The following is an 85,155-nucleotide window of genomic DNA, read 5'->3' on the forward strand; positions in this document are numbered from 1 at the left end:
GCGCTCCTTCGACCCGATGGCCGGCGGGTTCCCCGTACCGCCCAAGCCTGGACAGTCCCTGCCGCCCGTGCCCCGGCGCAGGTCACGGTACGACCGGGACCTCGTTGTCAGTGGCGCACCCGATACTGCTACTGCGAGTGATGGAAAGGAGACGGACGGTGTCTGATTTCCAGAATCCGGTGGCCGGATTCGGCGTGACCTTCAAGGCCATGTTCAAGAAGCGGCTGACCGAGCAGTACCCGGAGCAGCAGAAGACGACGGCGCCGCGCTTCCACGGCCGGCACCAGCTCAACCGTCACCCCGACGGTCTGGAGAAGTGCGTCGGCTGCGAGCTGTGCGCCTGGGCCTGTCCCGCCGACGCCATCTACGTGGAGGGCGCGGACAACACCGACGAGGAGCGCTACTCGCCGGGCGAGCGGTACGGCCGCGTCTACCAGATCAACTACGCCCGCTGCATCCTCTGCGGGCTGTGCATCGAGGCGTGCCCCACGCGCGCGCTGACGATGACCAACGAGTTCGAACTGGCCGACTCCTCCCGCGAGAACCTGATCTACACCAAGGAGCAGCTCCTCGCGGGCCTGGAGGAGACCATGGTCGACACCCCGCACGCGATCTTCCCGGGCATGACCGAGCAGGACTACTACCGGGGGCTCGTCGTCGAGGCGGCGCCCGGGACCGTCCGTCAGGTCGCCGTGTCCAAGGGGGAGAAGGGCGAGCCGGAGGGGGCGGACGCATGAGCGCCAACCTCGCGGCCTACGCGACCTCGACCGGTGAGGCCTTCCAGTTCTGGGTCCTCGGCACCGTCGCCGTCGTCGGCGCGCTGTCCACGATCCTGATGCGGAAGGCCGTGCACTCCGCGCTCTCCCTCGCCGGCACGATGATCGTCCTCGCGGTCTTCTACCTGGCGAACGGCGCGTACTTCCTCGGCATCGTCCAGATCGTCGTCTACACCGGCGCGATCATGATGCTCTTCCTCTTCGTCGTCATGCTGGTCGGTGTCACGGCCGCTGACTCGCTGAAGGAGACCCTCAAGGGCCAGCGCTGGCTGGCGGTCGCCTGCGGCCTCGGCTTCGGCATCCTGCTCGCCGCCGGCATCGGCAACGCCTCGCTGACGGAGTTCGCCGGACTGGGCGTGGCCAACAGCGCGCACGGCGGGAACGTCGAGGGCCTCGCCGCCCTCATCTTCACCAAGTACGTCTTCGCGTTCGAGATCACCGGCGCGCTGCTGATCACGGCGGCCGTCGGCGCGATGGTGCTGACCCACCGGGAGCGGACCGAGCGGGCCCGCACCCAGCGCGAGCTGTCCGAGCAGCGGGTCCGCGAGGGCACGCACGTGCCGCCGCTGCCCGCCCCCGGTGTGTACGCCCGGCACAACGCCGTGGACGTCGCCGGTCTGCTGCCCGACGGCACCCCGGCGGAGCTCACCGTCATGCAGACCCTGCGCAAGCGCGGCCAGATCCGGGACGTCTCCACCGAGGCCCTCTCGGACCTCAAGGCCCTGGAGCAGCGGTCGTCGGAGCGTCTGGGCCGTGAAGAGGAGGCCTCCCGGTGAACCCCGTCAACTACCTGTACCTCGCCGCCCTGCTGTTCACCATCGGTGCGGCCGGGGTCCTGATCCGGCGCAACGCGATCGTCCTGTTCATGTGCGTCGAGCTGATGCTCAACGCCTGCAACCTCGCGTTCGTCACCTTCTCCCGTATGCACGGCAATCTCGACGGCCAGGTCATCGCGTTCTTCACGATGGTCGTCGCCGCCGCGGAGGTCGTCGTCGGGCTCGCGATCATCGTGTCCGTCTTCCGTGCCCGCCACTCGGCCTCGGTCGACGACGCCAGCCTGATGAAGCTGTAAGGGGCTGACCGTGGAAAATCTCATTGCGCTGCTCATCGGGGCGCCTCTGCTCGGAGCGGCCGTTCTGCTCCTCGGGGGGCGGCGGCTCGACAGGACCGGGCACTGGATCGGCACGCTGCTCGCGGGCGTCTCCTTCCTGATCGGTCTGGCGCTCTTCGCCGACATGCTCGGCAAGAGCGCCGACGACCGGGCCCTTCACCAGCGGCTCTTCACCTGGATCCCCGTCGAGGGCTTCCAGGCGGACATGGCCTTCCAGCTCGACCAGCTGTCGATGACCTTCGTCCTGCTGATCACCGGGGTGGGCACGCTCATCCACGTCTACTCCATCGGATACATGGAGCACGACGAGCGCCGCCGCCGGTTCTTCGGCTACCTGAACCTGTTCGTCGCGGCGATGCTCCTGCTCGTCCTCGCCGACAACTACCTGCTCCTGTACTTCGGCTGGGAGGGCGTCGGCCTCGCCTCGTACCTCCTGATCGGCTTCTGGCAGCACAAGCCCACCGCGGCCACCGCCGCGAAGAAGGCCTTCCTGGTCAACCGGGTCGGCGACATGGGCCTCTCGATCGCCATCATGATCATGTTCACCACCTTCGGCACCTTCGCCTTCGGGCCGGTGCTCGCGGCGACCGGCCAGGCCTCCCAGGGCACGCTGACCGCGATCGGCCTGATGCTGCTCCTCGCCGCCTGCGGCAAGTCGGCCCAGGTGCCGCTGCAGTCCTGGCTCGGGGACGCGATGGAGGGCCCGACCCCGGTCTCGGCCCTCATCCACGCGGCCACGATGGTGACCGCCGGTGTCTACCTGATCGTCCGCTCCGCCGACATCTTCAACGCGGCGCCGGACGCCCAGCTCGTGGTCACCGTGGTCGGCGCCGTCACGCTCCTCTTCGGTGCGATCGTCGGTTGCGCGAAGGACGACATCAAGAAGGCCCTCGCCGGCTCGACGATGTCGCAGATCGGATACATGATCCTGGCGGCAGGTCTCGGCCCCATCGGCTACGTCTTCGCGATCATGCACCTGGTGACGCACGGCTTCTTCAAGGCCGGGCTGTTCCTCGGCGCGGGATCCGTCATGCACGGCATGAACGACGAGGTCGACATGCGCAAGTACGGCGGCCTGCGGAAGTACATGCCGGTCACCTTCGTCACCTTCGGCCTCGGCTACCTCGCGATCATCGGCTTCCCGGGCCTGTCCGGCTTCTTCTCCAAGGACAAGATCATCGAGGCGGCCTTCGCCAAGGGCGGCACCGAGGGCTGGATCCTCGGCACGGTCACCCTGCTGGGCGCGGCCATCACCGCGTACTACATGACCCGCGTGATGCTGATGACCTTCTTCGGCGAGAAGCGCTGGCAGCCGGCGCCCGACGCCGACGAGGCACCCGGCGCCGAGCCGGCCGCCGAGCACGCGCCGGGTGCCATGCCCCACCCGCACGAGTCGCCCAAGTCCATGGTGATCCCGATGGTCCTGCTGGCCGTCGGCTCGGTCGCCGCGGGCGCCTTCTTCGAGTTCGCCGGGTTCGTCGAGTGGCTGGAGCCGGTCACCGGCTTCGAGCACGGCCACGCGCCGATCAGCGCCGCCGCCGTCACCGCCGCCACCGTCGCCGTCATGGTGATCGGCGTCGGACTCGCGTACCTCCAGTACGGCCGCAGGCCCGTCCCGGTGGTCGCCCCGCGGGGCTCGCTGCTCACCCGGGCCGCCCGCCGCGACCTGCTCCAGGACGACTTCAACCACGCCGTCTTCGTCACCGGCGGCACCCACCTGACCCGCTCGCTGGTCTACGTCGACCACAGCCTGGTCGACGGCGTCGTCAACGGCACCGCGGCCGCCGTCGGCGGACTCTCCGGCCGGCTGCGCAAGCTCCAGAACGGCTACGCCCGCACGTACGCGGTCTCCATGTTCGGAGGTACGGCGGTGCTGATCGCCGCGACCCTGCTGATGAGGGCGGTGTGACTCCCATGTCCCAAGTGGTCAACGCGGGCTTCCCGCTCCTCACGGCGACGGCGGCGGTTCCGGCGGTCGGCGCGGTCCTCACCGCGGCCGTCCCCGCCGCCCGCCGCACCGCCGCCAAGTGGCTGGCGCTGCTCGTCTCGCTCGTCACGCTCGTGCTCGCCGCCGTCGTCTTCGCGCGCTTCGAGCCGGGCGGCGACCGGTACCAGCTCGTCGAGTCGTACTCCTGGATCAAGGACTTCGGCGTCCGGTACGAACTCGGCGTCGACGGCATCGGGGTGGCGCTCCTCGCGCTCACCGCCCTGCTGATCCCGTTCGTGATCCTGGCCGGCTGGCACGACGCCGACCCCCTGGAGACCTCGTCCAGGCGGTGGCGGCCGACGCAGGGCTTCTTCGCCCTGATCCTCATGGTCGAGGCGATGGTGATCCTCTCCTTCGAGGCCACCGACGTCTTCCTCTTCTACATCCTCTTCGAAGCCATGCTCATCCCGATGTACTTCCTCATCGGCGGCTTCGGCGACCGCGCGCACGCGGGCTCCGACGAGAACGCGGCGGCCCAGCGCTCGTACGCGGCGGTCAAGTTCCTCCTCTACAACCTCGTCGGCGGCCTGATCATGCTGGCCGCCGTCATCGGGCTCTACGTGGTCGCGGGGAACTTCTCGCTCACCGAGATCACCGCGGCCCGGGCCGACGGCTCACTGGAGATGGCGACCAGCACCGAACGGTGGCTGTTCCTCGGCTTCTTCTTCGCCTTCGCGGTGAAGGCGCCGCTGTGGCCGCTGCACACCTGGCTGCCGAACGCGATGGGGGAGGCCACCGCCCCGGTCGCCGTCCTCATCACGGCCGTCGTCGACAAGGTCGGCACCTTCGCGATGCTCCGCTTCTGCCTCGGGCTCTTCCCCGAGGCGTCGAAGTGGGCCACGCCCGCGATCGTCGTCCTCGCCCTGATCAGCATCGTCTACGGGGCGCTGGTCGCCGTCGGCCAGCGGGACATCAAGCGCCTGGTCGCCTACGCGTCGATCTCGCACTTCGGCTTCATCATCCTGGGCATCTTCGCGATGACCAGCCAGGGCCAGTCCGGCGCCACGCTCTACATGGTCAACCACGGCATCTCGACCGCCGCGCTCATGCTCGTCGCCGGCTTCCTGATCTCCCGGCGCGGCTCGCGGCTCATCGCCGACTACGGCGGTGTGCAGAAGGTCGCCCCGGTACTCGCCGGCACCTTCCTGATCGGCGGTCTCGCGACCCTGTCGCTGCCCGGACTCGCCCCGTTCGTCAGCGAGTTCCTGGTCCTGGTCGGCACCTTCGCCCGCTACCCGGTGGCCGGGATCATCGCCACCACCGGCATCGTCCTCGCCGCGCTCTACACCCTCGTCCTCTACCAGCGGACGATGACCGGGCCGGTGAAGGAGGAGGTGCGGGCGCTGCCCGACCTGAAGGCGCGCGAACTGGCCGTGGTCGTCCCGCTGATCGCCGTCCTGATCTTCCTCGGGGTCTTCCCGAAGCCGCTGACGGACGTCGTCAACCCGGCCGTGCGGCACACCATGTCCGACGTCCAGCAGAAGGACCCCCAGCCTTCGATCCAGAACGTGGAGGCGGCCAAGTGAGCACATCCGCCGTCGCACCCTCCGTCCACAGCCTGTGGACGACCGCAGCCGGGCCGCTGGAGAAGATCCCGGCGCCCCACATCGAGTACACCCAGCTCTCACCCGTACTCATCGTGCTCGGCGCCGCGATCCTCAGCGTCCTCGTCGAGGCCTTCGCGCCCCGCAGGGCCCGCTACCTCGGCCAGGTCTTCCTGTCCGTCCTCGCCCTCGCCGCCGCCTTCGCCGCCGTCGTCGGCCTGGCGGCCGGCGGCTACGGCTCCACCAAGGCCCACATCGCGGCCATGGGCGCCATCGCCGTCGACGGACCCGCCCTCTTCCTCCAGGGCACCATTCTCCTCGCCTCCATCGTGGCGATCTTCACCTTCGCCGAGCGCAGGCTCGACCCGGCCGACCACGGCCACAGGGTCGACTCCTTCGCCGCCGAGGCCGCCGCCGTCCCCGGCAGCGAGCAGGAGAAGGCCGCCGTCAAGGCGGGGTTCACCACCACCGAGGTCTTCCCGCTCGCGCTCTTCGCGATCGCCGGCATGCTGGTCTTCCCGGCCGCCAACGACCTCCTGACGCTCTTCGTCGCCCTGGAGGTCTTCTCCCTCCCGCTGTACCTGCTCTGCGCCGTCGCCCGCCGCAAGCGGCTGATGTCGCAGGAGGCGGCCGTCAAGTACTTCCTGCTCGGCGCCTTCTCCTCGGCCTTCCTGCTCTTCGGGATCGCCCTGCTCTACGGCTACGCCGGCTCCGTCTCGTACGCCACCATCGCCCGCGTCGTCGACGGCTCGATCGGCTCCGTCGACCCGGCGCTCGCCGACACCATGGGCAACGACGCGCTGCTGCTCATCGGCTTCGCCATGGTCCTCATGGGGCTCCTCTTCAAGGTCGGCGCCGTGCCGTTCCACATGTGGACCCCCGACGTCTACCAGGGCGCCCCGACCCCGGTCACCGGCTTCATGGCCGCCGCCACCAAGGTCGCCGCCTTCGGCGCGCTGCTCCGCCTGCTGTACGTGGTGCTCCCCGGTCTCACCTGGGACTGGCGCCCGGTCATGTGGGGCGTCGCCATCGTCACCATGCTGGGCGGTGCGATCGTCGCCATCACCCAGACGGACATCAAGCGGCTCCTGGCGTACTCGTCCATCGCGCACGCGGGCTTCCTGCTCGCGGGCGTCATCGCGGCGACCCCGAGCGGGATCTCGTCCGTCCTCTTCTACCTGGGGGCGTACTCCTTCGTGACGATCGGCGCGTTCGCCGTCGTCACCCTCGTCCGCGACGCGGGCGGCGAGGCCACCCACCTCTCCAAGTGGGCCGGACTCGGCCGCCGTTCACCGCTCGTCGCGGCCGTCTTCGCCGTCTTCCTGCTCGCCTTCGCCGGCATCCCGCTGACCTCCGGCTTCTCCGGCAAGTTCGCTGTATTCAAGGCGGCGGCGGACGGCGGCGCGGGCGCCCTCGTGGTGGTCGGTGTGATCTCCTCGGCGATCGCCGCGTTCTTCTACATCCGGGTCATCGTGCTCATGTTCTTCAGCGAACCGAAGGCGGACGGCCCCACGGTCGCCGTGCCCTCGGCCCTGACGAGCCTCACGATCACGGCGGGCGTCGCGGTCACCCTGGTCCTCGGCCTGGCCCCGCAGTACTTCCTGGACCTGGCGAACCAGGCGAGCACGTTCGTCCGGTAGCGGCGGACGGTACGCGCGAGGGGCCCGGCTCGGGGGCGAGCCGGGCCCCTCGTCGTACGGGCTCAGGCCGAGGGGACGATCCGGCCGCGGACCTCGCCGAGGGCCACGCGGGTGCCGTCCGGGCCCGGGGCCCAGGCCGTGAGGGTGACCTCGTCGCCGTCCTCCAGGAACGTGCGCTTGCCGCCCGGGAGGTCGAGGGCGTCGCGGCCGTTCCAGGTGAGTTCCAGGAGCGAGCCGCGCTGGTTCACCTCGGGGCCGGAGACCGTGCCCGAGCCGTACAGGTCGCCGGTGCGGAGCGAGGCGCCGTTCACCGTCATGTGGGCGAGCTGCTGGGCCGCCGTCCAGTACATCGAGGAGAACGGCGGCTCCGCCACCACCTCGCCGTTGATCTCCACCGAGATCCGCAGGTCGAAGCCGCCCGGCTCCTCCTCGGCCGAGTCGTCCAGGTACGGCAGGAGGGGAAAGTCCCGCGCGGGCGGCGCGGTCCGGGCCGCGTCCAGGGCCTCCAGCGGCGTCACCCACGCCGAGACCGACGTCTGGAACGACTTGCCGAGGAACGGGCCCAGCGGCACGTACTCCCAGGCCTGCACGTCCCGCGCCGACCAGTCGTTGAGCAGCGTCAGGCCGAAGACGTGCTCCCGGAAGTCGGAGAGCGGGACGGGCCGGCCGAGCTCGGACGGGGTGCCGACCAGGAAACCGACCTCCGCCTCGATGTCCAGCTTGACCGAGGGGCCGAAGACCGGGGCCGGGTCCGACGGGGCCTTGCGCTGCCCGGAAGGGCGTACGACATCGGTGCCGGACACCACGACCGTGCCCGCGCGCCCGTGGTAACCGATCGGCAGATGCTTCCAGTTGGGGGTGAGCGCGTCGCCGTCCGGGCGGAAGATGCGGCCCACGTTCGTCGCGTGGTGCTCGCTCGCGTAGAAGTCGACGTAGTCCGCGACCTCGTACGGCAGGTGCAGGGTCACCGCGTCCAGCGGGTGCAGCAGCGGCTCGATGTCCGCCCGGTGCGCGGGCACCGTCACCCAGGCCGTCAGCGCCCGGCGGACGTCCCGCCAGGCCGTCCGGCCCGCCGCGAGCAGCGGGTTGAGGCTCGGCTGCGCGAGCAGCGCCGCGTACGGGGAGCCGAGCGCGTGCGCCGCGGCACCCGCGTCCAGGACGTGCCCGCCGATCCGGACGCCGAGCCGGCGCCGCCCGGGCTCGTCGGCGGTCGAGAAGACGCCGTACGGGAGGTTGTGCGGGCCGAAGGGGTCGCCCTCGGCCAGGTCGAGCGGGCTGTGCTCGGACATCGGTGCGTGCCTCGCTTTCCACGTGTGTGGGGGACACGTTACGGGGCGGGCCGCCGGGCGCGGATGACATGGATCACACAGAAAGCGCGGCCTCCGTGGGCAACTGCGCGCATACGCGCGGTTTGTGCTCCCGGCAGCTCGCGAACGCCCCGACGAGCTGCGGAAACAGGCTCCCGACGGTGCCTCTCCGGCCCTACGATCATGCCGGGTGCCGCGCCGCGTGAGGTAGCCGCAGGCGCGCGCCCGCCCCATTCTTCGCAGCTTCTCTCTGACCAGGAAAAGGTCCACAACGTGAAGATCCGCCGCATCCTGGCGACCGCCGTGGCCGCCGCCGTGACCACCCCGGTCGTGTTCCTCTCGGCCGCTCCGGCGTTCGCCGACACCAAGCCGTCGTCGGCCGCGCCGCAGAAGCCCGCGTCGCACGAGGACGACTCCGACGAGGACATGCCGTCGCTCGAGGAGCTGAAGGCCGCCGTCGCCCTGGCGCAGAAGGCGTACGACGAGGCCGTCGTCGACCTCGCCGAGGCCATGGCCGGTCTGGAGGCCCTCGACAAGGCGGACAACCCGCTGAAGGCTGCGGTCGCCGACGCGCAGAAGGCCGCCGACGATGCCGCCGCCAAGAAGACGGCCGCCGACGAGGCGCTCGCCAAGGCCCAGGAGGCCGTGACGAAGCTGCCGGAGACCGCGACCGAGGAGGAGAAGGCGGCCGCCGCCGCTGCCGTCACCGCCGCGCAGACGGCCGCCGACGAGGCCGCCGCCGCGAAGAGCGCCGCCGACGAGAAGCTGCGGAAGGCGGGCACGGCCCTCGACGACGCCAAGGTCGCCGCCTCCAAGGTGATCGGGCTCGCCCAGAAGGTGAAGAAGGCCGCCGCCGAGAAGCTCGACGAGGCGAAGGAAGAGCTGGCGTTCTTCGAGGAGATCGGGGAGGAGTGCACGGAGGACTCCGCCGTCAAGGTCGCGCTGAGCGGCCCGAAGACGGTCACCGCCGGTGAGCCCGCGATCTTCTCGCTGCGCGTCACCAACACCTCCGACCACGCCCTGGATCGCGTCGACGCCGTCGCGAACGCCATGCGGATGCCCGAGCTCGACGAGGAGATGGACGAGGAGACGGACTTCGCCAAGTACGTCATCCCCGTCGAGTGGTCCTCCGCCGACGTCCTGGAGTGGACGCCGATCACCGAGAAGTTCGACTACGTCGAGATCGGCAAGCTCGCCAAGGGCGCCTCGTACGACGTGAAGCTGCGCCTCACGGTCGACGCCAAGGCCCCCGCCGGCAAGGGCATGGCCTTCGCCCTCGGCGAGTACGAGAACAACGACGGCTCGTGCGGCCTGGGCGGTGAGTACGCGGAGGTGAAGTTCGGCATCCTCGCCGCGGACAAGGGCGACAAGCCGGCGCCGAAGCCGACGGAGACCGCGACGCCGACCCCGGCGCCGACCGTCACCACCGGCGGCAACACGAACACCACCCAGCAGGGCGGCTCGTCGAGCACCCCCGTGACCGGCACCCTCGCCGCCACCGGCGCGAACGACACCCTGCCGCTCGGCCTCGCCGCGGCCGGGGCCGTCGCCCTGGGCGCCGGCGCGCTGGTCGTCGCCCGCCGCCGCAAGGCCGGCGCGCAGGCGTAACCCCTGACCGGTCCCCCGTACGGCGTGAGTTCAGCCCGCCGTACGGGGGATCCTCTTTTCCCAGGTGCGGTGGAAGACGATCTCGCCGCCCTCCTTGCACACCACCTCGTTCTCGGTGAGGAAGGCGACCGCGTCGCAGGAGATCTCCGAGCGGGTGTCGATCGTGACGTCCCAGGCCAGCTCGGGCCGGTGCAACCGGATCGTCCACTCCGAGCGGGTCCGGGCCGACAGGGGCCCGCTCTCGTCGATCGTGTACGTCTCCACGGCGTCCTCGGTGAACTCCAGGCCGTCCGGGTACACGCGCGTGCCGCCGTACTTCGGGTCGACCTCCAGCCTCCACTCGCCCTTCGCCACGTCCCGGACCACGACCCGCTCCGGGCGCGGCTCGTCCAGGGTGCTCGGGTGGACCACGCCGAGGGGCGGGGACTGCTCGGGCTCCTCCCAGGTGACCGCGTCCTCGGTGTGCGCCCGGACCGGGAGGGTGAGGGAGGAGCCGGCCGGGTCGAGGGTGAAGCCGGCGGCGTCGGGCTGGGGCCAGATCCACGGCCAGTACGTGGAGGAGACCGCGAGCCGCACCCGGTGGCCGGGCGCGAAGGCGTGCCCGATGCCGTTCAGCTCGAAGGTGAAGCTCTCCGTCTCGCCGATCCGCGCCGGCACGGCCCGGTCGCGGCCGTAGCGGGCGGAGAAGTTCAGGGCGCCCCGGGTGACGAGGGTGGAGGAGCCGTCCGGGGCGATGTCGCAGAGCCGGGCGATGACCTGTCCGGTGGGGGCCGCCGCGCGCAGGGCGAGGTTCACCGACGGCCGGCCCAGGATCTCGAGGGGGCCGCCGTCCTCGGGGACGGGGAAGTCGAAGCAGGCCGAGTGGGCGTCCTCCTCGCGCTGGTCGGGCGGCAGGTCGGCGTCGTTGCCGAAGGGGAAGAACCGGCCCGCGTCGAGCCCGGTCTGCTGGGGCGAGTCGACGACGACCGGCTCGCCCTGGAAGCCGTACGTGACGGGGGTGACATGAGGGGAGGGCCAGGCGGGGTCGGCGACCCAGCGGCCGGGCAGCTCCTCGTAGACCGTCGCCGGCGGGTGGGACTCGCTGATCCAGGAGCGCAGCAGCGGCTCGGCCATCACGTCGTTCTCGACGCCCTTGAGGTGGTGGTCCCACCAGCGCAGGGTCTCCTGGAGGAAGCCGATCGCCGGGCCGGGCGGCAGACCGCGGTCCGGGTACTGGTGGGACCAGGGGCCGATGATGCCGCGCACCCGGTCCCGGGGGAGGTGCCGGGCGAGGCGCAGGACGGTGTCGCGGTACGGGTCGTGCCAGCCGCCGACGGCGAGGACGGCGGCCCGGACGGCGGAGTAGTCCTCGCAGACGCTGCCGTGCTTCCAGTACGCGTCCCGGGTCTGGTGGGCGAGCCAGGTGTGGATGAAGGGCTCGACGGCCTCCAGGCGCTTCAGCCACAGCGCGCGCCACTCCTCGCCCACGTGGAGCGGGTCGGGGGGCCGGGCGACGAAGGCGAGCATCGTGGCCGCCCAGCCGTGCATGTCGACGGCGAGGACCGAACCGCCCATGTAGTGGACGTCGTTGTCGTAGCGGTCGTCGGTGGAGCAGACGGTGACGATCGCCTTGAGCGGTTCGGGGGCGAGGGCGGCGATCTGGAGCGAGTTGAAGCCGCCCCAGGAGATGCCGAACATGCCGACCTTCCCGGTGCACCAGGGCTGCTCGGCGAGCCAGTTCACGACGGCGACCCCGTCGGCGAGCTCGACGGGGTCGTACTCGTCGCCGGGCAGCCCCTCGCTGTTGCCGTGGCCGCGGACGTCGACCCGTACGGAGGCGTAGCCGTGGCCCGCGTACCAGGGGTGGCGCTGCCAGTCGCGGGGGGCGGTCCAGTCGGTGAGGCGGTACGGCAGGTACTCCAGGAGGGCCGGTACGGGTTCGTCGGTGAGCGGGCGCCACACGCGCGCGTACAGCCTGGTCCCGTCCGGCAGCGGGATGCGGAGGTCCTCGTGCCGGGTCTCGTACGGGAAGTCGGTGCGGATCTTCATCGCGGCTCCCTAGGGGGTGTCTTGTCGATCAGGCCGGGCTCGCCACGACACCCCCTAGTGGACGGGGTGCATGGTGCGGCGCAGCCAGGGCGCCAGGGCGATCACGGCGAGACCGGCGGCGACGGCCACGGCGCCGTTCACCGCGAAGTAGGCGGGCTTGGAGACGTCGTCGTAGAGCTTCACGGTCTGGGCCTGGACGCCGTTGGCGAGCGCGAGGCCGGTGGCGGCGAGGGGCACGGCGACGGCGCCGGCGATCATCAGGCGGACCGCCCGGCGCATGGCGTCGGGGGCGAGGGCGAACTCGGCGGAGTGCTTGCGCCCGGCCAGGTGACGGCGCCCCGCGACGTACTGGATCAGGCCGAGGGTCATGCCGAGCGCGGCGGCCGAGAAGCCCCAGTGGTAGCCCTTGTGGTCGGCGAGCCAGGCGGTGATCAGCGGGCCGGCGAAGGCGCCGATGTTGATCGCCATGTAGTAGAGGGCGAAGCCGGCGTCGCGGCGGTCGTCGTCCGTGCGGTAGAGCTTGCCGACCATGGTCGCCACGTTCGGCTTCAGGAGGCCCGTGCCGGCGCTGATCAGGCCGAGACCGACCCAGGTCATCGCGGCGGTCGGCACCGCCATGGCGTAGTGCCCGCAGGCGATCAGGACGCCGCCCCAGAGGACCGCGCGGTACGAGCCGAGGACGCGGTCGGCGAGCCAGCCGCCGCCCACCGAGACGAGGTACACGAGGGTGCCGTAGGCGGCGGAGACGGAGGCCGCGGTGCCCGCCGCCATGCCGAGACCGCCGTCGGAGACGGCGGCCGCGAAGTAGAGGACGAGGATCGCCTGCATGCCGAGGAACGAGAACCGCTCCCAGACCTCCAGGCCGGAGAGCGTCAGCAGGCCCCGGGGATGCCCGAGGAAGGCGTGATCGTCCTCGGGGGGAGGCTGTCCGCCGTTCGATTCCGTGTCGATCATTGTTCGGGACAAAACGCATACTCCTGGTCGTATGAGCTGATCCCGAACATACCGGGGGTGACGGGAAGGCGCCCACGGTGATCGAAAGGTGACCGGATACGCTGGCTTGAGTGAATCGAGCGACACATCGACAATCCGTGTGATCGACATCAGTCCATGTGAACAATCCGTGTGATCGTCAGCAGGCGTCAGCAGACAGGAGACCCCCTCGTGACCGTCGTCGGGCCGTTCGGTCTTAGCGTGCGGGACCAGGCTCTTGAGGCCGATGTCCAGACCGGTTTGGCGGCTGTGGAGGCGGGCCTCCTGGACGCCACCAAGAGCGATGTCCCCTTCATCACGGAGGCGGCGCAGCACCTCGTCCTGGCCGGGGGGAAGCGGTTCCGCCCCCTGCTCGTGATGCTCGCCGCCCAGTTCGGCGACCCCTACGCACCGGGCGTCGTGCCCTCGGCCGTGGTCGTCGAGCTCACCCACCTGGCCACGCTCTACCACGACGACGTCATGGACGAGGCCGACGTCCGGCGGGGCGTCGACAGCGCCAACACCCGTTGGGGCAACTCGATCGCCGTCCTCACGGGTGACTTCCTCTTCGCCCGCGCCTCGCACACGCTCGCGGACCTCGGCCCCGAGGCCGTACGCATCCAGGCCGAGGCGTTCGAACGGCTCGTGACCGGCCAGATCCTGGAGACGGCCGGGCCGATGGACGGCCGCGACCCCGTCGAGCACTACCTCGATGTCCTCGGCGGCAAGACCGGCTCCCTCGTCGCCGTCTCCTGCCGCTTCGGCGCCATGATGGCCGGCGCGGACGACAGCGTCGTCGACATCCTCACCCAGTACGGCGAGCGGCTCGGCGTCGCCTTCCAGCTGGCCGACGACGTCCTCGACATCGCCTCCGACTCCCACGAGTCCGGCAAGACCCCCGGCACCGACCTCCGCGAGGGCATCCCGACCCTCCCCGTCCTCCACCTGCGGGCCGCCGCGGCCGCCCACGGGCGCCCGGAGGACCTGGAGCTCGTCGCCCTGATCGACGGCGACCTTGGCGACGACGAGCGGCACGCCGAGGCCCTGCGCCGGCTGCGGGCCCACCCCGCCCTGGAGCAGGCCCGCCGGGACACCGTGCGGTACGCCGAGGAGGCGCGCGCGATGCTGGCGCCGCTGCCCGACGGCTACGCGAAGGCGGCGCTGGCGGAGATGTGCGACGCCGTGGTCCACCGCGCGGGCTAGGTCTTCTCAGGGTCGGGTCATCCCGAAGCAGTACGTGAGGTTGATCCCGGGGGCTGACGCTTCCGGGCCCCCGAGTTGATGAGATGGACCCATCGACAACGGAGGTAGCGGAGACCATGGCAGAGACCCGTAAGGCGAGCCGGTTCATCGTCCCGGTCGCGGTGGCAGGAGTGGCCGCGGCGACCATCGGACTCGTCCCGGCACTGGCGGCGGCCGGAGACCCCGACCTGCCCGAGATCACGGCCCAGCAGCTCATCGAGAAGATCGCCGCCTCGGACACCCAGACCCTGTCCGGCACCTTCAAGATCTCCACCGACCTGGGCCTGCCGGCCCTCGACGGCCTGGCGTCCGGCTTCGGGAGCATGGACGGCGACGGCGGGCCCTCCTCGGCGGACCCGTCCGAGAAGCTCACCGAGCTCGTCTCCGGCAGCCACACCCTGCGCGTGGCGGCCGACGGCCCCGAGCGCCAGAAGCTCACCCTGCTCGACGGCTCCGACGAGTACAGCCTGATCCACAACGGCGACGACGTCTGGGCCTATGACAGCAAGTCGAACGAGGCCTTCCACGAGAAGGGCGCGGCCGGCGGCGCCGGGAAGTCCGGCGCCGCGAAGGACGAGAAGCTCCCCGGCACGCCCAAGGAGCTCGCCGACGAGGTCCTCAAGGCCGCGGGCGACACGACGTCCCTCACGGTCGACGGGACGGCGAAGGTGGCCGGCCGGGAGGCGTACCAGCTGGTGATCAAGCCGAAGCAGGCCGGTTCCATGGTCGAGTCGGTGAAGATCGCGGTGGACGCGGCGAGCGGCATCCCGCTGAAGTTCACCCTCACCTCGGTCGAGGGCGGAAAGCCCGTCGTCGACGCGGGCTTCACCAAGGTCGACTTCGGGAAGCCGGCCGCCTCGGAGTTCACCTTCGAGGCGCCGAAGGGCGCCAAGGTGACGGAGGGCGGGGCGGAGAAGGCCGGGGACCGGGAGGAGCTGCCCGAGGGCTTCGAGGGCGTCCTCCCCGGCCTCGGCAAGGGCTTCGGCGGCTCCGGCGAGGGCATGAACGTCATCGGTGAGGGCTGGACGACGATCGCCAAGCTCGACACGGGCGCTCCGGCGCCCAAGACGGACGAGGCGCCGAAGGAGATCCAGGGCTTCCTGGACTCCTTCGGCGACAAGGTCACCGGGAAGTTCGGCTCGGGCACCGTCTTCAAGACGAAGCTGGTGAACGCGCTCCTCACCGACGACGGCAAGGTGTACGTCGGCGCGGTGACGAAGGACGCCCTGGTGGACGCGGCGAACGCCGGTAGGTGACGGGCTGGTTGGGACCCCGGGCGGGTCGGGGGCGATGGTCACCGGCCCGCCCGGGAGTTCTGCGTACTACGGGAACGTCAGCTTGAATCCGCTGATGTAACCCGTGTCGACCGAGGCCTTGTCCTGGACGCGGAGCTTCCAGGCACCGTTGGCGACCTCGGAGGAGGCGTTCACGGTGTAGGTCTGGTTGATGTTGTCCGCGCTGCCGCCGGCCCGGTTGCTCAGGTTGTAGACGGAGCCGTCGGGGGCGATGAGGTCGACGATCAGGTCACCGATGTAGGTGTGGACGATGTCCACGCCGACCTTGAGCGTCGAGGGCGCGTTGCCGGTGACGCCGGTGACGTTGACCGTCGACGTCACCGCGGCGCCGTTGTCCGGGATCTGCACGTCGGCCGTGTTCTCGAAGACCGTGCCGGTCGGCGGGGTCGTCGTTCCCGTGGACAGCTTCCAGACCGCGTACGCGATGGCGTCGGCGTTCCGGTCCAGGGCGGTGTCGTTGATGTTCGCCGTGGTGTCGCAGGACGAGTGGTAGCAGCGGTCGAAGGCCTGGCCGGCCGTGCCGCCCCACTTCTGCGCCTGCGCCGACGTCTTGGTGTAGTCCGCGCCGGAGAAGAGGCCGCCGACCGGGATGCCCGCGTTCTTGAAGGGCGCGTGGTCGGAGCGCCCGTCGCCCTCGGTCTCGATCTCGGTGGAGATGCCGAGCCCGGTGAAGTACTCCTTGAAGGTCTGCTCGATCGTCGGGTCGTCGTCATAGACGAAGTAGCCCGGGTTCGGCGAGCCGATCATGTCGAAGTTCAGATAGCCCTTGACCTTCGAACGCTCGGTGGTGGGCAGGTTGTTGACGTAGTACTTCGACCCGACGAGGCCGAGCTCCTCGGCGCCCCACCAGCCGAAGCGCAGGTGCTTCGTCGGCTGGAGCTGGGCGCGGGACACGGCGAGCGCGGTCTCCAGGATCGCGGCGGAGCCGGAGCCGTTGTCGTTGATGCCGGGGCCCGAGGTGACCGAGTCGAGGTGCGAACCGGACATGATCACCTGGTTCGGGTCGCCGCCCGGCCAGTCGGCTATCAGGTTGTAGCCGGTGGCGCCGTTGTAGCTGAACTGCTGGAGCGTGGTGGTGTAGCCGGCGGCGTCCAGCTTCGCCTTCACGAAGTCGATCGAGGCCTTGTAGCCGGTACGGCCGTGGGCGCGGTTGCCGCCGTTGGCGGTGGCGATCGACTGGAGGTCCGCCAAGTGCTGCTTGACGTTGGCGAGCGGGATGTCGGGCGCGGCGGCGGCCGCCCGCGATCCGGCGGAGGCGGTACCGGTGAGGCCGCCGAGGGCGAGCGCCGCGAGTGCGGCGGCCGCGGTGACGCGTCTGGGCACGGAGATGTTCATGTGGGGGCTCCGGATTCCGAACGGGGATGGGACGGAACGTGCGAGACGCCTCGGGCGTGGGTGCCACGAGGCGTTGGAGCTGTGCGGATGCGCTGTTGTTCAGTTGTGCGGCTGTTCGGATGTGCGTGCTGAATGTTCAGCGAGAATTTGACTCCACGTCAAGAGCGGAAACCGGTCAGATGCGTTCGCTCACCGGACGGGGGGCCCGGAGCGTGGTATGTCGCCGCCCGTCGGGGGGTGACGCAGGGGGGCGTCCCTGAGTCCCTCCCGCCGGGCGCTTCAGTGCTGCGTCCCTGAGTCCCCTGCCGCCGGGGCCATTCAGTGCTGCGTCCCTGAGTCCCCTGCCGCCGTGGGCGATTCAGGAGTGCGTCCCGACGGCCTGGGCTCGCAGGTGGTCCAAGAGGCCCGCCGGTTCCGGGTAGGGCTCCTCGCGGGGGAGGAGCCGGGCGGCGGCCTCCAGGTCGCCGGCCCGGACCAGGTCGTGGACCTCGTGGGCGAGCGCGGTCACGTCGGTGACGGAGACCGTCCACTCGTCCGCGTACCGACGGGCCGCCTCGCCCGACAGGCCGAGCTGGAGCGAGCGGTACGGGAGGGGCCGCAGGTGCGGGTCGCGCTCCGGGTCCCACTGGACCCGGGCCGGCGCTTCCCTCAACTGCCGCTTCCAGGAGGCCTGGTCGGCGTGGAAGCCGCGCGCGTAGTGGGAGAGGCAAGCGTTCCGCAGGGCCCACTCGAAGCCCTCGCGGGTGATCTCCACGGCGAGGACGGTCTCCTGGCCCTCCTTCCGCCCCCAGCCGGAGCGGTACATCATCCACAGGAACGACGGCTTGATCCACGTCATCCGGTCCCGCTTCCAGGCCTCCGGGAACCGTCCCTCGCGGGCCGCCGGGAGCCCGATCTCGGGCCGGTACGCCTGGTAGACGGTGATCGTGCGCTCGGTGTGGAGCGCGCGGATCCGGTACTTCGGTTCTTCCATGCCTCTCAGGGTGCTGGGGGCGCCGCCCGGAGGCCACCGGATTTCTCCGCGAGGGCCTCAGGACACCCCCGCCGCCTGCCGCGCGTCGTACGCCTCCCGTGCCGCGATCTCGTTCTGGTGCCGCTCGGTCCAGGGGAGGAGGAGCAGGGGCTCGCGAGCGGGCCGCTCGCCACCGCCACCCAGTTCGGCTCGGCGATCGGCATCGCGGCGGTGACGGCGGTGTACGGCATGGCCTCCCCGGGGCAACGCCACTGCGACCAACGTCACGGTCTGAACGGCCTGGTACGCCCCTAATGTGGAGGGATGAACGATTCGCCCGGCAGCCCGCTGATCGACGTCGCCGCCACGTACATGCCCCGGCTCTCGGAGTTCTCCTTCGAGCCGGGGCTCGTGGCCGCCGTCGACCAGCACGCGGCGGCCGTGTGCGACGCGCTGATCCCGGCCCAGCGGGGCCCGCAGGGCAGGACGGTCGGCCGGGAGGAGCTCGCGGACTACGTCCTCGGGTTCACCGACTGGCTCTCCGAGGTCGCCTGGACCGAGCCCGTCGGCCACGACTTCGCGACCCTGCGCCTGACGGCGGTCTGCTGGCTGATCCGGGAGCACGACCTGCTGGACGTGTGACCGCCGGGCCTACATCGGGTCCATGGGCGGCTCCTGGCGCCCGCGGCCCTCGCCCCGCTCGTCGTACCCGCCGCGCTCGCCGCGCGCCGTCCGCTCCTGAGCCGTCGGCATCCCGCTCCGGGCGTCCTGGCGGCCCCTCTGGTACGCCGAGATCTGCTCCTTCGCACGGCCCGTCTCCGACTCGGCGACCGCCAGCCAGCGCTCCCAGCGTCCCCGCATCGGGGTGATGAGGCCGCCGCCGACGCCCACGATCACGACACCGGCGATCATGGCGAGCACGGCCGTGAGCACCGGCCCGGTCACCGAGGTCGCGATGCCCGCCTGGCTCAGCGCGGCGATGACGCCGAGGCCGACGATGAACGCCCAGGCAGCCGTGGCGAGGACCTTGCCGTACGAGGTCTGGCCCAGCGCGCCCTGGACGATGTCCCGCACGGCGCGGGCGATGGCCATGGCGACGACGACGATGACACAGGCGACGATCGCCTTCGGCAGCCAGGCGACCACGCTGTTGATCATGACGCTGACCGGGTTGGGGCCGAAGACCCCGAAGGCCAGCTGGAGGGCGATCAGCAGGATCGCGTAGTACAGGATCTTGCAGATGATGCCGGTGGCGTCGTACTTCGACCCCTGGAGGGTGTTCGCGACGCCGCTGCGCTCGGCCATCCGCTCGAAGCCGACGCGGCGCAGGACACGGTCGGCGACCTTGGCGATCATCTTGGCCACGAACCAGCCGATGAGCAGGATCACCAGGAAGGCGATGAACTTCGGTACGAACTCGGCGACGGCGGACCAGGCGTCCGTGAACCCCTTGCCGAAGTCGACCGAGAGGGCGAGGGGCTGCGACATGGCGCCATCACTCCGCTCGGGAGGGGCCCCGCACGGAAGGGGGCCTGGACTCCCGACACAACTACGCGCGCGTGCCGCCCGCCCGCTCTCAGCGCCCCGGCTGGGCCGATGGGGTGGAAACCGGCGCGGCGGCGGGCTCCCCGCCGGTGTGTCCGGTTGCGGACACGGTCCCCGTCAGAGCCACGGCGGCCGCCGCGACCGCGGCACGGCTCCTGCGGGCCGTGCGGAGCGCGTCCCAGGTGAGGATCGTCAGGGCCAGCCAGACGAGGGAGAAGCCCGCCCAGCGCTCGGGGGGCATCTCCTCGTGGAAGTAGACGACCCCGAGCAGGAACTGGAAGGTCGGCGCGAGGTACTGGAGGAGGCCGAGCGTGGACAGCGGCACCCGGATCGCCGCCGCGCCGAAGCAGACCAGGGGGACCGCGGTGACGATGCCGGTGGCGGCGAGCAGTGCGGTGTGGCCGGCGCCGTGGGCGCCGAAGGCCAGCGTGCCCTGGCCGCCGAGCCAGACGAGGTAGCCGAGGGCGGGCAGGAACTGGACGGCGGTCTCGGCGGCGAGCGACTCCAGGCCGCCGATGTTGACCTTCTTCTTGACCAGGCCGTAGACGGCGAAGGAGAACGCGAGGGTGAGCGAGATCCACGGCGGCTGCCCGTACCCGATGGCGAGGACGAGGACGGCCGAGAAGCCGATGCCGACCGCCGCCCACTGCGCGGGGCGCAGCCGCTCCTTCAGGACGAGGACGCCGAGCGCGATGGTGACGAGCGGGTTGATGAAGTAGCCGAGGGAGGCCTCGACGACGTGGCCGGTGTTCACGGACCAGATGTAGAGGCCCCAGTTCACGGTGATGACGGCGGCTGCGACGGTGATCAGACCGAGCTTGCGCGGGCTGCGCACCAGCTCCCGTATCCAGCCCCAGCGGCGCAGCGCGAGCAGCGCGACGCCGACGAAGACCAGGGACCACACCATCCGGTGGGCGAGGATCTCGATCGCGCCGGCGGGCTTGAGGAGCGGCCAGAACAGCGGGACCAGTCCCCACATGCCGTAGGCGCCGATCCCGTAGAGCAATCCCGCTCGTCCCTCGTTCTTCTCCGTCTTCACGCCGGACCTCCCGCCCTGTGCCGCGCTGTCCTGTCGACGGTAGCGCCGCACGGGGCGGGTTGTCATGCCCGTACCGCAATACGGTCATGACAGCGTCACGAGGAGGTCAGCGCTTCCTTGATCGACTCGGCGATCGGGGTGGTGGGGCGGCCGATCAGCCGGGCCAGGTCGCCGTTCCGGCGGGCGAGCGCGCCGCGCCGCACGGCCCGGTCGACGTCGACCAGGATCTCGGCGAAGGCCTGCGGGACGCCGGCGCCCGTGAGGATCGCGAGGTGGGCCTCGGCGGGCACGTCGCTGTACGTGATCTCCCGGCCGGACAGGGCGGAGACCTCGGCCGCGTACTCGGCGAAGGACCAGGCGGTGTCGCCGCTCAGCTCGTACGCCCTGCCCAGGTGCTCCTCGACCGGACCGGTCAGGACGGCGGCCGCGGCGGCGGCGTAGTCGGCGCGGGAGGCGGAGGCGACCCTGCCGTCCCCGGCGTTGGCGACGACGGCGCCGTGGGCGAGGACCGGGGCCAGGTTCGCCGTGTAGTTCTCGGAGTACCAGCCGTTCCGGAGGAAGGTGTACGGCAGGCCGGACGCGAGGATCAGCTCCTCGGTCGCCTTGTGCTCGTCGGCGAGCGCGAAGTCGGCCTCAGGGCCGCCGAGGACGCCGGTGTACGCCAGCTGGGCGACACCCGCCGCCTTCGCCGCGTCGATCACGGCGCCGTGCTGCGCGACGCGCTGCCCGACCTCGCTGCCGGAGATCAGCAGCACCCGGTCTCCGGGCTGGAAGGCCTCGGCGAGGGTCTCCGGCCTGCTGTAGTCGGCGATCCGCAGCTCGACCCCGCGCTCCGCCAGGTCGGCGGCCTTCTCCTTGTCGCGGACGACGGCGGCGACGGACGCGGCGGGGGCGCGGGTGAGGAGGGCGTCGACGACGAGACGGCCGAGCTGTCCGGTGGCTCCGGTGACGACGATGCTCATGGGGGCTTCCTTCTGTCCGTGGGATTCGTCCGTGGGGTGCGGTGGGCCGGCTGGCGCGCTCACCGCGATGCACTCACCGTACGATGGGCGCTAACCTTTCGTAAGTACCCACTTTGAAGTAAGGTACTGGTATGGGAGTAAGCAAGCCGCCGAACGTGAACCAGCCGATGTGCCCCTCGCGCCTCGTCCTCGAGCACGTCACCAGTCGCTGGGGCGTCCTCGTGCTCGCGGCCCTCCTGGAGCGCTCGTACCGCTTCAGCGAGCTGCGCCGCGAGATCGGCGGGGTGAGCGAGAAGATGCTGGCCCAGACCCTCCAGACGCTGGAGCGCGACGGCTTCGTCCACCGCGACGCCAAGCCCGTCATCCCGCCCCGCGTCGACTACAGCCTCACCGCCCTCGGCGAGGAGGCCGCCCGCCAGGTCTGGGAGCTCGCGCGCTGGACCGAGCGGCGGGTCGGCGCCGTCCAGGAGGCCCGCGCGCGCTACGACGACGCACGTCGCGAGCGTGCCACGGATCCGTCCCAATGACGTTGTAAACGACGCGAGTTGCCGGTTCCGCGCCGTACGATCTGCTCACCGTTCGGGGGAAACCGTGAGGAACCGTGGGGGAACTGTGGCGTACGGGGACCGAAGACTGCTGCGTGCCTGCTGCGCCGTACTGGTGGGCGGGCTGATCGCGACCGGTTGCACGGCCGACGGCGACGGGAAGAAACCCGACGGCAAGGGGACTACGAGCGCCTCGGCCGCCCCGACCGTGGCCGCCAGCCCCACGCCGACGGCCCTCGACTTCACCCCGGACCCGAAGCGGGCGCCGAAGACCACGGCCGAGGCCAGGCGCCTCGCTCTCGCCGTCGTCGCCGGCCCCGACGCCTGGGGCCCCGGCTACGTCAAGCGCACCCCGCACCTCAGCGACCCGGACTACTGGCCCGTACTCGCCGCCAACTGCTCCTGGGAGACCGGCACCCGGCCGGCCGACGTCCTCGCCAGCGTCACCGCCTACAGCGAGCTCCCCGCCGTCGGCGCCAAGGGCGTCCTACGGGTCGCCGCCACCGTCACCGTGCACCGCACCGAGTCCGACGCGGACTGGGAGATGGCGGCGACCCTCGAAGAGGCGCTGCGCTGCCCCGACCAGAAACTGCGCGACGGCGAGCGCATCACCGGCCTCATGTCGCTCGGCAACCCCTTCGGCGTCGGAGGCAACTCCACCGCCCACGACGCCCTCCGCGAGGGCGGCACCTATCTCAGCGACGCCGTGAAGGGCAAGCAGTTCTACAGCTGGTACCAGTCGCGGCTCGGCCAGGTCACCGTCGCCACCGTCGTCAAGGGCGCCCCCGGCTACAGCGAGATGAACGGCGCCACGACCACCGGCACGGCCCAGGCGCAGATCCAGGCCCTCATCACGATGCTCGAACGCGCCCAGGATCAGCTGGAGGTCCAGTCGTGAGCCCCGCCACCCCGCAGCCCCGGCCCGAGCGGCCGGAACCCGGCGCCCTCCAGCCGCTGCTGCCCTCCGACCCGTCGACGATCGCCGGCTACCGCCTCCTCGGTCGCCTCGGCGCCGGCGGCATGGGCGTCGTCTACCTCGGCCGCACGGCCGCCGGCGAACTCGCCGCCGTCAAGGTCACCCACGCCGACCAGGCCGACCAGCCCGACTTCCGGGCCCGCTTCCGCCGCGAGGTCGAGGCCGCCCGCCGGGTCTCCAGCCCGTGGGCCGTCCCCGTCACCGGCGCCGACCCCGACGCCCCCGAACCATGGATGGCCACCGCCTTCGTCGCCGGACCCTCCCTCGGCGAGGCCGTCACCGCCCACGGCCCGCTGCCCGAGCGGAGCGTCCGCCTCCTCGGCTGGTCCGTCGCCCGCGCGCTCGCCGCCGTCCACGCGGCCGGACTCGTCCACCGCGACGTCAAGCCCGGGAACGTCCTCCTCGCCGTCGACGGCCCCCGGCTCATCGACTTCGGCATCGCCCGCGCCACCGGGGAGACCGCGCTCACCGCCACCGACATGGTCGTCGGCACCCCCGGCTTCCTCGCCCCCGAGCAGGCCGAGGCCCGCAGCGACGCCATCGGCCCGCCCGCCGACGTCTTCGCCCTCGGCTGCCTCCTCGTGTACGCGGCGACCGGCCGGCCGCCCTTCGGCGCCGGCGCCGTGGACGCCCTGATGTACCGGACCGTCCACGACGAACCCGACCTCACCGGCGTACCCGAAGGGCTGCTCGACCTCGTACGCGCCTGCCTCGCCAAGGACCCGGCCGCCCGGCCCACCGCGGCCGAGATCGGCGTCCGGCTCGTCGAGGACAACCCCGGCGACGGCGCCGAATGGCTGCCCGCCCCCGTCGTCCGGACCATCGCCGAACGCTCCGCCCGGATGCTCGCCCTCCCCGAGATCGACGTCACCGAGGCGGGCGGCACCACCGCCCCGGCCACCCCCGGGAAGAGCAGACGAGGCTTCCTGCTGCTCGCCTCGGGCGCCGCCGCACTGGCCGTGGGCGGCGGCGCCGCGGCCGTCTGGGCGGGGGCCGGGGACGACGACAAGACCGACGGCAAGAAGCCGGCCCCGCCCCGCGCCCGTTGGGCGATCGGCGTGCTCGCCGACCTGTCCGGGCCGGCCAAGGACATCGGCCGGGCCCAGGAGCGCGGCGCGCGCCTGGCCGTCGAGCAGTTCAACGCCCGCAAGGACAAGCCCTTCCCGCTCGACCTCAAGGTCGTCGACGACCGGGGTGACGCGGGCCGGGCCCTGGAGGCCGCCAAGACCCTCACCACCGACCCCGGAGTCCTCGCCGTCCTCGGCCCCACCACCGACGCCGTCGGCCAGGCCGTCCTCCCCGCCTTCGAAGAGGCCGGGATCCCGCTGATCACGGTGTCGGCCGGGTACAACCTGCTCACCATGCGAACGGACGCCTCGAGGAACGAGACGTTCCTGCGCGCCATTCCGAACCACATCAGCGCGGGCACCCACCTCTCCTTCGCCGTCACGCTGCTGCCGCAGATCCGCCGCCCCGGAGTCCTGGAGGACCGGACCGAGGACCACTACAGCTGGCAGGTCACCGGCGGCGTGCGCTTCGGCTTCGGGCAGGCCGGCCTCACCCCGCACTTCCGGGTCGTCCCCGCCCACGCCGACGCCGCCGCGTACCGCCGCGTGCTCGGCGAGATGATCGACGCCGGCATGGACGCGTACATCCACTGCGGAGTCACCGAGACCGCCGTCCACGCCGCCCGCGCGCTCACCGAACTGGGCTTCACAGGGCCGAGGTTCACCGGCCAGGCCGTCTTCGGCCGGGACTTCGTCAAGCAGGCCGGGGCCGCCGCCGAGGGCTGGTTCGTGTGCGCGCCCGTCGCCGACCCCACCACGCAGAAGACGGCCGCCGCCTTCGTCGCTGCCCACCGCAAGCGGTACGGGGCGGCCCCCGCGTACTACGCGGGCGAGTCGTACGACGTCGTCACCATGACGATCAAGCAGCTGACGGCCCAGGTGAAGGCCGGAGGCAAGCCCGTGCGCAAGGGCCTGTGGGCCGCGCTGCGCAAGCAGAAGTACACCGGCGTGATGGGCGGTTACAACTTCAACGAGTTCGGCGACCTGGGGCTGGGCGGCACCTTCGTCTTCGCGGTGCACAACGGCGCGTACAAGCCGATCGGCTCCGCGCCGCTGCTGCCGAACAAGGCCGCGAAGAACGAGGAGAAGGCCTGACCCGTGCAGCCGCTCCGCAAGGCCGACCCGTCGACCCTCGCCGGCTACCGGCTGCTCGGGCGGCTCGGCGCCGGCGGCATGGGTGTGGTCTTCCTCGCCCGTTCCGCCGGCGGAACGCTCGCCGCGCTCAAACTCATCCGTGCCGAGCACGCCGCCGACCCCGGCTTCCGGGAGCGGTTCCGCCGCGAGGCCCGGGCCGCCGAGCGGATCACCGGCCGCTGGGTCGTCCGCGTCCTCGGCGCCGACCCGGAAGCCCGGGAGCCGTGGCTCGCCACCGAGTACGTCCCCGGACCCTCGCTCGCCGAGGCCGTCGCCCTGCACGGCGCCCTGCCCGAGCCGACCGTACGGGCGCTCGGCGCCCGGCTGGCGTCCGCGCTCGCCGACATGCACGACGCCGGGCTCGTGCACCGCGACGTCAAGCCGGGAAACGTGCTGCTCGCCCTCGACGGGCCCCGGCTCATCGACTTCGGCATCGCGCGCAGCGCCGGGGCGACCGCGCTGACCGCCACCGACGCGATGATCGGCACCCCCGGCTTCCTCGCCCCGGAACAGGCACGGGTCTCCGGCGCCGACGAGGTCGGCCCGCCGAGCGACGTCTTCTCGCTGGGCTGCGTCCTCGTGTACGCGCTGACGGGGAAACGGCCCTTCGGTACGGGCGCGGTGGCGGCCGTCGTCTATCGCACCGTCCACGAGGAGCCCGACCTCGACGGCGTACCGGACGCCCTCCTCCCACTGGTCGCCGCCGGCCTCGCCAAGGACCCGGCGGACCGGCCCACGGCGGCCGAGGTGCGGGCAGCGCTGGGGCACGCGGACGGCCCGGCCGGGGACTGGCTGCCGCCCGGCCTGCCCGCGCTGATCGCCCAGCGCTCCGCCCGGGTCCTCGATCTGCCCGTCGCCGAACCGACCGTGCTCACGCACGCGGAGCGGTCCACGGGCGTCTCGCGGCGACGGGTCCTGATGGCCGGTTCCGCCGCCGCCGTGGCGGGCGCCGGCGGCCTCACCGCCTGGCTGCTGACCCGCTCACCGGGCGGGACGGGCACGGGAACAGGTGGCACCGACGGCCCCCTCGCCTCGTACACGATCGGCGTCCTCACCGACCTGAGCGGCCCCGCCATGGCGGACGGGCGGGGGCAGGAGCGCGGCATCCGGCTGGCCGTGGAGGAGTTCAACGCCCGCCGCGACCGGCCCTTCGACGTACGTCTGCGGGTCGAGGACGACGGGGGGAGGCCGGAGCGCGCCAAGGCCGCCGCACTCACCCTGTTGCAGGACCCCGGCCTGGTCGGCGTCCTCGGGCCGGCCACCGCGCCGACCGCCGTGGCCGCCGCTGAGGAACTCGCCACCCGCACGGTGCCGTTGGCGAGCGTCGTCGCCGACGTGCCACCCACCGAGGTCGAGGGCCTCGGAGGGAAGGTCACCTACTTCCAGCCGCGGTCCTCCCATGACCTGATGACCGTGCCTTTCGGCCGCTACCTCTCCGAACGTGGGGCCGTCCGGACCGCCGTGGTGGAGGACCGGGCCGCCGACCGGTACAGCTGGTTCGCCGTCAAGAGCATGAAGGAGTACCCGCCGTCGGCGGAGAAGGGCGGGGTCGTGACCTCGCACCCCGTGAAGGCGGACAGCGAGGACTTCGGCCCCGCCGTACGGGCCGCCCTCGCGACCGAGCCGCAGGGCGTGATGTTCGCGGGCATGTCGCCGCGCAGGGCCGCCCTGTGCGCGAGGGCCCTGCGTGACCAGGGATACCGCGGTCCGTGCGGCAGCGTCGAGCACGTGCTCCAGCCGGAGTTCCTCACCGTCGCCGGTCCGGCCGCCGAGGGCTGGTTCTTCGGCACGGGGTACGTCGACCCCGACGGCCTCCCGGCGGCGCGGGACTTCACCGCCGCGTACCGGAAACGCTGGGGCATGGCCGGCACGGCACCGGTCGATCGGTTCGCGACGGAGGCGTACGACCTCGCCAACTGGACGCTGCGGTCACTGCGCACGGCGGCCACGAACAACGCCGGGGCCGTGGCCTCGGGTGTCCGGAACAGCCTCCTGCAGACCCCGTACGAGGGGCTCGCGAAGAGGTACGTGGCCCAGACGAGCCAGGACCGCCTCGCCGCGCTGAGGGGTCTCTTCCTCTGGCAGGTGAAGGACGGAGTGCCCCGGTTCCTCGGCAAGTTCGACGAGGCGGCGGCGAAGGGCACGTGAAAGGGCCCGGTCCGTCACCACGGACCGGGCCCTTGACGTCGTACGCGTGCTACCCGACGACCGTCCAGGTGTCGTTGCCCGTGAGGAGCTGCCCCAGGTCGCCCTTGCCGTAGCGCTCGACGGCCGTCTCCAGCTGCTCGGCCATGAGCGTGTCGTACACGGGTCGCTCCACCGAACGGAAGACACCGATCGGGGTCTGGTGGAGGGTGTCCGGGTCCGCGAGGCGGGAGAGGGCGAAGGCGGTGGTGGGGGTGGCCGCGTGGGCGTCGTGGACGAGGATCCGGGACTCGTTCTCCGGGGTGACCGTCACGACCTCGAGGTCGCCGGTGGCCGGGTCGCGGACGACGCCCTTCTCGTTCTCGGCGCCGAAGCGGATCGGCTGCCCGTGGTCGAGGCGGATGACGGCTTCCCTGGCCTGGTCCTTGTCCTTGAGGACCTCGAAGGCGCCGTCGTTGAAGATGTTGCAGTTCTGGTAGATCTCGACGAGCGCCGTGCCGTTGTGCTCGGACGCCTGGCGCAGTACTTCGGTGAGGTGCTTGCGGTCGGAGTCGACCGTGCGGGCCACGAAGCTCGCCTCGGCGCCGAGCGCCAGCGACACCGGGTTGAAGGGGGCGTCGAGCGAGCCCATCGGGGTCGACTTGGTGATCTTGCCGACCTCGGAGGTGGGGCTGTACTGACCCTTGGTCAGCCCGTAGATCCGGTTGTTGAAGAGCAGGATCTTCAGGTTGACGTTGCGACGCAGGGCGTGGATGAGGTGGTTGCCGCCGATGGACAGCGCGTCGCCGTCGCCCGTGACGACCCAGACGGACAGGTCGCGGCGCGAGGTCGCCAGGCCGGTGGCGATCGCGGGGGCGCGGCCGTGGATGGAGTGCATCCCGTAGGTGTTCATGTAGTACGGGAAGCGGGAGGAGCAGCCGATGCCGGAGACGAAGACGATGTTCTCCTTCGCCAGGCCGAGCTCGGGCATGAAGCCCTGGACGGCGGCGAGGACCGCGTAGTCACCGCAGCCCGGACACCAGCGGACCTCCTGGTCGGACTTGAAGTCCTTCATCGACTGCTGGGCCTCGGCCTTGGGCACCAGGCTCAGCAGAGTCTCCGTGGGCTCAGGCATCGATGGCCTCCTTGAGGGCGGCGGCGAGCTGCTCGGCCTTGAACGGCATGCCGTTGACCTGGGTGTGGCTGCGCGCGTCGACGAGGTACTTCGCCCGGACGAGGGTGGCCAGCTGGCCGAGGTTCATCTCGGGGATGACGACCTTCTCGTACCGCTTCAGCACCTCGCCGAGGTTCTTCGGGAAGGGGTTGAGGTGGCGCAGGTGGGCCTGGGCGATGTGGCCGCCCTCGCGGCGGATGCGGCGGACGGCCGCCGTGATCGGCCCGTAGGTGGAGCCCCAGCCGAGGACCAGGGTGCGCGCGCCGTCCGGGTCGTCGACGTCGACGTCCGGGACCTCGATGCCGTCGATCTTGGCCTGGCGGGTGCGGACCATGAACTCGTGGTTGGCGGGGTCGTACGAGATGTTGCCGGTGCCGTCCTGCTTCTCGATGCCGCCGATGCGGTGTTCGAGGCCGGGGGTGCCGGGGACGGCCCAGGGGCGGGCGAGGGTCTCCGGGTCGCGCTTGTACGGCCAGAAGACCTCGGTGCCGTCGGCCAGCTGGTGGTTCGGGCCGGTGGCGAACCGCGTCCGCAGGTCGGGGAGTTCGTCGACGTCCGGGACGCGCCAGGGCTCGGAGCCGTTGGCCAGGTAGCCGTCGGAGAGCAGGAAGACGGGCGTGCGGTACGTGAGCGCGATCCGGGCGGCGTCGAGGGCCGCGTCGAAGCAGTCGGCGGGCGTCCTCGGGGCCACGACCGGCACCGGCGCCTCGCCGTTGCGGCCGTACATGGCCTGGAGGAGGTCGGCCTGCTCGGTCTTGGTGGGCAGACCGGTGGACGGCCCGCCGCGCTGGATGTCGACGATCAGCAGCGGCAGCTCCAGAGAGACGGCCAGACCGATGGTCTCCGACTTCAGCGCCACACCCGGGCCACTCGTGGTCGTCACGGCGAGGGAGCCGCCGAAGGCGGCGCCCAGCGCGGCCCCGATCCCCGCGATCTCGTCCTCCGCCTGGAACGTCCGCACACCGAAGTTCTTGTGCTTGGACAGCTCGTGCAGGATGTCCGAGGCCGGGGTGATCGGGTACGAGCCGAGGTAGAGCGGCAGGTCGGCCTGGCGGCCGGCGGCGATCAGGCCGTACGAGAGGGCCAGGTTCCCCGAGATGTTCCGGTACGTGCCGGTCGGGAAGGCCCGGGTCGCGGGGGCGACCTCGTAGGAGACGGCGAAGTCCTCGGTGGTCTCGCCGAAGTTCCAGCCGGCCCGGAAGGCGGCGACGTTCGCCTCGGCGATCTCCGGCTTCTTCGCGAACTTCTGGCGCAGGAAGGTCTCGGTGCCCTCGGTCGGCCGGTGGTACATCCAGGAGAGCAGCCCGAGCGCGAACATGTTCTTGCTCCGCTCGGCCTCCTTCCGGGACAGGCCGAACTCCTTGAGGGCCTCCAGGGTCAGCGTCGTCAGCGGCACCGGGTGGACCCGGTAGCCGTCGAGCGAGCCGTCCTCCAGGGGCGAGGTCGTGTACCCGACCTTGGCCATGGCGCGCTTGGCGAACTCGTCGGTGTTGACGATGATCTCGCCGCCGCGCGGCACGTCCCCGATGTTCGCCCTGAGGGCGGCGGGGTTCATCGCGACCAGCACGTTCGGGGCGTCACCCGGGGTCAGGATGTCGTGGTCGGCGAAGTGGAGCTGGAAGGACGAGACGCCCGGCAGCGTTCCGGCGGGTGCGCGGATCTCGGCCGGGAAGTTCGGCAGCGTGGAGAGGTCGTTCCCGAAGGACGCCGTCTCCGAGGTGAAGCGGTCACCCGTGAGCTGCATGCCGTCACCGGAGTCACCCGCGAAGCGGATGATCACCCGGTCGAGCCGGCGCACTTCCTTCTCGGTGCCGTGGTGGGGCTTCGCCGGGGCGTTGCGCTGCTCCCCGACCAGGGCCTCACCGGCCTCGCTACTGACCTGGCTGGTCACTGAACTGGACCTCCCTCGCGGCAAGGGGTCTCTCCGCCGGAGGCGGGGAGAAGGCTCGGGGTGCGGTCGGTGATCGCCGGCTCCCGGAGATCACTTTCCGTCCCGAGGCCCACCCTACGACGGTCAGGCGGGCCTTCCCGGGACTTCTCACATCATGGACCTCTTTTTGAGACGCCCTCTTGCCCTGAATTGTCACGTTCTGTCGCCACCCGGAGTGTTCCGGAAAGTCTGGTTCCGCCTCATCCTTTGGTTCTAGGCCGGGCTGGCTGACAGAATGTCAGATGATCAGGACTTCAGGTACGTCAACACCGCGAGGACGCGGCGGTGATCACCGTCGCTGGGAGACAGGCCCAGCTTCAGGAAGATGTTGCTGATGTGCTTCTCGACCGCGCCGTCGCTCACGACCAGCGCTTTCGCGATCGCCGAGTTCGTCCGGCCCTCCGCCATCAGACCGAGGACCTCCCGCTCGCGGGGGGTCAGGTTCGCCAGCACGTCCTGCTGCCGGCTCCGGCCCAGCAGCTGCTGCACGACCTCCGGGTCCAGGGCCGTACCGCCCCCGGCGACCCGGACGACCGCGTCCACGAACTCCCGGACCTCCGCGACACGGTCCTTCAGGAGATAGCCGACGCCCCGGCTGGAACCGGCCAGGAGTTCGGTGGCGTACTGCTCCTCCACGTACTGCGACAGCACGAGGACGCCGAGGCCCGGGAACTCCTTGCGCAGCCGCACCGCCGCCCGGACGCCCTCGTCGGTGTGCGTCGGAGGCATCCGCACGTCCGCCACGACCACGTCCGGCAGCGCCCCCTCACCCGCGAGCCCCGCCACCGTCTCCACCAGCGCCTCGCCGTCCCCGACACCGGCGACGACCTCGTGACCCAGGTCGGTGAGGAGCCGGGTCAGGCCCTCCCTGAGCAGTACGGAATCCTCGGCGATGACCACCCGCACGCGCTCCGCCACACCCTGCACACCCATGCCCTGCCGCCCCCATGCTCCGGTCCTCCGTTGGAGCCCTCAGCATGGCACCCCGGGCGGTGCGCCGCCCCGTCCGGGGACGCCCGGAAGGATCTACGCACGCCAGGGCAGTTCCACCGTCACCGTCGTCGGGCCCCCCGTCGGCGAGTCCACCGCCAGCACCCCGTCCACCGCCCCCACCCGCTCCGACAGGCCCGCGAGACCGGACCCGCCGCCGAGCCGGGCACCCCCCACCCCGTCGTCCCGCACCTGGAGCATCAGCCGGTCGCCGGACCGCCACACGTCCACCCACGCGCGCCGCGCCCGGGAGTGCCGGCTGACGTTCCCGAGCAGCTCCGACACCGTGAAGTACGCGATGCCCTCGATCGCCGGCACCGGCCGGGCCAGCAGGTCCACGTCCACCGCCACCGGGACCGAGCACCGCGAGGCCACCGCCGAGAGCGCCGCGTCCAGGCCCCGGTCGGTGAGGACCGCCGGGTGGATGCCCCGGGCCAGGTCCCGCAGCTCCTGGAGGGCCAGCTTCACCTCGCCGTGCGCCTCGTCGACGAGTACCGCCGCCGCCCGCGGGTCCCGCGCCAGCTTCTCCTTCGCGAGCCCCAGGTCCATGGCGAGCGCGGCCAGCCGCGCCTGCGCGCCGTCGTGCAGGTCCCGCTCGATGCGCCGCAGGTCCGCCGCCGCGGTGTCGACGACCACGCCCCGGTCCGACTCCAGCTCCGACACGCGCGAGGCCAGGCGGGACGGCCCGAGGAGCCCGGAGACCAGGAGCCGGTCGACCGAGACGAACCCGCGCAGCACCCACGGCCCGACCAGTACGAACACCAGCCCGATCACGCTGGTCACGGCCACCTCGAACGGCGCGTCGAGGTAGAAGGCGTGCGTCGCGTCGCCGTACAGCTGGATCCCGTCCTGCCCCACCCACGTGGGGAAGACCCACTGCCACAGCGGGTACGTGAAGAGGCTCCAGCCCCAGGCCCACAGCGCCACCGTCACCGAGAACGAGAACACCGCCCACGGCATGTGCAGGATCGCGTACAGCAGGTGCCGCCACGAAGCCCCGCTCTTCAGCATCGCCCCCATCCACGAGAACGCCCCGCCCGTCCGCCCCCGCACCGGCTCCGGCGCGGCCACGTCGAGGCCCAGCAGCCCGCGCGCCCTGGCCCGCTCCACCGCGCCGAAGCCCCGGCACATCGCGAGCGCCCCGGCCAGGATCGGCACGCCGAGGAAGGTGATGAGCAGCCCGGCGCCGGCCGAGACGAAGGCGACGGAGAGCGCGAACCAGCAGACGCTCAGCGGAAGCCCGATCAGCACGTAGACGAAGGCGCGCCAGGTGCGGCCCTCGAACGGCGCGCGGATCGCGGCGGGGAGGTGGGAGGCGGCCATCGCGGGATTCCTTCTCTACGGGGGAGGGGGCGGGGGCGGTACTGGTTCCAGGGTTCCGTTCCGCCGCCCGCCGGACCATGAGGAGGGTGGGCGTCTACGGGCGGGGGTTTTCCCTACCGGACGGGAGTTCCCCCGGGCCAGGGGCTATCGACGGCTCACGCCGCCGGCCGCGCGCGCCACGGCAGCTCCGCCGTGACCGTCGTCGGGCCGCCCTCGGGGGAGTCCAGGACGAGCAGCCCGTCGACCGCGCCGAGCCGCTCGGCGAGCCCCGCGAGCCCCGTACCGCCGTCGAAGCGCGCCCCGCCCGCCCCGTCGTCCCGCACCAGGAGCATCAGCCGGTCGCCCGCCCGCCAGACCTCCACCGAGGCGGACCGGGCACGCGCGTGCTTGGAGACGTTCTGCAGGAGCTCCGACACCGTGAAGTACGCGATGCCCTCGATCGCCTCCGCCGGCCGCTCCGCCAGGTCCACGTGCACCTTCACCGGCACGGTGCAGCGCGCCGAGACGGAGGAGAGCGCGGCGCTCAGGCCCCGGTCGGTGAGGACCGCCGGGTGGATGCCCCGGGCGAGGTCCCGCAGCTCCTGGAGGGCGAGCTTCACCTCGCCGTGCGCCTCGTCGACCATCGCCGCCGCCGCCTCGGGGTCCTCGAGCAGCTTCTCCTTCGCGAGACCGAGCCCCATCGCGAGCGCCACGAGCCGGGCCTGGGCGCCGTCGTGCAGGTCGCGTTCGATGCGCCGCAGGTCGGCGGCGGCGGTGTCGACGACGACGCCCCTGTCCGACTCCAGCTCGGCGATCCGCCGCTCCAGCTCGTCGGAGGGCGAGAGCAGCCCCCGGACCATGCCCCGGTCGGCGTTGGCCAGGCCGCGGGCCAGGAAGGGCAGCACGGGCCAGAGGACGATGAGCGAGACCAGCGCGAGGGTGAACGTCACGATCCCCCAGGGCAGCCGGATCAGCCCGTACAGCTGGGTCCGCCAGGCCACCGGGTCCTTCAGCGAGCCCCACAGCCAGCCGAGGAAACCGCGGTGCCGCGGCGGCGGGGAGGGCTCGGCGACCCGCACGCCGAGCAGCCCGCGCGCCCGCGCCCGTTCGGACCGGCCGATGAGACGGGCGCCGCGCAGGCCGAGGGCGAGCAGCGGCAGCCCGATGACGGTGACCGCGAGGCCCACGCCGAGCGCGACGCTGACGACCGCGTAGACGAAGCCGGCCACCGCCGTGAAGAGGTTGGAGAGGAGGAAGGAGATCTCTTTCCAGGTCTCCTTCCCGTAGGCGAGGCGCAGCGGCGGACGGGACGTTTCGGGGGAGCCGGCGGAGTCGGGGGACTCGACGGGATCAAGATCGGCGGTCATGCTCCCCAGACTGCCGGTCGGCGGCGGCGTGACGCCATGGGGGAGGTGGGTCGGAAGAAGGGGGGATATCCCCAGGGCGCCGGGCCCACGAAGGCACCCGCGACTGCTTACGGTCTCTTTAGCAGGGCCTAGACTCGCGTCCGTACGGAACTGATTCATGAGACACCGAGACCGAGGGGCGGACGTGCGGGAACCGACCGTTGTCGCGGCCGACGCGGCGGACTACTTCCAGACGTACTCCGTCGTCGGCCTGCTCGCCGTCGTCGGCGTGCTCTTCGTCGCCGTGGCGTTCGGCGCGGGCCGGCTGCTCAGGCCCGTCGTGCCGACACCCGAGAAACTCCTCACCTACGAGTGCGGTGTCGACCCCGTGGGGGAGGGCTGGGCCCACACCCAGGTCCGCTACTACGTGTACGCCTTCCTCTACGTGATCTTCGCCGTCGACTCGATCTTCCTCTTCCCCTGGGCGACGGTCTTCGCGGCGCCCGGGTACGGCGCCACGACCCTGGTCGAGATGTTCGTCTTCCTCGGCTTCCTGGCCGTGGGGCTGCTCTACGCGTACAAGAAGGGCGTCCTGGCATGGACGTAACACCCCTGCCCACACCCCTGCCCGACCCGAAGCTGGGGCTGCTCGCCCGCCTCGCCCCCGAGCCGATGAAGGTGGTCCTGAACTGGGGCCGCCGCTACAGCCTGTGGGTCTTCAACTTCGGCCTCGCCTGCTGCGCGATCGAGTTCATCGCCGCGTCGATGGCCCGGCACGACTTCATCCGGCTCGGCGTCATCCCCTTCGCGCCGGGCCCGCGCCAGGCCGACCTGATGATCGTCTCGGGCACGGTGACGGACAAGATGGCGCCGGCCGTGAAGCGGCTGTACGAGCAGATGCCCGAGCCGAAGTACGTGATCTCCTTCGGCGCCTGCTCGAACTGCGGCGGCCCGTACTGGGACTCGTACTCGGTCACCAAGGGCGTCGACCAGATCATCCCCGTCGACGTGTACGTGCCGGGCTGCCCGCCGCGCCCGGAAGCACTGCTCCAGGGCATCCTCAAGCTCCAGGAGAAGATCGCCCGGGAGAACCTGGCGGAGCGGTACGCGACCGCCGCCACGGTCTCCCAGCTGACGAGCCCCCTGGTGCCGCCGCCGGGAGGCACGGCATGAACGCCTACGACTCCCTCCCCGGCTCCGTGACGGAGATCTTCGGCGAGGAGGCGACGGCGGAGCGGGCCTACGACCTGCTGACCGTCGACGTCCCGCCGGCGGCCTGGCTCACGGCCCTCGAGACGGCCCGGGACGTCCTCGGGTGCACGTACTTCGACTGGCTGAGCGCGGTGGACGAGCCGGGCACGGGCTTCCGCGTCTGCGCGCACGTGGTGGCGCTCGGCGCCGGCCGCCCGCGCCGCCTCCTGCTGCGCACGACGGTCCCGCACGACGCGCCCGCCCTCCCGACGGCGATCGGCGTGTACGCGGGCGCGGGCTGGCACGAGCGCGAGACCCACGAGATGTTCGGCGTGGCCTTCGAGGGGCACCCGCACCTCGTCCCGCTCCTCCTCCCCGAGAACTTCGAGGGCCACCCGCTGCGCAAGGACTTCGTCCTCGCGGCGCGGGTCGCCAAGGCGTGGCCGGGCGCGAAGGAGCCGGGCGAGTCCCACGACGGCGGCGGCCCGAAGCGCCGCCAGATGCTCCCGCCGGGCGTCCCGGACCCCAACGAGTGGGGCCCCCTGAAGGGCCAGCTCCCCCCGGCCCCCACCCGCCCCACCCGCGCGGCGGCAGGCGACCGCCCGGTCCGCCGGACCCGCTCGGTCACGGAGGGCTCGGCGACCCAGGCGACGCCGGAGCCGGGCGCGTCCACGGAGCCGCGCGCGTCCACGGACGCCCCGGGTGCGACGGCGCGCCCGCCGCGCCGGACCCGCTCGGTCGCGGAGGGCTCGGCCAGCCAGGCGACGCCGGAGCCGGACGCGTCTCCGGAGCCGGACGCGTCCCCGGACGCCTCGGGCCCGGCGCGCCCGCCGCGCCGCTCCCGCTCCGCTGCGGACGGCTCGGCGAGCCAGGCGGCGGCCCCGCAGCCGCCGGCTTCGACGGCCCGCCCGGACACCGACGGCCCCGCGTCCCGCCCGGCAGCGGGCACCCCGCGTACCCGCAGCTCGGACGCCCCGTGGCACCACGCCCGCCCGGCCTTCGACGACGAGACGTCACCCCCGGCCACGCCTTCGGCAACGGAAGCCCCTGCCCCGACGGCCATCCCGGCCCCAGAGCCGGACGCCCCGACCCCGGCGGACACGCAGGCCCCCGGGCCGGAAGCCTCGAGCTCGGAGAACACCCCGTCGCCCGAGCCGGAAAACCCTGCCCCGGCGTCCCCTCGAGGTCCCGAGTCCCAGGCCTCGGAAGGCACCCCGCCTGCCGAGCCCCGGCCCCCGGCCCCGGAGCCGGACGCCCCCGAATCCGAGGCCCCCGCCCCGGTGGACCCCCAGGCGCCCCAGCCCGAGGACGCCCGTGCCACCGGCGCGGACGGAGACCGCACCCACGAGCCGCCCGCCGGGCGGGACCGTACCGACAAGCCCACCGACCCCGCCGGAGGCGATCCCGCGTGAACGACGCACTCGACGTCGCCGTCCGGCTGCTCATCGTCTTCGGGGTCTTCCTCGTGCTGCCGCTCGTCGTCGGGCAGACCGAGCACAAGGTCATGGCGCACATGCAGGGCCGGCTCGGCCCCATGTACGCGGGCGGCTTCCACGGCTGGGCCCAGCTCGTCGCCGACGGCGTGAAGTTCGCGCAGAAGGAGGACGTGGTCCCGAAGGACGCGGACCGGCGGGTCTTCCAGCTCGCGCCGGCCGTCGCCCTCCTCCCGTACCTCCTCGTGCTCGTCGCGATCCCGATCGGTCCGAGCGAGGGCGCCGTCGGGCAGGTCGTCGACGCCGGCATCTTCTTCGTGCTCGCCGTCATGGGCGTCGGCGTCCTCGGCAGCCTCATGGCCGGCTGGGCGTCCGCGAACAAGTTCTCGCTGCTCGGCGGCCTCCGGACCGCCGCCCAGCTCCTCGCGTACGAGCTGCCGATGCTCCTCGCCGCCGCCTCCGTCGCGATGGCCGCCGGCACCGTCTCCCTGCCCGGCATCCTGAACGCCTTCGCGTGGTGGTGGCTGCCCTGGCAGATCGTCGGCGCGCTCGTGTTCTTCGTCGCCGGACTCGCCGAGCTCCAGCGGCCCCCCTTCGACATGCCCGTCGCCGACTCGGAGATCATCTTCGGGGCGTACACCGAGTACACCGGTCTCCGCTTCGCGCTCTTCCTGCTCGCCGAGTACGCGGGCATCGTCGTCCTCTGCGGCCTCACCACCGTCCTCTTCCTCGGCGGCTGGCACGGCCCCTTCGGCGCCGACGGCCTCGGCTGGGTCTGGACCCTCCTCAAGACGGCCGTCCTCGCCTTCGTCGTGATCTGGCTGCGGGTGTCCTACCCCCGGCTCCGCGAGGACCAGCTGCAGAAGCTGGCCTGGACGACGCTCGTCCCGCTCGCCCTGGCGCAGATCGCGCTCACCGGCATCGTGAAGGTGGCGATCCAGTAACCATGACACCTCTTCTCCCACCCTCCCGGCCCGGCATTCCCGGCTCCGGCCTCGCCAAGGGCCTCGCCGTCACGCTCCGCACGATGACGCGGAAGACCGTCACCGCGCAGTACCCGGACGTGCAGCCCGAGCTGCCGCCCCGCACCCGCGGGGTCATCGGCCTGTTCGAGGAGAACTGCACGGTCTGCATGCTCTGCGCCCGTGAGTGCCCCGACTGGTGCATCTACATCGACTCCCACAAGGAGACGGTGCCGCCCGCCGCCCCCGGCGGCCGCGAGCGCAGCCGGAACGTCCTCGACCGCTTCGCCATCGACTTCTCGCTCTGCATGTACTGCGGGATCTGCATCGAGGTCTGCCCCTTCGACGCGCTGTTCTGGTCGCCCGAGTTCGAGTACGCGGAGACCGACATCCACGAGCTGACCCACGAGCGCGACAAGCTCCGCGAGTGGATGTGGACGGTCCCCGAGCCGCCCGCGCTCGACCCGCACGCGGAGGAGCCGAAGGAGATCGCCGCGGCCCGCAAGGCGGCGGAGAAGGCCGCCGCCCAGGCCCAGGCCGCCGCGGAGGCCGCCGAAGCCCAGGCCGCGGCCGACGCCCGGGGCGCGCAGGAGGACCAGCAGTGACCCTCGCAGCAGCCGGAGCCGCGGCCGCGGCCCACGGCTTCCTCTCGCCCACCGGCGTCGAGATCGCCTTCGTGCTCGTCGGCCTCGTCACCCTGGGCGCCGCCCTCGTCACCGTCACCACCCGCCAGCTGGTGCACGCCGCCCTCTGGCTGGTCGTGGCGCTGGGCGGGCTCGCCGTCGAGTACCTGCTCCTGACCGCCGAGTTCATCGCCTGGGTCCAGGTCCTGATCTACGTCGGCTCCGTCGTCGTCCTCCTCCTCTTCGGTCTCATGCTCACCAAGGCCCCCATCGGCCGCTCCCCGGACGCCGACTCCGGCAACCGGCCGGTCGCCCTCGCCGTCGCACTGGCCGCCGCGGCCGCCCTCGTCTGGGTCGTCGTCGACGCGTTCCGCACGACCTGGATCGACCTGGACGGACCCGCCCAGGGCTCCACGGGCGTCACCGGCGAGATCCTCTTCCAGCACTGGGTGCTGCCCTTCGAGGCCCTGTCGGTGCTGCTCCTCGCCGCGCTGGTCGGCGCGATCGTCCTCTCCCGGAAGAAGCAGGAGGACGAGCGCTGATGCACCTCGCCTACCCGGCCGTCCTCGCCGCCCTCCTCTTCGCCGTCGGCCTCTACGGTGTCCTCGCCCGCCGCAACGCGATCCTGGTCCTGATGTCCGTCGAGCTGATGCTCAACGCCGTCAACCTCAACCTGGTCGCCTTCGACGTCTGGCTCCGCGACACCCTCCACGCCGGCCAGGCCCTCACCCTCTTCACCATCGCCGTCGCCGCCGCGGAGATCGGCATCGGTCTCGCCATCGTCCTGATGGTCCACCGCAACCGCGGCACCGCGGACGTCGACCGTCTGCGCGACACCAAGGAACAGCCGTCCGCCGAGGAGAAGGCCGAGGCCGCCGCGTGACCACGACCACCCTCGCCGTCCTCGTCCCCCTCCTCCCCTTCCTCGCCTCCGCCGCCGGACTCCTGCTCGGCCGCACCGCTCCCGGCCTCGTCCGTCCGCTGGCCGTGCTGCCGACGCTCGCCGCCGCCGTCCTCGCAGCCCTCGTCGCCGCCCGCCAGGGCGGGGGCAAGGCGATCGACGCCGCCACCCAGCTCACCCCGACCGGATCCGTCCCGATCGACCTGAGCCTCTACATCGACGGCTTCGCCGCGCTCGTCGCCGTCCTCGTCGGTGTCGTCGCCACCTGCGTGCAGATCTACTCGACCGGCTACCTCCGCGAGGACCCGCGCTACCCCTCGTACGCCGCGCTCGTCTCCCTCTTCACCTCCGCGATGCTGCTCGTCGTCTACTCCGGCGACCTGATGGTGCTCCTGGTCGGCTGGGAGATCATGGGCATCTGCTCGTACTTCCTCGTCGGCCACTACTGGGAGACCCCCGAGGCGCGGTCCGCCTCCCTCAAGGCCTTCCTCGTCACCAAGCTCGGCGACGTCCCCTTCCTCATCGGTCTCTTCGCGCTCGCCGCCGACGCGGGCACGTTCCGGATCACGGGCGTCCTCGGCGCCGTCGCGAGCGGCGGCCTCGACCACCCGACCCTGATCGCGCTGCTGCTGCTCGCCGGTGTCGCCGGCAAGTCCGCGCAGTTCCCGCTCCACACCTGGCTCCCCGACGCCATGGCCGGCCCCACCCCCGTCTCCGCGCTCATCCACGCGGCGACGATGGTCGCCGCCGGCATCTACTTCACGGCCCGGCTGCTTCCCGTCTTCGCCGCGTCCGCCGCCGCGATGACCGTGCTCGCCGTGATGGCCGCGGTCACGATGGTCGGCTCGGCGCTCGCCGCGCTCGCCCAGGACGACATCAAGCGGGTCCTCGCCTACTCGACGATCGGACAGCTCGGCTACATGGCCGGGGCCCTCGCCGTCGGCGACCGCGGGGCCGCCGTCTTCCACCTCCTCTCGCACGCCGCGTTCAAGGCGCTGCTGTTCCTCGCCGCCGGCGCCGTCATCCACGCCGCCGGTACGAACTCGCTCACCGCCATGTCCCGCATGAGCGGACTCGCCAAGCGCGTCCCCGACGCGTACTGGACGATGACCGTCGCCCTCCTCGCGCTCGCCGCGATCCCGCCCTTCGCCGGCTTCTTCTCCAAGGAAGCCGTCCTCGTGGCCGCCGAGCACACCGCCCTCGGCGAGCGGGACGTCGCCCCCGCCGGGGTCGGCTGGACCGTCCTCGTCGCCGGGCTGCTGACGGCCCTGCTGACCGCCGCGTACGCGCTCCGCCTCTGGCTGCGGACCTTCCGCGGCCGCGGCGCCGAGGCCCCGGACCACGGCCGCCAGCCGCTCGCGATGACCGCCGTCCTCTGGGTCCTGGCGATCCCCTCCCTCGGCTTCGGTCTGACCGTCACCCACCTCGACGACTGGTTCGACGGACACGCCCTCACCCCGACCCTGACCACGGCCGTCCTCGGCACGGGCCTCGCCGCCGCCGGAGCCGTGATCACCTACGCGGTCTGGCGCACCCTCGCGGCGCGGACGCCGGTCCCGGTCCCCGCGGTCGCGGCCGTCCCGCACGTCGCCCACCCCGACGCCGAGGCCGGGCAGGTCGAGGCCGAGGCGCTGCACCTGCCGCACCCCGTCGCGGACCCGGCCGACCCCGGCCGTGCCCTCCTGGGGCCGCTGTACCGACCGGCCGCCGCCGGCTTCCACCTGGACGCCGTCTACCGGACCGCCTTCGTCCGCCCCGTACTCGCCGCCGCCTCTCTGGTCCGCTTCCTGGACCGCGAGGTCGTCGACACCTACGTCCGTGCCGCGGGCACCTCCGCCAAGGGTCTGGGATGGCTCGTCCGCCGCGCCCAGACCGGCAACGTCCAGACCTACCTGAGCGCCCTGCTCGCCGGCTCCGTCGTCCTGGCGATCGTCGCCGTCGCCCTCGCCAACGCCGCCGCCGGAGCGTGAGCCGTGATCGATATCAGCGAATCCGTGATGCAGTTCCTTCTCGCGTTGATCGTCGCCGGCCCGCTCGTCGGCGCCGCCGCCGCTCTCCTCCCCGCCCCGCCCGGACTGAAGGGGACGTCACCCGACCAGGCCGTGCTCCGCCACGGCGTCACCGTCACCGGCGCCGTCCTGCTGGCCGCGATCGTCCTCGCGCTGGGCTTCGACCACGACCACCCGTCGACGATGCAGGCCACGACGGACATCAGCTGGATCAGCGCACTCGACGTGCGCATCCACCTCGGTGTCGACGGCATCTCCCTCCCCCTCCTGGTCCTGACCGCGCTGCTGATCTTCCTCTGCGCGCTCTACAGCTACTTCACGATGCCGAGCGGGCCTTCCCCCAAGGCCTTCGTCGCACTCCTCCTCGTCCTGGAGTCCGGCACCCTCGCCACCTTCGCCGTCCTCGACCTCGTCCTGTTCTTCCTGGCCTTCGAGATGGTCCTCATCCCGATGTACTTCCTCATCGCCCGCTGGGGCGGCGAGGGCAGGCAGGCCGCCGCCTGGAAGTTCATCCTCTACACGCTGCTCGGCTCCGTCGTCATGCTGCTCGGCCTGCTCCTCATCGGCGTGAAGGCGGGCACGTTCGACATGGTGGCACTCGCCACCGACAACGGCCGGGGACTGACCACATCGGTGCAGGTCATCGCCGTTCTGGCGATCGGTCTCGGGCTCGCCGTGAAGACCCCGATGTGGCCGCTGCACAGCTGGCTCCCGGACGCCCACACCGCCGCCCCGACCGTCGGCTCCGTCCTCCTCGCCGGCGTCCTGCTCAAGATGGGCACGTACGGATTCGTCCGCATCGTCCTGCCGATCACCCCCGACGGCATGCGGACCTTCGCCCCGTACCTCGCGGCCTTCGCCGTCGCCGGGATCATCTACGGATCGCTCGCCTGCCTCGCCCTCGCGAAGCCCGGCGGCAAGGGCGACCTCAAGCGCCTCATCGCGTACTCCTCCGTCGGCCACATGGGCTTCGTCCTCCTCGGCATCGCCACCATGACCCCCACCGGGGTCAACGGCGCACTCTTCGCCAACATCGCCCACGGCCTCATCACCGGCCTGCTGTTCTTCCTGGTCGGCGCGGTCAAGGACCGCTACGGCACCGCCGACCTCGACACCCTCGCCGGAGCCACGGGCGCCGCCCTCTACGGCCGCGCCCCCCGCCTCGGCGGCCTCCTCGCCTTCGCCGCCGTCGCCTCCCTCGGACTGCCCGGCCTGGCCGGCTTCTGGGGCGAGATGCTGGCCCTCTTCGGCGCCTTCGACCCCGCCGAGGGCCTCAGCCGCCCCGCCTTCCTCACCTTCATGGCGATCGGCGCCTTCGGCACCCTCCTCACCGCCGCGTACCTCCTCGTCGTCGTCCGCCGCGTCTGCATGGGCGGCCCGCGACCCGCGGGGGAGACGGCGATCGCCGACGTCCAGGGGTACGAGTTCGCCGCCTGGACCCCGCTCGTCGCCCTCACCGTCCTCGCCGGACTCTGGCCCGCCGTCCTCCTCGGCCTCACCGACCCGGCCGTCCAGAAGCTCCTCGCGGGAGGCACCCAGTGACCCCAGTGACGTCGTCCGCCGGCGAGTCGCTCGTCCAGTCCGTCGACTGGCTCACGATCGCGCCCCCGACCCTCACCGCCGTGGTCGCGCTCGTCGTCCTCGTCGCCGACCTCTTCGTCCCGCAGGAGCGCAAGCGGCTCCTCGGCTGGACCGCCATCGGCGGCCTCGCCGCCGCCCTCGCCCTCCTCCTGCCGCTGCGCGCCGGCGACCGCGAGACCTTCTGTCTCACCGCCGCCACCCACACCACGGCGTGCAGCTACACCGCCGACCGCTTCACCCTCGTCATCCAGCTGCTCGTCCTCGCCGGCGCGCTGCTCACCGCGCTCCTCTCCCTGGACGCGACCCGCGAGCAGCTCCCCGCCGGCGAGTACTGGTTCCTGCTGCTTTCCTCGGCGGCCGGCGCCGCCCTGCTGCCCGCCTCCCGCGACCTGGCCACCCTCGTCGTCGCCCTCGAAGTGGCCTCGCTGCCCGCGTTCGCGCTCGTCGGCCTCAAGCGCGGCGACCGCATGTCCGGCGAGGCCGCGCTCAAGTTCTTCCTCTCCTCCGTCACCGCGACCGCCGTCACCCTCCTCGGCGTCAGCTTCGTGTACGCGGCGACCGGCACCCTCCACCTCACGGAGGTCGCCCAGCGCCTCGACGACGTCCCCGGGCAGCTCCAGACGCTCGCCGAGGCCGGCGTCGCCCTCACCCTCGTCGGCTTCGCCTTCAAGACGGCCGCCGTCCCCTTCCACTTCTGGGTGCCCGACACCTACGTCGGCGCCCCGCTGCCCGTCGCCGCCTACCTCTCGGTCGTCGGGAAGGCCGTCGGTTTCACCGGCCTGATCCTGGTGACGGTCGTCGCGTTCCCGTCGTACGCGGACGTGTGGGGCCCCGCCCTCGCCGCCCTCGCCGCGCTCACCATGACCGCCGGGAACGTCGCCGCGCTCCGCCAGCTGTCCACGCGCGCGTGGAGCGCGGTTCGGCTGCTCGCCTGGTCCTCCGTCGCCCAGGCCGGCTACCTCCTGGTGCCGATCGCGGCCGCCGCGTACTCCAGCGACGACCAGATCGGCGCCACCGTCGCGTACGCCCTCATGTACGCCGTCGTGAACCTCGGCGCCTTCGCGGTCGTCGCCCTCGTCGCCCGCACCCACCCCGAGAACCGGATCGCGGACTACCGGGGCCTGTACGCCGCCAGCCCCGCGGCCGCCCTCGCCCTCGGGTTCTTCCTCCTGAATCTTGCCGGTTTGCCCCCGGGTATCATCGGCCTCTTCGCCAAGGTGACCGTCTTCTCGGCGGCCGTCGACGCGGGCCTCGGGTGGCTGGCCGTGATCATGGGCGTCAACGTCGTGATCGCGCTGTACTACTACCTGCGCTGGACGGCCCTGCTCTTCCGCGCGCCGGAGGGCGCGCCCGCAAGCGCCCCCGTCACGCACAAGGCCGCCGCGCCGGTCACCCTGGCGATCGTGCTGACCGCCGCCGGCGGCGCCGTGCTGTCGGGCTACCCGCAGTTCGCGCTCCGCTTCGCGACGGACGGCCTTTTCTGACCCGCCACACGGAGACACCGAGGAGCGACACCCCGTGCTGAACGGATTCAAGGACTTCATACTGCGCGGAAACGTCGTCTCGATGGCCATCGGTCTGGCCGTCGGCTCGGCGTTCACCGCCGTCGTCACGGGCTTCAGCAAGGCGTTCATCACCCCGCTCATCGGCCTCGCCACCGGCTCGGTAGGCGACTTCAGCGAGGCCAAGTTCACCATCGGCAGGACCGACTTCCCCTACGGTCTGGCGATCGCCGCCGCCATAGCGTTCGTCATCACCGCCGCGGTCCTCTACTTCCTCATCGTCCTCCCCATGACGAAGATCCAGGCGCGGTTCGCCAGGGAAGAGGCCCTCGACCCCAAGGCCGAGAAGCGCGACTGCCCCCGCTGCTTCACCGAGATCCCGGCCATCGCCTCCCGCTGCGCCCACTGCACCAGCGAGGTCGAGCCCGTCCCCACCTTCCTGGACAAGATCCCCGTCGCACGCTGATCACCCGTACGGCCCGCACGGCACCCCGGGCGCGCCGGGGAACCCGAACCTCCCGCCTGGCGTTGACCCGTACGGGAGGGTCCACTGGACGAGTGGACGACCACGCAGCGAAGGGTTCCCCTGCCGCATCACCTGGAGGGCGTACCGTGCACCGCCGGCACAACGGGCTGAGGACCGCCGTCCTCCTCGGAGGGCTATCGGCCCTCATCATCGTCATCGGCAGCTTCTTCGGGCGTACGGGGCTGATCGTCGCGCTGCTCGTGGCGCTCGGCACCAACGCGTACGCGTACTGGAACAGCGACAAGCTGGCGCTGCGGGCCATGCGCGCCCGGCCCGTGAGCGAGTTCGAGGCCCCCGCGCTCTACCGGATGGTGCGCGAGCTGTCCACGCAGGCGCGGCAGCCCATGCCCCGGCTCTACATCTCGCCGACGCAGGCGCCCAACGCCTTCGCGACCGGCCGCAACCCGCGCAACGCCGCCGTCTGCTGCACCGAGGGCATCCTCGCGATCCTCGACGAACGCGAGCTGCGCGGAGTCATCGGACACGAGCTGAGCCACGTCTACAACCGGGACATCCTCATCTCCTCGGTCGCCGGAGCACTCGCCTCCGTGATCATGTTCCTGGTCAACTTCGCCTGGCTGATCCCGGTCGGCCGCTCCAACGACGACGACGGTCCCGGCATCCTCGGCTACCTGCTGATCCTCATCCTCGGCCCGCTCGCCGCCTCGGTCATCCAGCTCGCCATCTCCCGCTCCCGCGAGTACGAGGCCGACGCCTCCGGCGCCCAGCTCACCGGCGACCCGCTCGCCCTCGCCAGCGCCCTGCGGAAGCTGGAGGCCGGCACCAAACAGCTGCCGCTGCCGCCCGAGCCGAGGATCGAGACCGCCAGCCACATGATGATCGCGAACCCCTTCCGGCCCGGACAGGGGCTCTCCAAGATGTTCTCCACGCATCCGCCCATGGCCGAGCGGATCGCCCGGCTCGAACAGATGGCAGGTCGACGCCCGTGAAGACGATCCTCAACATCATTTGGCTGGTGCTCTGCGGCTTCTGGATGTTCCTGGGCTACCTGCTCGCGGGCGTCCTGCTCTGCGTCACGATCATCGGCATCCCCTTCGGCCTCGCCGCCTTCAGGATCGGCCTGTACGCCCTCTGGCCCTTCGGCCACACCGTCGTCGACCGCCGCGACGCGGGCACGCCGTCCGTCGTCGGCAACATCCTCTGGCTGGTCCTCGCCGGGTGGTGGCTCGCGCTGGGACACATCACGACCGGCATCGCCCTCTGCATCACGATCATCGGCATCCCGCTGGGCATCGCGAACTTCAAGCTGATCCCGGTGTCGCTGCTGCCCCTGGGCAAGGAGATCGTCCCGTCGGACCGGGCGTACGGCACGCGCTGACGTGCCCCGGGCCTCACGCGCGCGGGGGTAGCGCGCGTCCCCGGCCGGTCGCCCACGCCACCACGCCCGCCGCCACCACCCCCGCGCCCGCCAGGACCGAGCCGAGGGGGAGGGCGAAGGCGAGGGCGGCGCAGCCGGCGAGGCCGAGCGCGGCCAGGTACCGCTCGCGGCCGCCGAGGGTCCAGGCGGAGGCGTTCGCGATCCCGTAGTAGACGAGCACGCCGAACGACGAGAAGCCGATCGCGCCCCGCACGTCCACCGTCGCCGCCACCACGGCCACCACCGCGCCCACCGCGAGCTCCGCCCGGTGCGGCACCCGGAAGCGGGGGTGAACGGCCGCGAGCGCCGTCGGCAGGTAGGCGTCCCGGGCCATCGCCAGGGTCGTACGGGACACCCCGAGGATCAGCGAGAGGAGCGAGCCCAGCGCCGCGACGGCCGCGCCCGCCCTGACCAGCGGCACCAGCCAGTCCGCGTCCGCCGCGCGGGCCGCGTCGGCGAGCGGCGCGGGGGAGTCGGCGAGGGCGGAGGGGCCGAGGACGGTGAGCACGCTCACCGCGACGAGCCCGTAGACGGCGAGCGTGAGGCCGAGCGCGAGCGGCACGGCCCGGGGGATGGTGCGGGCGGGATCGCGGACCTCCTCGCCGAGCGTGGCGATCCGCGCGTACCCCGCGAATGCGAAGAAGAGCAAACCCGCGGCCTGGAGCACCCCGCCCGTCGTGAGCTCCCCGCCGACGGTCGGGACGCCCGCCCCGCCGGCCCGGAAGGAGACCGTGACCACGCAGCCGAGCACCGCGAGGACCAGCGCCACGACCACCCGCGTGAGCAGTGCCGACTTCTGGATTCCGCCGTAGTTGACGGCTGTCAGGGCCACCACGGCCGCGACCGCCACCGCGTGCGCCTGCTCCGGCCACACGTACGCCCCGACCGTCAGCGCCATCGCCGCGCACGAGGCCGTCTTGCCGGCGACGAACGCCCAGCCGGCCAGGTACCCCCAGAACTCACCCAGGCGTTCGCGACCGTACACATAGGTGCCGCCGGAGGCCGGATAACGGGCGGCGAGCCGCGCGGAGGCCATGGCGTTGCAGTACGCGACGACGGCAGCGGCCCCCAGCGCCCAGAGCAGCCCCGCCCCGGAGCCGGCCGCGTCCGCGGCGGGCCCGAGCACGACGAAGACCCCGGCCCCGATCATCGAACCGAGACCGATCACGACCGCGTCGAAGAGGCCCAGGGAGCGGCGCAGTTCCGGTGTCATGCCCCGCACACTAGACGCTGAGGCCGGTCTCCCTGAGGGTGATGTTCAGCCGCCCGGCCAGGCCGAGCGCCGGCTCGGCCGTGCCCGGGAACACCTTGGGAACCCCGTGGTGGACCCACCGCGAAGCCCCGCCGAAGACGAAGAGGTCCCCGGAGGCCAGCTCGACGTCCTGGTAGGGCCGGCCGCGGTTCTCCTCGTTCCCGAAGCGGAACACGCACCGGTCCCCGAGGCTCAGCGACACCACGGGCGCCCCGGACCGCTCCTCCCGGTCCTGGTGCATGCCCATCCGCGCCCCGGGCGCGTAGAAGTTCACGAGCGCGGTGTCGGGCGTGAAACCCCCGTCGTCCCCGTACGCCTCGACGAGCGCCTCCCGGCCGAGCGCGACCAGCCAGTCCGGCAGGGGGACACCGACCGTGTCGAGATAGCGGTACGGCACCCACTGCCGGCCCAGGCACAGCGAGCGCACCGACATCACGCCGCCGCCGGGCAGCACCGTCCGCCGGTACGGGACGGGTCCGCGCCCCCACTCCCGGCAGGCGTCCACGAGCTCCCGCTGCCGCGCGAACGGGAGCCACGCGGGCACATGCACCGCCCCGGGCCCGATCTCGGCCCGCTCCCGGGGGAAGAGCCCCTCGGTCACGCGAGGGCTCCCTCCAGGCCGAGGAGCCGCTCCTTGCGGTCGAGCCCGGCGGCGTACCCGCGCAGGTTGCCGTCGGCGCCGATCACGCGGTGGCAGGGCCGCACCACGAGCAGCGGATTGCGCCCGATCGCGGTGCCGACGGCCCGCACCCCGGCGCCGGCCGAGCCGACGCGCCGGGCGATCTCCCCGTACGAGACGGTCGTCCCGTACGGGATCTCCTCCAGGGCCTGCCAGACGCGCCGCTGGAACGCGGTCCCGGCGTCACCGGCGGTCGGCAGGTCGAAGCGGTCGCGGCGGCCGGCGAAGTACTCGCCCAGCTGCCGGGAGACCTCGGCGAACGCCTCGGGCGCGAGCGTCCAGCCGTCCCCGACCGCGACGGCGCCCTTCTGCCCCGGCAGGGACAGCGAGCGCAGCACGGCCCGGCCCCCTTCGGCGAGCTGCCCGACGAGCAGCATCTCGCCCAGGGGGCCGTCGGCGTACGCGTACACGGTCATGACTGGTTCCTCTCCCCGCACGGGTCTTCCCGAGACCCAGTGTGCGGGGACCGCCGGGCGCGAGGCTGGCGGTATTCGGACACGACCGTCAGCGGTAGTTCACGAACTGGATCGCGAAGTCGAAGTCCTTGCCCTTGAGCAGCGCCTGCACGGCCTGCAGGTCGTCCCGGCTCTTCGAGCTGACCCGCAGCTCGTCGCCCTGCACCTGCGCCTTGACGCCCTTGGGGCCCTCGTCACGGATGGCCTTCGCGACCTTCTTGGCGTTCTCCTGGGAGATGCCCTCCTGGACCGAGGCGAACAGCTTGTACTCCTTGCCGGACAGCTGCGGCTCGCCCTCGACGTCCAGCGACTTGAGCGAGATCCCGCGCTTGATCAGCTTGGACTGGAAGATGTCGAGGATCGCCATGACGCGCTCCTCGCCGTTCGCCTGCATCAGGATCTTCTCGCCCGACCAGGAGATCGAGGCGTTGGTTCCCTTGAAGTCGTAGCGCTGGGAGATCTCCTTCACGGCCTGGTTGAGGGCGTTGTCGACCTCCTGCCGCTCGACCTTGGAGACGATGTCGAAACTGGAGTCGGCCATGACTCGTGGCTCCTTGCTCGGATGCTGGGGTACGCCCCAAAGCCTAGGGGGTGAGCCGCCGGCCGAATCGCTGATCAATCCGGTGGCGAAGCACCCCCGGGGATCAGGTATTGTTTACGTCGTTGCCACGGAACACCGCCGGAAGGCGGGGAACCAAGGCAGCGAAACCCATGGCGATGTGCCCGAGTGGCCAATGGGAGCGGACTGTAAATCCGTCGGCTTAGCCTACCCAGGTTCGAATCCTGGCGTCGCCACACTGAAGAAGGTCCCCGGTGCTCGCACCGGGGGCCTTCTTCGTCGTTCCGGGTCAGTTTCCGGCCACGTCCTTCACCGCGACCGAGAGCGGGACCGAGCCGGCGGTCAGTTCCAGGGTGAGGCCGGCGGTCGCCGGGGTCTCGAGGAGCTCGGCGAGGACCGCGGCCACGTCGTCCCGGGGGACCGGGCCGGGGCCCGTGCGCGCCTCCAGGCGGACCATGCCCGTGCCCGCGTCGTCCGTCAGCGAGCCGGGGCGCAGGATCGTCCACTCCAGGGCCGTACGGGAGCGGACGTCGTCGTCGGCCGCGCCCTTCGCGCGGAGGTAGGCGTCGAAGATCTCGTCGCCCGGGTGGGAGGCGTCCGCGCCCATCGAGGAGACGACGAGGTAGCGGCGCACGCCCGCGCGTTCCGCCGCGTCGGCGAACAGGACCGCCGCCCCGCGGTCCACCGTGTCCTTGCGGGCGGCGCCGCTGCCCGGGCCCGCGCCCGCCGCGAAGACGGCCGCGTCGGCGCCCTGCAGCACCGCGGCGACCATCTCGACCGACGCCGACTCCAGGTCCAGGACGACGGGCTCGGCGCCCGCCTCCCGCAGATCGGCGCCCTGTTCGGGTGTGCGGATGATCCCCGCGACCTCGTGCCCGGCCGCCGAGAGCAGCCTCTCCAGGCGCAGGGCGATCCGTCCGTGTCCTCCAGCGATGACGATGCGCATACTCACGACCGTACGACGGGTCCGGCCGGAGGGCTCCCCGGCTCGGGCGGCCGCTCCGGGCGCCCTTGGCGCGGCAGGTCCAGGGCGGCCGCCGAGTCGCAGTACTCCCGCACCGCGCTGGTCCGCGCCACCACCCGCCCCCGGTGCACCACGATCCGGCTGTACGCGAGGGAGAGCACGCCCGCCAGACGCTCGCCGCGCACCGCGAGCAGCTCGGCCGGGAAGCCGGCCTCCACCCGCACCTCCGGGAGGCCCATCACCGCCCGCGCCTCCGCGCTCACCGCCCCGTACGCCTCCTGGGGCGCGAGACCGCCGAGCGAGGCCAGGAGGTACGCCGCCTCCAGCGGGTCCCCCCGGCCCACCGGGTTGGCCACGTCCCGCAGCGCGCCGCCGCCCGCCGCGACCCGCACCCCGGCCGCCCGCAGCAGCCGCACCGGCGCCGCCCCGCGCAGCTCCGTACCCCCGCAGCCGCCCTGCGGCAGGCACACCACCGTCACCCCCGCCGCCGCCAGCTGGTCCGCCGCCCGCCGTGCCGCGTCGGAGGGGAGCCGGGCGAGCCCGGCGCACGGCCCGATCGTCACCCCGGGCCGCATCCCGCCGGCCATCGCCGCGAGCCGCGCGAGCCGGGCCGGGTCGTCCCCGTCCGTGTGCAGGTCGACCGGGACGCCGTGCTCGGCCGCGACCTCCAGGACCGCCTCCACGTAACCGGCCGGGTCCGGGTCGAGCTCCGGGCAGCCGCCGACCACGCCGGCGCCCATCTTCACCGCGTCCCGCAGCATCGCGAGCCCGTCCGCGCCCGCGACGCCCGTGAGGAGCCGGGGCACGGCGACGGCCGTCAGGTCGGCGAGGCCGCGCAGCGAGCGCCGGGCCTGGAGCACCGCTTCGAGGGGGCCGAGTCCCTGGACGTCGCCGATGCGCACGTGCGCGCGGAGTGCCGTCGCGCCGTGGCCGAGCTGGAGCAGCGCCGCCTCGGTGGCCCGCCGCTGCACCTCCTCGGGGGCGTACGAGACGGGGCCTGGGGTGTCGGCGGAGAGCGCGGTGTCGGCGTGGGCGTGGGGTTCGGTGGCGGCGGGCAGCAGCAGGTAGCCGGTGAGGTCGACGCGGGCTCCCACGGCGGTGAGGCTGCCCGCGGTGCCGACGGCCTCGATCCGGCCGCCGACGAGCCGTACGTCCACGGTCCGTCCGTCGGTGAGCCGCGCGTGGGAGAGCAGGAGCGACGTCGAGTCGGCGGTGGTGGCGGCCCCGTCCTCGGGCGGCTGGGGCTGCTTGCTGTCGGCTGACATCGGGCTCCTCAAGGCTCCTCAAGATCAAGATCACGCAGCGTGGGGCCGAGCCTAGGGGCGCTCGGAGCGAGCTTCGAGGAGGAGCGCATTAGTCGTACCGATGAGGCCACGAGTGGCGTACGAGACGCCTGGTGAGGGCCGTCGCGAGGCCGCCGGGAAACGGATTTGGGCGATGGGCCGGGGACCGTGTAATGTCTTCCTCGCTCGCCCCAATAGCTCAGTCGGTAGAGCGTCTCCATGGTAAGGAGAAGGTCTACGGTTCGATTCCGTATTGGGGCTCTGGTGAGAGGGGTCCCGCCTTCGGGCGGGGTCCGGATCATCAAAGCGGTGTAGCTCAGTCGGTAGAGCAAGCGGCTCATAATCGCTGTGTCACCGGTTCAAGTCCGGTCACCGCTACAGACAGTAGCCGATTGTGGGGTCGGTCCTTCGATCGGCTACTCTTCTATGCGTTCATCCGTCCACCCGTCCGTCAAGGAGCACTCACGTGGCTGCCACCGACGTCCGCCCGAAGATCACGCTGGCCTGCGTGGAGTGCAAGGAGCGGAACTACATCACCAAGAAGAACCGGCGTAACAACCCGGACCGTCTTGAGATGAAGAAGCACTGCCCTCGCTGCAACTCGCACACCGCGCACCGCGAGACGCGTTAATCAGGCTCGTACACGAGGCCGTCCCCACTCGGGGGCGGCCTCGTGTCGTTTGTCGGCAACAAATCCTGGAGGTATCGAGTCCATGGCGCTCGACCAGTCCTTCGTGGGCCGGACCTATCCGCCCACCGCGCCCTACGAGGTCGGCCGCGAGAAGATCCGCGAGTTCGCCGAGGCGATCGGTGACGCCAATCCCGCGTACACCGACACCGAGGCGGCCAAGGCGCTCGGGCATTCCGATGTGATCGCCCCGCCCACTTTCGTGTTCGCCATCACATTCAAGGCGGCCGGCGCCGTCATCGAGGACCCGCAGCTGGGCCTCGACTACAGCCGCGTCGTCCACGGCGACCAGAAGTTCGCCTACACCCGGCCCGTACGCGCCGGGGACCGGCTCTCGGTCACCTCCACCATCGAGGCGATCAAGTCCCTCGCCGGCAACGACATCCTGGACATCCGCGGCGAGGTCCACGACGCCTCCGGCGAGCACGTCGTCACCGCCTGGACCAAGCTCGTGTCCCGCGCACCCGAGGGGGCCTGACCATGACCGCGAAGATCGCCTACGACGAGGTCGAGGTCGGCACCGAGCTGCCCGCGCAGACCTTCCCCGTGACCCGCGCCACGCTCGTGCGGTACGCCGGTGCCTCCGGGGACTTCAACCCCATCCACTGGAACGAGAAGTTCGCGGTCGAGGTCGGCCTCCCGGACGTCATCGCCCACGGCATGTTCACCATGGCCGAGGCGATCCGCGTCGTCACCGACTGGGCCGGCGACCCCGCCTCCGTCGTCGAGTACGGCGTCCGCTTCACCAAGCCGGTCGTCGTCCCCAACGACGAGACCGGTGCGCTGATCGAGGTCTCCGCCAAGGTCGCCGCCAAGCTGGACGACCAGCGGGTGCGGGTCGACCTCACCGCCATGAGCGCCGGACAGAAGGTCCTGGGCATGTCCCGGGCCGTGGTCCGCCTCGCCTGACGGTACGAGCCCCGTACGAGCGTCACGGGCCCGTCGCGGAAGCGGCGGGCCCGTACCCTTGAGCCCGTGCAGCAGATCGCAGACGCCCCCCTCGCGCCCCTGACCACCTTCCGGCTCGGCGGTCCCGCCACCCGGCTCGTCATCGCCACCACCGACGACGAGGTCGTCGCGGCGGTCCGTGAGGCCGACGCCGCAGGCACCCCGCTGCTGATCATCGGCGGCGGTTCCAACCTGGTCATCGGCGACAAGGGCTTCGACGGCACGGCGCTGCGCATCGCCACCACCGGCTTCGCCCTGGACGGGACGCGCCTGGAGCTCGCCGCCGGTGAGGTCTGGACGGACGCCGTGGCGCGGACCGTCGAGGCCGGGCTCGCCGGGATCGAGTGCCTCGCCGGCATCCCCGGCTCGGCCGGCGCCACCCCCATCCAGAACGTCGGCGCGTACGGCCAGGACGTCTCCGCCACCGTCACCGAGGTCGTCGCCTACGACCGGCGCGCCGAGGAGACCGTCACCCTCACGAACGCCGAGTGCGCCTTCTCGTACCGCCACAGCCTCTTCAAGGACCAGCCCGACCGGTACGTCGTGCTGCGGGTCCGCTTCGAGCTGGAGGACGCCGACGGGCTCTCGGCGCCGATCAAGTACGCCGAGACCGCCCGCGCCCTGGGCGTGGAGGCCGGGGACCGGGTGCCACTGGCCCGGGCCCGCGAGACCGTGCTGCGGCTGCGCGCCGGCAAGGGCATGGTCCTGGACCCGGACGACCACGACACCTGGTCGGCGGGCTCCTTCTTCACCAACCCGATCCTCACGGGGGAGCAGTACGAGACCTTCCTCGCCCGCGTGGCGGAGCGGCTCGGTCCGGACGTCACCCCGCCGGCCTTCCCGGCGGGCGAGGGCGGCGCCGTGAAGACCTCGGCGGCCTGGCTGATCGACAAGGCCGGGTTCACCAAGGGGTACGGCTCCGGGCCCGCCCGGATCTCCACCAAGCACACGCTCGCCCTCACCAACCGGGGCGAGGCGACCACCGAGGACCTCCTCGCCCTCGCCCGCGAGGTCGTCGCGGGCGTGCGCGAGGCCTTCGGGGTCACCCTCGTCAACGAGCCGGTCACCGTGGGCGTCGCCCTCTAGCGGCTAGTAGGCGACGCCGACGCCCTGCTTGACCGTCGCCGGGTCGTCGATCATCGACAGCATCGCGTGCGCCACGTCCGCGCGGGCCAGGGAGCGGCCACGGGACGGGGTGCCGCCGACGACCTTGCGGTACCGGCCGGTGCCCGGCTTGTTCGTCAGCTTGGGCGGGCGCACGGCCGTCCAGTCGGCGCTGCTCGCGGCGAGGTCGGACTCCATGACCCGGAGGTCGGCGTAGACGTCCTTCAGGACGTTGTTGATGATCGTCAGGACCGCCTTGTCGACGAAGGCCTGGCCGTCCGGGACCGGGCCGAGCGGGGCCGCGCTGACCACCAGGAGCCGGCGGGTCTTCTCGGCCTCCATCGCCGTGAGCACCGAGCGGGTCAGGGGGGCGGTCACGCCCGCGTCCGCGCGGGTCCGGGCGCCGAGGCCCGAGAGCACCGCGTCCCGGCCCGCGACCGCCCCGCGCAGGGCCTCGGGGTCGGACAGATCGGCCCGCTGGACCACCAGGCGCGTGCCGGTCACCGTGAGCCGTGCGGGGTCCCGCACCACGGCCGTCACCTCGTGGCCGGAGGCCAGGGCCTGACGGACGATCTCCTGGCCGATGCCGCCGGTCGCACCGAAGACTGTGAGCTTCATGTCGCACCCTCCCAGGGTGGGTAAGTATTCACTCACCCCTAGGGTGAGTGAATACTTACTCGGACGTCAAGCGTGGCTGGAGGATGCATGGAACAGAGGCCGACCCGGACCCGGATCGTCGACGCCGCCCGCGACCTCATGCGGACCGCGGGGCTCGCCCGCACCACCACCAAGGAGATCGCCAAGGCGGCCGGCTGCTCCGAAGCCGCCCTCTACAAGTACTTCAGCAGCAAGGAAGAGCTCTTCCTGACCGTCCTGAACGAGCGCCTGCCCCAGCTCGGCGGCCTCCTCGGGACCCTCGTCGCCGACCCCGGCGGCCGCACCGTCGAGGAGAACCTCACCGAGGTCGCCCGCCAGGCCGCGCTCTTCTACGAGCAGACCTTCCCGGTCGTCGCCTCCCTCTACGCGGAGCCGCAGCTCAAACAGCGCCACGAAGAGGCCATGCGCGCGTACGGCATGGGCCCCCACAAGCCCATCGAAGGCCTCGCCGCCTACCTCCGCGCCGAGCAGCGGCACGGGCGCGTCAGCGCCGACGCCGACCCGGTGGCCGCCGCCTCCCTGCTCCTCGGAGCCTGCGTGCAGCGCTCCTTCGCCTGGGAGATGAGCCCGGACCGCAGGCCCCCGGACTCCCTCGACGACTTCGCCCGCTCGCTCGCCCGCACCCTGCTCCGGGGGATCAGCCCGTGAGCCAGTCGTCGATCCCCGCGAGCAGCTTCGCCCGGACGCCCTCGGGCGCCGCCGAGCCCCGCACCGACTGACGGGCCAGCTCCGCCAGCTCCGCGTCCGTGAACCCGTGGTGCCGGCGGGCGATCTCGTACTGGGCGGCGAGACGGGACCCGAAGAGGAGCGGGTCGTCCGCGCCCAGCGCCATCGGCACGCCCGCCTCGAACAGGGTCCGCAGCGGTACGTCCTCGTGCTTCTCGTACACCCCGAGGGCGACGTTCGACGCCGGGCAGACCTCGCAGGTCACGCCCTTCTCGGCGAGCTTCCGCAGCAGCCGCGGGTCCTCCGCCGACCGCACCCCGTGCCCGATCCTCGACGCCCGCAGATCGTCCAGGCAGTCCCGTACCGAGGCCGGGCCCGTCAGCTCGCCGCCGTGCGGGGCCGCGAGGAGGCCGCCGTCCCGCGCGATCGCGAAGGCCCGGTCGAAATCCCGGGCCAGGCCCCGCCGCTCGTCGTTGGAAAGGCCGAAGCCGACCACGCCCCGGTCCGCGAACCGCACCGCGAGCCGGGCCAGCGTCCGCGCCTCCAGGGGGTGCTTCATCCGGTTCGCCGCGACGAGCACCCGCATCCCGAGCCCGGTCTCCCGCGAGGCCGCGTCGACCGCGTCCAGGATGATCTCCAGGGCCGGGATGAGCCCGCCGAGATGCGGGGCGTACGAGGTGGGGTCGACCTGGATCTCCAGCCACCCCGAGCCGTCCCTGACGTCCTCCTCGGCCGCCTCCCTGACGAGCCGCCGGATGTCCTCCGGCGCGCGCAGGCAGGAGCGGGCGATGTCGTAGAGACGCTGGAAGCGGAACCAGCCGCGTTCGTCGGTCGCCCGCAGCTTGGGAGGCGTACCGCTGCTCAGCGCCTCCGGGAGATGCACGCCGTACTTGTCGGCCAGCTCGATGAGCGTCGTGGGCCGCATCGAACCGGTGAAGTGCAGGTGCAGATGGGCCTTGGGCAGCAAGGTGATGTCGCGGGAATCATGCTCCATCGACCGATACTGCCGCACTCGAATGGACGAATGCAGTCCATTTCCCCGATCGGGACCTTGCTAGAACGCAAAAACGGGCCCCCGGAGAACCGGGGGCCCGTACGTCGAGAGCGTCAGTCCGTCGCCTCGGCGAGGAGCTTCTGGAGCCGGGACACGCCCTCCACCAGGTCCTCGTCACCCAGCGCGTACGACAGACGCAGGTAACCCGGCGTGCCGAAGGCCTCGCCCGGGACGACCGCGACCTCGGCCTCGTCCAGGATCAGTGCGGCCAGCTCGACCGAGGTCTGCGGGCGCTTGCCGCGGATCTCCTTGCCGAGCAGCCCCTTCACCGACGGGTACGCGTAGAACGCGCCCTCCGGCGTCGGGCAGTACACGCCCTCGATCTCGTTCAGCATCCGCACGATCGTCTGGCGGCGGCGGTCGAAGGCGGTGCGCATCTCCGCGACCGCGTCCAGGTCGCCCGAGACGGCGGCGAGCGCGGCCACCTGCGCGACGTTGCTCACGTTGGACGTGGCGTGCGACTGCAGGTTCGTCGCGGCCTTCACGACGTCCTTCGGGCCGACGATCCACCCGACGCGCCAGCCCGTCATCGCGTACGTCTTCGCCACACCGTTCACGACGATGCACTTCTCGCGCAGCTCGGGCACGATCGCCGGCAGCGAGGTGAACTTCGCGTCGCCGTAGACCAGGTGCTCGTAGATCTCGTCCGTCAGGACCCACAGGCCGTGCTCGACGGCCCAGCGGCCGATCGCCTCGGCGTCCGCCTCGCTGTACACCGCGCCGGTCGGGTTCGAGGGGGAGACGAAGAGGACGACCTTGGTCTTCTCCGTGCGCGCCGCCTCCAGCTGCTCCACCGAGACCCGGTAGCCGGTGGTCTCGTCGGCCACGACCTCCACCGGGACACCGCCCGCGAGACGGATCGACTCGGGGTACGTCGTCCAGTACGGCGCCGGGACGATGACCTCGTCGCCCGGGTCGAGGATCGCGGCGAAGGCCTCGTAGATCGCCTGCTTGCCGCCGTTGGTCACCAGGACCTGGGAGGCGTCGACCTCGTAACCGGAGTCGCGCAGCGTCTTGGCGGCGATCGCGGCCTTCAGCTCGGGCAGACCGCCGGCCGGCGTGTAGCGGTGGTACTTCGGGTTCTTGCAGGCCTCGACGGCCGCGTCGACGATGTAGTCCGGGGTCGGGAAGTCGGGCTCACCCGCGCCGAAACCGATCACCGGGCGACCGGCGGCCTTGAGGGCCTTGGCCTTGGCGTCGACGGCGAGGGTGGCGGACTCGGAGATCGCACCGATCCGGGCGGAGACCCGACGCTCGGTGGGAGGGGTAGCAGCGCTCATGCGGCCCATCGTCCCAGACCGTCTCCGGCCCCGGCACACAGGTTTCACGGAGCGGACAGGAACGGTCATTCCCGGTCGTACGCGCGTCCGACGGCAGGTCGGCGCGCTTTCTGTTCGACGTAGGGGCCCATGACCACGTATGCTCACTCCTCGTTGGCCCGCACCGACCGCATCTCACGATGCGGTACGTTGGGGGGCACCGACAAAGGGTCGTAGCTCAATTGGTAGAGCACCGGTCTCCAAAACCGGCGGTTGGGGGTTCAAGTCCCTCCGGCCCTGCTACACACACCGCCAGGTGTTGTGCGCATGTACGTACTTCATTGCACCGCCGTGCGGCTCCACCCGGGCGCGGCACGGCCGACCCGGAATCAGGTGAGAGATCGTGACGGACGCCGTAGGCTCCATCGACATGCCTGATGCCGACGACGAGACCGCAGAGTCGAAGAAGAAGTCCCGCAAGGGCGGAAAGCGCGGAAAGAAGGGCCCCCTGGGCCGTCTCGCGCTCTTCTACCGCCAGATCATCGCCGAGCTCCGCAAGGTCGTCTGGCCCACGCGCAGCCAGCTCTCGACGTACACCACCGTGGTGATTGTCTTCGTCGTCATCATGATCGGCCTTGTCACCGTGATTGACTATGGCTTCCAGGAAGCAGTCAAGTACGTCTTCGGCTGACTTTTTGTTCCACCCATCTGTATCGCAGGAAGAAGCAGCCACCGTGTCTGACGCGAACCTGAACGACGCCTTCGAGTCCGAGTCCGTCGAGGACGAGCTGGACATCGTCGAGGCCGCCGACGAGGACGTCGAGGACGTCGAGGTCGACGCTGCTGAGGAAGCTGCGGACGAGGACGCCGAGATCGACGAGACCGTCGAGTCCGGCGGGGACGTCGAGTCCGACGAGTCGGCCGACGAGGACGAGGCCGTCGCGGCCGAGGTCGAGGACGCCGAGGAAGACACCGAGGAAGAGGCCGAGCCGGCCGCCCCGGTCGACCCGGTCGCCGCCCTCCGCGAGGAGCTCCGCACCCTCCCCGGCGAGTGGTACGTCATCCACACCTACGCGGGCTACGAGAAGCGCGTGAAGGCCAACCTCGAGCAGCGTGCCGTCTCGCTCAACGTCGAGGACTTCATCTACCAGGCCGAGGTCCCCGAGGAAGAGATCGTCCAGATCAAGGGCGGCGAGCGGAAGAACGTCAAGCAGAACAAGCTCCCCGGCTACGTCCTCGTCCGCATGGACCTGACGAACGAGTCCTGGGGCGTCGTCCGCAACACCCCCGGCGTCACCGGCTTCGTGGGCAACGCCTACGACCCGTACCCGCTGACCCTGGACGAGATCGTCAAGATGCTCGCCCCGGAGGCCGAGGAGAAGGCCGCCCGCGAGGCCGCCGAGGCCGAGGGCAAGCCGGCTCCGGCCCGCAAGCTGGAGGTCCAGGTCCTGGACTTCGAGGTCGGCGACTCGGTCACCGTCACCGACGGTCCGTTCGCGACCCTCCAGGCCACGATCAACGAGATCAACCCCGACTCGAAGAAGGTCAAGGGCCTCGTCGAGATCTTCGGTCGCGAGACCCCGGTCGAGCTCAGCTTCGACCAGATCCAGAAGAACTGATCTCACCGTCTTCCGACCAGGTCAGAGTGGCTGCCACAGCCGCTCTGACCTGCTCGGTTTTTGGCCGCGCGGCTATACCCGTTATCGTTGTGCGGTATGCCTCCATCCGGATGACCGGATGGCGGGCTGAACACTCTCACTAGGACCCGGAGAGAGCAATGCCTCCCAAGAAGAAGAAGGTCACGGGGCTTATCAAGCTCCAGATCAACGCCGGTGCGGCGAACCCGGCCCCGCCGGTCGGCCCCGCGCTCGGTCAGCACGGCGTCAACATCATGGAGTTCTGCAAGGCCTACAACGCCGCGACCGAGTCGCAGCGTGGCATGGTCGTGCCGGTGGAGATCACGGTCTACGAGGACCGCACCTTCACCTTCATCACCAAGACTCCGCCGGCCGCCAAGCTGATCCTCAAGGCCGCGGGTGTGGAGAAGGGCTCCGGCGAGCCGCACAAGACCAAGGTCGCCAAGCTCACGGCCGCCCAGGTCCGCGAGATCGCCACGGTCAAGCTCCCCGACCTCAACGCCAACGACCTGGACGCCGCGTCCAAGATCATCGCTGGCACCGCCCGTTCCATGGGCATCACGGTCGAGGGCTGATCACCCCCTCGTGACCTAGTGGTAGGGCCGGCGCGGTCCGCACCACAACTCCATACCTGCCACGCGGCGACAGCCGCATGGTGTAACTGCACAGGAGAAGCAGTGAAGCGCAGCAAGGCTCTCCGCTCCGCGGACGCCAAGATCGACCGCGAGCGGAACTACGCGCCCCTCGAGGCCGTCCGTCTCGCCAAGGACACCGCCACCACGAAGTTCGACGGCACCGTCGAGGTCGCCTTCCGCCTGGGTGTCGACCCGCGCAAGGCCGACCAGATGGTCCGTGGCACCGTGAACCTTCCGCACGGCACCGGTAAGACCGCCCGGGTCCTGGTCTTCGCGACCGGTGACCGTGCCGAGGCCGCGATCGCCGCGGGCGCCGACATCGTCGGCTCCGACGAGCTCATCGACGAGATCTCCAAGGGCAACCGCCTGAACGAGTTCGACGCCGTGGTGGCCACCCCGGACCTCATGGGCAAGGTCGGCCGCCTCGGCCGCGTCCTCGGCCCGCGTGGTCTCATGCCGAACCCCAAGGTCGGCACCGTCACCCCCGATGTCGCGAAGGCTGTCAACGACATCAAGGGCGGCAAGATCGAGTTCCGCGTCGACAAGCACTCGAACCTGCACTTCATCATCGGCAAGGTCTCCTTCGACGAGACGAAGCTGGTCGAGAACTACGCCGCGGCGCTGGAGGAGATCCTCCGTCTGAAGCCGTCCGCCGCGAAGGGCCGCTACATCAAGAAGGCGACCCTCACGACGACGATGGGCCCCGGCATCCCGCTGGACTCCAACCGCACCCGCAACCTCCTCGTCGAGGAGGACCCGGCCGCGGTCTGAACCTCACCGGTTCACTGAGTGGTCAGCCGGCCCCGCACCTCTCCGGAGGTGCGGGGCCGGCTTCTTGCTACGGTGCGAGGGACCGCACATTCATGAAGCAAGGGGTGGGGACTCATGAACACGTCCGCATGGAAGCGCGCGGGCATCGCGCTGACGGCCGTAGCCGTCGTCACGGGGGTCGCGGGCTGTCAGGACGGTGACGCGAAGGCCGGGGGCGCCGAACCGAAGGCGCAGAGCCGCGGTGACGTCACGAAGGTCATCCAGGCCGCGTACGAGAAGACCTCGTCCGCCAAGGCCGCCAAGGTCAGGATGACCATGAGCATGAAGGGTGCCGGCGCGCAGCCCGGCACCATCGAGATGACAGGGACCCAGGGGTGGGCCCCGGCGGTGATGGACATCACCATGAAGAGCTCCGGGCTGTCCGCCGGCAAGGGCGGCGGGCCCGAGCAGATGCGCATGATCATGCTCGACCAGGTCATGTACATGGACATGGGCGCCAAGCAGGCCGCCGAGATGGACGGCAAGCGCTGGATGAAGCTGGACCTGAAGGCCGCCGCGGACGCCTCGGGCGACAAGGCGCTGCAGAAGCAGATGACCGGCGGCCTGGACAACATGAACCAGGACCCGGCCCAGCAGCTCGCCCTGCTCCTGGACTCCCCGAGCCTGAAGCACGTCGGTGCCGAGAAGGTCAACGGCATGGAGACCCAGCACTACAAGGGCACGCTCACCTTCGAGCAGATGCTCAAGGCCAACGAGTCGTCCAAGCTCCTCTCCAAGGAGGACCACGACAAGTTCGTCGCCAGCATGAAGAAGGCGGGCCTCAAGGGCTACGACACCGAGCTCTGGATCGCCGAGGACGGCTACCCGGCACGCATGGACATCGGCATGACCATGGCCGAGGGCACGATGCAGATGCGCGCCGACTACAGCGACTACGGCACCAAGGCCGCCGTCCAGGCCCCGTCGGCCAAGGACACCGTGGACCTCTTCGAGCTGCTGAAGGGCATGGGCAAGGCCTGATTTGCTCCTGGCCCCGGCCATCGCGTACGCTTCCCCAGAAGCCAAAGACCGCTGGTCGTTGCTGTGCCCCTACCGGGTGCGGTGGCCGAAGGATCCGCTGACAACGGACGACCCGCGCAGGTGACTGTGGAAAGTTCCCGGACGTTCTCGTCCGGTAGAGCTCAGCCCCGTGCGCCTGCGCCGGGGCGTTTTGTTTTGTTCAGACTCCTTCTGAGCGGTCCTCATCACCCGGAAGGAGGCCGACGCACTATGCCGACGCCCAACAAGGCTGCATCGGTGGCCGAGCTCAAGGACGCGTTCCAGAGCTCCAACGCCGCCGTGCTGACCGAGTACCGGGGTCTCACCGTCGCGCAGCTCAAGACGCTGCGTCGCTCCCTCGGTGAGAACGCCCAGTACGCCGTGGTGAAGAACACGCTGACCAAGATCGCGGCCAACGAGGCCGGGATCACCGCACTGGACGAGCACTTCGCTGGTCCGACCGCGGTCGCCTTCGTCACCGGTGACCCGGTGGAGTCGGCGAAGGCCCTGCGTGACTTCGCCAAGGAGAACCCGAACCTCATCATCAAGGCCGGTGTCCTTGACGGTAAGGCTCTCTCCGCCGACGACATCAAGAAGCTTGCGGACCTCGAGTCCCGCGAGGTTCTGCTCAGCAAGCTGGCCGGCGCGTTCAAGGGCAAGCAGTCCCAGACTGCCTCGCTCTTCCAGGCGCTGCCGTCGAAGCTCGTCCGCACCGCGGAAGCGCTTCGCGTCAAGCTCGCCGAGCAGGGCGGTGCCGAGTAATTCGGCTCGCGCATTGATCCGCGCCGCCTAGTGCGCGGGTCGTAGCGGGCCGTTACGCCCGCCTCTATAGACACATCGGCACCTGCCGAATTAGTGGAAGGATCGCCCATCATGGCGAAGCTCTCTCAGGACGACCTCCTCGCCCAGTTCGAGGAGATGACCCTCATCGAGCTCTCCGAGTTCGTGAAGGCCTTCGAGGAGAAGTTCGACGTCACCGCCGCCGCGGCCGTCGCCGTTGCCGGTCCGGCCCAGGGTGGTGGCGACGCCGCCGCCGCCGCCGAGGAGCAGGACGAGTTCGACGTCATCCTCGAGGGTGCCGGCGACAAGAAGATCCAGGTCATCAAGGTCGTGCGTGAGCTCACCTCCCTGGGCCTCAAGGAGGCCAAGGACCTCGTCGACGGCACCCCGAAGCCGGTCCTCGAGAAGGTCGCGAAGGAGGCCGCCGAGAAGGCTGCCGAGTCCCTCAAGGCCGCCGGCGCCTCCGTCACGGTCAAGTAAGACCGTTTCGGCTCGCTGAGCTGACTCCTGCCCCCGTGTAACGCGGAGGCACCGAGAGGCGATCACCTATCTGGGTGGTCGCCTTTCGGCGTTCCCGAGAACGGGCGTGGCGGGGGTCCTGACGGCCGCCGGAAGCGGAGTATGGTGATCTTCGCCGTGCGCCCCGCAGACCGGGGGGCCTTGACGAACCGCACGCAGCGCGCAATTCTCAGGACGCGTCGTCACAACGATCCGTATCCGAGGCATGGATCGACGGCTGAACGGGCAGTATCGAGGTGCGCCACCCGGCGCGAGGTACAGCGGAGTTGAGAGCAACGAGGGTCGCGAATTACTCGCCCTGGACATCAGTGAGCCAAGTGGCTACACTGACCCTTTGCGCTGCCTGTTAGCTGCCTCCTGCCCGTCACCAGGGGCATACCTTCGCATCAGCTTCGTGGACCGACCCCGTCTGACCTGGCCTTTCGGTCATCTCAGGAAACGTCTGCCGTGAAGCGTTGCTGGGGACCGGTACGCGCGTAGTGAGTCCGAGCCCTCGGAAGGACCCCCTCTTGGCCGCCTCGCGCAACGCCTCGACCAATACGAACAACGGCGCAAGCACCGCCCCGCTGCGCATCTCCTTTGCAAAGATCAAGGAGCCCCTCGAGGTTCCGAACCTCCTCGCGCTGCAGACCGAGAGCTTTGACTGGCTGCTCGGCAACGCCGCCTGGAAGGCTCGCGTCGAGGCTGCCCTTGAGTCGGGACAGGACGTCCCCACGAAGTCCGGCCTGGAGGAGATCTTCGAGGAGATCTCCCCGATCGAGGACTTCTCCGGGTCGATGTCGCTGACCTTCCGCGACCACCGCTTCGAGCCGCCGAAGAACTCGATCGACGAGTGCAAGGACCGTGACTTCACGTACGGCGCCCCGCTCTTCGTCACGGCCGAGTTCACCAACAACGAGACCGGCGAGATCAAGTCCCAGACGGTCTTCATGGGCGACTTCCCGCTCATGACCAACAAGGGCACCTTCGTCATCAACGGCACCGAGCGTGTCGTGGTGTCGCAGCTGGTCCGTTCGCCGGGTGTCTACTTCGACTCGTCGATCGACAAGACGTCCGACAAGGACATCTTCTCCGCCAAGATCATCCCGTCCCGGGGTGCCTGGCTGGAGATGGAGATCGACAAGCGCGACCTGGTCGGTGTCCGCATCGACCGCAAGCGCAAGCAGTCCGTCACCGTCCTCCTCAAGGCTCTCGGCTGGACCACCGAGCAGATCCTCCAGGAGTTCGGCGAGTACGAGTCCATGCGCGCCACCCTGGAGAAGGACCACACCCAGGGCCAGGACGACGCGCTGCTCGACATCTACCGCAAGCTGCGTCCGGGCGAGCCGCCGACCCGTGAGGCCGCTCAGACGCTGCTCGAGAACCTCTACTTCAACCCGAAGCGCTACGACCTCGCGAAGGTCGGCCGCTACAAGGTGAACAAGAAGCTCGGCGCCGACGAGCCGCTGGACGCCGGTGTCCTCACCACCGACGACATCATCGCCACGATCAAGTACCTGGTGAAGCTCCACGCGGGCGAGACCGAGACGGTCGGCGAGAACGGCAACCAGATCGTCGTCGAGACCGACGACATCGACCACTTCGGCAACCGTCGTCTGCGCAACGTCGGCGAGCTCATCCAGAACCAGGTCCGCACGGGTCTGGCTCGTATGGAGCGCGTCGTCCGCGAGCGGATGACCACCCAGGACGTCGAGGCGATCACGCCGCAGACCCTGATCAACATCCGGCCGGTCGTCGCCTCCATCAAGGAGTTCTTCGGCACCAGCCAGCTGTCCCAGTTCATGGACCAGAACAACCCGCTGTCGGGTCTGACGCACAAGCGTCGTCTCTCGGCGCTGGGTCCCGGTGGTCTCTCCCGTGAGCGGGCCGGCTTCGAGGTCCGAGACGTGCACCCGTCCCACTACGGACGCATGTGCCCGATCGAGACCCCCGAAGGCCCGAACATCGGTCTGATCGGTTCGCTCGCCTCGTACGGCCGCGTCAACGCGTTCGGCTTCATCGAGACGCCGTACCGCAAGGTCGTCGACGGCCAGGTCACCGACGAGGTCGACTACGTCACCGCCGACGAGGAGGACCGGTTCGTCATCGCGCAGGCCAACGCCGCGCTCAACGACGAGCTGCGCTTCTCCGAGCCGCGCGTCCTGGTCCGCAAGCGTGGCGGCGAGGTCGACTACGTCGAGCCGTCGGACGTGGACTACATGGACGTCTCGCCGCGCCAGATGGTGTCGGTCGCGACCGCCATGATCCCGTTCCTCGAGCACGACGACGCCAACCGTGCCCTCATGGGCGCGAACATGATGCGTCAGGCCGTCCCGCTGATTAAGTCGGAGGCCCCGCTCGTCGGCACCGGCATGGAGTACCGCTGCGCCACCGACGCCGGCGACGTGCTCAAGGCCGAGAAGGACGGTGTCGTCCAGGAGCTGTCGGCCGACTACATCACGGTCGCCAACGACGACGGCACGTACATCACGTACCGCCTGCACAAGTTCTCCCGCTCCAACCAGGGCACCTCTGTGAACCAGAAGGTCGTCGTGGACGAGGGCGACCGCGTCATCGAGGGCCAGGTCCTCGCCGACGGTCCCGCCACCGAAGACGGCGAGATGGCGCTCGGCAAGAACCTGCTCGTGGCGTTCATGCCGTGGGAGGGCCACAACTACGAGGACGCGATCATCCTGTCGCAGCGCCTCGTGCAGGACGACGTCCTCTCCTCGATCCACATCGAGGAGCACGAGGTCGACGCCCGTGACACCAAGCTCGGCCCCGAGGAGATCACCCGGGACATCCCGAACGTCTCCGAGGAGGTCCTCGCGGACCTCGACGAGCGCGGCATCATCCGCATCGGTGCCGAGGTCGTCGCCGGCGACATCCTGGTCGGCAAGGTCACCCCGAAGGGTGAGACCGAGCTGACCCCGGAGGAGCGCCTGCTCCGCGCGATCTTCGGTGAGAAGGCCCGTGAGGTCCGTGACACCTCGCTGAAGGTGCCGCACGGCGAGATCGGCAAGATCATCGGCGTCCGCGTCTTCGACCGCGAGGAGGGCGACGAGCTTCCCCCGGGCGTGAACCAGCTGGTCCGCGTCTACGTCGCCCAGAAGCGCAAGATCACCGACGGTGACAAGCTCGCCGGCCGTCACGGCAACAAGGGCGTCATCTCGAAGATCCTCCCCATCGAGGACATGCCGTTCCTCGAGGACGGCACCCCGGTCGACATCATCCTCAACCCGCTGGGTGTCCCGTCCCGAATGAACCCGGGACAGGTCCTGGAGATCCACCTCGGCTGGCTCGCCAGCCGCGGCTGGGACGTCTCCGGTCTCGCGGACGAGTGGGCGCAGCGCCTCCAGGTGATCGGCGCCGACAAGGTCGCTCCCGGCACCAACGTCGCGACCCCGGTCTTCGACGGTGCCCGTGAGGACGAACTGGCGGGTCTGCTCCAGCACACCATCCCGAACCGCGACGGTGAGCGCATGGTGCAGCCGACCGGTAAGGCGAGGCTGTTCGACGGCCGCTCCGGCGAGCCGTTCCCGGAGCCGATCTCGGTCGGCTACATGTACATCCTCAAGCTCCACCACCTGGTCGACGACAAGCTCCACGCGCGTTCGACCGGCCCGTACTCGATGATCACCCAGCAGCCGCTGGGTGGTAAGGCCCAGTTCGGTGGCCAGCGCTTCGGTGAGATGGAGGTGTGGGCGCTGGAGGCATACGGCGCCGCGTACGCCCTCCAGGAGCTGCTGACGATCAAGTCCGACGACGTGACCGGCCGCGTGAAGGTCTACGAGGCCATCGTCAAGGGCGAGAACATCCCTGAGCCCGGCATCCCCGAGTCCTTCAAGGTGCTCATCAAGGAGATGCAGTCCCTGTGCCTCAACGTGGAGGTGCTGTCCTCGGACGGCATGTCCATCGAGATGCGCGACACCGACGAGGACGTCTTCCGCGCAGCGGAGGAGCTCGGCATCGACCTGTCCCGGCGCGAGCCGAGCAGCGTCGAAGAGGTCTGACGGGAGTCCGGTGGGGGGCTCAGCGATGAGCCCCCCGCCGGCCCCAGGACCCCCGTATCAGACCCCTAGCCTTACAACCCTGAGAGGGATTGACGCATAGTGCTCGACGTCAACTTCTTCGACGAGCTCCGGATCGGTCTGGCCACCGCTGACGACATCCGTCAGTGGAGCCACGGCGAGGTCAAGAAGCCGGAGACCATCAACTACCGCACGCTCAAGCCCGAGAAGGACGGACTCTTCTGCGAGAAGATCTTCGGTCCGACCCGGGACTGGGAGTGCTACTGCGGCAAGTACAAGCGTGTCCGCTTCAAGGGCATCATCTGTGAGCGGTGTGGCGTCGAGGTCACCCGCGCGAAGGTGCGCCGTGAGCGGATGGGCCACATCGAGCTCGCCGCTCCCGTCACCCACATCTGGTACTTCAAGGGCGTCCCGTCGCGCCTGGGCTACCTGCTCGACCTCGCCCCGAAGGACCTCGAGAAGGTCATCTACTTCGCGGCGTACATGATCACGTACGTCGACGACGAGCGTCGTACGCGTGACCTGCCCTCCCTGGAGGCGCACGTCTCCGTCGAGCGTCAGCAGATCGAGAACCGTCGCGACTCCGACCTGGAGGCCCGCGCCAAGAAGCTCGAGAACGACCTCGCCGAGCTGGAGGCCGAGGGCGCCAAGGCCGACGTGCGCCGCAAGGTGCGCGAGGGTGCCGAGCGCGAGATGAAGCAGCTGCGCGACCGTGCGCAGCGCGAGATCGACCGTCTGGACGAGGTCTGGTCGCGCTTCAAGAACCTCAAGGTCCAGGACCTGGAGGGCGACGAGCTCCTCTACCGCGAGCTGCGTGACCGCTTCGGCACGTACTTCGACGGTTCGATGGGTGCCGCGGCGCTGCAGAAGCGCCTGGAGTCCTTCGACCTGGAGGAGGAGGCCGAGCGCCTCCGCGAGATCATCCGTACCGGCAAGGGCCAGAAGAAGACCCGTGCGCTCAAGCGCCTCAAGGTCGTCTCCGCGTTCCTGCAGACCGCGAACAGCCCCAAGGGCATGGTTCTCGACTGCGTCCCGGTCATCCCGCCGGACCTGCGTCCGATGGTGCAGCTGGACGGTGGCCGCTTCGCGACCTCCGACCTGAACGACCTGTACCGCCGTGTGATCAACCGCAACAACCGCCTCAAGCGTCTCCTTGACCTCGGTGCCCCCGAGATCATCGTGAACAACGAGAAGCGGATGCTGCAGGAGGCCGTCGACGCGCTGTTCGACAACGGCCGTCGTGGTCGCCCGGTGACGGGCCCCGGCAACCGCCCGCTCAAGTCCCTCAGCGACATGCTGAAGGGCAAGCAGGGTCGTTTCCGTCAGAACCTTCTCGGCAAGCGCGTGGACTACTCCGCGCGTTCCGTGATCGTCGTCGGTCCGCAGCTGAAGCTGCACCAGTGCGGTCTGCCGAAGGCCATGGCGCTGGAGCTCTTCAAGCCGTTCGTGATGAAGCGCCTGGTCGACCTGAACCACGCGCAGAACATCAAGTCGGCGAAGCGGATGGTCGAGCGCGGCCGCACGGTCGTGTACGACGTCCTCGAAGAGGTCATCGCCGAGCACCCGGTTCTGCTGAACCGTGCGCCCACGCTGCACCGCCTCGGCATCCAGGCCTTCGAGCCGCAGCTGGTCGAGGGCAAGGCCATCCAGATCCACCCGCTCGTCTGCACCGCGTTCAACGCGGACTTCGACGGTGACCAGATGGCCGTCCACCTGCCGCTCTCCGCGGAGGCGCAGGCCGAGGCCCGCATCCTGATGCTGTCCTCGAACAACATCCTCAAGCCCGCCGACGGCCGTCCGGTGACGATGCCGACCCAGGACATGGTCCTCGGTCTGTTCTTCCTCACCACCGACGGCGAGCTCCGTGACACCAAGGGCGAGGGCCGCGCGTTCGGCTCGACGGCCGAGGCGATCATGGCGTTCGACGCGGGCGAGCTCGCGCTGCAGTCGCCGATCGACATCCGCTTCCCGGTGGGCACCATCCCGCCGCGTGGCTGGACGCCGCCGGCGCGCGAGGAGGGCGAGCCCGAGTGGCAGCAGGGGGACTCGTTCCGCCTGCGCACCACCCTGGGCCGCGCGCTCTTCAACGAGCTGCTGCCCGAGGACTACCCGTTCGTCGACTACTCCGTCGGCAAGAAGCAGCTCTCCGAGATCGTCAACGACCTCGCCGAGCGCTACCCCAAGGTCATCGTGGCGGCGACGCTCGACAACCTGAAGGCGGCGGGCTTCTACTGGGCGACCCGTTCCGGTGTCACCGTGGCCATCTCCGACGTCGTCGTTCCCGAGGCGAAGAAGGAGATCGTCAAGGGCTACGAGGCGCAGGACGAGAAGGTCCAGAAGCAGTACGAGCGCGGTCTGATCACCAAGGAAGAGCGCACGCAGGAGCTCATCGCGATCTGGACCAAGGCGACCAACGAGGTCGCCGAGGCGATGAACGCGAACTTCCCCAAGACGAACCCCATCTTCATGATGGTTGACTCGGGTGCCCGAGGAAACATGATGCAGATGCGGCAGATCGCCGGTATGCGTGGTCTGGTGTCGAACGCGAAGAACGAGACCATCCCGCGTCCCATCAAGGCGTCCTTCCGTGAGGGTCTCTCCGTCCTCGAGTACTTCATCTCGACGCACGGTGCCCGTAAGGGTCTCGCCGACACCGCCCTGCGTACCGCCGACTCGGGTTACCTGACCCGTCGTCTGGTGGACGTCTCGCAGGACGTGATCATCCGCGAGGAGGACTGTGGCACCGAGCGCGGTCTGAAGCTGCGGATCGCGGCCAAGGACGAGGCCGGTGTCCTGCGGAAGACGGACGACGTCGAGACCTCCGTGTACGCGCGGATGCTCGCCGAGGACGTCGTCGTCGACGGCAAGGTCATCGCGCCGGCCAACGTCGACCTGGGTGACGTGCTGATCGACGCGCTTGTCAACGCGGGCGTCGAGGAGGTCAAGACCCGCTCGGTCCTGACCTGTGAGTCCGCCGTCGGTACCTGTGCGTTCTGCTACGGCCGTTCGCTCGCGACCGGCAAGCTGGTCGACATCGGTGAGGCGGTCGGCATCATCGCCGCCCAGTCCATCGGTGAGCCCGGTACCCAGCTGACGATGCGTACCTTCCACACCGGTGGTGTGGCCGGTGACGACATCACCCAGGGTCTGCCCCGTGTCGTCGAGCTCTTCGAGGCGCGGCAGCCGAAGGGTGTCGCCCCGATCTCGGAGGCGGCCGGCCGCGTCCGTATCGAGGAGACCGAGAAGACCAAGAAGATCGTCGTCACCCCGGACGACGGCACCGACGAGACGGCGTTCCCGATCTCGAAGCGTGCCCGTCTGCTCGTGGGCGAGGGCGACCACGTCGAGGTGGGCCAGAAGCTCACCGTGGGTGCCACCAACCCGCACGACGTGCTCCGGATCCTCGGTCAGCGCGCGGTCCAGGTCCACCTGGTCGGCGAAGTCCAGAAGGTCTACAACTCGCAGGGCGTGTCGATCCACGACAAGCACATCGAGATCATCATCCGGCAGATGCTGCGCCGTGTGACGATCATCGAGTCCGGCGACGCGGAGCTCCTGCCGGGCGAGCTGGTCGAGCGGTCGAAGTTCGAGACCGAGAACCGTCGTGTGGTCACCGAGGGCGGTCACCCCGCCTCCGGCCGTCCGCAGCTGATGGGTATCACCAAGGCCTCGCTGGCGACGGAGTCCTGGCTGTCGGCCGCCTCCTTCCAGGAGACGACCCGAGTCCTGACGGATGCGGCGATCAACGCCAAGTCCGACAGCCTCATCGGCCTCAAGGAGAACGTCATCATCGGTAAGCTCATCCCGGCCGGTACGGGTCTGTCCCGCTACCGCAACATCCGGGTCGAGCCGACCGAGGAGGCCAAGGCCGCGATGTACTCGGCCGTCGGCTACGACGACATCGACTACTCGCCGTTCGGCTCGGGCTCCGGCCAGGCCGTTCCGCTGGAGGACTACGACTACGGTCCGTACAACCAGTAAGCGAGTCGCTTGACCGAAGGGCGGTCACCCCGTGAGGGGTGGCCGCCCTTCGGCGTCTCAGCGCGCGGCCAGTTCCCAGAGCGCGACGAGCACACCGGCGCTCGCGGTCAGCGCGACGATGCTGGCCACCGGCCAGCGGGCCCGTTCCAGGTCGTCGAGGCGGGCCTCGTGGTCGGCGAGCTGCCGGTCGGTCTGGTCGCTGCGCTGCACGAGCAGCGCGAGCGAGCCGTCGGCCCGGGCGAAGCCGGCCTCCAGGGTCCCGCGGAGCCGTTCCAGTTCGAGGGCGACGGCCACGGGATCGTTCGGGTCAGACTCGGTCATCGGCACCGCCCGGGGTGGACCGCAGCCAGGACGGCAGCAGGTTCTGCACCAGGTCGAGGGCCATCACCCGGGCCAGCCCGCCCGCGACGGCCAGCGCCCCGGCGACCCAGGGAAGGGTCGCGGGGACGCCGGAGGCGTCGACGATGGCGGGGAGCACGACGGCGATGCCGACGGCGGACTGGAGGACGGTACGGGCCGTGCGCTTGGCGGCATCGGACATCACTGTGCTCCTTGCGTTACTTCGTGTACGGGACCTTCAGCGCGTTCCATGAGGCGGCGCCCGGGATGCCGTCGGCGTCGGAGCCGCGGAAGCCGAGCTTGTGCTGCCACTTCGCGTAGCTGAGCCGGTCGGCCTCGCCCCAGCGGGGGCTCGGGCCGACGGTGTACGCGGAGCAGCCCTCGGCGACGAGGCGGCGGCCCATGGCGGTGATGACCGGGGAGCTCGTCTCCTTGCGGAAGAACGAGGTGCCCGGGAACGGCTGGAGGCGGGGGGTGGCCGGCTTGCCGGCGTCGGGGGCGGGCCTGGCGGGGGCCTTGTTCAGCCGGGCCTGGACCCGGTCGCGCAGGGTCGGCATGCCGAAGCCCTTGGGGTCGTTCTTCCAGTCCGACCACTCCAGGTGGCCGATGACGGACTTGGCGCCCCAGTCGTGGGCCCGGCACAGGGCGGCGGAGACCCGTTCGATCGCGTCGAGCTGGGCGGCGGGCCAGGGGTCGGTGCCGTTGCCGAGGTTGACGCACTCGAAGCCGTAGAAGCGGGAGTTGCCGTCGACGGCGCCGGGGCTGCCCTGGTGCTCGCGGGGGACGGGCGGCCGGTCTCCGTACGTCTCGGAGACGACGGCCTTGAGGACGGCCGGGTCCCCGCCGCCGGCGTGGTTGGCGCGCCCGTTGCCGACGAGGTGGACGGTGCCGTCCTTGGCGATGACGCCGTGGCAGAGCGGGCCCGGCAGCCCTTCGTATCCGTCGAAGCACATCTCGACGGAGTTGGCGGTGCCGGTGGAGACGGTGTGGTGGATGATCACACCGGTGACCGGGCCCCAGGCGCCGGCGTGGTTGCGGTTGTGGGTGCGCCAGCCGGGGTGCTCGACGACGGTGACGCCTTCGGCGCGGAGCGCGGCGACGAGCCGGTCCGCGGTGAGGGGAGTGGCCATCTGGTGTCCTCCGGACATGAGAAAGACCCGCGCCGGAGGAGCCGGGCGGGCCTGCGGTTGCGGTGTTCCGTACGGGTTACGGGGCGGGTTCCGGGGCCGGCGGGGCCCAGGCGGCGCACAGTTCGGCGCAGGCGGACCGGCGGGCCTCGAAGTCGGCGAGGGCGGCCGTCACGGCCCGCTGGGCCGCGGTCGGGTCGGGGACGACCGGGACGCCGTCCCGCGCGTCCACGATGACCAGGCCGGAGCCGCGCAGGAAGGCGTCGCCCGTGCCCTTCTCGGTGACCTCGGCGGTGACGTACACCGACGGGTACTGCCCGGTGACCGGGTCGCGCTGCAGGGTGTAGCCCATGCTGTTGTCGTGGACGCGTACGTGGAGGGTGTGACCGTTCTCGGTGACGGTGGCGCGGCCCGCGTAGTCGATGGCCACGCCCCAGGGCTGGGTGGGGTCGGTGTTCATGGGGTGCTCCTCGGGGTCCTTGTGTTCGTCGGCGGGACGGGTCAGGTCTGGGCGCCGTGGATGAGGACGGGCTGGGCGTAGACCGTGCCGGCCGAGGCCAGGGCCTGGATCTCGATGTTCATCGTCTGACCGAAGCGGGTCTTCATGTCGCCGGGAAGCAGGCCGAGGTAGTCGTAGGTGGTGCCCGCGGTGACGGTGGGGCCGAACGGGACGCCGTCGACGAGGACCCGGACCTGGCCGGTGCCGCCGCTCGACGCCGCCGTGCTGATCGCCAGCCGCATCTTGGGCTGCCAGACGGGGTTGGAGCAGCGGGCGATGGTCGTGAAGGCGGGGGCCGTGGTGGACGGCCACTTGGCGGGGTCGCTGGCCAGCGGCGGCATGAGCTGCAGCCAGGGCCGGGCGAGACCACCGGTCATGATGTCGTCCGCGAAGATCTCGTGGTTGTAGCCGTCGAAGATCCGGAACAGCGGCCGGGTGATGGTGACGCTGTCGGACTTCGTGGGCCGGAACTCGTTGACGGCGGGGCGGGTGTTGACGGCCGTGGACAGGGCCTTGAGCCGGCGTTCCATCTGGTTGAGCCGGTCGATGATGTCCTCGGGCAGCTGGGGCATCAGGCCTCCTCGAGGTAGAGCTCGGCGGTGTCGGGCCGGCCGCGCTCCGGCGGGGTGATCTTGGTGCCGATGATGCGGTAGCGGGCGTCGAGGCCCTGGGAGTACCACTCGTCGGTGATCCGGATGCGGGCGACGCGGCCGAGGAGCGCGGGCGGGACGATCCCGCCGAGGTGGATGCTGATCGAGGGGATCACCACGGCGCCGCGCGCCTGCGCGAGCTCCGTGGCGGCCACCGAGTCCAGCGCGAGCGGGTCGGTGATCTCGTTGTGGTCCGAGGACAGGTCGATCAGCGGCCAGCCGTCCACGAGCAGGTCGCTGGCGTACTGCTCGGTGGAGTAGATCGGCCGGGACTCGGCGGCGGCGTTGGCGTTGGTGGACGCGCCGCGGGCCAGGGCGGTGGTGCCGCCGCGGGTCGCGTCGTACGGGAAGGAGTACGACAGGATGACGCCGGGCCGGTCGAAGACGAGGTCGGTGGCGCCGGTGACGATCTTGGGTTCGCCGATGCGGAGCCGGCGGATCCGCTGCCCGGTGACCGGGTCGCGGTAGACCATGATCTGGTGCTCGAAGCCGTTCTCCGTGGCGGCGAGCTGGTCGAGCGCCTCCAGGTAGACGGTCTCGTCGCCCTTGCGCCACGAGGCCGTCTTCTGGAACTTGGGGATCTCGTCGCCGAACGTGATCCCCAGGCGGCGGGGCTCCTCGCCCGGGGGCGCGTCGGGGTAGGTCTGGACGTCGAGCTCGCGCCACAGCCGGCGGGCGATCTCCAGCTGGTCGGTGGGCGTGTCGTACGTGATGTCGGTACGGATGCGGCGGCGCCCGGCGTACGAGTCGAACGTGGCGGCCTGGACACCGAGGGTCAGTACCCCGCGGCCGCTGGACTGCAGGGTGCTGGTCCAGACGATGCCGCCCCACCACAGGTCGCCGCCGCGCTCCAGGTAGACCGCGGTGCGGCCCTCCCGCACCTTCTTCACGCGCTCGGCGATCGCCTTGTCGGGGATGGGGATGGTGCCGGAGAGCGAGCCCGCCTTGCCGATGTAGTCGTCGAACGAGACGTCCCGCAGGGGGAGGATGTCCAGCGTCTGGTCGGTGAGCAGGTCGCAGAAGATCGCCCGGTAGGGCGTGTCGATGGCCATCGTGGGCCACCCCCTTACAGGACGTAGGTGGCGGAGACGCGGATGTTCCGCCCGGGGACGAGGGCGCCGTTGGAGGACCAGGTCCGCAGGTTGATCTGGCCGTTGGTGTAGATGTTGGCCCCGCCGTCGCCGAAGCCGTCGCAGGCCGAGGCCTCGAAGTCCATGGACGGGCGCCAGCCGGCCGGGAGGGTGCACAGCGGCTCGTCGGGGATGTTGCCGGCGCTGTCGACGTTGACCTGGGCGCCGGTGCGGGTGACGGTGACGGTGATGGTGCACAGCCCGCTCTTGGTCCTGCGGCCGGCGAACGAGAGGACCGACCAGTTCGGCAGGGCGGTGGCACCGGTGACGGTGGTCTCGGTCTCGACGGGCGGCTGGTAGACCACCCAGGCACTGCCGTTCCAGCGCTGGAGCTGGCCGCCGTAGTCGCGGTACTGACCGGAGTAGCTGCCGGTCGTGACCGCGCCGCTGGGCGCGATGCCGCCGATCTCCTTGGGGTAGGCGACCCAGGCGGTGCCGTCCCAGCGCTGGAGGAAGTGGGCGTTGTCGTTGTCCTGGTACTGGCCCGGGTAGGCGCCGGGCACACCGGCGTTGTTGTAGACCGGCAGGATGCCGCCGGAGGCGACGGTCGTGGTGCGCAGGTCGGTGGCGGCGCCGCCCGCCCAGTCGATGCCGCCGGTGCCGGCGGAGGCGCCCTTCTTCACCTTCACCGTGAAGAGGACGAGGGAGCGGGCGGGGGCGGCCGGGGCGGTGGGCACGGCCGCCGGGGTGCCCTTGACGATCTCGATGGCGGCCTCGTACTTGCCGAGGGCGTCCACGTCGTTGTCGTAGACGCGGATGACGACGAGGTCGATGCGGTCGTTGAGCGGATCGCCGTCGGCGAAGGTGATGGTGATGTCCTCGTCGAGGGCGACCGGGTAGGCGCCGTCGGTGGTGCCGCCCTGGACGATGGCCTTGCCCTGGTAGACGGTGGCCGTCATCGGACCGGAGGAGCTCATCCACAGGCCGCCGACCCGGAACTTGCCGTCGTACGTGCCGGGCAGGATGCCGGACCGGACGCCGAGCGGGTTGACGGGGGTGGTGGCGCCGATGTTGGTGATGCGGGTGTTCTGGCGGGTCTGCCCGGTGGGCATCAGCCATCCGGAGCGAACGGGCATGGGGTCTCCTGGAGGTGAGGGCGGTCGAGTGGCGGCCTTGCGAACTCAGTACTGGGGGGTGACCTGGAGGAAGGAGTTGTCGAACCAGGCCCGCACGTTGGCGTTGGTGCTCCGGTAGTACGCGGTGATCGTGTAGGTCGCGCCGGGCGTCAGGCCGGACAGGCGCTGCGTCGTCGAGACGGAGACGGCGTCCGTGGGGCTGGCCGACTTGGAGGCGAAGGCGGAGAGTTCGTCGTCCACCTCGCGGAAGACGGTGGCGCCCTGCGTGATGCGGACGCACATCAACGCGGAGCTGGCGACGCCCGTGGTGCCCGAGTTCAGGGAGAGCTCCATCTTCGAACCGAAGGAGAGGATCGCCTGGCGGCTCTCCGGCGCGACGAAGGTCAGCGTCAGCGGGTTCTCCGCCCGGTCGATCAAGGTGTTCACAAAGGTCGTCGAGAGGGTGTAGCCGCCGTCCAGCGAGTCGCTGAAGTACGGACCCGGGTACGCCGGCGTCCACGCCGCCCCGGTCCAGCGCTGGAGCGAACCGGCCGCGGTGGCCCGGTACTGCCCCGTGTAGCTGCCCGAGGTCGTGGTGTTGACGGAGGTCGGGACGATGCCGCCGATCGCCTCCGGGTAGGCGACCCACTGGCCGCCGTCCCAGCGCTGGAGCTGGTTGTTGGCGGTGTCCTGGTACTGCCCCGGGTGGGCGCCCGGCAGGACCGGGCCCTCGACCGGGAGGATGCCGCCGAGGGCGACGACCGGGGTGCGCAGGTCCTTCAGGGAGGTGTTCCACGGGATGCCGCCGTTGCCCGCGCTGGCGCCGGCCGGAACCGTCACCTCGTACAGCGCGAGGCTGCGCGGCGGGGCCTGGGGCGCCTTGGGGGCCTGGCCCGGCACGCCCTGGATGATCTCGATCTTCGCCTCGTTGCGGGTGCTGCCGTCGTAGAGGCTGTCGTAGACCTTCAGGACGACCAGGTCGATGCGGCCGTACTGGGCGTCGCCCGGGGCGAAGGTGACCTGCTCGGAGGCCGGCAGGGCCACCGGGTAGACGCCCTGGGAGATGTCGCCCTGGATGACGGCCCGGCCCTCGGAGACGGTCGCCGTCATGGCGGAGGCCTTGTCCATCCAGAAGCCGGACAGCCGGAACTGGCCGCTGTAGGAGCCCGGCAGGATGCCGGAGCGGACCTGGACGGGGTTGACCATGGTCGTCGCGCCGACCTGGTTGAGGCGGGTGTCCTCGCGGGTCTGGCCGGTCTCGGCGACCCAGCTGCTGCGCAGGTTCACGGGGTTCTCCAATCGGGAAGGTGCGGTGGGGACGGGGGCGTCAGGACCTGATCCACTGGGCGGACAGGTTGCTGTAGTAGCCCGAGCCGCCGAGGGTGCGGAGGGCGGCCGTGTGGTTGTGGTAGCCGGCGAGCTGCAGGACGTTGCCCGCGGTGAGCTTGATCAGGCCCTGGCCGCCGACGGTGACGGCGCCGGTGGAGGCCTGGGTCAGCCAGGTCATCCGGGGGACGCCGACGCCCCCGAGGTGGATGCGGGCGCCGCGCACGCCGGTGGTGGAGTCGCCGCTCCAGGCGACGTGCCCGGAGACCCGCCACCAGCCGGTGCGCGGGACGACGAAGCTGTCGGATCCGTTCCAGCCGGTGAAGTCGTCGATGTCGACGCCCTGGAGGGGGATCGGGGACCACGTGCCGGCGGGCACGTTGTACATCGACGTCTGCGAGACGCTGAACAGGACGGCGGCCTTGCCCTCGGCGTACTGCCAGGCCGCGCCGTCCCAGCGCTGGAGGACGCCGGCGTTGTCGCGGTACTGGCCGGTGTAGGCGCCGGTCGTCATCGTGCCGTGCGGGGCGATGCCGCCGATCGGCTTCGGGTACGACACCCAGGTGGTGCCGTCCCAGCGCTGGAGCATGCCCGCGGCGTCCCGGTACTGGCCGACGTAGGCGCCCTTGAAGCCGCTGGTCGGCATGATGCCGCCGAGCGCGGTCATCGGGTAGTGCAGGGTCGTGATGACGCCCGCGGTGGTCCACCGGACGCCGCCGGTGCCGGCCGAGGTGCCGGCCGGCACCGAGACCGTGTAGAGCGGGAAGGCACTCCCGGGGCCCGACGCGGGGACGACCGGGGAGGCCGCCGGGGTGCCCTTCACGAGCCGGATGACGGCCTCGGTGGCGCCGCTGCGGTCGAACGCGTCGTCGAGCACGGCCAGTTCGATCAGGTCGATCCGTCCGTACTGCGGATCGCCGTCCGCGACGGTCAGCGTCTCGGGCGTGGTCACCGCGATCATGTACGCGCCCTGGGCGGTGTCATTGCCCTGGATCACGGCCCGGCCGGTGCCGATCGAGCACTGCATCGCGGACGTGCCGGTCAGCACCAGACCGCCCGGCACGATGCCGGGCCGCGAGCGCAGCGGAGTCTCCGCGGCGCTCTGCCCGTTGGGGGTGAGGAGCGCGGACAGGGTGAGACGGGTGTCCTCGCGGGTCTGGCCGGTGGAGGGGAGCCAGGCGGCCCGTACGGTCATGGGTGCACCTCTTCTGTGCGGGGCGGAAAGGGGCTTGACGTCACCACTCGGCGCTGCGCCAGCGGACCGTCATCAGGGCCTCGGGGGTCGCCGCGTCGGGCCGGAACGACAGCTCCGTACGGCCCGGTTCGAGCAGGAAAAGCTCCTCCGGGCTGGAGTCGGCCATCGCGGTGTGGCGTCGGGAGGCCGTGTTGTTGAGCATCACCGTGCCGTTGGCGGTGTCGACGACGAGCTCGTCGCCGGCGGCCAGGTCGATCGCGTACCGCAGTCGGCGCTTGCTGCCCCGCTCGGTGACGGTCGGCATGGAGCAGGGGCCGCGGAAGACGATCACCGGGTGCGTGGCGGCGGAGCCGGTGTTCTCGGCGACGGCGTCACCGGTGGACTTGGCCTGGCCCCAGTTGAGCGGCCAGGTCAGCGGCCAGGTCAGGCCGGACTCGGGCTGCGGCGGGGTGGTGGAGGCGGCCTGCTCGTTGACGGCGTAGCGCCGGGGATCGGAGGCGAGCCACTGGATCGACATCTTCGAGCTGCCCTGGGTGGCGAAGCCCTGGTCCGCGGGGACCACGCGCTGGGCGATCCGGGCGCGTACGGCGAGGAGTTCGCCGTGCAGCCGGACGGTGAGCCAGCGCTCCTCGTCGAGCAGGGCGAGCGACTGGCGCAGGGCGCGAACGGCCTCGTTCGCACCGTCGTACTCCGGCATCAGCACGACCGTGCCGCTGATCTTGCGGGGCTTGGCGTACCGGGAGCCGGGCCAGGCGCCGTGCGAGGTGGGGCGGTCGGCGTCGGAGGAGTCGTACTCGGGCAGGTCCTCCCAGCCCTGGAGGCCGGAGCGGTCGACGTTGAACGGCGTGCCGGGGCCGATGAGGAGCCCGGCCCACTGGATCTGCCCGTCCTGGGTGATCAGTGAGCCGGGCGCGAGGTCGGCGGTGAGGCTGCTTCCGGCGTATGTGGTTGTGGTCTCGGCCATGGGGCCGTCACCTCACTTCTGAGGGGCTGTCGGGTGGGCGGGGCTCAGCGGTGGGCGGGCTCGGCGGTGCGCGGGGGCGTGGCGGTGAGCGGGCTCAGCGGTGGGCGGCCGCGAGGAAGAGCAGGTCCTCGGCGGTCGACCGCGGGCCGGCGCCGGGCTCCTCGTGGAACTCCGCGATGCGGTGGGGCTGTCGGGGCGCCTCGGTGAGGGCCGGGACGCGCCGCTGTTCCAGCACGGTGAGGGGGTCGATGCGCGGCGCGCTGTCCGCGCCGGGGAAGACGACACCGCCCTCGGCGAGCATCGGGATCTTGTCGATGTCGACGCCGAACTTCTTGCCGAGGAGGCTGAAGCTGAGCTTGTTGAGCCCGTCGATGATCCAGTTGGCGAAGGCGATGAGGCCGTTGATCGGGCCCTTGACGACGCCGAGCACGGCGCTCAGCGCGCCCTTGACCAGCTCGCCCATGCCGCGCAGGGCTTTGGCGACGGCGTCCTTCGCGTGCCGGAAGAAGCCCGGGATCTTGTCGGTGATGAAGGACAGGACCGGCTTGACGGCGTTCTTGATCCCGCCGATCGTCCGCGAGGCGATGCCGCGCAGGGCGTTCGAGGCGGAGCTGACGGCGGTACGGACCCTGGACACGCCGCTGATTCCGGAGCCGATGACCTTCAGCACGCCCGTGATCAGGGCGAGGTAGCCCTTGAAGTAGGTCCCGACGGCCTGGCCGATGAGCTTGATGACCGGCTGCAGGAACGTCCAGACCGACTGGAAGCCCTTCAGGGCGGCCTGGAACACCTGCCTCATGACCTTCTGGCCGGTCTCGGTCTGCATCGCGTACTCGATGAGCCAGGCGGCGACGGGTACGAGGATGCCGACGAGGAAGCCGATCGGGTTGGCCCGCATGGCGAGGTTGACGCCGGTCATGGCGACCGAGGCGATGGTCATGACCGTGCCGTACGTGTCCATCAGGCGGGTGATGGTGTCGGTGACGGGCAGCAACGGGACGAGGAGGGAGAGGATGCCGCCGACGGCGGGGCCGAGCTTCCCGGCGACGGTACGGACCTTGCCGGCCGCGACGCCGAGCTTCTGGATGCCGGCGGCCGCCTTCGACCGCTGGATCCGGCCGACGGAGGTCGCCGCGCCGGACGCGGTACTCCCGAGGGTGCGTACGGAGGTGCCGGTGGTCCGCAGCTCGGTGGCGAGCCTGGCGGTGCCGCCGGCCGCCGCCTGGACGTCCTGCTTGAGCCGCCTGAGCGCGCCGTTGGCCGTCTCGGCGCCCTGCCGCAGGGACGCCATCGCCGGCGTCACGCGCCCGAACGCCGGCATGCGGACGGCGGCGGCACTCATCCGCGTGCCTTAGCCAGGTACATCAGCGCGTCCGCCGTGGACTGCGGGTCGCTGTTACGGGCCGCGTGGTAGTGCTCGATGTGCAGCCCGGCAGCGCCGCCGCCCTGGCCCGCCAGCTGGGCCGACATGCGGGCGCGCCGGGCGGTGAGCGCCAGCAGCCGGTCCAGCTTGGACAGCGGCAGGACGGCCTCGGCCTCGCCGGCCTCGGCGAGGATCGCCGGGACACCGCCGCTGCGGGGCATGACGACACCACCGGTGGCGAGCATGGGGATGGTCGGGATGCTGACGCCGAAGGTCTTGCCGCCGACGACCGGCACCCAGCCGGGGACGCTGACCTTGACGCCGTTGACGGCCCTGATCATCCGGTTGATCAGGCCGATGACGGCGTTGATCGGGCCGGACACACCGCTCTTGATGCCCTCGAACGCCCGGGACGCTATGTCCCTGAGGCCGTTCCAGATGGAGGACATCTTGTCCTTGACTGCGCTGAAGGCGTTCGGGATCGCGCTTTTGATCCAGTTGACGACCGGTGTGATGACGGCCTTGATGCCGTTCCAGACGGTGCCGACGACCGCCTTGATGGCCTTCATGACGGTCGTGATGACCGTCTTCCAGATGTTGACGTAGGTCTTGATGACGGTGGCCACGGCCTTGACGACGGTGGAGACCGCCTTCTTGATGCCGTTCCAGACTGTCTTGATCAGGTCGCCGGCCTTCTTCATGATCGGGCCGATGGCCTTCATGACCGAGCTGATCACGGTCTTGATGGCGTCGAAGGCCTTCTTCAGGATCTTCTGCATCGTCTTCGACTGCATCGCCATGTCGACGATCTTCTCGATGAGAGGCATGAAGAGTTCGATCAGGCGGGCGAGGAAGTTGCCCTTCATCGACTTGTTGAGCTTGTCCTGGCCCTTGGCGGCCTTGCCGGCGCCGGACTCGTACTTGCCCATCTTCTTGCCGGCGGACTCGGCGGTCGTGCCGGCCTTCGCCATCGACTTCTCGGCCTGGTCCGAGGCCGTCTTGAGGTTCTTGAGCTGGGTGTTGGAGCCCTGGGCGTTGGTCTTGAGGTTCTTGAGCTGGCCCGCCGCGGACTTTCCGGCGTCGCCGACCTTCTTGACCGAGGTGCCGGCGCCGGAGGCCTGGGTCTTGAGGTTGCGCAGGGAGTCGGACGCGTTCTTGAGGTTCTTGATGAGTGCCATGGGTTTACCTCCTTTCGGGGTGGTGGGGGATCAGGCGGACGGTGCGCCGAGGGCGGTGTCGAGGTCGCGGACCGTGGACGCGAACTCCCGCAGCTTCGTGCGCAGGGTTCCGGTCGCCGTCGCGAGCTCGCCCATCTTGGTGGCCGCGGGGCCCAGGTCGCTCGACTTGGGAATCTTGGTCGCGTCGAAGCCGACCATGGCGGTCTTGAGCTTCTCGGTCGCCTTGGCGACCTTCGTGACCTTCCTGGGATCGGCCGTCCGCATGGCGTTGTTGATCTTGTTCACGCCCTCGGCGACCGGCCGCAACTGCGCGTGGTCGACGCCCGCGACGGCATCGGCGATCTTCTGGATGGCGTTGGCGGCCTTGGTGGCCTTGCCCTCGGCCGGCAGTTTGCGGAAGGACTGGATGAAGGAGGGCGCCCGGTTGTTGAACTTCAGCAGCTCGGGGTTCAGCTGCTGGAGCTGAGCGCGCAGGTTGTCGAAGTTCGCGTCCGCCGGGACCTGGTCGAGAAGGTTCCCCCCGCCGCCGTTCTGCTGGGCCTGGATGTCCGTGAGCCTCTGGCGCCGGAGGACGCCTTCCTGGTCCGGGGCGTAGGTGTACCCGCCGTTTCTGCCGGCGTGCCAGGCCTGCAGCTTGCTGACGATGAACGCGCCCAGGGTGGCGAGGAGGATGGGGACGGCGATGACCGCGAGGGCGGTCGCGATGGCGCCCACGGCACCGAGGACGCCGCCCTCCAGACTCGATTTGATGATCTCGGCCAGGGTGCCGAGGCCCACCGTCTCCATCCACTCTTCCCATGGAGCCTTGGCGGCTTCTTCGGCGACCTTGTCCTGCTGCGCTTTGAGGTCCTCGACCAGCTTGTTGATGGGCGCCAGCTGCTGCTTCATCCAGTCGGTCGTCGGCAGCCAGCCTCCGTCCACCTTCCGCAGGTAGTGCCTGAGGCCGGCCACCTGGATCGAGAGTTCCTCGTTCGTTACTTCTGCCATGATTGCTCCGCTTCCGGCCGGTGAGGGCCAAGCGCCGAAAAGCCCCTGCCGGTCCGGCAGGGGCTCGTTCGTGCGGGGGCAGCCGGGCGCGGCTAGGCGTCGTCCCGGCGGGGACCGCGGCGCACCGTCGCGAGCGCGTCGTTCCAGCCCGCCGTGTACGCGAGGGTCTCGTAACGCGAGACCTCGGCGTACAACGTGCCGAGCAGCGCTCTCTTGTCGAGAGCGACAGGTCCCTCGAGGAGCTGGCGGAGGCGGTCCTGGAGAGGGATCTGCGGTCGCGATGCCTCGGCGTGCTGGGTCATGGACGCCTGCCTTCCGGTTGCTTGCCCGTGCGTGTGTGGCGGCGCCGCGGAGTGAGGAGCGGGGGCACCACGTATTCGTGTTCGAACTACTGTGCGAACAGAGTGTGGAACAACTGTTCGATGTTTGTCGAGCGGGAAACGTCTGACGGTGTGTCTTCTCACGCGTATCCCGTAGGCGTTGGCGGCTGAACGGCGCATCTGTTCGACCGGGTAACCTGGAAGACGCGTTCCCCGGCCCGGACCACGTCGGGGGGCGAGGGGCGCGAGGGGCGCGCGGGGACCCCAGGGGGCTGGAAGGCAGCACTGACGTATGGATACGGAGCCGGGTGCTAGTCGCCGGGAGAGGGTCGTCGACTGGCTCGCGGCCCACCCCGATCTGCCCCACCTCTTCGCGTACCTCTCGGAGCTCGTCCACGTCTCGGGGTACGACCCCGAGGAACTCGTCGTGATTCCCCGGGCCGAGGTCGACCGCCGGGAGACGGCCGCGTTCACCGCCGGGTGGGCGGAGGCGGTGTCGGACGAATTGCCCCGCATCCGCCGGGAGTACGAGAAGCGCGTCGCCGACGCCTACGCACAGGGGCAGGGCGACGCGCGTGGAATCCGCCGTCCCCAGCGGCGTACGGACGCCGGCCAGGAAGGCGCCCGGGTCATCGCGCTGCCGTTCGCCCGGCTCCTGGAACCGCCCGCGGCCGTCGTCGAGGCCGAGGAGCGCGTCCGCAGGGAACGTGAACTGTTCGAACAGCGCGCCGACCCCGACCGTCGGGCTGATGCCGGCCGATGGGCCGAATCCGAAAAGCGCCCGACGCCCGAACCGCGATCCGAGAGCGAACAGCGACCCGAATCCGGGCCGCGGCCCGGGGCGGAGGCCGAGCCCGGGAACCGGAGCGGGTACGAGGCCGAGCCCGAGCCCGACGTCCTCGTGACCGCCCAGGAGAGCCGGGCCCGTCGCTCCGCACAACCGGTGCGGAAGGTCGTGCGCGGCAAGGGTGGACGGCCGATCGTCCCGCCGCTGTCCGGCGTCCCCGCCCACGCCGTCGGACCGCCCGGCGACCGGCGCGACGGCGACTCCGCCGAACCGGACGCGCGCGCGAGCAGGGGACAGAGGCTGTCCGACCGGGCCAGGGCGCTGGAGAAGGACATGACCGCCGAGCGGACACGGGAAGAAGCGCCCCCGGAGCCTCCTCCCTGACGGGAAGGGGCTCCGGGGGCCGCTGGATCACCCGAAGAACCTGGCGATGGCGTGGTGGGACGGCAGGGCGCTCTCCTCCATGGGTGCACCCTCCCCGCCCCGTACCGCGTCCGCCGGGTCCTCCTCGTCCCCGTCGGAGCCGCCCGGACGGGGAACGGGCGTCGGAGCCTCCGGCGGATCGGAGTCCTCGCCCGTGTTGACGCAGGCGAACATCCAGTTCGCCACCGCCAGATGGTCCACCGTCGCCGCCAGCAGGTGGTCGGTGATCGACCACTCGGCCGCTTCGCCGTGGAGGTCGCGCTGGACGGCTCCGTCCCGGGGCAGGTGCTTGATCAGCACCATCAGGCGCCGGCTGGAGAGCTCCCCCCGGTGCCAGTCGAGGAGATCGGTGGCGTAGTAGCGGAGCAGGTCTGCTTCGAGGGCCTCGGCGTGTTCATCGACGAACTCGACGAGGCTCAGTCTTCCCCCAGGCCGAGCCCGGTCTCCTTGCCGTAGGCCTCCAGGATGGCGGCGACGTCCTGCATCGTGATCTCGTGCTGCTCGAAGCGGGCGAACTGCTCCTCACCCATCAGGAGTGCGAGCAGGCCGTCCACGTCGTTGTCGTCGAGCGTGCGCAGCGCCTTCGCGGTCTTGCGGGAGAGCTCGGTGGGAAGCGTGAAGGACTCGCCGTCCAGCTCGAAGGACCAGGCGCGGCCGTGGGCCTCCAGTCGCTGGGCGCGAGCGGCGTTGACGTCGAAACGGGCCATGGTGATGCGTACTCCTTGTTCGAGTGAGTGAAGAGGAGAGGGGTGGGGGGGGGAGGGAGTTTGGCGTCCCCCCCCCGGGGGGGGGGGGGCCGACGGGTTTGGGAGCCCTGTTTTCCCTCCTTAGGGAGG

General features: G+C 70.9%; 81 protein-coding genes, 4 tRNA genes and 1 pseudogene (1 of these 86 cut by a window edge). 48 read left to right on the forward strand and 38 right to left on the reverse strand.

All coding sequences use genetic code 11. From position 1 onward, the window contains the following. The 7 genes in view from nuoH to nuoN are tightly spaced (at most 10 nt apart) and all read left to right on the forward strand, a layout consistent with a single transcriptional unit that may run on beyond the window. A protein-coding gene (gene nuoH / locus ACZ51I_RS23245) for an NADH-quinone oxidoreductase subunit NuoH (protein ID WP_468878997.1) crosses the window boundary here: on the forward strand, positions 1–166 show its 3' end. 1,199 nt of this gene lie to the left of the window's left edge; only the last 166 of its 1,365 coding nucleotides appear in the window; its start codon lies beyond the left edge, outside the window; it ends in the stop codon at positions 164–166. Next, positions 141–737, forward strand: coding sequence for an NADH-quinone oxidoreductase subunit NuoI (gene nuoI / locus ACZ51I_RS23250; protein ID WP_468878999.1), 597 nt, complete (start codon positions 141–143; stop codon positions 735–737). The genes nuoH and nuoI overlap by 26 nt, the downstream gene beginning before the upstream one ends. Further along, complete coding sequence (locus ACZ51I_RS23255) at positions 734–1,552, forward strand: NADH-quinone oxidoreductase subunit J (protein WP_468879002.1); 819 nt, start codon at positions 734–736, stop codon at positions 1,550–1,552. The genes nuoI and ACZ51I_RS23255 overlap by 4 nt, the downstream gene beginning before the upstream one ends. Then, a complete protein-coding gene (gene nuoK / locus ACZ51I_RS23260) occupies positions 1,549–1,848 on the forward strand; it encodes an NADH-quinone oxidoreductase subunit NuoK (RefSeq protein WP_468879004.1) in 300 nt (99 codons plus the stop codon). Before ACZ51I_RS23255 ends, nuoK (ACZ51I_RS23260) begins: the two co-directional genes overlap by 4 nt. A gap of 10 nt (positions 1,849–1,858) precedes the next feature. Further along, on the forward strand, positions 1,859–3,796 hold the full coding sequence (gene nuoL / locus ACZ51I_RS23265) for an NADH-quinone oxidoreductase subunit L (RefSeq protein WP_468879007.1): 1,938 nt from the start codon (positions 1,859–1,861) through the stop codon (positions 3,794–3,796). Between the two features lie 5 nt (positions 3,797–3,801). After that, positions 3,802–5,400 carry an NADH-quinone oxidoreductase subunit M gene (locus ACZ51I_RS23270; RefSeq protein ID WP_468879009.1) on the forward strand — a complete coding sequence of 533 codons (1,599 nt, stop codon included), beginning with the start codon at positions 3,802–3,804 and terminating at the stop codon, positions 5,398–5,400. Next, positions 5,397–7,058, forward strand: coding sequence for an NADH-quinone oxidoreductase subunit NuoN (nuoN, locus tag ACZ51I_RS23275; RefSeq protein WP_468879012.1), 1,662 nt, complete (start codon positions 5,397–5,399; stop codon positions 7,056–7,058). The genes ACZ51I_RS23270 and nuoN overlap by 4 nt, the downstream gene beginning before the upstream one ends. Before the next feature lie 62 nt (positions 7,059–7,120). Here the strand turns inward: nuoN and fahA are convergent, their stop codons facing one another. Then, a complete protein-coding gene (fahA, locus tag ACZ51I_RS23280) occupies positions 7,121–8,347 on the reverse strand; it encodes a fumarylacetoacetase (RefSeq protein ID WP_468879014.1) in 1,227 nt (408 codons plus the stop codon). Positions 8,348–8,638: 291 nt separating this feature from the next. Between fahA and ACZ51I_RS23285 the strand changes: the two genes are divergently transcribed. After that, entirely contained in the window at positions 8,639–9,973 is a 1,335-nt protein-coding gene (locus tag ACZ51I_RS23285) for a COG1470 family protein (RefSeq protein ID WP_468879016.1), read from the forward strand. Positions 9,974–10,003: 30 nt separating this feature from the next. Here the strand turns inward: ACZ51I_RS23285 and ACZ51I_RS23290 are convergent, their stop codons facing one another. Continuing rightward, positions 10,004–12,001, reverse strand: a complete 1,998-nt coding sequence (locus ACZ51I_RS23290; RefSeq protein ID WP_468879019.1) for a CocE/NonD family hydrolase — start codon at positions 11,999–12,001, stop codon at positions 10,004–10,006. Positions 12,002–12,055: 54 nt separating this feature from the next. Beyond that, positions 12,056–12,955 carry a peptide MFS transporter gene (locus ACZ51I_RS23295; protein ID WP_468879020.1) on the reverse strand — a complete coding sequence of 300 codons (900 nt, stop codon included), beginning with the start codon at positions 12,953–12,955 and terminating at the stop codon, positions 12,056–12,058. Positions 12,956–13,165: 210 nt separating this feature from the next. Here ACZ51I_RS23295 and ACZ51I_RS23300 point away from each other — a divergent pair, with 210 nt between their 5' ends. Both ACZ51I_RS23300 and ACZ51I_RS23305 read left to right on the forward strand, forming a co-directional pair. Then, positions 13,166–14,176, forward strand: coding sequence for a polyprenyl synthetase family protein (locus ACZ51I_RS23300; protein ID WP_468879023.1), 1,011 nt, complete (start codon positions 13,166–13,168; stop codon positions 14,174–14,176). Positions 14,177–14,292: 116 nt separating this feature from the next. Further along, positions 14,293–15,471, forward strand: a complete 1,179-nt coding sequence (locus tag ACZ51I_RS23305) for a LolA family protein (RefSeq protein ID WP_468879026.1) — start codon at positions 14,293–14,295, stop codon at positions 15,469–15,471. A gap of 66 nt (positions 15,472–15,537) precedes the next feature. Here the strand turns inward: ACZ51I_RS23305 and ACZ51I_RS23310 are convergent, their stop codons facing one another. Together ACZ51I_RS23310 and ACZ51I_RS23315 are read right to left on the reverse strand one after the other, a co-directional pair. Next, complete coding sequence (locus ACZ51I_RS23310; RefSeq protein WP_468879029.1) at positions 15,538–16,845, reverse strand: M28 family peptidase; 1,308 nt, start codon at positions 16,843–16,845, stop codon at positions 15,538–15,540. 358 nt (positions 16,846–17,203) lie between these two features. After that, on the reverse strand, positions 17,204–17,818 hold the full coding sequence (locus tag ACZ51I_RS23315; RefSeq protein WP_468879031.1) for a DUF4291 domain-containing protein: 615 nt from the start codon (positions 17,816–17,818) through the stop codon (positions 17,204–17,206). A gap of 117 nt (positions 17,819–17,935) precedes the next feature. On the opposite strand from ACZ51I_RS23315, the gene ACZ51I_RS23320 reads away from it, so the two are divergent. Together ACZ51I_RS23320 and ACZ51I_RS23325 are read left to right on the forward strand one after the other, a co-directional pair. Next, positions 17,936–18,112: a hypothetical protein gene (locus tag ACZ51I_RS23320; RefSeq protein WP_468879034.1), complete on the forward strand. Its 177-nt coding sequence runs from the start codon at positions 17,936–17,938 to the stop codon at positions 18,110–18,112. A 9-nt stretch (positions 18,113–18,121) separates the two neighbouring features. Continuing rightward, complete coding sequence (locus tag ACZ51I_RS23325) at positions 18,122–18,439, forward strand: DUF6401 family natural product biosynthesis protein (RefSeq protein WP_468879036.1); 318 nt, start codon at positions 18,122–18,124, stop codon at positions 18,437–18,439. A 9-nt stretch (positions 18,440–18,448) separates the two neighbouring features. Here ACZ51I_RS23325 and ACZ51I_RS23330 read toward each other — a convergent pair whose 3' ends face one another. From ACZ51I_RS23330 to ACZ51I_RS23340, 3 genes are all read right to left on the reverse strand, one after another. Further along, the gene (locus ACZ51I_RS23330; RefSeq protein ID WP_468879039.1) at positions 18,449–19,285 is read right to left on the reverse strand and encodes a mechanosensitive ion channel family protein; all 837 of its coding nucleotides are present in this window, start codon (positions 19,283–19,285) and stop codon (positions 18,449–18,451) included. A gap of 88 nt (positions 19,286–19,373) precedes the next feature. Beyond that, entirely contained in the window at positions 19,374–20,381 is a 1,008-nt protein-coding gene (gene rarD / locus ACZ51I_RS23335; RefSeq protein ID WP_468879042.1) for an EamA family transporter RarD, read from the reverse strand. 95 nt (positions 20,382–20,476) lie between these two features. Then, a complete protein-coding gene (locus ACZ51I_RS23340; RefSeq protein WP_468879045.1) occupies positions 20,477–21,343 on the reverse strand; it encodes an SDR family oxidoreductase in 867 nt (288 codons plus the stop codon). A 131-nt stretch (positions 21,344–21,474) separates the two neighbouring features. Here ACZ51I_RS23340 and ACZ51I_RS23345 point away from each other — a divergent pair, with 131 nt between their 5' ends. From ACZ51I_RS23345 to ACZ51I_RS23360, 4 genes are all read left to right on the forward strand, one after another. Continuing rightward, a complete protein-coding gene (locus ACZ51I_RS23345; protein WP_468879048.1) occupies positions 21,475–21,870 on the forward strand; it encodes a winged helix-turn-helix transcriptional regulator in 396 nt (131 codons plus the stop codon). 85 nt (positions 21,871–21,955) lie between these two features. Beyond that, a complete protein-coding gene (locus ACZ51I_RS23350) occupies positions 21,956–22,786 on the forward strand; it encodes a hypothetical protein (RefSeq protein WP_468879052.1) in 831 nt (276 codons plus the stop codon). Then, positions 22,783–25,026: a bifunctional serine/threonine-protein kinase/ABC transporter substrate-binding protein gene (locus ACZ51I_RS23355; RefSeq protein WP_468879055.1), complete on the forward strand. Its 2,244-nt coding sequence runs from the start codon at positions 22,783–22,785 to the stop codon at positions 25,024–25,026. Before ACZ51I_RS23350 ends, ACZ51I_RS23355 begins: the two co-directional genes overlap by 4 nt. 3 nt (positions 25,027–25,029) lie before the next feature. After that, positions 25,030–27,213, forward strand: coding sequence for a bifunctional serine/threonine-protein kinase/ABC transporter substrate-binding protein (locus ACZ51I_RS23360; protein WP_468879058.1), 2,184 nt, complete (start codon positions 25,030–25,032; stop codon positions 27,211–27,213). Between the two features lie 49 nt (positions 27,214–27,262). Here ACZ51I_RS23360 and ACZ51I_RS23365 read toward each other — a convergent pair whose 3' ends face one another. From ACZ51I_RS23365 to ACZ51I_RS23385, 5 genes are all read right to left on the reverse strand, one after another. After that, a complete protein-coding gene (locus ACZ51I_RS23365) occupies positions 27,263–28,324 on the reverse strand; it encodes a 2-oxoacid:ferredoxin oxidoreductase subunit beta (RefSeq protein WP_468879061.1) in 1,062 nt (353 codons plus the stop codon). Beyond that, positions 28,317–30,254: a 2-oxoacid:acceptor oxidoreductase subunit alpha gene (locus ACZ51I_RS23370; RefSeq protein ID WP_468879064.1), complete on the reverse strand. Its 1,938-nt coding sequence runs from the start codon at positions 30,252–30,254 to the stop codon at positions 28,317–28,319. Before ACZ51I_RS23370 ends, ACZ51I_RS23365 begins: the two co-directional genes overlap by 8 nt. A gap of 285 nt (positions 30,255–30,539) precedes the next feature. Then, on the reverse strand, positions 30,540–31,199 hold the full coding sequence (locus ACZ51I_RS23375; protein WP_468879637.1) for a LuxR C-terminal-related transcriptional regulator: 660 nt from the start codon (positions 31,197–31,199) through the stop codon (positions 30,540–30,542). A 120-nt stretch (positions 31,200–31,319) separates the two neighbouring features. Next, on the reverse strand, positions 31,320–32,606 hold the full coding sequence (locus tag ACZ51I_RS23380) for a sensor histidine kinase (protein WP_468879066.1): 1,287 nt from the start codon (positions 32,604–32,606) through the stop codon (positions 31,320–31,322). A 155-nt stretch (positions 32,607–32,761) separates the two neighbouring features. Then, positions 32,762–33,952: a sensor histidine kinase gene (locus ACZ51I_RS23385; RefSeq protein WP_468879069.1), complete on the reverse strand. Its 1,191-nt coding sequence runs from the start codon at positions 33,950–33,952 to the stop codon at positions 32,762–32,764. A gap of 157 nt (positions 33,953–34,109) precedes the next feature. Here ACZ51I_RS23385 and ACZ51I_RS23390 point away from each other — a divergent pair, with 157 nt between their 5' ends. The 13 genes from ACZ51I_RS23390 (at position 34,110) to ACZ51I_RS23450 (ending at position 45,998) form a co-directional block, all read left to right on the forward strand. Then, positions 34,110–34,538, forward strand: coding sequence for an NADH-quinone oxidoreductase subunit A (locus tag ACZ51I_RS23390; protein ID WP_327163673.1), 429 nt, complete (start codon positions 34,110–34,112; stop codon positions 34,536–34,538). Further along, positions 34,529–35,104 carry an NADH-quinone oxidoreductase subunit B gene (locus tag ACZ51I_RS23395; RefSeq protein ID WP_468879071.1) on the forward strand — a complete coding sequence of 192 codons (576 nt, stop codon included), beginning with the start codon at positions 34,529–34,531 and terminating at the stop codon, positions 35,102–35,104. Before ACZ51I_RS23390 ends, ACZ51I_RS23395 begins: the two co-directional genes overlap by 10 nt. Next, entirely contained in the window at positions 35,101–36,534 is a 1,434-nt protein-coding gene (locus tag ACZ51I_RS23400; protein WP_468879074.1) for an NADH-quinone oxidoreductase subunit C, read from the forward strand. Before ACZ51I_RS23395 ends, ACZ51I_RS23400 begins: the two co-directional genes overlap by 4 nt. Further along, complete coding sequence (locus ACZ51I_RS23405) at positions 36,531–37,499, forward strand: complex I subunit 1/NuoH family protein (RefSeq protein WP_468879076.1); 969 nt, start codon at positions 36,531–36,533, stop codon at positions 37,497–37,499. The genes ACZ51I_RS23400 and ACZ51I_RS23405 overlap by 4 nt, the downstream gene beginning before the upstream one ends. A gap of 2 nt (positions 37,500–37,501) precedes the next feature. Continuing rightward, positions 37,502–38,122 carry a NuoI/complex I 23 kDa subunit family protein gene (locus ACZ51I_RS23410; RefSeq protein WP_468879079.1) on the forward strand — a complete coding sequence of 207 codons (621 nt, stop codon included), beginning with the start codon at positions 37,502–37,504 and terminating at the stop codon, positions 38,120–38,122. Next, positions 38,119–38,682, forward strand: coding sequence for an NADH-quinone oxidoreductase subunit J family protein (locus tag ACZ51I_RS23415; protein ID WP_468879082.1), 564 nt, complete (start codon positions 38,119–38,121; stop codon positions 38,680–38,682). The genes ACZ51I_RS23410 and ACZ51I_RS23415 overlap by 4 nt, the downstream gene beginning before the upstream one ends. Further along, the gene (gene nuoK, locus ACZ51I_RS23420) at positions 38,682–39,023 is read left to right on the forward strand and encodes an NADH-quinone oxidoreductase subunit NuoK (protein WP_383789949.1); all 342 of its coding nucleotides are present in this window, start codon (positions 38,682–38,684) and stop codon (positions 39,021–39,023) included. The genes ACZ51I_RS23415 and nuoK (ACZ51I_RS23420) overlap by 1 nt, the downstream gene beginning before the upstream one ends. Beyond that, the gene (locus ACZ51I_RS23425) at positions 39,020–41,011 is read left to right on the forward strand and encodes an NADH-quinone oxidoreductase subunit 5 family protein (RefSeq protein WP_468879085.1); all 1,992 of its coding nucleotides are present in this window, start codon (positions 39,020–39,022) and stop codon (positions 41,009–41,011) included. Before nuoK (ACZ51I_RS23420) ends, ACZ51I_RS23425 begins: the two co-directional genes overlap by 4 nt. 27 nt (positions 41,012–41,038) lie before the next feature. Next, complete coding sequence (locus tag ACZ51I_RS23430; protein ID WP_468879639.1) at positions 41,039–42,592, forward strand: complex I subunit 4 family protein; 1,554 nt, start codon at positions 41,039–41,041, stop codon at positions 42,590–42,592. Positions 42,593–42,597: 5 nt separating this feature from the next. Beyond that, the gene (locus ACZ51I_RS23435) at positions 42,598–44,115 is read left to right on the forward strand and encodes an NADH-quinone oxidoreductase subunit N (RefSeq protein ID WP_468879642.1); all 1,518 of its coding nucleotides are present in this window, start codon (positions 42,598–42,600) and stop codon (positions 44,113–44,115) included. A gap of 34 nt (positions 44,116–44,149) precedes the next feature. Continuing rightward, complete coding sequence (mscL, locus tag ACZ51I_RS23440) at positions 44,150–44,599, forward strand: large conductance mechanosensitive channel protein MscL (protein ID WP_468879088.1); 450 nt, start codon at positions 44,150–44,152, stop codon at positions 44,597–44,599. 146 nt (positions 44,600–44,745) lie between these two features. Beyond that, positions 44,746–45,609: a zinc metalloprotease HtpX gene (gene htpX, locus ACZ51I_RS23445; protein ID WP_468879091.1), complete on the forward strand. Its 864-nt coding sequence runs from the start codon at positions 44,746–44,748 to the stop codon at positions 45,607–45,609. Then, a complete protein-coding gene (locus ACZ51I_RS23450) occupies positions 45,606–45,998 on the forward strand; it encodes a YccF domain-containing protein (protein WP_468879094.1) in 393 nt (130 codons plus the stop codon). Before htpX ends, ACZ51I_RS23450 begins: the two co-directional genes overlap by 4 nt. 13 nt (positions 45,999–46,011) lie before the next feature. Here ACZ51I_RS23450 and ACZ51I_RS23455 read toward each other — a convergent pair whose 3' ends face one another. The 4 genes from ACZ51I_RS23455 to ACZ51I_RS23470 all read right to left on the reverse strand — a co-directional run bounded on the left by ACZ51I_RS23455 (position 46,012) and on the right by ACZ51I_RS23470 (position 48,964). Next, complete coding sequence (locus ACZ51I_RS23455; RefSeq protein WP_468879097.1) at positions 46,012–47,250, reverse strand: APC family permease; 1,239 nt, start codon at positions 47,248–47,250, stop codon at positions 46,012–46,014. A gap of 10 nt (positions 47,251–47,260) precedes the next feature. After that, complete coding sequence (locus ACZ51I_RS23460; RefSeq protein ID WP_468879099.1) at positions 47,261–47,890, reverse strand: alpha-ketoglutarate-dependent dioxygenase AlkB family protein; 630 nt, start codon at positions 47,888–47,890, stop codon at positions 47,261–47,263. Further along, entirely contained in the window at positions 47,887–48,384 is a 498-nt protein-coding gene (locus tag ACZ51I_RS23465; protein WP_468879101.1) for a methylated-DNA--[protein]-cysteine S-methyltransferase, read from the reverse strand. The genes ACZ51I_RS23460 and ACZ51I_RS23465 overlap by 4 nt, the downstream gene beginning before the upstream one ends. Before the next feature lie 88 nt (positions 48,385–48,472). Further along, positions 48,473–48,964, reverse strand: a complete 492-nt coding sequence (locus ACZ51I_RS23470) for a YajQ family cyclic di-GMP-binding protein (RefSeq protein WP_030687924.1) — start codon at positions 48,962–48,964, stop codon at positions 48,473–48,475. A 172-nt stretch (positions 48,965–49,136) separates the two neighbouring features. Between ACZ51I_RS23470 and ACZ51I_RS23475 the strand changes: the two genes are divergently transcribed. Next, a tRNA-Tyr gene (locus tag ACZ51I_RS23475) sits at positions 49,137–49,218 on the forward strand. A 53-nt stretch (positions 49,219–49,271) separates the two neighbouring features. Here ACZ51I_RS23475 and ACZ51I_RS23480 read toward each other — a convergent pair. Together ACZ51I_RS23480 and ACZ51I_RS23485 are read right to left on the reverse strand one after the other, a co-directional pair. After that, a complete protein-coding gene (locus ACZ51I_RS23480; RefSeq protein WP_468879103.1) occupies positions 49,272–49,928 on the reverse strand; it encodes an SDR family oxidoreductase in 657 nt (218 codons plus the stop codon). A gap of 2 nt (positions 49,929–49,930) precedes the next feature. Then, positions 49,931–51,211: an amidohydrolase family protein gene (locus tag ACZ51I_RS23485; protein WP_468879106.1), complete on the reverse strand. Its 1,281-nt coding sequence runs from the start codon at positions 51,209–51,211 to the stop codon at positions 49,931–49,933. 206 nt (positions 51,212–51,417) lie between these two features. Between ACZ51I_RS23485 and ACZ51I_RS23490 the strand changes: the two genes are divergently transcribed. From ACZ51I_RS23490 to ACZ51I_RS23515, 6 genes and pseudogenes are all read left to right on the forward strand, one after another. Beyond that, a tRNA-Thr gene (locus ACZ51I_RS23490) sits at positions 51,418–51,490 on the forward strand. Between the two features lie 44 nt (positions 51,491–51,534). Then, positions 51,535–51,607 (forward strand) — tRNA-Met (locus ACZ51I_RS23495). An 88-nt stretch (positions 51,608–51,695) separates the two neighbouring features. Beyond that, positions 51,696–51,860 (forward strand): 50S ribosomal protein L33, encoded by a 165-nt coding sequence (gene rpmG / locus ACZ51I_RS23500; protein ID WP_003956487.1) that lies wholly within the window; start codon positions 51,696–51,698, stop codon positions 51,858–51,860. A gap of 82 nt (positions 51,861–51,942) precedes the next feature. Next, positions 51,943–52,395 (forward strand): MaoC family dehydratase N-terminal domain-containing protein, encoded by a 453-nt coding sequence (locus ACZ51I_RS23505; protein ID WP_030687915.1) that lies wholly within the window; start codon positions 51,943–51,945, stop codon positions 52,393–52,395. A gap of 2 nt (positions 52,396–52,397) precedes the next feature. Beyond that, the gene (locus ACZ51I_RS23510) at positions 52,398–52,826 is read left to right on the forward strand and encodes a MaoC family dehydratase (protein WP_468879110.1); all 429 of its coding nucleotides are present in this window, start codon (positions 52,398–52,400) and stop codon (positions 52,824–52,826) included. 51 nt (positions 52,827–52,877) lie between these two features. After that, positions 52,878–53,951 (forward strand): annotated as a pseudogene (locus ACZ51I_RS23515) (UDP-N-acetylmuramate dehydrogenase); the annotation flags it as partial. A gap of 3 nt (positions 53,952–53,954) precedes the next feature. On the opposite strand, the gene ACZ51I_RS23520 reads toward ACZ51I_RS23515, so the two are convergent. Continuing rightward, positions 53,955–54,587, reverse strand: a complete 633-nt coding sequence (locus ACZ51I_RS23520) for an NAD(P)-dependent oxidoreductase (RefSeq protein ID WP_468879112.1) — start codon at positions 54,585–54,587, stop codon at positions 53,955–53,957. Positions 54,588–54,674: 87 nt separating this feature from the next. Here ACZ51I_RS23520 and ACZ51I_RS23525 point away from each other — a divergent pair, with 87 nt between their 5' ends. Then, positions 54,675–55,274 (forward strand): TetR/AcrR family transcriptional regulator, encoded by a 600-nt coding sequence (locus ACZ51I_RS23525; protein ID WP_468879115.1) that lies wholly within the window; start codon positions 54,675–54,677, stop codon positions 55,272–55,274. Here ACZ51I_RS23525 and ACZ51I_RS23530 read toward each other — a convergent pair. Then, positions 55,264–56,286, reverse strand: a complete 1,023-nt coding sequence (locus ACZ51I_RS23530) for an adenosine deaminase (RefSeq protein WP_468879118.1) — start codon at positions 56,284–56,286, stop codon at positions 55,264–55,266. The two genes, ACZ51I_RS23525 and ACZ51I_RS23530, sit on opposite strands and share 11 nt — an antisense overlap. A 113-nt stretch (positions 56,287–56,399) precedes the next feature. Further along, positions 56,400–57,626, reverse strand: coding sequence for a pyridoxal phosphate-dependent aminotransferase (locus tag ACZ51I_RS23535; protein ID WP_468879121.1), 1,227 nt, complete (start codon positions 57,624–57,626; stop codon positions 56,400–56,402). Positions 57,627–57,832: 206 nt separating this feature from the next. Here ACZ51I_RS23535 and ACZ51I_RS23540 point away from each other — a divergent pair. The 10 genes from ACZ51I_RS23540 (at position 57,833) to ACZ51I_RS23585 (ending at position 70,976) form a co-directional block, all read left to right on the forward strand. Further along, positions 57,833–57,905, forward strand: a tRNA-Trp gene (locus tag ACZ51I_RS23540). Between the two features lie 103 nt (positions 57,906–58,008). Continuing rightward, entirely contained in the window at positions 58,009–58,296 is a 288-nt protein-coding gene (gene secE / locus ACZ51I_RS23545; protein WP_329854469.1) for a preprotein translocase subunit SecE, read from the forward strand. 43 nt (positions 58,297–58,339) lie between these two features. Beyond that, positions 58,340–59,224 carry a transcription termination/antitermination protein NusG gene (gene nusG / locus ACZ51I_RS23550; RefSeq protein WP_468879124.1) on the forward strand — a complete coding sequence of 295 codons (885 nt, stop codon included), beginning with the start codon at positions 58,340–58,342 and terminating at the stop codon, positions 59,222–59,224. A 158-nt stretch (positions 59,225–59,382) separates the two neighbouring features. After that, positions 59,383–59,817: a 50S ribosomal protein L11 gene (rplK, locus tag ACZ51I_RS23555; protein ID WP_030687894.1), complete on the forward strand. Its 435-nt coding sequence runs from the start codon at positions 59,383–59,385 to the stop codon at positions 59,815–59,817. 102 nt (positions 59,818–59,919) lie between these two features. Then, positions 59,920–60,648, forward strand: coding sequence for a 50S ribosomal protein L1 (rplA, locus tag ACZ51I_RS23560; RefSeq protein WP_073810254.1), 729 nt, complete (start codon positions 59,920–59,922; stop codon positions 60,646–60,648). A 114-nt stretch (positions 60,649–60,762) separates the two neighbouring features. Then, on the forward strand, positions 60,763–61,668 hold the full coding sequence (locus tag ACZ51I_RS23565) for an SCO4651 family lipoprotein (protein ID WP_468879126.1): 906 nt from the start codon (positions 60,763–60,765) through the stop codon (positions 61,666–61,668). A 249-nt stretch (positions 61,669–61,917) separates the two neighbouring features. After that, positions 61,918–62,448: a 50S ribosomal protein L10 gene (gene rplJ, locus ACZ51I_RS23570; protein WP_468879129.1), complete on the forward strand. Its 531-nt coding sequence runs from the start codon at positions 61,918–61,920 to the stop codon at positions 62,446–62,448. 111 nt (positions 62,449–62,559) lie between these two features. Beyond that, on the forward strand, positions 62,560–62,946 hold the full coding sequence (gene rplL / locus ACZ51I_RS23575) for a 50S ribosomal protein L7/L12 (RefSeq protein WP_468879131.1): 387 nt from the start codon (positions 62,560–62,562) through the stop codon (positions 62,944–62,946). A 548-nt stretch (positions 62,947–63,494) separates the two neighbouring features. Continuing rightward, positions 63,495–66,977, forward strand: a complete 3,483-nt coding sequence (rpoB, locus tag ACZ51I_RS23580) for a DNA-directed RNA polymerase subunit beta (RefSeq protein WP_468879133.1) — start codon at positions 63,495–63,497, stop codon at positions 66,975–66,977. A 99-nt stretch (positions 66,978–67,076) separates the two neighbouring features. Continuing rightward, complete coding sequence (locus ACZ51I_RS23585) at positions 67,077–70,976, forward strand: DNA-directed RNA polymerase subunit beta' (RefSeq protein WP_468879136.1); 3,900 nt, start codon at positions 67,077–67,079, stop codon at positions 70,974–70,976. 57 nt (positions 70,977–71,033) lie between these two features. Here the strand turns inward: ACZ51I_RS23585 and ACZ51I_RS23590 are convergent, their stop codons facing one another. The 14 genes from ACZ51I_RS23590 to ACZ51I_RS23655 all read right to left on the reverse strand — a co-directional run bounded on the left by ACZ51I_RS23590 (position 71,034) and on the right by ACZ51I_RS23655 (position 83,091). Beyond that, positions 71,034–71,297 carry a hypothetical protein gene (locus ACZ51I_RS23590; RefSeq protein WP_468879138.1) on the reverse strand — a complete coding sequence of 88 codons (264 nt, stop codon included), beginning with the start codon at positions 71,295–71,297 and terminating at the stop codon, positions 71,034–71,036. Further along, positions 71,284–71,517, reverse strand: coding sequence for a hypothetical protein (locus tag ACZ51I_RS23595; RefSeq protein WP_365222408.1), 234 nt, complete (start codon positions 71,515–71,517; stop codon positions 71,284–71,286). The genes ACZ51I_RS23590 and ACZ51I_RS23595 overlap by 14 nt, the downstream gene beginning before the upstream one ends. 16 nt (positions 71,518–71,533) lie before the next feature. Beyond that, positions 71,534–72,445: a peptidoglycan-binding protein gene (locus ACZ51I_RS23600; RefSeq protein ID WP_468879140.1), complete on the reverse strand. Its 912-nt coding sequence runs from the start codon at positions 72,443–72,445 to the stop codon at positions 71,534–71,536. A 76-nt stretch (positions 72,446–72,521) separates the two neighbouring features. Continuing rightward, complete coding sequence (locus ACZ51I_RS23605) at positions 72,522–72,902, reverse strand: ATP-binding protein (RefSeq protein ID WP_468879143.1); 381 nt, start codon at positions 72,900–72,902, stop codon at positions 72,522–72,524. Positions 72,903–72,943: 41 nt separating this feature from the next. Further along, positions 72,944–73,513 carry a hypothetical protein gene (locus tag ACZ51I_RS23610; RefSeq protein WP_468879145.1) on the reverse strand — a complete coding sequence of 190 codons (570 nt, stop codon included), beginning with the start codon at positions 73,511–73,513 and terminating at the stop codon, positions 72,944–72,946. Next, complete coding sequence (locus tag ACZ51I_RS23615) at positions 73,513–74,643, reverse strand: hypothetical protein (RefSeq protein WP_468879148.1); 1,131 nt, start codon at positions 74,641–74,643, stop codon at positions 73,513–73,515. The genes ACZ51I_RS23610 and ACZ51I_RS23615 overlap by 1 nt, the downstream gene beginning before the upstream one ends. Positions 74,644–74,657: 14 nt before the next feature. Continuing rightward, complete coding sequence (locus ACZ51I_RS23620; RefSeq protein WP_468879151.1) at positions 74,658–75,797, reverse strand: hypothetical protein; 1,140 nt, start codon at positions 75,795–75,797, stop codon at positions 74,658–74,660. Between the two features lie 45 nt (positions 75,798–75,842). Continuing rightward, positions 75,843–77,063, reverse strand: coding sequence for a hypothetical protein (locus ACZ51I_RS23625; RefSeq protein ID WP_468879153.1), 1,221 nt, complete (start codon positions 77,061–77,063; stop codon positions 75,843–75,845). Between the two features lie 40 nt (positions 77,064–77,103). Next, on the reverse strand, positions 77,104–78,297 hold the full coding sequence (locus ACZ51I_RS23630) for a hypothetical protein (RefSeq protein WP_468879156.1): 1,194 nt from the start codon (positions 78,295–78,297) through the stop codon (positions 77,104–77,106). A 40-nt stretch (positions 78,298–78,337) separates the two neighbouring features. Next, positions 78,338–79,261, reverse strand: a complete 924-nt coding sequence (locus tag ACZ51I_RS23635) for a phage distal tail protein (RefSeq protein WP_468879158.1) — start codon at positions 79,259–79,261, stop codon at positions 78,338–78,340. A gap of 94 nt (positions 79,262–79,355) precedes the next feature. Continuing rightward, positions 79,356–80,603, reverse strand: a complete 1,248-nt coding sequence (locus tag ACZ51I_RS23640) for a tape-measure protein (RefSeq protein ID WP_468879161.1) — start codon at positions 80,601–80,603, stop codon at positions 79,356–79,358. After that, positions 80,600–81,802 carry a phage tail protein gene (locus tag ACZ51I_RS23645; protein ID WP_468879163.1) on the reverse strand — a complete coding sequence of 401 codons (1,203 nt, stop codon included), beginning with the start codon at positions 81,800–81,802 and terminating at the stop codon, positions 80,600–80,602. The genes ACZ51I_RS23640 and ACZ51I_RS23645 overlap by 4 nt, the downstream gene beginning before the upstream one ends. Positions 81,803–81,832: 30 nt before the next feature. Continuing rightward, positions 81,833–82,789: a hypothetical protein gene (locus tag ACZ51I_RS23650; RefSeq protein ID WP_468879165.1), complete on the reverse strand. Its 957-nt coding sequence runs from the start codon at positions 82,787–82,789 to the stop codon at positions 81,833–81,835. Between the two features lie 92 nt (positions 82,790–82,881). Beyond that, the gene (locus ACZ51I_RS23655) at positions 82,882–83,091 is read right to left on the reverse strand and encodes a hypothetical protein (protein WP_468879166.1); all 210 of its coding nucleotides are present in this window, start codon (positions 83,089–83,091) and stop codon (positions 82,882–82,884) included. Positions 83,092–83,401: 310 nt separating this feature from the next. On the opposite strand from ACZ51I_RS23655, the gene ACZ51I_RS23660 reads away from it, so the two are divergent. Further along, complete coding sequence (locus tag ACZ51I_RS23660) at positions 83,402–84,280, forward strand: hypothetical protein (RefSeq protein WP_468879169.1); 879 nt, start codon at positions 83,402–83,404, stop codon at positions 84,278–84,280. 27 nt (positions 84,281–84,307) lie between these two features. On the opposite strand, the gene ACZ51I_RS23665 is transcribed toward ACZ51I_RS23660, so the two are convergent. Beyond that, positions 84,308–84,622 (reverse strand): hypothetical protein, encoded by a 315-nt coding sequence (locus ACZ51I_RS23665; RefSeq protein ID WP_468879172.1) that lies wholly within the window; start codon positions 84,620–84,622, stop codon positions 84,308–84,310. A 113-nt stretch (positions 84,623–84,735) separates the two neighbouring features. After that, positions 84,736–85,026, reverse strand: a complete 291-nt coding sequence (locus tag ACZ51I_RS23670) for a hypothetical protein (RefSeq protein WP_468879174.1) — start codon at positions 85,024–85,026, stop codon at positions 84,736–84,738. Between the last annotated feature and the right edge of the window lie 129 nt (positions 85,027–85,155).

The sequence above is a fragment of the Streptomyces sp. NPDC034084 genome, assembly GCF_055575535.1.

Coding starts and splice junctions, on each gene's coding strand:
- nuoI (WP_468878999.1), top strand. CDS start 141: ATGGAAAGGAGACGGACGGTGTCTGATTTCCAGAATCCGGTGGCCGGA.
- ACZ51I_RS23255 (WP_468879002.1), top strand. CDS start 734: ATGAGCGCCAACCTCGCGGCCTACGCGACCTCGACCGGTGAGGCCTTC.
- ACZ51I_RS23270 (WP_468879009.1), top strand. CDS start 3,802: ATGTCCCAAGTGGTCAACGCGGGCTTCCCGCTCCTCACGGCGACGGCG.
- fahA (WP_468879014.1), bottom strand. CDS start 8,347: ATGTCCGAGCACAGCCCGCTCGACCTGGCCGAGGGCGACCCCTTCGGC.
- ACZ51I_RS23290 (WP_468879019.1), bottom strand. CDS start 12,001: ATGAAGATCCGCACCGACTTCCCGTACGAGACCCGGCACGAGGACCTC.
- ACZ51I_RS23295 (WP_468879020.1), bottom strand. CDS start 12,955: ATGATCGACACGGAATCGAACGGCGGACAGCCTCCCCCCGAGGACGAT.
- ACZ51I_RS23305 (WP_468879026.1), top strand. CDS start 14,293: ATGGCAGAGACCCGTAAGGCGAGCCGGTTCATCGTCCCGGTCGCGGTG.
- ACZ51I_RS23310 (WP_468879029.1), bottom strand. CDS start 16,845: ATGAACATCTCCGTGCCCAGACGCGTCACCGCGGCCGCCGCACTCGCG.
- ACZ51I_RS23315 (WP_468879031.1), bottom strand. CDS start 17,818: ATGGAAGAACCGAAGTACCGGATCCGCGCGCTCCACACCGAGCGCACG.
- ACZ51I_RS23325 (WP_468879036.1), top strand. CDS start 18,122: ATGAACGATTCGCCCGGCAGCCCGCTGATCGACGTCGCCGCCACGTAC.
- ACZ51I_RS23330 (WP_468879039.1), bottom strand. CDS start 19,285: ATGTCGCAGCCCCTCGCCCTCTCGGTCGACTTCGGCAAGGGGTTCACG.
- ACZ51I_RS23340 (WP_468879045.1), bottom strand. CDS start 21,343: ATGAGCATCGTCGTCACCGGAGCCACCGGACAGCTCGGCCGTCTCGTC.
- ACZ51I_RS23345 (WP_468879048.1), top strand. CDS start 21,475: ATGGGAGTAAGCAAGCCGCCGAACGTGAACCAGCCGATGTGCCCCTCG.
- ACZ51I_RS23365 (WP_468879061.1), bottom strand. CDS start 28,324: ATGCCTGAGCCCACGGAGACTCTGCTGAGCCTGGTGCCCAAGGCCGAG.
- ACZ51I_RS23380 (WP_468879066.1), bottom strand. CDS start 32,606: ATGGCCGCCTCCCACCTCCCCGCCGCGATCCGCGCGCCGTTCGAGGGC.
- ACZ51I_RS23385 (WP_468879069.1), bottom strand. CDS start 33,952: ATGACCGCCGATCTTGATCCCGTCGAGTCCCCCGACTCCGCCGGCTCC.
- ACZ51I_RS23390 (WP_327163673.1), top strand. CDS start 34,110: ATGAGACACCGAGACCGAGGGGCGGACGTGCGGGAACCGACCGTTGTC.
- ACZ51I_RS23395 (WP_468879071.1), top strand. CDS start 34,529: ATGGACGTAACACCCCTGCCCACACCCCTGCCCGACCCGAAGCTGGGG.
- ACZ51I_RS23400 (WP_468879074.1), top strand. CDS start 35,101: ATGAACGCCTACGACTCCCTCCCCGGCTCCGTGACGGAGATCTTCGGC.
- ACZ51I_RS23410 (WP_468879079.1), top strand. CDS start 37,502: ATGACACCTCTTCTCCCACCCTCCCGGCCCGGCATTCCCGGCTCCGGC.
- nuoK (WP_383789949.1), top strand. CDS start 38,682: ATGCACCTCGCCTACCCGGCCGTCCTCGCCGCCCTCCTCTTCGCCGTC.
- ACZ51I_RS23430 (WP_468879639.1), top strand. CDS start 41,039: ATGCAGTTCCTTCTCGCGTTGATCGTCGCCGGCCCGCTCGTCGGCGCC.
- ACZ51I_RS23455 (WP_468879097.1), bottom strand. CDS start 47,250: ATGACACCGGAACTGCGCCGCTCCCTGGGCCTCTTCGACGCGGTCGTG.
- ACZ51I_RS23465 (WP_468879101.1), bottom strand. CDS start 48,384: ATGACCGTGTACGCGTACGCCGACGGCCCCCTGGGCGAGATGCTGCTC.
- ACZ51I_RS23470 (WP_030687924.1), bottom strand. CDS start 48,964: ATGGCCGACTCCAGTTTCGACATCGTCTCCAAGGTCGAGCGGCAGGAG.
- ACZ51I_RS23480 (WP_468879103.1), bottom strand. CDS start 49,928: ATGCGCATCGTCATCGCTGGAGGACACGGACGGATCGCCCTGCGCCTG.
- ACZ51I_RS23485 (WP_468879106.1), bottom strand. CDS start 51,211: ATGTCAGCCGACAGCAAGCAGCCCCAGCCGCCCGAGGACGGGGCCGCC.
- ACZ51I_RS23505 (WP_030687915.1), top strand. CDS start 51,943: ATGGCGCTCGACCAGTCCTTCGTGGGCCGGACCTATCCGCCCACCGCG.
- ACZ51I_RS23510 (WP_468879110.1), top strand. CDS start 52,398: ATGACCGCGAAGATCGCCTACGACGAGGTCGAGGTCGGCACCGAGCTG.
- ACZ51I_RS23520 (WP_468879112.1), bottom strand. CDS start 54,587: ATGAAGCTCACAGTCTTCGGTGCGACCGGCGGCATCGGCCAGGAGATC.
- ACZ51I_RS23525 (WP_468879115.1), top strand. CDS start 54,675: ATGGAACAGAGGCCGACCCGGACCCGGATCGTCGACGCCGCCCGCGAC.
- ACZ51I_RS23530 (WP_468879118.1), bottom strand. CDS start 56,286: ATGGAGCATGATTCCCGCGACATCACCTTGCTGCCCAAGGCCCATCTG.
- ACZ51I_RS23535 (WP_468879121.1), bottom strand. CDS start 57,626: ATGAGCGCTGCTACCCCTCCCACCGAGCGTCGGGTCTCCGCCCGGATC.
- rplK (WP_030687894.1), top strand. CDS start 59,383: ATGCCTCCCAAGAAGAAGAAGGTCACGGGGCTTATCAAGCTCCAGATC.
- ACZ51I_RS23565 (WP_468879126.1), top strand. CDS start 60,763: ATGAACACGTCCGCATGGAAGCGCGCGGGCATCGCGCTGACGGCCGTA.
- rplJ (WP_468879129.1), top strand. CDS start 61,918: ATGCCGACGCCCAACAAGGCTGCATCGGTGGCCGAGCTCAAGGACGCG.
- rplL (WP_468879131.1), top strand. CDS start 62,560: ATGGCGAAGCTCTCTCAGGACGACCTCCTCGCCCAGTTCGAGGAGATG.
- ACZ51I_RS23590 (WP_468879138.1), bottom strand. CDS start 71,297: ATGACCGAGTCTGACCCGAACGATCCCGTGGCCGTCGCCCTCGAACTG.
- ACZ51I_RS23595 (WP_365222408.1), bottom strand. CDS start 71,517: ATGTCCGATGCCGCCAAGCGCACGGCCCGTACCGTCCTCCAGTCCGCC.
- ACZ51I_RS23600 (WP_468879140.1), bottom strand. CDS start 72,445: ATGGCCACTCCCCTCACCGCGGACCGGCTCGTCGCCGCGCTCCGCGCC.
- ACZ51I_RS23605 (WP_468879143.1), bottom strand. CDS start 72,902: ATGAACACCGACCCCACCCAGCCCTGGGGCGTGGCCATCGACTACGCG.
- ACZ51I_RS23610 (WP_468879145.1), bottom strand. CDS start 73,513: ATGCCCCAGCTGCCCGAGGACATCATCGACCGGCTCAACCAGATGGAA.
- ACZ51I_RS23615 (WP_468879148.1), bottom strand. CDS start 74,643: ATGGCCATCGACACGCCCTACCGGGCGATCTTCTGCGACCTGCTCACC.
- ACZ51I_RS23620 (WP_468879151.1), bottom strand. CDS start 75,797: ATGCCCGTTCGCTCCGGATGGCTGATGCCCACCGGGCAGACCCGCCAG.
- ACZ51I_RS23630 (WP_468879156.1), bottom strand. CDS start 78,297: ATGACCGTACGGGCCGCCTGGCTCCCCTCCACCGGCCAGACCCGCGAG.
- ACZ51I_RS23635 (WP_468879158.1), bottom strand. CDS start 79,261: ATGGCCGAGACCACAACCACATACGCCGGAAGCAGCCTCACCGCCGAC.
- ACZ51I_RS23640 (WP_468879161.1), bottom strand. CDS start 80,603: ATGAGTGCCGCCGCCGTCCGCATGCCGGCGTTCGGGCGCGTGACGCCG.
- ACZ51I_RS23645 (WP_468879163.1), bottom strand. CDS start 81,802: ATGGCACTCATCAAGAACCTCAAGAACGCGTCCGACTCCCTGCGCAAC.
- ACZ51I_RS23650 (WP_468879165.1), bottom strand. CDS start 82,789: ATGGCAGAAGTAACGAACGAGGAACTCTCGATCCAGGTGGCCGGCCTC.
- ACZ51I_RS23655 (WP_468879166.1), bottom strand. CDS start 83,091: ATGACCCAGCACGCCGAGGCATCGCGACCGCAGATCCCTCTCCAGGAC.
- ACZ51I_RS23660 (WP_468879169.1), top strand. CDS start 83,402: ATGGATACGGAGCCGGGTGCTAGTCGCCGGGAGAGGGTCGTCGACTGG.
- ACZ51I_RS23665 (WP_468879172.1), bottom strand. CDS start 84,622: ATGGTGCTGATCAAGCACCTGCCCCGGGACGGAGCCGTCCAGCGCGAC.
- ACZ51I_RS23670 (WP_468879174.1), bottom strand. CDS start 85,026: ATGGCCCGTTTCGACGTCAACGCCGCTCGCGCCCAGCGACTGGAGGCC.